This window comes from Streptomyces sp. NPDC050988 (assembly GCF_044456225.1).
Classification (GTDB): domain Bacteria; phylum Actinomycetota; class Actinomycetes; order Streptomycetales; family Streptomycetaceae; genus Streptomyces.
In genome coordinates this window covers 1-112,973 of record NZ_JBITFQ010000031.1, presented here as the reverse complement: position 1 = coordinate 112,973, position 112,973 = coordinate 1, and the positions used below count along the sequence as shown (strand labels likewise).

Here is a 112,973-nt window from a genome sequence, read left to right as displayed (position 1 = left end):
ACGGTGGTGTCAGTCGGCCAGATCCTCAGTCGGCCTGATCCTCACGAGCCGGAGCCGGAGCCGGAGCCGGAGCCGGAGCCGGAGCCGGCGCTGGAGCCGTGGTCCGCTGCTCGGCGGGTGTCGGCGCCCGCGGACCCAGCACCCGCACGGCCCACCGATAGTGCCGTACGGCCTTCACCACGCCGATCAGACCGGTCAGCCAGAGGATGAATCCGATCCCCATCACGAGCACCACGTCGCTGTAGGCGTCACGTCCGGGCCTCGCCTCCGCGGGCCCCGCGAACGACGTCCACAGCCCGAACGCGCAGATGACGAGCGAGGAGAGCAGCCAGAAGAGGCTCAGGCCGGAGGAGCGCAGGCGGGCGTCGGTGGGCGGATGGCTGTCCAACCGCAGCCAGGCGTCGAGAAGTTGGCTGATATGGCGGTCCCGCCGGACGGCGAGGACGACGGCCACGACGGAGGGCGCCAGCGAGGCCAGACCGAGGACCGCGAAGAGCGGCCCCAGGATGAACCCGGTGGGATCGCGCTGCTCCAGTTGCTGCAACGGCAGTACCAGCAGCGCCCATCCGATGATCGCCGCGACCGCCAGCAGCCACAGCAGCAGCACCCGATGGACCCCGAGACTGCGCCTGCGCAGCTCCTCCAACGCCCGCCCGCGGTCCGCCAGCAGCGCCGACCTGTCCGGCCAGCCGCTGATGTACGCGGGCGGCGGCGGAGGCGGCAGCGTGGGGCCGGGCATCGAATCCTTCGGGAGGGCGACGGCGAACCAGGCGGGACGGGACGGAAGAGAGCGAGGTGGACAGGACCGGAGCGGATCGCGACCGTGCGGTGCGGCATGTCGAACAGTGCCACGCCGCCACGCCGACGCTACCCCGCCGGAGTACCCGTGCGATGCCCATCCAAGCCGGACCGATGCCCGAACGGCTTGAACTCCCCCGCTCTCTTCACTCAATCCCCTGCCTGTGCCTGCGCCTCTGCCGGTTCGCCGGACGGCTCACGCCACGCGCGTGGCCCCCGCGAACGGCATCTCGTCGATCGGCGCCACCCGCACCGGCGCCGACGGATTCGGCGCGTGGACCATCTGCCCGTTGCCCACGTACAGCCCGACATGGCTGATGCCCGAGTAGAAGAACACCAGGTCGCCCGGGCGCAGTTCGGACCGCGACACCCGCTGGCCCGAGTTGATCTGCGCGTACGTCGTGCGGGGCAGCGAGATGCCCGCGGCGCGGTACGCGGCCTGCATCAGTCCCGAGCAGTCGAAGGCGTCGGGTCCGGTGGCGCCCCACACGTACGGGCTGCCGAGTTTCCCGTACGCGTACGAAACGGCGGTCGCGGCACGGGAGTTGGGGGCAGTGGTCGACGATCCCGGGCCGACGCCCGGATCGCGCGGGCCCGCGGCGGAACGTGAGGCACGCGCGTCGTCCGCGCCGATCCGGGCCCGGTCCGCGTCCGACAGTCGCGACAGCAGGTCCCGTGCCTCTCCCAGCTTCCCGGTGACGGTCGTCTTGTGCCGCTTCAGCTCCGCCTTCCGCTCCTTGAGCGAGGTGAGTTCCACGTGGGCGGCCCCGCGCAACTGCTCGATCTCGCGCAGCTGTCGGCGTACGCGCGACACGTTCGAGGCCTGCCTGCTGCCGGCCCGCTCGGCGAACGCGGCCCCGTCCAGATACTGGTCGGGATCGGAGGAGAGCATGAGCCCCAGCGCGGGGTCGACGCCACCGTCCCGATATTGCGCGGCGGCCAGTGAACCGAGCGCGTCCCGCTCGGAGTTGAGCCGTTCCGTCCTGCGCGCCGCCTCATCCTGCAGCGTGTCCAGGCGGCCCCGCGTCCTCGTCGACTTCTCCTTCGCGCCGTTGTACTTCTCGGTGGCGACCTCCGCCTCCTGGTACAACTTGTCGACCTTCGCCTTGACCTGAGCGGGTGTCAGCTCCGGGGCGGCAGTTCCCGTCCCCTCGAACCCGGTCGCGCTCGCCGCGCCCGCCAGCGCGATGGTGAAGGCGGTGCGGGCCGTACTGCCGCCGACTGAGCGCTGTCTCGGCTTGCGGTGCGCTGCCACGTGCGATCCACGTCCTTCCGTACGGCCGCCGAGGCGTTGGTGCTGCCGCGGCGGCGGCCCTCAGGGGCCGGTTGCACGTCCGGCGGCGGCCCGCACAGGGGGAGCGGGCCGCCGCCGGACCTTTCTCGGCGGTGGTGTCCGGATGCCGCCCCTGACCCGGGCGGTGGTGGGGAGCCGGTCACCTGGTGAAGGACGCTAAACCTGGGACCGCGGCGGGGGTAACGGCATGTACGGAACTGGTGGGACTCGGACATGAGCTGACCGGGTACGACCGCGATCCGGGCCCGGGGCCGCCGACTTGACGTGGTGCGGTGACCGATGCGCGGATTGTGTGGAAACGGGCGGCGAACCGGTGCTATGGGCTCCGCCGGGTTGGGGCGCGGGAGCTGCCCGGGGCTCGTGGGGCCGACGGGGCCCGGTGCGTGGGGCAGGCGGGGCCGGGTGTGCGGGGCGGGCGGGACCGGGTGTGCGGGCGGGGGCGGTGTGCGGTGGTACGGAGGCGTTTGGTTAGTGTCCGGGCCCATGGACGTACTCATTCATGTCTTCGTCGCCCTGCACATCATCGGCATCGCGTCCCTCCTCGGCGGCTTTCTCACGCAGCTGAAGGCCATGAGCGACGGCACGGCCCGCTTCAGCCCCGCCATGCTCCACGGCGCGCTGACCATGCTGGTCACCGGCGCGATCCTGGTCGGCCTCAACCAGGCCGACGACCAGACCGTCAACAACATCAAGATCGGCGTGAAGCTGGCCCTGCTGGTCGTGATCCTCGGCCTCGTGTACGTGAAACGGGACGAGGAAAAGGTGGAGAACAGCCTGTTCGGCCTGGTCGGCGGGCTGACCACGGTGAACATCTTCATCGCGGTGCTCTGGACCTGAGCGGACCCAGGAGCCTGAGTGGAAATGGGAGAGGGCACACGCGCGCGTGTGCCCTCTCCCATTTCCACTCAGATCTACGAAAAGCCCCTCACGCCGGGCGCACCACGCTGTGGACCGGCATGTAGTAGATCGACTCCTCGCGGACGTACGCCCCCGGCTTGGGCGCGTGGATCATCATTCCGTCGCCGATGTAGATGCCGACGTGGCTGATGTCGTCGTAGAAGAAGACCAGGTCACCGGGCTGGGCGCTGTTCACGGAGACCGTCGTGCCGACCTTGACCTGGTCCCACGTGGTCCGCGGGAGCGTGACGCCGGCGGCCTTCCAGGCTGCCTGGGTGAGGCCGGAGCAGTCGTACGAGCCGGGGCCGCTCGCGCCCCAGACGTACGGCTTGCCGATCTGGGCGCGGGCGAAGGCGAGCGCCTTGTCGGCCTTGGCGGTGTAGGCGGCGGAGCCGGACCCGGAGGTCCCTGAGGTGCTGCCGGAGCCCGTGGAGGTCCCGGTGCCCTGCGCAGCCTCCTGGCGCCGCCGCTCGGCGTCGGCCGCCTGCTGCCGGGCCAGCTCGTCCGCCCTGCGCTGGGCCTCTTCCTGCTTCTGCCGCTCGATCGCGGCGAGCCGCGCCTTCTCCTCGGTGGTCAGCTTGGAGAGGAGGTCGCGCGCGGTGGCGAGCTTCCGCTGGACGTCCGCCTTGGACGTCTTCAGCGAGTTCTGCGTCCTGGTGAGCGTCTCCAGGCTCTCGGACGCCTCCTGCCGCCTCTCCGTCGTGGCGGTCTGCTGCGTCACGTAGTCGTCGACCGACTGCTTCTGGCGGCTGGTGAGCCGGTCCATCAGCTGGGTCTGGTCGAAGTAGTCCTGCGGATTGTCCGCGAGGAGGAGGGAGGCGGTGTCGGGGGCGGCGGCCCCGGTGCGGTACTGCGCGGCGGCGAACGTACCGAGTTCCTCACGCGCGTCGTTGAGCTTTTCTGTGCGGCGCGCCACGTCGTCGAGGAGGGTGTCGACGCGCTTCTTCTGCTTGGTGGTCTTCTCCTTGGCCGCGTTGTACTTCTCGCTGGCCGTCTCCGCCTGGCGGTAGAGGTCGCCGACCTTCTTCTCGACTTCCTCAAGGCTCGGCCTGGGCTCCTCGGACGGCGACGCGTTCGCCGTCTGGGAGAGGAGGGCCACCGAGGTCAGAGCCGCGGTGGCGATGGCCGGAGTCCGTATGCCCATGGGGCTGGGGGGCCGGGACCTGCGGTGTGGCGCCACGAGGGCGTCTCCTTCCGTCGTCCGCCTACCGAGTTAGCTGTCGGGTTCGGGCGGGTGCTCCGGAAGGTTTGCCCTACGGTCCGTTTCCCCGAAGGGAGTTGGACCGATTCACCCCAAGGTCGGTGGGTCCCCGGCTCCGTAGGCCACGAGGACCTGCCGGACTCGGCGGGGGCCGCTCGGCCCGGCGTGTTCGCCGGTGCGGGTCGTGCGGCCCACATAAAATTTAGCTAACTCGTGTGGCCCCTGTGAAGTTTGATGTGCGATATGCCCGATACATTTTCGTGACCTTAGCTTTGAGGTCGACTCTCGGTAGTCAATTCAGATGGGTCTGGCCCGAGTTGTCCACTCGATGAAGCCCGGCCTGCTGGAGCGCCCCCTTGGGGGCGCCCCGATAGGGGCGCGGGGAACTGCGCGACAAGCCACAACGAACCCGCACCCGCGATACGACCCCCAGGGACTTCCCGTGAAGCCGCAGGTCGACCATCTGATCGCGGACTGCCACAAGCCCCCACCGGAGAGTGACAGCCCCCGTGGCGAGCAGCCACGGAAACCCGCACGCCCGCGGAGCGAGCCCGCCGAGTTTCCAAGGTGGCGGCACGCTGTCAGTGGGGACGCCTAGACTCGGAGAGCGATGAGCAGCCTCTTTGATGACAGCTTCCTGGCGGACCTCAAGCCCTCGCGGGCCCACGAGGAGGAGCCCCCGCCGCCGCCCGAGGGCGAGGCGTCGGAGTCGGAGCCGGTTCCGGACGATTTGTTCGGCGGCCGCTTCGACGTGCCGCCGAGCCGGGACGGCTACTACCGCGACGGCGCCCCCCGCCCGCACGTGGACCCGGCCGCGCTCCTGGACGGGCTGAACGAGAACCAGCGCGCGGCGGTGGTCCACCACGGCTCGCCGCTGCTCATCGTGGCCGGCGCCGGCTCCGGCAAGACCCGTGTGCTCACGCACCGCATCGCCCACCTCCTGGGCGATCGCAGGGTGCACCCGGGCCAGATCCTCGCGATCACGTTCACGAACAAGGCCGCGGGCGAGATGAAGGAGCGCGTCGAGCAGCTCGTCGGCCCGCGGGCCAACGCGATGTGGGTGATGACGTTCCACAGCGCGTGTGTACGGATCCTGCGGCGCGAGTCGAAGCAGCTCGGCTTCACCTCCTCCTTCTCGATCTACGACGCCGCCGACAGCAAGCGCCTCATGGCCCTGGTCTGCCGTGACCTGGACCTCGACCCCAAGCGCTTCCCGCCCAAGTCGTTCAGCGCCAAGATCTCGAACCTGAAGAACGAGCTGATCGACGAGGAGGACTTCGCCGCCCAGGCCGCCGACGGCTTCGAGAAGACCCTCGCCCAGGCCTACGCGATGTACCAGTCCCGTCTGCGCGAGGCGAACGCGCTGGACTTCGACGACCTGATCATGACGACGGTCAACCTCCTGCGCGCCTTCCCGGACGTCGCCGAGCACTACCGCCGCCGCTTCCGGCACGTCCTGGTCGACGAGTACCAGGACACGAACCACGCGCAGTACGCCCTCGTCCGCGAGCTGGTCGGCACCTCCGAGCACCCCGTGGACGTACCGCCGAGCGAGCACGACCTCCCGCCGGCCGAGCTGTGCGTGGTGGGTGACGCGGACCAGTCGATCTACGCCTTCCGCGGCGCGACCATCCGCAACATCCTCCAGTTCGAGGAGGACTACCCGAACGCGACGACGATCCTGCTGGAGCAGAACTACCGCTCCACGCAGACGATCCTCACCGCCGCCAACGCGGTCATCGAGCGCAACGAAAGCCGCCGCCCCAAGAACCTGTGGACGAACGCGGGCGCGGGCGCCCAGATCACCGGCTATGTGGCCGACACCGAACACGACGAAGCCCAGTTCGTCGCCGACGAGATCGACCGCCTCACGGACGCGGGCGACGCGAAGGCGGGCGACGTCGCGGTCTTCTACCGTACGAACGCGCAGTCCCGTGTCTTCGAAGAGGTCTTCATCCGCGTCGGCCTGCCCTACAAGGTCGTCGGCGGCGTCCGCTTCTACGAGCGCAAGGAGGTCCGGGACGTCCTCGCCTACCTGCGCGTACTCGCGAACCCCGAGGACTCCGTACCGCTCCGCCGCATTCTCAACGTCCCCAAGCGCGGCATCGGCGACCGCGCCGAGGCGATGATCGACGCGCTCTCCCAGCGCGAGAAGATCAGCTTCCCGCAGGCGCTGCGCCGCGTGGACGAGGCGTACGGCATGGCGTCCCGCTCGACGAACGCCGTCAAGAAGTTCAACACGCTGATGGAGGACCTCCGCACGATCGTCGAGTCGGGCGCAGGCCCGGCGACGGTCCTTGAGGCGGTCCTCGAACGGACCGGCTACCTCGCCGAGTTGCAGGCCTCGACCGACCCGCAGGACGAGACCCGCATCGAGAACCTCCAGGAACTGGCCGCCGTGGCCCTGGAGTTCGAGCAGGAGGCCGGCGAGGGCGAGGCACCGGGCGGCCTCTCCGCCTTCCTGGAGCGGGTCGCGCTCGTCGCCGACTCCGACCAGATCCCGGACGAGGAGGAGGACGGCTCCGGCGTGATAACGCTGATGACCCTCCACACCGCCAAGGGCCTCGAATTCCCCGTGGTGTTCCTGACCGGCATGGAGGACGGCGTCTTCCCGCACATGCGCGCGCTCGGCCAGACCAAGGAGCTGGAGGAGGAGCGCCGCCTCGCGTACGTCGGCATCACGCGTGCGAGGGAGCGGCTGTACCTCACCCGGTCGTCGATGCGCAGCGCCTGGGGTCAGCCCTCGTACAACCCGCCGTCCCGCTTCCTGGAGGAGATCCCGGAGACGCATCTGGAGTGGAAGCGCACGGGCTCCCTCGGCGCGGTGTCCTCCGCCCCGGTCTCCGGCGTGGCGGCCTCCCTGTCCTCCTCGCGTTCCCGCTCGGCGGCCTCGGGCGCGTCCGGGTTCGCCACCCGACGCGGCGCCACGGACAAGCCGGTGGTGTCACTCGCGGTCGGCGACCGCGTCACCCACGACCAGTTCGGCCTCGGCACGGTCGTCGGCGTCAAGGGCACGGGAGCGAACGCGGAGGCGACGGTCGACTTCGGCGAGGAGAAGCCGAAGCGGTTGCTGCTGCGGTACGCACCGGTGGAGAAGCTGTAGCGCTGAAGGTCTGTAGTCCCCAGGGGGTATTGGCTACTGGGGACTACTTGAGGGCGGGGCCGGTCACTTTCAGCCCGTCCGGCGTTTGAGGACGAGGCCGTTCAGGCCGATGGGGGTCTGGGGGCGGAGCCCCCAGGACTCCAGCCTCAAGAGGGGCTCGCCCTAGGAGGGGTCCAGCCCATGGCTGCGCAACCACGGCAGTGGGTCGATCGCCGAGCCGCCACCCGGCCGCACCTCGAAGTGCAGGTGCGGACCGGTCGAGTTGCCGGAGTTCCCGGAGTACGCGATCGGGTCCCCGGCCTTCACCACGGCTCCCGAGGCGACCTTGTACGTGGAGAGGTGGCAGTACCACGTCTCCGTACCGTCCTTGGCCGTCACGATGACCATGTTCCCGTACGCGCTGTTCCACTGCGTCCGGACGGTCCCGTCGGTCGCGGCCATCACCGTCGTGCCGTACGAAACGGGGAAGTCGATGCCGGTGTGGACGGACATCCAGTTGATGCCGGCCTGCCCGTAGTAGGCACTGAGCCCGTGCTGGGCGACCGGCAGCGCGAACTTCGGCCGCAGCCGCTCCTTGCGGGCAGCCTCCGCCGCCGCCTTCTGCTTGTCGGCGGCCTGCTGGGCCTTCAAGTCGATACGTTCCTGCGTACGGCTCGCACGGTCGGCGAAGTCGTCCGCGTCAGCCGAGAGGTTCTCGAGCTGGGTGTCCAGCTGGTTGTTCGCGGCCGCCGGCTTCACGGCGCTCGCGTCGGGCGCGGCGGCTGTCGTCCGCGCCTCGTCGTTGCTGCTGCTTCCACCGGTCACGGACGCGGCGGCGATTCCGGCGACGCCCATCACACACGCCGAGGGCACGGCGACCGTCAGCAGAGCGGAACGCTTCGGCGGGGTGCGGCGGCGGGAGCGGGGCGCGGAACGGCCGGCCGCACGTGACGCGGAGCGGCCGGCCGGGGCGGCGGTGGCGACGGAGGTGGATTCCTCGACGTCGTCGAAAGGCACGGGTTCGTCGTGGCTGTGGCTGTGGCCATTGGTACCGGAGTCCGCGTCGGCGTCGTCGGAGGGGGTGAACTCGCCTTCCGCGGTGACCTGTTCCTCGTACGGGACCCGCTCGAACGCGCTGGTGGCCTGCTGGTCGTACGACTCGTGCCGGTCGTAGGCCTCGTGGTGGTCGTACGACGTGTGCGGGACGGCCGATGTGTGCTGGTCGGCCGGATACGACTCGTGCTCGGCCTGCGCCTGGTGGTGGATCTGTGGCTGGACCTGGGTCTGGTTCTGCTGGTTCTGGTCGCCGCCGTCCGAGTTCCACGCCGTCGCGTCGTACGTGCCGGTCTCGAAGGTCGGCGCGGTCCACTGCTGGGTGGGGGCGACCGGATCGGCCTGGAGCCAGGCGTTCGCGTCCCACTGGCCGGTGCCTTCGGGGCCCGCGGCCTGCGTCGGGATCTCGCCGAGCTGCTGGTAGCCCGAGTTCGACCAGACACCGCTCGTGTCATAGCTGCCGGTCTCGAACGCGGCGTGGTGCTGGGCCGCGTACGGGTCGTAGTTCAGCGTCTGATGACTGCCGGTGGCCCACTGGGTGGCGTCGTACGAACCGGTGCCCGCGCCGCTGCCGTCGTTACCGCCGCCGTTGCCGGGGAGGTCGCCGAACAGGGGGTCGGTGTCGAAGGTCGTCGTCGCGTAGGCGCCCGTCGTGTCGTAGCTGCCCGTCGTCCCGTACGTGCCGGAGGAGTTGGCGTCAAAACCGGTGGCGGAGTAGCCGTCGTACATGGTGAAGTCGCCGTACTGGACGCCCTGTTCGCCATAGGACGCGTAATGCGCCGAGGCGGCCTCGGGGGCCGGAGCCGGGGGAGTTGCGGTCCCCGACGGGTGACGGTCGTTCACCAACTTCTCTTTCGCCTCGACGACAGGGGCTGGCAGAGCAGTGCGGTGACTGTACCCGGCGGTACGAGGGCGCGACAATCTTCGGCGGCTTTCCTCCTCTCAGGAAACGGGCATTCGGCCGCCTTTCGGCGGAGGGCGGGCACAGCTTTGGCCTGGCGTTCGATGAATGTTCGAAGAAACGTCGGTCCTGGGAGCCGGTTGAACGGATTCGGCGGCGCCTTCCGGTTGTGCCGGTTGGCTTTTGCGCCGCTTGCGCTCCGCCGCTTCCGGTTGGCTCACTCACCTTCTGGCTCTGGCGCTTCCGGTCACGCCCCTGCCCGTGGTGACCCTCTCGGTCACGCCACCGTCAGACCGTCGGCGCGGGCGGCGGGGACGGCGGCGGGGCGGGCCTCCGTCTCCTCGGCGTCCAGGGCCTGCCGGACGCCGACCGCGACGGCCGGGTGCACGGGGAGGGCGAGATGCCCGATCCCGCTCACGCGCACGTTCTGAACGAGCAGGTCCGGGTGCTCGATGCAGGCGGTCTCCAGCGGGTCCATCAACTGGTCGAGGTCGCTCCAGAAGCTCACGAACCGCGTCCGGCAGTGCGGCGCCGGCTGGCACAGCTCGTCCAGCACGCCGGAACCGGGGCGCATCTGGCGGACGATCGGGTGCGCGTTCATCAGCGGGACGACCCGTGTGCCCGAGTGCGGCGTGCCCAATGTGACGAGGGTCCGGACGCGGACGTCACCGCCCAGGCACTGCACGTAGTAGCGCGCTATCAGCCCGCCGAGGCTGTGCCCGACGATGTCCACCTCGTGACGGCCGGTGCGCTCGCAGATCTCCTCGATGTGCCGGCCGAGCAGCTCGGCGGCGGTCCGTATGTCGCAGGTCAGCGGGGAGTAGTTGAGCGACTCGATCTGCTGCCTGCCGTGCTGGGCCAGCGAGCGGCGCAGCATCACGAAGACGGAGCGGTTGTCGATGAAGCCGTGCAGCAGGACGACCGGGGGCCTGGTGGGGGTGGGGAGCCGGGTGGTGTCGGGGGTGTCGCCGGTGTCGGTGTCCGTACCTGCGCCTGTGCCGGTGAGGTCGGTCGGGGCCCCGGGTGGGGTCGGGGTCGGGCGGCGCTCCGGGGTGATGCCGGTGGGATAGAGGAGGAGATGGCCCGCGAGGATCGCGATCTCCAGGGCGGTCGCCTTCAGGAGGGTCAGTGAGAGTCCGGCCAGTCTGCCGGGGAGCAGGCGCTGGCAGAGCGGAAGAAGGGGCGACACTGCCCTGGTGACCTTCATGGCCGACCTCCCGTCGGCGCACGGGAGGACGACTCCGTCCCCCGTGTGCCCTCGTGAGAAGCCGATGACGAGGAAGGCGGTGCACGTGCGGCGCGTGTGACGCCGGTGGAGCGACGGGCGGGCCCGTCGTCGTGCGATCGCCGGTGCGCCGCACCACCTTGCCGCGCGGCTGACGGCGCGGTGGTGCGGCGACCTCGTAGCGGCTCCCCTTGCGCCCGGTCCGGCCGCGGTCCATCGGCCGCGGGGTGCGGCCCATGTGCCGCGTGATGCGGGACCGGTGCGCGGCGAACTTGTCCCACCGTGTGATTTCCCCCTCGGTCCACACCGCGAAACTGCCGGTGACGGGATGGTGGCGATAACGTTCGTTCACCTTCCCCGGCCGTGTCGTGCGGGGTTGCTGTGCCACCGGGGCATATCTGACGTGAGCGCGGTGGCGGCGAGTCGCCGTCGCGGCCCTCGGGTGCTATCAGTCGGTACAGGTCCGAGTGGAGCTGTGTGGATCTCCGTGGATCTCCGTGGATATCGGCGGAGCTCCGCAGGTCCCCGCGGACCGTGCAGGTCGGTAGGTCGGTAGGTCGGTGTAGTCGGTTCATGGAGGCAGTGATGGGTGTGGCAGCCGGTCCGATCCGCGTGGTGGTGGCCAAGCCGGGGCTCGACGGCCACGACCGCGGGGCGAAGGTGATCGCGCGGGCGCTGCGGGACGCGGGTATGGAGGTCATCTACACCGGTCTCCACCAGACGCCCGACCAGATCGTCGACACGGCGATCCAGGAGGATGCCGACGCGATCGGGCTGTCGATCCTGTCCGGCGCGCACAACACGTTGTTCGCCGCGGTTCTTGAGCTCCTGAAGGAGCGGGATGCGGAGGACATCAAGGTGTTCGGGGGCGGGATCATTCCGGAGGCGGACATCGTGCCGTTGAAGGAGCTGGGTGTGGCGGAGATTTTTACGCCTGGGGCGACTACTGGGTCGATTGTTGAGTGGGTTCGGGCGAACGTGCGGTAGGGCTCCGCCGGGGGCGGGGGGTGCGTGGGTGGCTTGGCTTGTGTTGTGGGTGCGGGTTGGTGGGGGCTGGTCGCGCAGTTCCCCGCGCCCCTTGAAGGTGGGTGGGGTTGAGGGTGTTGCGAGGTGCTGTGGGTCTGCTGAAGGTGGGTGGGGTGAAGGCGGTGCGAGGTGCTGTGGGTCTGTGTCTTGGTTCCGGCTACGCCCGGGCGCTTACACCTCCTCGAGTTCTCGTTGCATCGCTGCTCGTAGGCGCAGGGTTGTGACCAGGCGTTGGAATGATTCCGACCAGTAGCTGCCGGCTCCGGGGGCCGCGTTCTCCGGTTCGTCGGGGATGGCGGTGAGGGTTTCGAGGTGGGGGGCCTCCGACGGGTCCAGGCAGCGTTCGGCCAGGCCCATGACTCCGCTGAAGCTCCATGGGTAACTGCCCGCGTCGCGTGCGATGTCGAGGGCGTCGACCACGGCCCGCCCCAAGGGTTCCGACCAGGGCACCGTGCACACTCCGAGCAGCTGGAACGCCTCGGACAGGCCGTGCACGGCTATGAAGCCCGCCACCCAGTCGGCCCGCTCCGCGGCTCCCAGCGTGCCGAGCAGCTTGGCCCGCTCGGCGAGAGACACCGCGCCAGGTCCGCCCGCCTCCGGTGCGGCCGGAGTTCCCAGTAGTGCCCTGGACCAGGAAGGGTCGCGCTGGCGCACCGCGGCCCGGCACCACGCGGCATGCAGCTCGCTCTGCCAGTCGTCCGCCACGGGCAGCGCCACGATCTCCTCCGGCGTACGTCCCCCGAGCCGCCGCGACCACGTGCCGAGCGGTGCCGCCTCGACCAACTGGCCCAGCCACCAGGACCGTTCACCCCGCCCTGCCGGAGCCTTGGGAACGACTCCGTCCCGCTCCATGCCCGGATCGCACTCGTGCGGCGCCTCGACCGCTATCGTCGGCGTGCCCCGCGTGTGGTCGACGGCCACGCAGGACACCGCGCGCTCCGCCATCCGCCCGGCGAGCGCCGAACCGGGCAGCGCTGACAGCAACTCCGCCGCCGTCGCCCGCACATTGCGGCTCCGGTCGGCCAACGCCCGCTCCAGGAACGGCTCGTCCGCCGGGCACAGCCCCGTCCGCAACGAGTCGAGGAACATCAGCCGGTCCTCGGCCCGCTCCGTCGCCCACGTCGTGGCCAGCAGGTCCCGTGCGGCCGCCGCGTCCCGGGCTCGTATCCCGGAGAGGAGCGCGACCCGCTCGGCGAACAGCCCCTCCTCCCACAACTCCCGTATGCGATCGGGCTCCTCGGGCCCGGGCAGGGCCGCCCCGCCGCCCGGCGTCGAGCGCAGCGCGAACCGCCAGTCCGCGTTCAGCCGGGCCAGCCACAGCGCGCGCGGCCCCGCGAACGCCAGCACCGCCGGCCGCAGATCCGTCCGCCCCCGGGCCGCGTCGAGGAGCGCGGGCAGTGCCTCCGGGCGTGGCGCGAACCCGCGCCGGTTCGCCGTGGTGAGCCACTGCGGGAGCAGCTCCATGAGATCGGGAGCCGAGCCTCTGCGGCCGCCACTGCCGCCGCCGGACCCCTGCCGGTCGGCGAGCAGCATCGCGAGTCTGCGTGCCGCCGCGGGCGGCAACAGCGGACGGGGGTCCGGCGGCGCGGGCTCCACCCGCGCCGCCGCCCGCCCCGGCCGCATCCCGGCCCGCCGCCGCACGGTCTCCACGGCCGCCGCGTCCAGCAGTGCCGTCGGTGCGTCCCGGCCGGCCGGAATCCCCGACGGCGTACGCCGTGCGGTGCCCAGGAGCGCCGCGGTCACGAGCTCCTCCCAGCGGCTCCCTCCGGACGCGTCCGTGGACGCCGTGTCGGTGGCAGGCGTGTCGGTGGCAGCCGGGGTCCTGTTCATGAGCGTCCCTTCCATGGATCCACCAGAGCCGTGAGGTCGGTCGGGTCGGCCAGGCCCGTAGTCGGCGAGGCGGCCGGGAGCAATGTCGTTGTCAGCACAGCGGCACCGCCTCGCCGGGGCCCTCCGGCCAGGCTGTGAGGGGCGTGAAGCCGCGGTGGCCGCACTCTCCGAAGACCGTGACCGGTGTGCCGCCGGAGAGGGCGACCAGGCGCCACAGGCCGGAACCGGACCGGGCCGCCGGGGCGAGAGGGAGCGCCAGCTCGCCGTCGGCGTCGGCCAGTTGCCAGGTGTCGCCGTCCGGGGTGGGCATGACGCGGCCGAGTGTCACCGGGTGGGAGTCCAGCCACGGGTCGTCCCGGAGCGCCTCGCCGTACGTGGCCGCCGCCTGCGCCACGCTCACTCCCGGCGGACGGACCGCCGTGGGCGCCGGAGGCGTGAACTGCTCGCCGAGCGCGGCCCGCAGCTGCCCCGCGCCCGGATACGCGGACACCTCCGCGTCGAGCGCCAGCCCGACCGGCAGGGCCAGTTCGGGCGCGCGGCCGGCCGCGCCGTACGACAGGAGCAGGACCTGGCGCGCCGATTCCGCCCCGTGCAGCCAGATGCGACGGGTGGTCAGGCGGCTGTCCGACGTGTCGTACTGGGCCAGGACCAGCCAGTGGTCGCGGACCGGTGGGCCGTCCGCCGATCCGGTGAGCCCGATCCGTGAACGGACCGTCGCGGCCAGGCCGTCCGGCAGCCGCTCGCGGCGCAGCCAGCCCTGGTCGAGGAGATGGAGCAGCGCGCACTCCTCCAGCAACCGCACCGGCCAGCCTGGGCCCGACGACGGGATCGCCCCCAACTCCCGTACGCGGGCCGCCAGTCCGGACGCCTGCGCGTCGACCATCCGGGCCGCCGTCTCCTCCCACAGCCCGTACCCCGCCTGCTCCGCCGTGGCCAGGCCGCCTCGGAGCAGGTCGGCCAGCCGCTGCTCCAACTCCGCCGCCCCCGCGGTGATGTGCTCGGCCCGCCGCTCCGCCCTGCGCCGCGCGGCCTCCGGATCACCCGAGGCCGGGGAACCCGCCGCGCTCGCCGCTCGTTTGTCGTCCGCGCGCTTCCTCCTCGCCTCCGTCCACTCTTCCGCCCAGTCCGGCACTTGCCCCCGCGGCACCGTGCCGTCCTCGCCCGCCCAGAGCAGCAGCAGTCCCAGCGCGTGCTTGCACGGGAACTTGCGGCTCGGGCAACTGCACTTGTACGCGGGCCCGGTGGAGTCCGCGATGTCGATCACCGTCCGATACGGCCTGCTGCCGCTTCCCCTGCACAGTCCCCACACCGTCCCCTCGTCCGTACTGCCCGCCTCCGACCACGGCCCTGCCGCGCCGAGCTTGCTGCCCGCCTTGCGTGACGCTGCGTCAGGCGCCAGTGCCAGCACCTGATCCGCAGTCCAGCGCACCCCCTGCTGAGTCATGTCATCGAAGGTAGGTCCCACCACTGACAATCGACCCCGGCGAGCACGTTTGTGCAGGTCAGAGCGATTGTCAGTGGCGTAGTGCACGGTGGAACCAGATCCGAACCGGCCGAGCCGCAAGGGGGACCGCTCCATGTCCGTGTCCGTCGACCAGACGTCCGTCGAACCGAGCCAGCACCACTCCGCGCACACACGGGAAGCAGCGGAGGGCGAGGCGCTGCGGCCGCACGCCGAGGACGCGTTCGCCGCCGAGCTCGCGGCGCTGGCCGCGCAGGACGACCGCCCTCGTCCGGTCCGCTGGCGGATGTCGCCCTGGGCCGTCGCGACCTACCTGCTCGGTGGCACACTGCCGGACGGCACGGTGATCACGCCGAAGTACGTGGGCCCGCGCCGCATCGTCGAGGTCGCCGTCACCACGCTCGCCACCGACCGGGCCCTGCTCCTGCTCGGTGTGCCCGGCACGGCCAAGACATGGGTCTCCGAGCACCTGGCCGCGGCGGTCAGCGGCGACTCCACCCTCCTCGTGCAGGGCACGGCCGGCACACCGGAGGAGGCGATCCGCTACGGCTGGAACTACGCGCAACTGCTCGCGAACGGCCCGAGCCGGGACGCGCTGGTGCCCAGCCCTGTCATGCGGGCCATGGCGGAGGGAATGACCGCCCGGGTCGAGGAACTGACCCGCATCCCCGCCGACGTACAGGACTCGCTCATCACGATCCTGTCGGAAAAGACCCTGCCGATACCGGAGTTGGGCTCGGAGGTGCAGGCGGTCCGGGGCTTCAACCTGATCGCCACGGCCAACGACCGCGACCGCGGGGTGAACGACCTGTCGAGCGCCCTGCGCCGCCGCTTCAACACGGTCGTCCTGCCGCTGCCCGAGAGCGCCGACGCCGAGGTCGACATCGTCTCGCGCCGAGTCGACCAGATCGGCCGCTCCCTCGACCTGCCCGCGGTGCCCGACGGCGTCGACGAGATCCGCCGCGTCGTCACGGTCTTCCGCGAACTGCGCGACGGCCTCACCGCCGACGGGCGTACGAAGCTGAAGTCGCCCAGCGGCACGCTGTCGACCGCGGAGGCGATCTCCGTCGTCACGAACGGCCTCGCCCTGGCCGCCCACTTCGGGGACGGAGTCCTGCGTGCGAGCGACGTCGCCGCGGGCATCCTCGGCGCCGTCGTCCGCGACCCGGCGGCCGACCGCGTCATCTGGCAGGAGTACCTGGAAGCGGTCGTCCGTGAGCGCGACGGGTGGAAGGACTTCTACCGCGCCTGCCGGGAGGTGAGCGCGTGAGCGACCGCGACGGGGGGACCGGGCCCCTGCTGCTCGGGGTGCGCCACCACGGCCCCGGCTCGGCCCGGGCCGTACGGGCCGCGCTGGAGGCGGCGGGCCCGCGCACCGTACTCATCGAGGGGCCGCCGGAGGCCGACGCGTTGATCGCGCTGGCCGCCGACGAGGACATGCGGCCGCCCGTCGCCCTTCTCGCGCATGTCGTGGACGAGTCGGGCCGGTCGGCGTTCTGGCCGCTCGCCGAGTTCTCGCCGGAGTGGGTGGCCGTCCGCTGGGCCCTGGAGCACGGGGTGCCGGCCCGCTTCATCGACCTCCCGGCCGCGCACACGCTGGCATGGGGACGGGAGGAGACGACAGGGGAGAAGGAGCCGCCGGAGGAGGGAACGGCGGACAAGGGAGAGGGGGAGCCGGGGGGACTTCCGTCCGAGCCCGCGGAGGCCGTGCGGATCGACCCGCTCGCCGTCCTCGCCGAGACCGCCGGTTACGACGACGCCGAGCGGTGGTGGGAGGACGTGATCGAGCACCGGGGGGCGCGCGACGGGGACGCGTTCGCACCGTTCGAGGTGCTCGGCGAGGCGATGGGGGCGCTGCGGGAGGCGTTCGGGACCGGGGGACACGAGCGGGACCTCGTGCGGGAGGCGTACATGCGGCTCCAGGTGCGGGCGGCTCAGCGGGAGTTCGGGGACGACGTGGCCGTGGTGTGCGGTGCCTGGCACGTGCCCGCGCTGCGGCAGCGGACCACCGTCGCCGCCGACCGGGCGCTGCTGAAGGGGCTGCCCAAGGTCAAGGCCGACATGACCTGGGTGCCCTGGACCCACCGGCGGCTGTCGCGGGTGAGCGGCTATGGCGCGGGTATCGACTCGCCGGGCTGGTACGGGCACTTGTTCGTGGCCGCCGACCGCCCGATCGAGCGCTGGATGACGAAAGTGGCCCGGCTCCTGCGCGACGAGGACCGGCCCGTCTCGTCCGCGCACGTCATCGAGGCGGTGCGGCTCGCCGACACGCTCGCCGCGATGCGAGGCCGCCCTCTGCCGGGCCTGACCGAGACCACCGACGCCGTACGGGCCGTGATGTGCGAGGGCTCGGACGTGCCGCTCTCACTCGTGCACGACCGGCTCGTCGTCGGTGACGTCCTGGGCGAGGTGCCCGCGGCGGCTCCGGCCGTGCCGCTGCAGCGCGACCTCGACCGGCTCCAGCGGCGGCTGCGGCTCAAACCGGAGGCGCAGGAGCGGGAGTTGGAGCTCGACCTGCGCAAGGAGAACGACGCCGGGCGCAGCAGGCTGCTGCACCGGCTGCGGCTCCTCGGCATCGAGTGGGGCGAGCCGACCGCGTCGCGCGGCAGCACCGGTACGTTCCGCGAGACCTGGCGGCTCCGCTGGGAGCCGGAGCTTGCGGTGCGGGTCGCCGAGGCCGGCGTGTGGGGCACGACCGTGCTCGCCGCCGCGACCGCGAAGGCGGAGGCGGACGCCATCGGGGCCCGGTCCCTCGCCGACGTCACGGGCCTCGCCGAGCGCTGTCTCCTCGCCGAACTCCCGGACGCGCTCCCGGTGGTGATGCGGATCCTCGCCGACCGCGCCGCCCTGGACGCCGACGTCGGCCACCTCGCCCAGGCGCTCCCCGCCCTGGTCCGCTCCCTCCGCTACGGCGACGTACGCGGCACGGGTACGGAGGCCCTCGCCGAGGTCGCCGCGGGGCTCGCCGAGCGTGTCTTCGTGGGGCTGCCCCCGGCCTGCGCCGCACTCGACGCGGACGCCGCGGAGGAGATGCGCGGGCATGTGGACGCCGTGCACGGGGCGGTGGGGCTGCTGGGGGAGGGAGAGGAAGAGGAAGGGGGACACGGGGAAGACTCCGCCTCCCGTGCCGGCATACGTGGCCGTTGGCACGGTGTGCTGCGCACGCTCTCCGGGCGGGACACGGTTCCCGGGGTCGTCCGGGGGCGGGCCGTGCGGTTGCTGCTGGACGACGGGGCGTTGGGGCAGGAAGAGGCGGCGCGGCTCATGGGGCTCGTGCTGTCGCCGGGGACGGAGCCGGCGGACGCGGCGGCGTGGATCGAGGGCTTCGTCGGCGGGGGCTCCGGGGGCGGAATGCTCCTCGTGCACGACGAGCGGCTGCTCGGGCTGGTCGACGCCTGGCTGACCGGGGTGCCGGGGGACGCGTTCACGGACGTGCTGCCGCTGCTCAGGCGCACCTTCTCGGCGTACGAGCCCGGAGTGCGCCGCACCCTCGGCGAACTGGTCCGGCGCGGACCGGGAACCCGCGGCGCCGCGACGGCCACCGCCGCGGGCATACCCGGCTTCGCCCCCGACCTCGACACCGCACGCGCCGACGGGGTGCTGCCGGTGCTGCGCCTCCTGCTGGGGCCGGACGAAACCGCGGGCGCCGACGGCGCCGTCGGCAGCAGCACCGTCGGCAGCAGCGCCGACGACAACGGCGCTGACGACAGCAGCAGCAATGACAACGGCGCCGATGACAACGACCTTGTGGGGGTGGGCCGATGAGTGCGGGAGCGGTGAACACGGGGGTGACCGACCAAGCCGAGGCGCCCGAGACGGGCGGCGTTCCCGAGCAGGCCGGCGCCGGCGACGAACGGCTTCGCCGCTGGCGGCTCGTGCTCGGCGGGGAGGACGCGGACGGCACCGGGTGCTCGCTCGCCGGGCAGGACGCCGCGATGGACGGAGCGCTCGGCGCGCTGTACGGGAACGGCAAGGGGGGCAGGGCGCGGGCGGGGAGGGAGCGTTCGGCGGGGCTCGGGGCGTCCGCGCCGTCCGTCGCCCGGTGGTTGGGGGACATCCGGACGTACTTCCCGTCCTCCGTCGTCCAGGTCATGCAGCGGGACGCCATCGACCGGCTCGGCCTGTCCACCCTGCTCCTGGAGCCGGAGATGCTGGAGGCGGTGGAGGCGGACGTCCACCTGGTCGGCACGCTGCTCTCGCTCAACAAGGCCATGCCCGAGACGACCAAGGAGACGGCGCGGACGGTCGTACGCAAGGTGGTCGAGGACCTGGAGAAGCGGCTCGCGACCCGTACCAGGGCCACTCTCACCGGCGCCCTCGACCGCAGTGCCCGTATCAACCGGCCCCGCCACCACGACATCGACTGGAACCGCACGATCTCGGCCAATCTCAAGCACTACCTGCCCGAGTACCGCACGATCGTGCCCGAGCGGCTCATCGGGTACGGGCGCGCGTCGCAGTCCGTGAAGAAGGAGGTCATCCTCTGCATCGACCAGTCGGGTTCGATGGCGGCGTCGGTCGTGTACGCGTCGGTGTTCGGCGCGGTCCTCGCCTCCATGCGGTCCATCAACACCCGGCTCGTGGTCTTCGACACGGCGGTCGTCGATCTGACCGACCAGCTCGACGATCCGGTCGACGTGCTCTTCGGCACGCAGCTCGGCGGCGGCACGGACATCAACAGGGCGTTGGCTTACTGCCAGTCGCAGATCACGCGCCCCGCCGACACCGTGGTCGTCCTCATCAGCGACCTCTACGAGGGCGGCATCCGGAACGAGATGCTCAAGCGGGTCGCGGCGATGAAGGCGTCGGGCGTGCAGTTCGTGACGCTGCTCGCGCTGTCCGACGAAGGGGCTCCGGCGTACGACCGTGAGCACGCGGCGGCGCTCGCGGCGCTGGGCGCACCGGCGTTCGCCTGTACGCCCGACCTCTTCCCGGACGTGATGGCGGCGGCGATCGAGAAACGCCCGCTGCCGATACCGGACACCGGGAGCACGGGGCAGTAGAGGCGGCAGCGGAGGGAAGGAGGGGGTAGACGCGGCGGAGCCGAAAGACGACGGATAAAGCGGACATGAGTATCCATCGGTACCAGGGGACTTGCGCGACCTCGGGAGTCCCGTGCAAGGATCGGCGGGTCTTCAGAGGGCGCGCAGCCTCGTAGCCGCGCCCCGGTTCGCTCCACTCCGCCCCACCTCACCTCACGTCACCTCGCTTCACCTCGTCCCTCCGCACGGGAGGCTCTCCCGCCTTGGCCCTGTCAGCCGTACCGCCCGATGCCGCTCTGCGCATGCCGCGCACGACGGCGGGGCGGCGTGCGCTGCAAGTGGCGTTGCTGGTGGGCGGGTTGTTCGTGCTGGGGCTCCTCGGCGGGGAGCAGGCGAGTGCGGCGGACGGAGTCGCGCCGGCCTCGAAGCCCACGGATGTCGTGCGGTCGGTGACGAGTTCGGTCGAGCGGTTGGCGAAGGGTACGGCGGAGCCGTGGCAGCGGATCGGAGAGCGGCCCTCGGGTTCGAACTCACGCTCCGCGACGGTCTCGCCGGCCACCCCGCCGCCGTCCGCTCCCACCGCGGCCCCCGGCTCCGACCCCACCACTGCCTCCGGCTCCGGCTCCGAACATGGGGGACTCCCCAAAGCGATCACACCCGTGACCGACGAAGTCCAGCGAGTCGTAGGGCCGGTCGCCGAGCCGGCCGTGCGGCCGGTGACCGAGCGCGTCGTGCGGCCGGTCACCAAGCAGGCGGCACGCCCGGTCACCGAGCGCGTGATGCCGCCGGTCGCCGAGGATGTCGTACGGCCCATCGGCGATCTGGTGGATCAGATCGCTGGCGGGGTCACCGGCGGGGCCATCGGCGGGATCGTCGAGCGGCCGGCTCCGCCGCAGTGGTGGCCGTCGCTGCCTCAACTGCCCACGCTGCCGGGCCTTCCCGGGCTCCCGGAGTTGCCGGGGCTGCCGTTGCCGGCGGTTCCGGGGCAGACCCTGCCGGTCGGCACGGCGCCGCAGCAGCCCGGCGGGGTGACGGACGACCATCGGGCGGCCGAGAAGCAGTCGCGCGACGACGGCGCGGTGACGGCGTACGGGCCGGGGTTCGCCGGTGGCCCCGCGGCGGCCGGTGACGACGTACGCCGCCACGCGGACACCCGGGACACTCGGGCCGTTCAGGCACCCGTGCACCAGGTTCCCGACGGTGACCCCACGGGTGTGTTGGGGCGTCACTCCGCGGTCGACAACGGGTCGCCGCGGCACGGCGACGCGCAGGCCGTCGCGTTGAACGAGAGGGCCCGGCCGACGCTGGTGCCCGGCGCCGCCGCGGACGTCACCGCGGCCGGGACCCGGGACAGGCACCGGGACATTCCGGCGTTCCCCGGCTAGAGCCGGCCTTCCCCCCCTCGCTGAGACCTGCCGCGCGGGGGCGGAACAGGTCTGCCCGTGCCCGTCCGGACATCACTCCGATCTCTCCGGACGCGATCGGCCGGACACACCCGGACGCGGGCCGCCGCCAAGGCCGTCGGTGCTCGACCCCCCTCACCGACGCGCCGCATCGGCCCCTCCGGACGCCCGGTCCCTCTCCACACCACGTCCCGAACTCTCGGTCTTCCGAAGGACTGACGCACGCATGCACAAGAACATTCGCCGTTCCATCGTCATAGCCGCCGGCGTCACCGGCGCCTGGGCGCTCGGCTCAGCCGTCGCCAGCGCGGACGAACTGCCCGCCACGTCCGCCTCCGTACCCGACGCGTCCCTCTCCGTGGACGACGTGGTCGGCACGGTCACCGACACCGTCGACGGGGTGGTCGGTGACGTCCGCACGGACGTCTCCCCGGCCACCGGCACGACCACGGACACCCTCACGGACGTAACCGACGTCACCGACGGCACGACCGCCAAGGCGCAGGACACCGTCGCCAGGGCGAAGCCGGCCGCCGCTACGAAGACGAAGGCCGCCGACCAGGCCCGCCGGTACGTCGACACCGAGCTCCCGGCCGCCCACAAGACCCAGGCCAAGGCCGTGGCCGCGACCCCCGCGAAGACCGCCGCCGAGGCGACCGCCAGGGCCACCGACGCCCTGCCCGACGCCCTGTCCGACGCCCCCGGCCCCCACCCCCACAGCGAGGTCGACTACCTCTTCGGCCCCCTCTCGGCGTTCGCGCCGGAGCTGGAGCAGGCCCTCGCCGCCACGCAGACGAAGCTCGGGGCCACCCGGCGCACCGCAACCGCCGTCCCCTCCGGCGCCCGTGCGAAGGTGCAGCAGACCGTCGCCACCGCCGGCCGGACCGCCCCCGCCGCCCGCGCCACCACGCATGGCGTGCCCGCCCACCTCCAGAACACGGTCACCGGCCTCCCCTCCACCGTCCGCGGCATCCAGGGGACCGTCACCCGGTCCGTCACCCCGGTCGTCGACGAGACGGCCGCCACCGCGCTGCCGCCCGTCGCCGCCACCGCCGTGCACGGCGTCACCCCGATCGCCGGGCAGGCCGTCGGCGGGGTCGCCCCCGTCGCCGACCAGGCCGTGACCGGAGTCACCCTGGTCGCCACCGCTGCCGTGAACGGCGTGGTCCCGGTCGCCGGCCAGGCCGTGGGCAACACCACCGGCCTCGCCCACGAAGTGGTGGCCGACGCGGTGTCCGACGTACGCACGTACACCGACGGCGTCACCGGCGACGTGACCCCGTACGCGACGGGAGTGGTCGGGAACGTCGGCCCGTACGCGACCGGCGTCGTCGGTGATGTCGCCCCTTACGCGACGGGCGTGGTCGCGGACGTCCCCCCGTACGCCACCGCGGTGGTCACCCAGGTCACCGACGAGACCGTCGACTCCGTCCTGCCGCCCGTGGCCGCCACGGCGGTGGACGGTGTGGTGCCCGTCGCCGGGCGGGCAGTCGGTGACGCGACCGTGCTCGCCGACGGCGTAGTCGGTGTCGTCGGCGACGTGCGGCCCTTCGTGGGCGGTGTCGTCGGTGACGTCCCGCCGCTCGCGTACGGCGTGGTCGGCGAGGTCGACCCGTTCGCGCAGGGTGTCGTCGGCCGGGTCGGCCCCTTCGCCGGGGGTGCCGTCGGCGCGGTGCGGCCGGTCGTGGACACGGTCGTCGAGTACGTCCGGCCCGTTGTGGACGGTGTCGGCGGCAGCGCCACGACGCTGGCGTACGGCGTCACCGGCGACGTACGTCCCTTCGCGGACGGTGTCGTCGGCGAGATCGCCCCGTTCGCGGCCGACGTGACCGGACAGGTCGGGCCCTTCGCGCGGAACGTGACCGGAACCGTCGCGTCGGCCGCCGGCCCGCTGGCCGGAAACGCCGTCGGCGGAGTCGAGGACGTCGCCGAGTCCGTCACCCCGAGCTATCTGCCGACCGCCCGGTACACGGCCAACCCGAACCACGCGCCGACCGCCCGGTCCGGGCAGTACGGGCGGCACGGCTCCCCCTACGGCGTCTGACCGATACGGCGTCTGACCGACGCCTCCGCCGTACGACCGAGCCCGGCGGCCGGTCGTACGGCACCCACCGAACCCCGCAGGGCGACGGCCACGTACGGCCGAAATCCGTCGGTCCGTGCGACCGAAACCCTGTGGTCAGGGCCGGGCGGTCCTCATTGGGGTGGGGACCGCCCGCCCTACGCCCCTTAGGTCACTGTTGGGGGCTGTTCGAGGGGCCTCACCAGGCAAACCCCAGCCTGGTGAGGCCCTTTAAACTGGCAATCTGTGACCGTAATCACCGCCCAGGTGTGATCTGCGATTTACGACCCCACCACGAGCGGGGATAACCTGCGAGGCGGACATGCCGCGTGCCGGCCACCGTGCCCACGCCCTCCTTGTGACCGCGCAGTCACGTTGCCCTTCGCGGCACGCCCACGCAGACAACGAACCGCGAGATACCTGATAGGGACGGACGCGCGTGGACCTGTTCGAGTACCAGGCGAGGGACCTCTTCGCCAAGCACGGTGTACCGGTGCTGGCCGGTGAAGTGATCGACACGCCTGAGGCAGCCCGCGAGGCGACCGAGCGGCTTGGCGGCAAGTCCGTCGTCAAGGCCCAGGTGAAGGTCGGTGGCCGAGGCAAGGCCGGCGGCGTCAAGCTCGCCGCCGACCCCGACGAGGCGGTCGCCCGTGCGACCGACATCCTCGGCATGGACATCAAGGGCCACACGGTCCACAAGGTGATGATCGCCGAGCTGTCCCCGGAGATCGAGGCGGAGTACTACGTCTCGTACCTCCTCGACCGCACCAACCGCACCTTCCTGGCCATGGCCTCGGTGCAGGGCGGCATGGACATCGAGGAGGTCGCGGAGAAGACCCCCGAGGCCCTCGCGAAGGTCCCGGTCAACGCCGTCGAGGGCGTGAACATCGAGAAGGCCCGCGAGATCGTGGCCCAGGCGAAGTTCCCGGCCGAGGTGGCCGAGGGTGTCGCCGAGGCCATGGTGACGCTGTGGGAGACCTTCGTCGCCGAGGACGCGCTCCTCGTCGAGGTCAACCCGCTGGTGAAGACCAAGGACGGCCGCATCCTGGCGCTGGACGGCAAGGTCTCGCTCGACGAGAACGCCGACTTCCGCCAGCCGGAGCACGAGGCCCTTGAGGACAAGGACGCGGCCAACCCGCTCGAGGCCGCCGCCAAGGAGAAGAACCTCAACTACGTCAAGCTCGACGGCGAGGTCGGCATCATCGGCAACGGCGCGGGTCTCGTCATGAGCACCCTGGACGTCGTCGCGTACGCCGGTGAGAACCACGGTGGCGTGAAGCCGGCCAACTTCCTCGACATCGGCGGCGGCGCGTCCGCGGCCGTGATGGCGAACGGCCTGGAGATCATCCTCGGCGACCCGGACGTCAAGTCCGTGTTCGTCAACGTCTTCGGTGGCATCACCGCCTGTGACGAGGTCGCCAACGGCATCGTCCAGGCGCTGCAGCTGCTCGCCGACAAGGGCGAGGAAGTCACCAAGCCGCTGGTCGTCCGTCTCGACGGCAACAACGCGGAGCTGGGTCGCAAGATCCTGTCCGACGCCAACCACCCGCTGGTGCAGCGCGTGGACACCATGGACGGCGCGGCCGACAAGGCCGCCGAGCTGGCCGCGGCCAAGTAAGGGACGAGGGAAAACCACAGCCATGGCTATCTTCCTCAACAAGGACAGCAAGGTCATCGTCCAGGGCATGACCGGCTCCACGGGCATGAAGCACACCAAGCTCATGCTGGCCGACGGCACCAACATCGTCGGTGGCGTCAACCCCCGTAAGGCCGGCACGTCCGTCGACGTCGACGGCACCGAGATCCCGGTATTCGGCACGGTCGCCGAGGCGATCGAGAAGACGGGCGCGAACGTGTCCGTCCTCTTCGTGCCGCCGGCCTTCTCCAAGGCCGCCGTGGTCGAGGCGATCGACGCCGAGATCCCGCTCGCGGTCGTCATCACCGAGGGCATCGCCGTCCACGACTCCGCCGCCTTCTGGGCGTACGCGAAGTCGAAGGGCAACAAGACCCGCATCATCGGCCCGAACTGCCCCGGCCTCATCACGCCGGGCCAGTCCAACGCCGGCATCATCCCGGGCGACATCACCAAGCCGGGCCGCATCGGCCTGGTCTCGAAGTCCGGCACGCTGACGTACCAGATGATGTACGAGCTCCGTGACATCGGCTTCTCGTCGGCCGTCGGCATCGGTGGCGACCCGGTCATCGGCACGACGCACATCGACGCGCTCGCCGCGTTCGAGGCCGACCCCGACACCGACCTGATCGTCATGATCGGTGAGATCGGCGGCGACGCCGAGGAGCGGGCCGCGGACTTCATCGCGAAGAACGTGACCAAGCCGGTCGTCGGCTACGTCGCGGGCTTCACCGCGCCCGAGGGCAAGACCATGGGCCACGCCGGCGCCATCGTCTCCGGCTCCTCCGGCACGGCCGCCGCGAAGAAGGAGGCCCTGGAGGCCGCCGGAGTCAAGGTCGGCAAGACCCCGACCGAGACGGCGAAGCTGGCCCGCGCCATCCTCGCCGGCTGACCACGGCTCCTGGCAGCCGGCCCCTCGCCGGCTGATTCGCAGCCTGTACGCGGACGGGCCCGCACCCCTTCTCCAGGGGTGCGGGCCCGTCCGCGTCGCCGTCTGTCCGGCGGGTTTCGTACCCGTGCCCCTCAGCGGAGTTCAGGCCGGAGCCTCTCCGGACCGCTCTGGAACGTCGAGCGGAGCTTGGCGCGGAGTTCCTGCTCCTCCTCGGACAGCGGACCGGGGCCCGACCGCGGCGGAACCCCGCTGATCGTCGCGGCGGGCGCCTGCGGGGCCTCGTAGTGGTCGGGAGCCGTGCGGAGCGTGAACGCGGTGGACCCGATGAGCAGGACCGTGAAGGCGATCGCCGCGCGGGTCCAGCGGCGGGCGCGGCGCTCGCTTCCCGACCGCACCACGACGGGTTTCGCGGCGGTCCGCAGCGACTCCTTGCTCCCCAGCTCCGTCAGCCTGAGCCGCAGCTCCCGCGGATCCGCCAGCTCGGGCACGCGCGCGGCGACGACCTCGCGCGCGTGCAGCAGCCGGCCCACCGCCGCGGGCGTGCTCGCCTCCGTCTCGGCCGCGGTCTCCGGCAGCCCGATGCCGAGCCCGTCGTGGAGGAGCACGGTGCGCCGGTACGCCGGTGGCAGGCCGAGCAGTACGGAGAGCAGCCGGCGGTCGTCCAGGGCGGCGGGCGGTGGCTCCGGAGTCCGGTGCCGAAGACGCAGCCGGTGCCAGGGGGACGTCGCGTACTCGTACGCCGCCGCCCGCACCCAGCCCGCCGGATCCCGGTCGACCGCCACCTCCGGCCAGCGCTGCCACGCCAGTTGGAAGGCCCGCTCCACGGACTCGCGCGCCAACTCGCGCCGCCCGGTCAGCAGATAGGTCTGCCGTACGAGGGCGGGGGCCGCGTACGTGTAGAGGGCGTCGAAGGCCTGACCGGGCGTCAGGGCGGGGGCGGGGGGCGCGGGTTCGAGGTCGGCCTCCACCTCGGTCCCGTCCTGGCTCTCCGTCTGGTACTCCGCCTCGGTGTTCACCTCGGTCCTGTCCTCGGCCTCGGCCTCCGGAAGTGGCGGCGGGCAGGCAGGGGTCTGCGTCACCGGGCGCCCCTTCGTACGTAAAAGTACATAAAAAGTATCTTGAGCGACACATCCGGAGTTCGCCTGTTACGAGGAGAAAGCGCGTGTCGTTGGGAGCATGGCGGCGTGACCCAGACGACCGACCGCAGTCCGGACCGCAGCCCGTCCCTGCCGACCCCGCCGGCCAAGCCCGCCCTGCCGGCCCGATGGCGCAGGAGGTCACCGGGACTGGCCGCGAGCATGGTCGGCGGCGCGCTCGCCGCGGGGCTCGGACTGGCGGCGTTCACCGTACTCGTGACGGTTCTGTGGATCAGTTCGCCCTATCCGGACAGCGGTCCTGACGGGGCGTTGCATGTCGCCGCCGGGCTGTGGCTGCTCGCGCACGGCTGCGAACTCGTCCGCACGGACACGCTGTCCGGCGTACCCGCGCCCGTCGGCGTGACCCCGCTGCTCCTGGTCGTGCTGCCCACGTGGCTGCTGCACCGCGCGGGGCGCGACGCGGCGGACGGCGACGAGGAATCGGCACCGCCCGCCGTCCGCACGGCCTGGGGCGGTGTCGTCGCGGGCTATCTGACGGTCGGCGCGGCCGCGGCCGTGTACGCCTCGGACGGTGCGCTGAGTCCGTCCTGGGCGTCGGTCGCCGTATGGCTCCCGCTGCTCGCGGTGACCGCGGCGGGGGTGGGCGCGTGGACGGCGTACGGGCGCCCCCGGGAGCCGCTGGCGCCGCCCGTGCGCCGGGCTCTCCGCGCCCTCCCCTTCGACTCCTTCGTCTCCTTCTCCTCCGCCGTCCCCGGGTTCCGGCTCCCGGCCGCCGTGCGCGCGGCGAGCGCGGGTGCGGCGGTGCTCGTGGGGGGCGGGGCCGTGCTGGTCGGCGCCTCGCTGGTGTGGCACGGAGGCCTGGCCCGCGAGTCGTTCCTGCATCTCACGGAGAGCTGGTCGGGACGGTTCGCGGTCCTGCTGCTGGCACTCGTCCTCGTGCCGAACGCGGCGGTGTGGGGGGCGGCGTACGCCCTCGGACCCGGCTTCGTACTCGGCGCGGGGCACGCGGCCGATCCCCTGATGTCCTCACCAGGTCCGCTGCTGCCGCCCTTTCCCCTGCTGGCGGCTGTCCCGGTCGCGGGCCCCGGCACTCCGGTGAACTGGGCGGCGGGGGCCGTGCCGTTGGTGGCGGGCGTGGTGGTGGCCTGGTTCACGGTGCGGGCGGGGGTGCCGGGGCGGAAGGACGCGGGGGAGGGAGACGGAGAGAGTAAGAGGAAGAAGCTCCGGGTTCCGGTGGCGGCCGACCGTGGTGAGGCCTGGTCGCCCGGCCGGACCGCCGGCAACGCGGCCCTCGCGGCACTCCTGTGCGGACTGGCACTCGCGGTCCTCGCCACCCTGTCGGGCGGCCCCCTCGGCACGCACGCCCTCGCCGACTTCGGCCCCGTCTGGTGGCAGACGGGGCCCGCGGCGGCCGGGTGGACCGCGGTGGTGGGCGTGCCGGTCGCCCTCGTCCTGCGCGCTTTGCGGTTGCGAGAGCCGCGAGTACGGGTGCCGCGGGCGCCCCGCGTACGGGCTGTGCGGGGGAGTGGGGTTCGGGGGTGGGCTTCTTGGGTGCGGGGGCCTTGGGGGCGGAGGAAGGGAGTTCAGGAAGCGGTGGTTCCTGAACTGGCGGTTCAAGAACACGGGGTGCAAGGGAACGGGGTGCAAGGGAACGGGGTGCAGGGGAAAGAGGTTCAGGAGCATGTGGGCCCGAAGCGTTCGGCCAATGAGCCTGTGGGCGGGGCGACTCCGGTGCCTGAGCCTCTGCTCGCGAAGCGTTTGGCGGATGAGCTTCTGGTCTCGGGCTCCTCGGCCCGTGAGCTTCTGGGATCGGCGCCTTCGGGCGCGAAGCTCTCGGCCGATGAGCTTTCGGGCGGGGTGGCTCCGGCTCATGAGCGGCTGGTCCGGGAGCCGTCGGCCGAGGAGCCGCAGTCACACCTTCCGGGCTCCGAGCCGTCAGGAGGCCCGTTCCCGTCCCACGCCCCCAAGCGGTCAGGAGGGGCTCGCCCGGGCGACGAGCCGTCCGAGCAGGCCCATCAGCCGGGCTTCGGGCTCTCCGAGGGGGCTTCTCGCCCTGAGTGGTCCTCTGAGCGGGCCCCTCGGACCGAGCTCAAGTCCTCCCAGCAGACCTCTCGCCCCGCAGCCGGGCCCCCCGAGCAGACCCTGCACCCCAAGTCCATCGCCCCCGAGAGCCTCGCCCACCAGCCCCTCGAACCCGAGCCGCCCGCATCCCCGCTCCACCGCCGCCCGGCGCCCGAACTCCCCACTGAACCCCCGCCGCCCCTGCGCGCCCAGAGCACTCAGCCCACTCAGCCCACCCCGCGCACCAGCTGGTTCTCCCGTGGTCGGCGTCGGCGGCAGCCGGAAGGGCCGCCCGGCATCCCCGGCGCCCCCGTCACTCCCCGCACCCCCGCCGAGACTCGCCGCGCCACCCCGGACCCCGACTTCGAGCCGTACGACTTCCTGCCCCCTTCCGACTCCTTCGGCTCGCTCTGGCACGACGACGTCTCGCGTGAGGCCCGCTGGGCCGCTCTCAAGCAGGCGTCCGGCCCGACCGACTCCCCGGACCGGGGGGACCGAAGGGACTGACGGGGGTCAGCGGGCCGCGTCCAGCCGGGCCCGCTGATCCGCCGTCAGTTCCAGGTCCACCGCTGCCAGGTTCTCGTTCAGCTGGGCCACCGAGGAGCAGCCGACCAGGGGGATCGCCGGGACCTCGCCGTCGATCAGCCATGCCAGGACCACCTGGTTGACCGTCGCGCCGGTCTCCTCGGCGACCGAGCGGAGCGCCGCCAGCCGGGCCGGGGTGCCCGCGTGGTCGAACTCCGGGCCGAGCGGCTTGTCCTCGCGGACGTAACGGCCGGACAGGAGCGGGGTGTAGGCGACGAGCGTGAGGGACGGGTCGTCGCGCAGATAGCTGAGCAGGTCGCCGCCGGTCACGCCCTGGTCGCCGTCCGGCGAGAGCTGCCCGGGCAGGTCGGCGCGCTTGCGCAGATAGCTGTGCTGGTACTGGAGGACCTCGTAACCCGGCAGGCCGGCCGCCGCCGCGAGGCTCCGGGCCCGCTCCAGGCGCCAGGTCCAGTGGTTGCTCGCGCCGAGCAGCCCGACCGTGCCCTCGGCGACGAGTTCGGCGAAGCCCTCGACGGTCTCCCGCGGGGCAACGGTCGTGTCCTCGATGTGGGCGTACAGCAGATCCAGCTTCGGTACGCCGAGCCGCTCGCGGCTGCCCTCCACCGCCTCCCGGATCGCCTTGGCGGACAGTCCCTCCGGGTTGTCGGTGTAGCTCGTGCCAGGGGCGAGCGGCCGTGCGCCCAGCTTCGTGGCGATGACGATCTCGTCGCCGATGCCACGGCTGCGCCGCCAACGGCCGAGCAGGGCCTCGCTCTCGCCGCCCTGCGTACCGTCGACCCAGAACGCGTAGTTGTCGGACGTGTCGATGAACGTGCCGCCCGCCTCGACGAACCGGTCGAGGATCGCGAACGAGGTCGCCTCGTCCGTGACCGTCCCGAACAGCATCGCGCCGAGGCTGAGGACGCTCACCTCACGGCGGGTCCCGGGGGCCGTTCCGATCGTGCGGTAGCGCATGCGGGTGTCCTCCCCTTTCGGCCCGCCGAGCGGCGGGCGTCGAGAGGAGCATGGATTTTGAAGCGCACTCCAAGTCAACCCACGCCTGCAGCACGTACGAAGCAGGGCCTGGCCTCAGCCCTGCGTCCCCAGCAACCCCCGCAGCTCCTCCGGCAGCAACTTGTCGCAGGACTTCTTCGCCGTGTTCGTGAGCGAGTCGTTCACGCACGTGTAGTAGTCGCTGTACACGAGCTGGGCCGTGAAGGTGGCCGCGACCATGGCGAGGGCCAGGGACGCGGTGACCAGGCCGCTGATCGCCGCCGTGGTCTGGGGCCTGGCGCCCGAGGTGGGCGGCGCCGGGGTGTTCGGATCCGGCGTGCGCGGCGGCTTGGCGCGCAGGGCGCTGATCGCCCAGTACATGGCCAGCGCGCCGAGCAGCAGCGCCACGTACGGCCAGCTGAAGAGGGCGAAGAAGAACGCCCACATACCGGACAGCAGCGCGAACCGCGCGCGGCGCTGGGCGGGGTCCGTCGGGTCCCAGCGCATGCCGGTGCCTGGGCCGCCGGGCCCTTCCGGACCGTTCTGGCCGCCGCCGGAGCCGCCGTTGGATCCGCCGTTGGGACCGGGCCGGTCACCGAAGCGGCCGCCTTGCGCGGGCCCCGGTTGGCGGTCGCTCCACTGGCTGCCCCAGGGGGAGCCGTCGCCCTCGCCCCGGCCGTCCTGGCCGCCCTCGCCCTGTCCGCCCGCGGGCCGCCGCGGCTGCCAGGGCCGGTCGGGCGTGCCCTCGGGCGGCGGGGCGAAGGGGTTGTCGTCGGCAGGAGGCTGCGGCGGCTCGGGCCGCTGCCCGGAGTCGGGCGCACCGGAGCCGCCCGCGCCACCGGAGCCGCCCCGGCCACCCGAGGAGCCCTGCCCACCTGCGGAACCCTGCCCGCCCGCGGAGCCCTGCCCGCCCTCGGGCACGTCGTCGCTCTCCCGCGGCGGCGTGGGAGAAGGGCGCCGCTCGCGCAGCAGGAGCGGAGGGAGTCGGAGACTGCGGTCCGGCATCAGGTGTGCGTCTTCCCCTTGATGGTCTCTGGCGGCAACGTGTCCACAGAGCTGGTTACGTGTCCGGGGCTCGCGCCCAAGCGTTCGTACCCGTCCCTGGTCAACGTCCCGTGCGCGAAAGGCGTTCCCCTGTGCGCACCGTGTTCCCCGGGCGGATCCTCCCCAGACGCTACCTTCCGGCCACGCCCCCGTCCCGTGGGGGCCGCCCGGTGTGCCGGTATCGTTGCTGACGGTCGGCCGCTTCGTAGACTTCCCCGTATCCGGGGGCTCGATGCATTCGTACGACCGTACAAACGCCGACCGCGGACGCACTCTCACCGAGAGCCGCCTCCCAAGAACCCCACGAACCCCCAGGAACCCCGAAAACCTCCGAGAAAGGGCCCCGCCGTGGCCAAGGCCAAGCGCCTCGTCGTGCTGGTCTCCGGATCAGGTACGAATCTGCAGGCCCTCCTCGACGCGATCGCGTCGGAGGGGACGGCCGCCTACGGAGCCGAGATCGTCGCGGTCGGCGCTGACCGCGACAACATCGCGGGCCTGGAGCGCGCCGAGCGTGCCGGGCTTCCCACCTTCGTGTGCCGGGTGAAGGACCACGCCACGCGTGACGAGTGGGACAGGGCACTGGCCGAGGCCACCGGCGCGTACGAGCCGGATCTCGTCGTCTCGGCCGGGTTCATGAAGATCGTGGGCAAGGAGTTCCTGGCCCGCTACGGCGGCCGGTTCGTGAACACCCACCCCGCGCTGCTGCCGAGTTTCCCGGGGGCGCACGGCGTTCGCGACGCCCTCGCGTACGGCGCGAGGGTCACCGGGTGCACCGTCCACTTCGTCGACGACGGCGTCGACACCGGCCCGATCATCGCTCAGGGCGTGGTCGAGGTCCGGGACGAGGACGACGAGAGCGCTCTGCACGAGCGCATCAAGGAAGTCGAGCGAAGGCTGCTCGTCGATGTCGTGGGGCGGCTCGCCCGCAACGGCTATCGCATTGAGGGACGAAAGGTATTTATCCCGTGACCGCCGAAGGTACGCAGGGCACTCAGGGCACGCAGGGTTCGCAGGACACGAAGCGGGTCATCCGCCGCGCGCTCATCAGCGTCTACGACAAGACAGGTCTTGAAGACCTCGCCCGCGGCCTGCACGCGGCCGGTGTCGAGCTGGTCTCCACCGGCTCCACCGCCGGGAGGATCGCCGCCGCCGGAGTCCCGGTCACCAAGGTCGAGGAGCTCACCGGCTTCCCCGAGTGCCTGGACGGCCGGGTCAAGACGCTGCATCCGCGCGTGCACGCGGGCATCCTCGCCGACCTGCGGCTGGAGTCCCACCGGCAGCAGCTCGGCGAGCTGGGCGTGGAGCCGTTCCAGCTGGTCGTCGTGAACCTCTACCCGTTCCGCGAGACCGTCGCCTCGGGCGCCACGCCCGACGAGTGCGTCGAGCAGATCGACATCGGCGGCCCCTCGATGGTCCGCGCCGCCGCCAAGAACCACCCGTCCGTGGCCGTGGTCACCAGCCCCGAGCGGTACGCCGACGTGCTGTCCGCGGCCCGCGACGGCGGCTTCGACCTGCACGCCCGCAAGCGGCTCGCCGCCGAGGCGTTCCAGCACACGGCCGCGTACGACGTCGCCGTCGCCTCCTGGTTCGCGAGCTCGTACGCGCCCGCCGACGATTCGGCCTTCCCCGACTTCATCGGCGCGACCTTCGAGAAGAGCAGCACCCTGCGCTACGGCGAGAACCCGCACCAGGGCGCCGCGCTGTACGTGGACGGCAGCGGCGGTCTGGCCGACGCCGAGCAGTTGCACGGCAAGGAGATGTCGTACAACAACTTCACGGACACGGACGCCGCGCGCCGTGCCGCGTACGACCACGACGAGCCCTGTGTCGCGATCATCAAGCACGCCAACCCGTGCGGTATCGCGATCGGCGCGAACGTCGCCGAGGCGCACCGCAAGGCGCACGCCTGCGACCCGGTGTCGGCGTACGGCGGTGTGATCGCCGTCAACCGCCCCGTCTCGAAGGAGATGGCGGAGCAGGTCGCCGAGATCTTCACCGAGGTCATCGTCGCGCCGGAGTACGAGGACGGCGCGCTGGAGGCCCTCACCAAGAAGAAGAACATCCGCGTGCTCCGCGCCCACCAGGGCCCGGCCGCCTCCGTCGAGGTCAAGCAGATCGACGGCGGCCGGCTCCTCCAGGTCGCCGACCGCCTCCAGGCCGACGGCGACAACCCGTCCTCCTGGACCCTGGCGACCGGTGACGCCCTGTCGCCCGGCGAGCTGGAGGAACTGGCCTTCGCCTGGCGGGCCTGCCGCGCGGTGAAGTCCAACGCGATCCTCCTCGCCAAGGACGGCGCCTCCGTCGGCGTCGGCATGGGTCAGGTCAACCGCGTCGACTCCGCCAAGCTCGCCGTCGAGCGCGCGGGCGCCGAGCGGGCCCGGGGCGCCTTCGCCGCCTCGGACGCCTTCTTCCCGTTCCCCGACGGCCTGGAGATCCTCACCGACGCCGGCGTCAAGGCCGTGGTCCAGCCCGGCGGTTCGGTCCGCGACGAGCTGGTCGTCGAGGCCGCGAAGAAGGCGGGCGTGACGATGTACTTCACGGGGACGCGGCACTTCTTCCACTGAGCCGCATGCGTGCGGTGGCCCGTCGGCCGTTCACCCAGGACACCGGCGGGCCGTTGTTGTCGTGTGTTGTGTCGTGTGTTGTCGTGTCGCGGTATCACGTTGAACCGCGCAGCGCGGCCCAGGTGTTGGGGCCGACCTGGCCGTCGACTTCCAGCCCCTTGTCGCTCTGGAAGGCCTTGACCGCCGCCGCGGTGTCTTTGCCGAACTGGCCGTCCACGCCCGCGCCGCCGACGCCGTAGCCGCGTTTGTCCAACATGCACTGCACCTGCACGACGCGCTGGCCCCTGTCGCCGGACTGCGTGAGCTGGGTGCCGGAGTAGTACGTGCACTGGGAGATCCACGGGGGTGTGGCCGGTTCGGCCGTGGTCCTGGTCGGAGCGGGTTCGCTTCCGCTGCTGCCATCGCCACCTCCGGATCCGGCACCTCCGGATCCGCCGCTGCCGTCGGCCGCGGTGGTCTCCGCCCGGGTGGGCTCGGCCTGCCCGGGGCCCTGACCGCCGTCGCCCTCTCTTTCACCTCCCGCTCCGGGGGCGTCGCCCTTGGTGCCACCGTCCTTGTCGTCCTTCTCCTCGCGGGACGGGGAAGGGAACGCCGAGGCGGAGGAGTCGGGCGACGGAGAGTTCTCCCGCTTCTCGGAGGCGGTCCGTTCGGCGGTCGGCGCGGGGGAGGCCGTGCCGGTGGTGCCCGGGCGGGTGAGCAGGAAGGCGCTCACGGCGACGGCGCACACGGCCAGCACCGCGGCGATGACCAAGTACGGCTTCCTGCGGCGCGTGACGACCGTTCCTCGGGCGGGGTCCGGGGCGGTGTCGGGTGCGGGGGCGGTGTCGGGTGGAGCGCCGGGGGCCGGGTTGCCTGTCGATGACCCGCCCTCCGGTGGCCCGCCCTCCGATGGCCCGCCTGCCGACGGGCTGTCGGCCGTGGCCGGGGCGGGCGTGGACGCTCCGTACGGGCTGACCGGAGTCGCAGGCGGGGGCCCGAAGGCGGGGAGGGGGGCGGGGTCGGGGCCGGGGGACGCCGTGCGCTGTACGGGCGCGCGGAAGTGGCCCAGCTGCTCCGCGGAGGCGCACTCCAGCACTTCGTTGGCCGCACGGCGGGCGAGCAGCAGTGAGCCGAGGGGTTCCTGCCACGTCGGTTCATGCGGCTCACGCGGTTCATGCGGTTCATGCGGCTCGCCAGGCCCACGTGGTTCATGCGGCTCGCACCCCGTACGGGGATGTGCCGGGGCGGCGTCGATCAGTTGCCGGGGCGTGGGCCGCCCGGCCGGGTCCTTGGACAAGCAGGCCAGGAGCAGCGCGGCCAGCGGGGGATCTGCCTCCGCCAGCTCGTCCATGATCTCGGACCTGGGCTCCTCGAAGGCGACCCGGTGCATGACGTCCACACCGGTGCCGTCGCCGAACGGGGCGCGTGCCGTGGCCGCGTAGACGAGGGTGCTCGCGAGCGAGAACACGTCGGAGGCGGTGTCGCAGCGGCCTTCCCTGAGGTACTCGGGGGACATGAAGGCGGGGGTGCCGACCCGGCTCCCTGTGGTGGTGATCGCGCTGCTGTCGGCGGCCTGCGAGATGCCGAAGTCGATCACGTGCGCGCCCCACGTGGAAAGGATCACGTTCGACGGTTTGAGGTCCCGGTGCACGATCCCGGCGGCGGCCAGCGCGGAGAGGGCCTGCCCCAGCTCGCCGACCAGCCGCCACACGCCCGCCGGTTCGAGCCCGCCGCACTCGCGGGTTGCTTCCGCGAGGTTGAGGCCGGGCACGTACTGCGTGGCCATCCAGAGCAGCTCGTCCTGGAAGCCGGTGCCCAGTAATCGCGGCGCGTGCGGGGTCCGGACCCGGCCGTGCACGGCGGCCTCGCGCTCGAACCGTCGCCGGAAGTCGGCGTCCTCGGCGTACTCGGGCCGGATCACCTTCACCGCGGCGAGACCCGAGCCGTCGTCGGCGGGCCGTGCCAGATAGACCCGCCCCATCCCGCCCTTGCCGAGCAGCCCGAGCGACACGTAGGGCCCGATGCGAGCGGGGTCCTTCGGCCGTAGGCGACCGGCCCCCGCTTGCTCCAACGCGGCGTCGCCGGACTCCGGAGAGTACGGCGACGTGGGCCGCTGGTCGTCCGACATGGGTCCCCCGATGTGCTGTTCTTCCGCAGCCGTTCGTTCACAAATGGCTTGTACGCCACCCCAGTTGACACGAGGCTATCGCGGGTCCCGTACGCCGCGCGGCTTCTCGGGCTTCACGGCGGCTCTGTGGAGGGCGGTGCGGAAACAGCCGACCGCGGTGATCACGAACGATCACCGCGGCCGTATGCGCTGATGCGATGGGGATTGGCTTCACGTGGTGTCGACTGCGCCCGTTACGGGAGGGTCCCGCAGTGGCCGGTGGTGCTGCGCCAGCGCAGCTTGTCGCGGGTATTCGGGCCGTACACGCCGTCGGCTTCGAGGCCCAGGTTGCCCTGCACGATCTTCAGTTCCTGTTCGGTGATCGGCCCGAAGTCGCTGTCGGCCTCCACCTTGGTCCGGCCGTGGCAGTAGCGAAGAGCGCTCTGGATCGCCTTCACGTGGGTTCCGTAGGCTCCCCGCCCGGTGATGCAGTTGTCGGTGCTGCCGTACGCGGGGATGTTGGCCAGTTCGTGATCGCCTCCGTTGACGAAGCGGCCGAGCGTCTTGTTGCACCAGTAGTCCGCGGCGGAGGCCGGAGCTGTGGTACCGGCCACTCCGAGTCCGGCCAGCAGCATCACGCCGGCGGCGATTCCTGCCTTGGCGCGCGGTGGGCGGAACTTCTTCATTCGGTCTCCCGGTGGTCGGCGGTCAAGGGGTCAGAGCTCAACGCACCTGTAGGAGCCGATGAGGCTGAACTCCCACTTGAGGTTGTCGCGCGACTGAGTGCCGTACTCGCCGTCCACGCCGATGTTCTCTTTGTCCTGCGCGTATTTGAGCGCAGCCTCGGTAGCGGGGCCGAAGATTCCGTCGATGCTCAGGCTCCGGCCGTAGCAGACGTTCAGCGACCGCTGGAGCATGCCGACCGCGGTGCTGTTCGCACCTCGGTCCATGTAGCAGTTGGAGCTCCTGTTGTACGACGGGATGTAGGCGGTGTACGTCTTGCCGTTGAACGACTTTGTCTTCGACACGTAGTTGTTGCAGTAGCCGTCGTAGGCGGCGGCGGGCGAAGCGGTGGCCACACCGAGCCCCAGCCCCGACAGGAGCATGGCCCCAGCCACGAGACCTGCTTTCGGGCGCGCAATCCTGAACATCCTCATGCGATTCTTCTCCCCGTTTGTCCGGTCGGCCGACGTACTGGTGGCCCGGTCGTCTCCGTCAGACACCGATGTGGATGACGTCTCCCAGCCGGGCGCAGCCCCAGCGGGAGCCGTTCTGCTGATCCCAGTACCACTTGAGGCCCTTGCGTGATTCGGTGCCGTACTTGCCGTCCACGCCGAGGTCTTCCTTGTCCTGCGCGTATTCGAGCGCCGTCTCGGTGGCGGGGCCGAAGTCGCCGTCGACGTCCAGGCTTCGGCCGTAGCACTTGTTCAGCGATGTCTGGAGTGCCTCGACCGCCTTGCTGTTCGCACCCCGGTTCATGTAGCAGTCCATGGTGCTGTTGTAGGCAGGGATCTTCGCGTGGAAGACGAAGCTGACGGAGCCGAGTGCGCTCGACCTGGTCACCGACTTGTTGCAGTAGCCCGCGTAGGCGGCGGCCGGTGTCGCGGTGGCCAGGCTGAGTCCGACGCCGGACAGCAGGACGGCGGAAGCGGAGATTCCAGCTTTGACGCGCAGAGTGTGCAAGGTTTTCATGTCGTCCCTCGTTCGGTCGGCGCGCCGGCCCCCTGGCGGCGCCCGGACCACATTGCTGGAAGTGAGGAGCGGCGGGAACCTGAAACTTTCCAGGGTTGCCCGAACATCATGTGCATCCCGCATCATGTGCCTCCCGGAAATTCGCACCACACGGTCTTGCCACCGGGTGTCTGCTCCACGCCCCAGCGCACCGCGACCGCGTCGAGCAGGAGGAGCCCGCGGCCGGTCTCGTCGTCGGCGGTGGCCCGGCGGAGGATGAGCCAGGAGTGCGGGTCCGGGTCGGTTACCTCCAGGCGGGTACGGCCGCCCTCGTGGATGAGTCGCACCGAGACCGGGGTCTCCTCGCCGAGGTGGACGATCACGTTCGTCAATAACTCGCTTGCGCAGAGCTGCACTTCGGGGCAGGGGACGCCAAGGTGTTCGCGCACGGCGCGACGGACCTCCGGCACGGCTTTGGGGACGGCGAGCAGGTCGAGGGCGAGCGGTTTCACCGGGCGGCTGCCTTGCGGAGGGCGATGGCCAGGGCCTGGGCGGTGGCCAGATTGCAGTTGCCGAGAGCGACGAGGTGCGGGGCGGCGTAGACGGCGGCGAAGGACGTCGACTCGATGCCGAGGGAGGGCAGGGTGATGCCGTTCTCTTCCAGCGCGGTGCGGAGTTGTTCCACGCAGGCGTGTACGTCGTCGGGGGCGGCGGAGTCGGTCATGGGGGGAAACGCCTTCCTGTGCGGTGCGTGACGAACTCATCACACATTGGCGTCGGGCGGCGTACCGTAAAAGGGTTTTGGGGTCCACGGCACCGGGTGTGGAAGCAGGTGGTCAACGGTGGCTGCGCGCAAGGACATCGACGGTTCGGCGAGCGTTCCGGAGTTCTACGGCAAGGAGTTGCGGTGGAAGCGGGAGCAGGCGGGGCTCACGTTGGAGGGGGTGGTGGAGGGTTCGTTCTACGCGCCGACCTATCTGAGTGAGATCGAGCGTGGGCAGCGGCGTATGCCGGAGGACTTGGCGCATCACGCCGACCGGGTGCTGAAGACGGACGGCTTCTTCGGGCGACGGTGCGAGGACGTACGGAAGGCGAAGAGGAAGGGGCACGCGGGGTACTTCGAGCGGATCTTGGAGGCGGAGAAGCACTCGGAGACCATCGAGGAGTGGTGTCCCGCCGTTCTCCCCGGCTTGCTGCAGACGGCTGCCTACGCACGGACGCTGGTCCAGGCGGCACACCCGAGGGCGTCGGACGAAGAGGTGGCGGAGAAGGTCAACGCCCGGATGGCGCGGGCGCGCCTCTTCGAGGACGATCACAAAGTCCCCGAGTACTGGGCGATCCTGCACGAGTCGATCCTGCGCCATCCCATCCTCCCGCCCGAGGAGACGGCCGAACAGCTCGACCGCATCGCGGCGTTGGCGCGGCGTCGGCGGATCGTTCCACAGGTCCTGCCGTGGAACAGCGGGGCGTATCCGCTCATGCTCGGCGGAGCCAAGGTCATGACCTTCCCTGACGCCCCGCCCCTCGTGTACACCGAGTCCTCGTACAGCGGCGACACCATCGACGATCCGGCCCTCGTGAAGCAGTACCGCAAGTCGTACGATCTGCTCAGGGCCGCCGCACTGCCGCCTGAGGCGTCCCTCGCCATGATCGAGGACGCGGCAGAGGACTATCGAAATGGCAAGCGAGCAGATTGACTTGAGCGCCGCCGTCTGGCGCAAGAGCAGCCATAGCAACGGTGATGGCGGGGAGTGCGTCGAGGTGGCCGAGGGCTTCGTCGGCGCCGCCGGCTGGCGCAAGAGCACCTACAGCAACGGCGACGGCGGGGACTGCGTCGAGGTCCGCGACGGTCTCCCCGGTGTCGTCCCCGTCCGGGACTCCAAGAACCCGCAGGGACCCGCCCTCGTGTTCCCCGCCCGCGCCTGGGCGGAGTTCATCGGGTCCCTCCGGAGTTAGCCGGCCCCCACGTCCCGCTCGTACGGTTGCCAGGTGCGGCTCTGCCCGGCGTACGCGGCGATCCGTGTCGTGCCCGTGTCCGTCGCCGTGCAGGTGAGGAGCATCGTCGGAGAGGTCTGGGCGGCGAAGAGACCGGTGCGGCCCTGGCAGTCGGCCACCGGGGCCATGGGCTCCGCCGACTGGGGCGCGTTGAGGGTGTCAGTCCGCGGCCCCGTCCCCGCAGTGCTCGATCCACCTGTGGGACAGGGGCGCGTAGGTGCCCGCCAGGTTGCCCTGGGCGCGTTGGGCCGTGCAGCCGGTCCGGTTGCGCGAGTTCTCGCGGGTGATGTCCTCGCCGACCGGGGTGAAGTCACGGCCCCGGTAGTAGGCCACACCGGCGAGCCCCGTCGCCTCGTCGCCGTTGTTGAAGATCGACTTCACCGGGCGGCCGCGGGTCCACGCGCACGTCTCGGCGCCCGACAGCCAGTCCTTGTCGTCCCCCTTCCAACCGCACATCTCACCCGTGCCGTTCGGCTCGCTGAAGAAGCAGACGGACCCGAAGGGGCAGCGGTGGTATCCGTACGTCGGTCCGTCGTCCCGCATCGTGTACGCGACAGTCCCGGCCACCGCCAGTATCGCCGCCGCCAGGCCGGTCGCGAGGGCGGGGCGGCGCCATCTGCGGGGCCGGAGCCGGGGCAGGCGAGGTGAGCGGGCCGTCCCCGCGGCTTGTTCCACCCGGCGCAGGAGCGAGGCCGTGTCGGTGGTGCGCGCCGTGCGTTCCTCGTGCGTGGGTGCCAGGCAGTCGGCGACGATCTCCCGCCAGTCCGGGGGGAGGTCGGGGGACAGCCGTAACTCCTCGTCGCCGCGCGCGTAGCGTACGGTCGCGTCGCAGCGGGCCTCCGTCGTGCCCCCGGGCAGGGGAAAGGTGCCGGTCAGGACGAGGTGGGCCAGGACGCCGAAGGCCCAGACGTCGGCGGTGGGGCGGATCTGGGTGCCGCGTTCGCTGACCTCGGACCAGAGGAGTTCGGGCGGGGTGTAGTCGGGGGTGGAGAAGGCGGGCGCGTACGCGTGGGTGCCCTCCAGCTCGGCGGCCATGTTGAAGTCCGCGAGCCGTGCCGAACCGTCCTTCATGAGCAGCACGTTGGCGGGCTTGAGGTCGCCGTGCACCCAGCCCGCACGGTGCAGTTGGTGCAGCCCCTCGCAGACCTGGGCCAGCAGGGCGGGCCCGGAGCCGGGGGTGGGGAACCGGTCCAGCAACTCGGCCAGGGAACCCTCGGCCCGTTCCAGTACGAGGACCGTGGCGCCGTCGAGTTCGGGGTGGCCCGGGTCGTCGACCGTGAGCGCCTGGTACATCCGGATCAACCGTGGAGAACGCAGCCGATTCAGCAACTCCTGTTCCCGGTGGGCCAGTTCACGGAGATGGTGGAGCTGGCGCGGGGTTCGGGTGCCGGTCGGCAGGAACTTCAGGGCGGCATCCCGGGGTACCGGGCCGGTTCCGTCGTCGGTCAGGTCGCCCGGGGCGTTCCCGTCGCCGATGCGCCTGGCCGCGTAGACACTGCCGAACGCGCCGGAGGCGAGCGGCTCGTGGACCTCCCAGGGGCCCACCCGGTAGCCCTTCGGGACCGGAACGGTGCAGACGTCTCCGGTCACTGGGCCACCTCGCTCGGGGCCGCCGCGAGGACGACGAGATCGTCCTCCCGCACGAGGTCGAAACGGAGCGCGAGCGAGACCAGCGAGTCCTTCTTGCCGTAGCGGCGCGGGCCGGGTCCGGCCGTTTCGGGAGCCGACCGCAGACGTAGCTTGACCGCCAGGTAGTCGATGTTCCAGTACACGGAGGAGCGGTTCGCCGCGGGCCAGGTGGGCCGCAGACGCTCAACGAGCTGGTCGACGGTTGGGAGCGGAGCGTGCGGTTCGCCGCGCAGCCGGGGTTCGCACAGGGCACTCAGCACGGCGAAGTACCGCTTGGTGCGGTCGAGGGCGAAGGCCGGAGCCGTGAGGGCGCCGGAGAACCCGGAGCCGGCGGCGCCGCGGTAAGTGTGGCGCGGCGCCCAGACGTCGAAGCTGAGCAGGTCACCCGCGGCGGGCAGCACCACGCGCGAGAACTCGAACGACACGGGCGCGTCCACGCGGCGAGGCGCCACCTTGATGTGCTCGCCCGCGCCCTCCGGGTTCTCGACCACATACGTCTGGTCCCGGCTGAGGTTGCTCAGAATCCAGAAGGCGCGGTGTGCGGTGATCTCCGGCGATCCGGGAGACCCCCTCGTGTGCGATCGCGAGTCCGTTACCGGTTTCGGACCGGCCGAAGGCCAGCCGCTCGCCGGCGGAGAGTCTGATCTGGTCACCCGCTCCGGCGCCCTGCGGCGGCACCACGATGACGCTGTACATGGAGTAGTCCCCCTGCCCCTAGTCCAACAGACGTCAGAGTAGGGGGAGTTCCCGGGGGTATGTCCCGGCGGCGCGACGAGGACGCGGCCGAGGAAAGAGCAACGTGCGAGGAACATCCGGACAGTTCACTTTGCGTTTGCTTGTGGTTCACTCCGTGGTCCGGTCGGAAGCGGGCGGCCCGTCCCCGGTGGATGTGGGAGGACATGACGGCGGCCTCCGGCCCTCCCCCGAGGGAACCGGAGACCGCCGCCGGGCGAAGGACGTCAGCAGGTGCGCAGCCCCGGAATCGGCTGCCAGTTGCCGCCGCCCGAGACCTTGGTCGCCGGGAACCAGCCCCAGGCCCGGTGCGTGCTGCCGGTGTCACCCTGGGTGTAGAGCCACCAGTCGTTGCGGGCGCTGCCGACGGGCGGGTTGTTGTAGCCCGGCGTCTTCGTCTGGCAGACGAACCAGTTGTCGCCCGCGTACAGATCGCCGATCTTGTTGCGGTGCCAGATGATGTCGCCACTCTGGTAGTTGTGGCAGTAGCGGGCGGAGTACGTGCGGCCTTCGGGGTCCGTCTTCGTGCCGGCGTTGCCCCAGCAGCCGTTCGGTGCCGCCGATGCGCTCGCCGGAGCCAGCATGATCGCTCCGGAGGCCAGTACCGCCGCGGCGCCGAGTGAGGCCAGAGTGCGCTTCATGGTGTGTGTCCCTCCTGGTGTCGCCACCCCCGTAGGTGGACGACTCCACCCTCGTGCGGGAGGGCGGGGAGGGGTACCTCGGAAGTCTCAGGGTCACTTCTTCCCCGCGGGCGTGTACTCCTTGAGGTAGTGAGCGACGCGGGCGGCGTAGTCGCGGTACTTCGGGGGAACACCGGCCGCGTCGTTCACCTTCTCGTACGACGTCCGGTAGGCGGCCGCGATCAGCACGCGGTGGTCGCCGTCGAGCTTCGGATCGAGTCGTGGCGCGATCCAGCACAGGTATCTGCTCATGGCGGGGATGGACTCGGCGGGGGAGAAGGGCGGCTTCGGGATCGTCTTGGCGGTGACGCCGTCGGACCGGATCCACCAGCGCAGCACCCGCGGGGTCCAACGGGCGATGCCGTACTCGTCGTTGGCGGGGTCGGACAGACCCGGGTCGAAGTCGCTCTCCACCTTCAGCATGGCGGCGAGGAGCGCCGGGGTGACCTCCTCCTGCACACAGTCGTGCGCGGAGTCGACGATCAGCGGCCGGTGGACGGCCGGTACGCCCTTGTCGGTACGGAGTTCGCCGGCGCCGTACGACGCCTGGACCACCTTCTCGGTCGCGGAGGCGTTTCCCGCGCCCCCCTCCGAGCCGCTCCCGCCGTCGCCCGCCCAGGTGGTGATGCCGTACGCGAGCCCCGAGACGGCGACCGTGGCGGCCGCGGCCGCGAGGACCAGCGTCGAGCGGCGTCCTCCGCGCCGCGCGCGCAGCCTCGGCAGACGGGGGGACGGGCTGGTGCCGGCCGCCTCCTCCACCCGCCGCAACAGCGCCTCGGCGGAGATCCGTTCCGTGTGCGTACGGGCCAGACAGTCCCGCACGATCTCCCGCCAGCCGTCCGGCAGTTGAGGAGACAGCCGTAGTTCGTCCGTGCCGCGCGCGTACCGGACCGCCGCGTCCCGGCGGGCCGAGGGGGTGCCTCCCGGCAGCGGGAACGTGTCGGTGAGGACGAGATGGGCGAGGACGCCGAAGGCCCAGATGTCGGCCGAGGGGCGGATCTGGCGGCCGCGTTCACCGATCTCGGACCAGAGGAGTTCGGGCGGGGTGTAGTCGGGGGTGGAGAAGGCGGGGGTGTAGGCGTGGGTGCCCTCCAGCTCGGCGGCCATGTTGAAGTCGGCGAGCCGGGCCGAACCGTCCTTCATCAGCAGCACGTTGGCGGGCTTGAGGTCGCCGTGGACCCAGCCGGCGCTGTGCAGCTGCGCCAGCCCTTCACAGGTCTGCGCGAGCAGCGCGGGGCCCTGCGGCGGGTGCGGGGAGCGGTCCAGCAGGGTGGCCAGGGAACCCTCGGCCCGTTCCAGTACGAGGACGGTGGCGCCGTCGAGTTCGGGGTGGCCCGGGTCGTCGACGGTGAGGGTCTCGTACATCCGGATGAGCCGCGGGCGCGTGAGTCTTCGGTGCAACTCGACCTCGCGCTCGGCGAGTTCACGCAGATGCGTCAGCTGACGGGGCGTACCAGTGCCGGTGGGCAGGAACTTCAGCGCGGCCGACTTCGGCAGGCCCTCGCGCGGCTGGGCGCACCGGGCCTCGTAGACGCTGCCGAACGCGCCCGTGGCGATCGGGTCCCGCACCTCCCAGGACCCCACCCGGTACCCCTTGGGTACCGAGACCGCGTACGCCTCGGTCACCGCGCCGCCCGGCTCGCCGGCCTTGTCAGGACGAGCAGGTCGTCCTCCCGTACGAGATCGAAACGCAGGGCGAGGGAGACCAGGGACTCCTTCTTGCCGTTGAGGCGAGGGCCCGTGTCCGCCGTGTCGGGGCCCGGCTTGAGGCGCAGTTTCACGGCGAGGTAGTCGATGTTCCACTGGACCGAGGTGCGGGACGCGGCGGGCCAGTGGGGCCGCAGCCGCTCCACGACCTGGTCGACCGTGGGCAGCGGGGCGTGCGGTTCACCGCGCAGCCGGGGCTCGCAGAGGGCGGCGAGGACCGCGAAGTACCGCTTGGTGCGGTCGACGGAGAACGCGGGCGTGGTCGTCGCCCCGTCCAGGCCCTCCGGGGAGCGCAGATAGTCGTGGCGGGGTGCCCACACCTCGATGGACAGCAGGTCGCCCGCCGCCGGGAGCACGATCCGGGAGAACTCGAAGGGGACCGGCGCGTCCAGCCTGCCGGGTCCGACCTTGATGTGCTCACCCGCGCCCTCCGGGTTCTCCACCACGTACGTCTGGTGGGCCGAGAGGTTGCTCAGTACCCAGAACGCGCCCTGCGCGGTGATCTCCCCGGCCTTCCGGGAGACGCCTTCGTGTGCGATCGCAAGCCCGTTGCCGTTCGCGGAACGGCCGAAGGGCAGCCGCTCGCCGGGTGCGAGCCGGATCTGGGGGCTGGCGGGTTTCGCGCCGTACGTCCCGGTGCGCGTCCCGCCGTGTGCGGCGCCGTATGCGCTGCCGTACGTGCTGCCGTACGTGCTGCCGTACGTGCCGCTGTGTTCGTCCTCCGTGGTCGGCGGAGGTACCACGATGATGCTGTACAAGGCCGTTCTCCCCGTCCCGCTCCCCGTTCCCGGTCCCGCACGCGGTTACGGCATCAGGGTATGGGGACGCGGCAGGGCCGTGTCCCCCCTCAGCGGGGTGAAACACGGCCCTTGGCGTGAATGGCGTGAACGTGCCGTTCCGGAGCCGGAGCCCGGGGGCTCCGGGGTCGGTGCCGCGCGGGCTCCGAGGTCAGTACCGCGGGCGGTTGAACCATGCCGAGGCGGCGCCGTTCACCATCGAGGCGAGGATGATGCCGGCGATGGCGAGGGAGATGAGCCCGCCGAAGGTGCCGGAACCGCCCGCGCCCTGCACGGTGTTGACGAGACCGCCGAGGATCATCAGCGACGCGTACACGATCGTCGTGATGCGGATCCCGCTGCCGCCGTTCTTGAACTTGACGCCGAGGAAGATGGACAGGGCGCCAAGGCCCACCAGGATCGCGGCGGCGAGGAAGCCGAGGCCGGCGAGGGTGTCGGTGTCGTCACCGCTGCCGACGCCGTTCGACACGTCCTGGACGGCGCCGACGGCGATGCCCGCGATGATGCCGAACAGGATCTGGAGACCGGCCAGGATGAACAGCAGGACGCGCGCGGTCTTCATCAGACCGGGCATCTCGATGGCCATGTTGTTGCCGCCCGGGTAACCGGGATAGCCCGGCTGCTGCGGGTAGCCGTAACCGGGCTGCTGCGGCGGGGCGCCCTGCGGGTAGCCGTAACCGGGCTGGCCCTGCGGAGGGTAGCCGGGCTGGCCCTGGGGAGGCTGGGGCGGGTATCCGGGCTGCTGGCCCTGCGGCGGACCGTAGGGGTTGTTCGGGTCGCCAAAACTCATGGCGCTTTCCTCCGTCGTTGCGTAAGTGCGGGGACGACGCGGCACATTTCGGAGGAAAGTTCTACAGATGCGGTTCGTCCCCCCGGTACTGTCCGCGGCACTGTGCCGCTCATCGTCCTTAACGCGTCGCTTATTTGTCCAGCCGGATACCGCGTGTGTTGTGCAAGTGCAACATCGCCGATCATGGGCGCGGGCCGGACGGCGACCGGACGGAGCGTGCCGGGGAGGTCCGCCGGGAAGGCCGGAAGTGGCTGTGGAGGGCCGGATTGGAACCAGGGCCCGGTCATCCGCGAGGATGGGGACATGACCGCCCAGATTCTCGATGGCAAGGCCACCGCAGCCGCGATCAAGTCCGATCTGACCGTCCGCGTGGCGGCCCTGAGGGAGAAGGGCATCACGCCCGGCCTCGGAACCGTCCTGGTGGGCGACGACCCCGGCAGCCAGAAGTACGTCGCGGGCAAGCACCGCGACTGCGCCCAGGTCGGTATCGCCTCGATCCAGCGGGAACTGCCCGCGACCGCCACGCAGGAGGAGATCGAGGCGGTCGTCCGCGAGCTCAACGAGGACCCGGCCTGCACCGGTTACATCGTCCAGCTGCCGCTCCCCAAGGGCATCGACGAGAACCGCATCCTGGAACTGATGGACCCGGACAAGGACGCGGACGGGCTCCATCCGATGAACCTCGGCCGCCTCGTCCTGAACGAGCCGGCCCCGCTGCCCTGCACCCCCAACGGCGTCCTGACCCTCCTACGGCAGTACGGCGTGGAGATCAAGGGTGCCGAGGTCGTGGTCGTCGGCCGTGGCGTGACGATCGGCCGCCCGATGCCGTTGCTGCTCACCCGCCGCTCCGAGAACGCGACGGTGACGCAGTGCCACACCGGCACCCGCGACCTCGCCTCGCACCTGCGCCGGGCCGACATCATCGTCGCCGCCGCGGGTTCCGCGCACCTGATCCGCCCCGAGGACGTGAAGCCCGGGGCGGCCGTCCTCGATGTCGGCGTCTCGCGCAGCGCCGAGGGCAAGATCGTGGGCGACGTCCACCCCGGTGTCGCCGAGGTCGCCGCCTGGATCTCCCCGAACCCCGGCGGGGTGGGCCCGATGACCCGCGCCCAGCTCCTCGTCAACGTGGTCGAGGCGGCGGAACGCAGTGCCGGCTGACCGGGCCGCCACCGGGCGGGACAGCGAGGCGGACACATCCGCGAACACGGACACGGCCGCGAACACGGACACGGCCGCGAACACGGCCGCGAGCGCGGATACGTCCGCGAAGGCGGATACGTCGACGAGGGCGGATGCGTCGGCGCGGGCCGACGCCGCGATTCAGGTCGAGGATCCGGCGCGGGCCGAGGCCGGGGACCAGAGCGACAGCGGGCGCCGGGAGGACAGCCGGGTTCGGAGCGGCGCCGCGGGCCGGGGTGTCAAGGGCGCCCCGGCCGTCCAGGACGCCGAGTCGCACGGGACGTCCGCCGCCGGGGCATCCGTACCGGAACAGGAGCCGACAGGCGCCGAGCCGGAGGCCGGACGGGCGCCGGACGCGCGGCCGGACGGCACCGAGGCGAGTGGCGCGGAGTCGCCCGGCACCGAGCCGCACGGCACCGAGCCGCACGGCACCGGGCCGCACCCGGCGCACGGCGACGAGGGGGACTCCGGCGAGGCGGATTCCGACGGCACCCCGGCCGAGGAGGACGCCGAACCCGGTGCCGACGCGGTTCGCGAGGGCGAACCCACCGCCCGGGACGCGGTCAGCGCCCCCGGTCCCGATGGCCGGCCCCGGAGGACCACGCGCCGGTTCCCGCTGTTCACCCGGGACACCGCACGGCCCGAGGGCGGTGGCCGGGCGGCTCCGCGCGACGCGCCCGCGCCCGCGCGTCAGTGGCCGATTCTCGCGGTCACCGGCACCGTCGGACTCGGTCTCCTGCTGACCGCGCTCGACCTCTTCAAATTCGGCACTCTGCTGATCGGTGTCGCGCTGCTCGCGGGCGGAGTCATGCGCTGGATGCTGCCCGACGTGGGCATGCTGGCCGTCCGCTCGCGGTTCACCGACCTCGTCACGTACGGCGTCCTGGGTGTGACGATCGTGCTGCTCGCGATGATGGCGCAGCCCAACCCGTTGCTGGAGATCCCGTTCCTGGACGACACGCTCCACTTCACGGTCAGGACCTAACGAACCAGGCGCCAGCGTGACGAAAGCCCGTCCCTCTTCCAGAGGAGGCGGGCTTCTTCGTGGACGGGAGCGGCGCCCGTCCACTCCCCCGAGCGAGGACGGGCGCCGCTTGGACTCCAGAGTCATGGACGTGCCAACGGCTGTTCAATGCCTGTCAGTCCCCTGTGGCACGGAGGTGACGGTTCCGGTACGTCCCACCCGTCGGGGGCTGTCATCCGGCCGTCGTATGGCGTTCGTCCCGCAACGCATCCGGCGGGAACCAATCCGCCGCCGACGCCGTCACCCGGTCATAACGGGGGACCTACGAGGGAGACGGTGAGGGGGCAAGGAGAGGGATGAGCGCCTGGCAGCCACTGCCTGCGGATCTTCCGCCGGAGGTGGCGCATTTCGTGGAGCAACTGCGGCTGCTCAAGGACCGTACGGGGCTCAGCCTGGTCGCCCTGGGCGAGCGCACGGCGTACAGCAAGTCCTCCTGGCACCGCTATCTGAACGCGACGCAGCCCCCGCCCCGGCAGGCGGTAGTCGCCCTGTGCCGGGTCGCGGGGACGGACGCCGAGCGCTTCTGCGTGCGCTGGGAGCTGGCGGTGCGGGCGTGGCCGCGAACGGTGGCTCAGGTCCCGGCCACGGCTCCGGCTCCGGCTCCGGCGGGGGTGCCCGTGGCCGGGGGCGAGGGTGCGAACGGGGCGACGGACGGTGGCAAGTACCGGGGCGGGTACGAGGACGTCCCCACGGTCCCGTGGTGGGACCTGCTCGCCGAGGCGCCGGAACCGGAGCACGCCCCCGCCAGGGCCTCCTGGGCCGCCTCGCACCGTCTGCTGCTCTACGCCCTGGTGCTCGCCCTCGTCCTGCTGCTGACCGCGGTGGTCGGTGCCGTCACCCTGGCGTGATCACACGTCGGAGTGACAGTCCGAGGGCTCGGGAGAAACGGGTTCAGCCTCGCCATTTGTACGCCGCGACCTTCCACTGCGTACCGATCTTGACGTAGTACTTCCCGCTCAGCCGCTTGAACGTGACGTCCCGCTGGTAGCCGCTGTACGTAACCTGGCCACCCCGGTACGGGCCGTCGAGGAAGTCGTCTGCGTGGCCGAAAGTCTCCTTTCCGACGATGCCGTCGACGTCCTCCAGCTCCTCGCGCGCCTGCCACCACCTCGTGGCCGACTTCGTCTTCCAGCCGAAGGAGCCGTCGATGTCGTACTTCGTGAAGGGGCGGTTCACGCCATTGCCGTCCCTCCACCTGGCGCCGTCCGCGTAGAGGACGGTCTGCCACAGACGGGTCGCGTTGCTGTTCGAGTTGCGGCTGACGGAGAGCGTCCCCTCGTCGCCCCAGTCGTTGTACGCGCCGCCGGTACCGTCGATGACCTGCGGAGAGGCCGCGGAGCCGGACGTGGCCGCGGCGAGCGGACCGCTCATGCCGAGCGCGAGTCCAGCGGTCGCCGTCACGGTGACGGCGGTGAGCAGTCGACGATTCGACCTGCCCTTGGTGTGCATGTGATCCCCCTGAGGTCGCGAGTGACGCACGAGGTCGCGCATGTGTTCCTCGCGTGTCGATGTGTTGACAAGTTCGAGGATTTACGCTGATCACCGCCGACACCAGGGATAACGTGGGCAATCGGGACGCTCCGGGACGTCCCGTGCGCTGACCAGGCGATCCCGTCGGCCGGGAGGGAAGTCGGTGGGACACTGGACCGCAGACCAACGGGCGTGCAACGGTGCATGCCCACAGGCCCGAATGCTCCCGTGCGCCCCCATCCCGGGAACTGAGATCCTTACTGTGCGCATCCCTGTGGGTAGCCAGAACGAGAACTCGGCAGAGGGCTTCACGCGCGGGAAAAGCCAGCACGTACGGGGGGAAAGAGGGGGGTAGCAATGCCTCGTTGGAGGGCCTTGCCGGATGAACTCGATCCGCAGGTCAGGGAGTTCGCCAGCCAGCTGCGCCGGTTGGTCGACCGCGGCGGGCTGAGTGTCGCCGCCGTGGCCGACCGCACCGGGTACAGCAAGACGTCCTGGGAGCGGTATCTGAACGGCCGGCTGCTCGCGCCGAAGGGCGCGATCGTGGCTCTGGCCGAGGTGACCGGGACCAATCCCGTCCATCTGACGACGATGTGGGAGCTTGCCGAGAGGGCCTGGAGCCGCTCGGAGATGCGCCACGACATGACCATGGAAGCGATCCGGATCTCCCAGGCGCGTGCCGCGCTCGGAGAGTTCGGGTCGACTCCGGCCAAGGGGGGACGGAACGGGAAGCAGGCGCGCGCCGGGGGTAGCGCGACAGCGGCGCCCACGCCGGGTATCGCGGGACCTGCCGGGGTGGCACCCACGGTGCCGCCGGGGACTCCGGTGCAGGGTGAGGAGCGACGGACGCCGCGCGGCGCCGGTGCCGGGGCCGGTGGCGGCAACGGCTCGGGCGGGGCCTCGGGTTCGCGCGGTGGCGGCTGGGGAGCCGTCGCCACGCCTTCGGGGACGTCCGGAGCGTCCGGGGGGTACGGATACCCCGGGGGTCTGGGCACGTCGAGCGCCGGCGCGTCCGGCTCTGCCGGTGTGTCCGGTGCATCCGGGTCGTCGGGCCTCGGCCCGTCGGGTTCCTTCGGACCGCCCGGCATGCCCGGTGCCGCCGGTGCCGGGGGCGCGGCCGGTTCTGCCGGGGGTCCGCCCCAGGACGCGCGGCCGCGTTCCGGCGGTTCGCCCGACGGGAAGCGCGGGAAGCGCCGGCTCACGATGTTCCTCGCGGGGGTCGTGGGTGCGCTCGTGGTGATAGCCGCGGCCGTGTTCCTCACGAACGGCGGGGGCGACGACACGGCAGGGAGCGACACCACGCCGACGCCGACGCCGACCGTCAGCAAGGAGCTGCCGGCCGGTGTCGAGTGCTTCGGCGCGGACTGCGCGGGCAAGGACCCGGAGAACATGGGCTGCGGCGGCACGCTCGCGACGACGGTCGAGAAGGCCGTCGTCGGCACCGCCCAGGTCGAGGTCCGCTACAGCGAGACGTGCGGGGCCGCGTGGGCCCGCATCACCGCGGCCGGGCCCGGCGACGAGGTCCGGATCACGGCGGGCAAGGCAGCCGCCCAGACCGCCGAGGTCGACACGGACACCGACGCCTACACCCCGATGGTCGCCGTCAAGAACGCCACCGCGGCCAAGGCCTGCGCCACCCTCCAGACCTCGGGCGAGGAGGGCTGCACGAAGTAGCACACAGAAGCTCACACCGAACGAGCTTCACCCAGGTGCCCGCCTCACGAGAGGCGGGCACCTGTTCTGTTCGGGACGAAACCCTGGCCACTCAGGCCCACGGGCACCGGGCTTTTGGGGCGAGGGCGCTCCCGGGTTTTGGGCCGCGGGCACTCCCGGGTTTTCAGGGGCGGGGCACTCCCGGGTTTTCAGGGGCGGGGCACTCCCGGGTTTTCAGGGGCGGGGCACTCCCGGGTTTTCAGGGGCGCGGGGCGCTCCCGGGTTTTGGGGCGGGGCACTTTGGGTTTGTGGGGGCGAGGGCGCTCCCGGGTTTTCAGGGGCACGGGCACTCCTGGGTTTTCAGGGGCGCGGGGCGCTCCCGGGTTTTTTAGGGGCGCGGGGAACTGCGCGACCAGCCCAACTCGACCGGCACCCACCCACAGCCCCGAGCCCACCCGCTGCTTCGGGCCGCAGGCCCGGTCTTTGGGCCGCAGGCCCATGCCTTTCGGGGCCGCAGGCCCGTGCCTTCCCGGGGCGCGGGCCTCTGCCTTCCAGGGGCGCGGGGAACTGCGCGACCAGCCCAAAACAGCCCGCACACACCCACCACCCCAAGCCCACCAAGCCGCCCAGACCCCCACCCGTAAGAATTCCCCGAACAAGAGGAATGCCCGCCCCCCGCCGGGGCAGGCGAACCGTACCCCCACGGGAGTCCGGCACCGACCGGGAGGACTCACCCCCCTCCCGACCACCCGGCACCCCCACAGAAGGCGGCCGTCGGCCTTCTCTCCCGGATCGACGGCCGCCTTCCCATGCCCCCTCTCACACCCGGTCCCGCACCCGGCCCAACACCCCGCCCGCGTCCCGCGCCTCCGCGGAGCGCCCCGCGGAGACGCGGGACGGAACGCCCTGTGGGGCGGGCCACATCGGCCCCGGCCGTCCGGGATCCCGGATGCGCGATAGCCTGACCGCTGGATCTCTCTTGACGCCAAGAGATCGATCATCGACACAAGTGATCGATCATCCCGGCGGCAGGGCAGGGGATCCCGTACCCCGGGGCAGGGACGCCCCACCGTCGTCAGCTGTCATACGGAGAACGCCATGACCCGCACTCCCGTGAACGTCACCGTCACCGGCGCGGCCGGCCAGATCGGTTACGCCCTGCTCTTCCGCATCGCCTCCGGCCAGCTGCTCGGCGCGGACGTGCCGGTCAAGCTGCGTCTCCTGGAGATCACGCCGGCGCTGAAGGCCGCCGAGGGCACCGCCATGGAGCTCGACGACTGCGCCTTCCCGCTCCTTCAGGGCATCGACATCACGGACGACCCGAACGTCGCCTTCGACGGCACGAACGTCGGTCTGCTCGTCGGCGCCCGCCCCCGCACCAAGGGCATGGAGCGCGGCGACCTGCTCTCCGCCAACGGTGGCATCTTCAAGCCCCAGGGCAAGGCCATCAACGACAACGCCGCGGAGGACGTCAAGATCCTCGTCGTCGGCAACCCGGCCAACACCAACGCCCTCATCGCCCAGGCCGCCGCCCCGGACGTACCGGCCGAGCGCTTCACCGCGATGACCCGCCTGGACCACAACCGCGCGCTCACGCAGCTCGCGAAGAAGACGGGCTCGACGGTCGCGGACATCAAGCGCCTCACCATCTGGGGCAACCACTCCGCCACCCAGTACCCCGACATCTTCCAGGCCACGATCGCCGGCAAGAACGCCGCCGAGACCGTGAACGACGAGAAGTGGCTGGCCGAGGAGTTCATCCCGACCGTCGCCAAGCGCGGTGCCGCCATCATCGAGGCCCGTGGCGCGTCCTCGGCCGCCTCGGCCGCGAACGCCGCGATCGACCACGTGTACACGTGGGTCAACGGCACGGCGGACGGCGACTGGACCTCGATGGGCATCCCGTCCGACGGTTCGTACGGCGTCCCGGAGGGTCTCATCTCCTCCTTCCCCGTCACCACGAAGGACGGCTCGTACGAGATCGTCCAGGGCCTCGACATCAACGAGTTCTCCCGTGCCCGCATCGACGCGTCGGTGAAGGAGCTGGAGGAGGAGCGCGAGGCGGTCCGCGGCCTCGGCCTCATCTGAGCCGTACACCGGCCTGAAGCCGAAGCCCCAGGCCTGAAGCCGCCCCCGGGAGTTCCCGGGGGCGGCTTTTCGCGCACCGCACCTCACCGCCGCGCACCACCCGCTGCTCGCCGCTCACCATTCACCGAGCGGTCGTCCGGGACATGCTCTCCCCTGCGCAGCAGGTCCCGGACAGCGCGGGCGTACGGGCCCGGCTCCGGCTCAGGCGGTGTCGATCCAGTGGTTCGTGATGGTCGGGCCGCCGGAGCAGCGCAGGCTGGTCGGCGTGGTGACCCTCTTCCAGGCGGACCACTTGTAGTCGCCGTCGGAACACCGGATGCCGAGCCGCCAACTGCCGCCGCCCGCCATGCTGTTGCAGGCGCCCCGGGCGAAGGTCGGGCTGGTCTGCTCGCTCCAGCAGGCGCTGGGCGCGGCGCTCGCCGGTGCGCTCATGACACCTAGGGCGAGCGCGGTTCCGAGACCGGCACTCGCGAGGGCATGACGAAGACGCATGAGTAACTCCTCAGGGATTCCTCAGGGATGGGGCCCGAAGCAGTGACCTGCCGGGCAGGAAAGAGCTTGCTGGGGCAGGTTGGACGGGGACAACAGCGCCGGGCCGTCCCGGACAGTCCCGCGCTGTCCGGGCTGGTCAGCCCGCTGTCCGGGTTTCCGTGAGGGCTCGTACGGCCGGTGCGAGGGGGCCGGAAACGGCCTTGGCCGTGTGACGTGCCTCCGACAAAGATGTCTGGCATGGGCGACCACGGGCACTCAGCGCCGCAGCAGCCGTCACAGCAGACGCCTCCCGGCACGCCTCCTGGCACGCCGCTCGGCACGCCTCCCGACACGCCTGGGCCGACGCCTCAAGAGGCGCGGAACGCCGCCGAGTTCGCCGCCCGGCTTCGACGGCTCAAGGACCGGTCGGGGCTCTCCTACCGGCAGTTGGAGGAGCGGGCCGCCGAGCGGGGCGAGGTACTGCCGCGCAGCACGCTGGCCGACGTACTGCGCCATGACGCCTTGCCGCGCCCGGAGATGCTGACGGCATTCCTCAACGCCTGCGGGGTGGGACGCGAGGCGGAGGCGTGGCTGGCGGCGCGGAACCGGATCGCCGAGACGGAGCCGTCCGGGACCCGCCCGGACCAGGAGCAGGACAAGGGCCAGAACGAGAACCAGGACCAGAACCGGGACCAGAACCAGAACCAAGCCGAGGACCAGGAACACCAGCAGGCGCACGAGCAGGCACGCGAATACGAGCAAGAACGGGCCCACGCACACGTGCAGCCGCCAGGGGGCCCGGACACGTCAGCCCCCAACCCCGAGGCCGGCCCGCCACCTCGCCACCGCTCCCTGCGTAGCCTGATCCGCTCGCGCCGGCGATTGGCCGGTGCCGTGCTGACCCTGCTGGTCCTGGCGGGCGGCGGCTACCTCGCGTCGGCGGCGGGCGAGGACGCGGACGACGACGGCCGCGAGCCGGGCGGGCCGAACGCGACCAGCGCGGGCAACGCGGCGAGCGACGACGCGGCGGACAGCGACGGAGCTTCGCCCGTCCCGGGCACCTACCGCATCCGTTCCCTCACCTCCTCCCTCTGCCTGTCCGAACGGGACGGCGAAGAGACGGGCGGCGTCTACCAGTTCGACTGCGGTCGCGGCCTCCTGACGTACGCCCTGGAGGACCAGGGGGAGGGGGTCTACCGGATCCGCTCGCTCCACCCGGTCTTCGGCTACGGCTGCCTGGGCGTGACCGGCGGCAGCACCCGGGGCGGCGCGCGGATGGCGGACGACTACTGCGGCCACCGCGGCAACGCCGAACGCTTCCGTCTGAAGCCGGTCGGAACAGACGGGTCGAGCGGGTCGGACGGGCCAAGCGGCTACCGCATCATGCCCCTGCACACCGGCTCCTGCGTCTCGGTGCCCGGCGGTTCCAAGAAGAGCTGGGCCCCGGTGCTCCAACTGCCCTGCGGTCAGGACGAGTCGGGCCAGACGTTCCGCTTCGACCCGGTCCCCTCCCCGAGCGCGGTGCCCTCGATCAGCAGCAAGGACGGCTGACGGGCGATCAGCAGCAAGGACGGCTGACGGGCGGGCGGGGCGACGGGCGGAGGACCGTACGTCAGCCGGGCGGGACCAGTACCTTCTCGAACCAGTAACTGGCGTGCGCGTTCGCGTCGTACGCCGGGATCTCGACGTACCCGCTCGTGCGGTACATCGCGGCGGCCTCCTTGAGGACCTCGTGCGTGTCGAGGCGTACGACGTGATGCTCGCGCCGGGCGGCCGCACGTTCCAGTGCGGTCAACAGCCGCCGCCCGAGGCCGAGTCCGCGCGCGTCGGGGTGCACCCAGAGGTGCCGGATCTCGGCCGTGTCGGCGTCGAGCGCGCAGAGCGCACCACAGCCGACGGCACGTTCCTCCTCGTACGCGACGAGGAGGACGGCGATCTGTTCAGGCGGTACGAGATCCGCGGTGGCGTATCCCTCGGGGAACCGTTCGTCCAGCTCGGCGGCGAAACCGGCCAGGCAGGCGCGCGCGTCGGCCGACCGGGCGTCGACGGCCCTGACACCGACGCCCGCCAGCCGCAGCAGCCGCTCGGCCACCGTGACGGCCTCCGTCAGCCGCTCCCGCTGCTCCTCGCTCAGCCCGTCCAGCAGGCCCTCGGCGAGTCCGTCGGCCCGCCGGTTCTGCTCCGCCAGCTCCGCCCGCCCGGCCTCCGTGAGTTCCGCGAGGCGCAGCCTGCTGTCCGTCGGGTGCACGCTGACCCGGACGAGTCCCTGGCCCTCCAGCGCGCGCACCATCCGGCTCAAGTACCCGGCGTCCAGGCCGAGTCGGGTCCTCAGCTCCTTCAGTGACGCGCCGGTCCCGATCTCGAACAGCAGGCGCGCCTCGCCGAGCGGCCGGTCCTGCCCCAGGTAGTGATCGTCGAGCACGCCGATCCGGCGGGTGAAGTACCGGTTGAAGCGGCGCAGGGTGGTCACGTGCTCCGCGGACACTGACGCTTTCACTGGCTCCATATTTCTTTGACTTTAGTCAAGGGTCGGTCGGGTGTCCAACCTTCTGGTCGTATTTCCATTGGTTTTTCAGTGACCCCGCGCACTATCCGTCACTGGTTGTGCATGCAAACCAGGTCCCGGGGCAGGTGCACTCGGCCCGCGAGAGTGACACGCGTGTGACACAGGGGCACGGAACAGGAACGGAAGGCAACACCGAACATGTCGGGACACCAGGCGCAGCAGACGATTCACGTGGGCGGAGAGTGGCGTGCGGCCGCCTCAGGGGCCACGCGCGACATTCTCGACCCGGCGGACGCCAAGACGCTCGCCGTGGTCGCCGAAGGCGGCGTACCGGACACGGACGCCGCCGTCGAGGCCGCCCGGCGCGCCTTCGACCACGGAGAGTGGCCACACACGCCCGTCACCGAGCGGGCCGCGCTCCTGCGCCGCGTCGCCGACCTCCTCGTGCGCGACCGCGAACCGCTCGGGCTGCTGGAGAGCCGGGACGCGGGCAAGACGCTGGAGGAGGGGCGCGTCGACATCGACTGTGTCGCCGACGCCTTCCGGTACTTCGCCGATCTCGTCGTCGGAGAGGGCGGCGGGCGGGTCGTCGACGCCGGGTCGGACGACATCCACAGCGTCGTCGTGCACGAACCCGTCGGCGTCTGCGCGATGATCACGCCCTGGAACTACCCCCTGCTGCAGGCGAGTTGGAAGGTGGCCCCCGCCCTCGCCGCCGGGAACACGTTCGTCGTCAAGCCGAGCGAGATCACTCCGCTGACCACGGTCGCCCTCATCGAGCTGCTGGTCGAGGCCGGGCTGCCCGAGGGTGTCGCGAACATCGTCACCGGTCCCGGCCACAGCGTTGGCGCCCGGCTCGCCGAGCACCCGGACGTCGACCTCGTGTCCTTCACCGGCGGACTCGTCAGCGGTACGAAGGTCGCGCAGGCCGCCGCCGTCACCGTGAAGAAGGTCGCCCTCGAACTCGGCGGCAAGAACCCCAACGTCGTCTTCGCCGACGCCTGCGCCACGGAGGAGGGGTTCGACACCGCCGTCGACCAGGCCCTGAACGCCGCCTTCATCCACAGCGGGCAGGTGTGCTCCGCCGGTTCCCGGCTCATCATCGAGGAGTCCGTGCGCGAGCGGTTCGTCGCCGAACTGGCGCGGCGGGCCGAGCGGATCCGGCTCGGCCGCGGCACCGAGGACGGTGTCGAGTGCGGACCGTTGGTCTCCGCCGAACAGCGCGAGAAGACCGAGTCGTACGTCGCCTCCGCGCTCGCCGAGGGCGCGGTGCTGCGAGCCGGCGGCGCCCGCCCCGAGCCGTCCGCCGAGCGGCCCGCCACCGGCTACTTCTACGAGCCGACCGTCCTCGACCAGTGCCACCGCGACATGCGGGTCGTCCGGGAAGAGGTGTTCGGCCCGGTCCTGACCGTCGAGACCTTCCGCACGGAGGACGAGGCCGTCGCGCTCGCCAACGACACGGAGTACGGGCTCGCGGGCGGCGTCTGGACCGCCGACGCGGGGCGCGCCCGGCGCGTCGCCGGCCGGCTGCGGCACGGCACCGTCTGGATCAACGACTTCCACCCCTACCTCCCCCAGGCGGAGTGGGGCGGCTTCGGCAAGAGCGGTGTGGGACGCGAACTCGGGCCCGCGGGGCTCGCCGAGTACCGCGAGACCAAGCACGTCTACCAGAACCTCGCGCCGAAGCCCGTCCGGTGGTTCGCGGGCTGACCCCCGGCCCCGACCACCCTCGACTCCCCACCGCACAAGGCACCTTGGAGCGCCACGCCATGCCCGAACACGCCAAGCCTGAACACGTCATGCCCGCACCCGCCGCCCTGCCCGAAGACCAGAACACGTACGACTACGTCGTCATAGGCGGCGGCACCGCGGGATCCGTCATCGCCTCCCGGCTCACCGAGAACCCGGACGTCACCGTCGCCGTCATCGAGGGCGGCCCGAGCGACGTCGGCCGCGACGACGTCCTGACCCTGCGGCGCTGGATGGGCCTGCTCGGCGGGGAGCTGGACTACGACTACCCGACGACCGAGCAGCCGCGCGGCAACTCGCACATCCGGCACAGCCGCGCCCGGGTCCTCGGCGGCTGCTCCTCGCACAACACGCTCATCGCGTTCAAGCCGCTGCCGTCCGACTGGGACGAGTGGGAGGCGGCGGGTGCCAAGGGCTGGGGCGCGGTGCCGATGGATGCGTACTTCCCGCGGCTGCGCAACAACATCGTGCCGGTCGACGAGAAGGACCGGAACGCCATCGCCCGCGACTTCGTGGACGCCGCGCAGTCGGCGCTCGAAGTGCCGCGCGTGGAGGGCTTCAACAAGCAGCCGTTCACCGAGGGCGTCGGCTTCTTCGACCTCGCGTACCACCCGGAGAATAACAAGCGGTCGAGCGCTTCGGTCGCCTACCTGCATCCGTTCATGGACGAACGCCCCAACCTCCACATCCTCCTGGAGACCTGGGCGTACAGGCTGGAGCTGGACGGGACGCGCGCACGCGGCGTCCACGTACGCACCAAGGACGGCGAGGAGGTCCTCGTCCGGGCGCGGAACGAAGTGCTGCTGTGCGCCGGTGCCGTCGACTCGCCGCGGCTGCTCATGCACTCCGGCATCGGGCCGCGCCAGGACCTCGAAGCGCTCGGCATCCCCGTCGTCCACGACCTGCCGGGTGTCGGCGAGAACCTGCTCGACCACCCCGAGTCGGTCATCGTCTGGGAGACGGACGGGCCGATCCCCGAGAACTCCGCGATGGACTCCGACGCGGGCCTGTTCGTGCGGCGCGACCCCGAACACGCCGGCCCGGACCTGATGTTCCACTTCTACCAGGTCCCCTTCACGGACAACCCGGAGCGCATCGGCTACGAACGCCCCGCGCACGGCGTCTCGATGACCCCCAACATCCCCAAGCCGCGCAGTCGCGGCCGCCTGTACCTGACGAGCGCCGACCCGGCCGAGAAGCCCGCCCTCGACTTCCGCTACTTCACGGACGAGGACGACTACGACGGCCGCACCCTCGTCGACGGCATCAAGATCGCGCGCGAGATCGCCAAGTCCGAGCCGCTCGCGCACTGGCTCAAGCGCGAGGTGTGCCCCGGACCGGACATCACCGGGGACGAGGAACTCAGCGTGTACGCCCGGTCGGTCGCGCACACCGTGTACCACCCGACGGGCACCTGCCGCATGGGCGCCTCCGACGACCAACTGGCCGTCGTAGACCCCGAGTTGCGGATCCGCGGTCTCGAAGGAATCCGGATCGCCGACGCGTCGGTCTTCCCGACGATGCCCGCCGTGAACCCGATGATCGGGGTGCTCATGGTCGGCGAGAAGTGCGTGGACCTGCTGGGAGGCGGTGCGTGATGAGCAGTACGTCAACCGATGTTCAGGATGCCGCTTTCGAGCGCGCGGATGCCAAGCGCACGGATGCCGAGCGCGCGGGCACCGCCCCCGTCTTCGCCGTCGACGGGCTGTGGAAGGTCTTCGGCCCCAAGGCCGACCGAGTCCCCGCCGACCCCGAACTCGCGGCCCTCACCCCGGCCGAACTCCGGTCCCGTACCGGCTGCACGGCCGCGGTCCGGGACGTGAGCTTCGATGTGCGCAAGGGCGAGGTCTTCGTCGTCATGGGCCTGTCCGGCTCGGGCAAGTCCACCCTCGTACGCTGTCTGACCCGGCTCATCGAGCCGACGGCCGGCTCGATCGTCATCGACGGCGAGGACGTCCGCGCCATGGACAAGGCCCGGCTGCGCGAACTGCGCCGCCACCGCGCCGCCATGGTCTTCCAGCACTTCGGCCTGCTGCCGCACCGGACCGTGCTCGACAACGTCGCGTACGGGCTCGAAGTCCAGGGCGTCGGCAGGCGCGAGCGCCGCGAGAAGGCCCAGGAGGTCGTCACCAAGGTCGGCCTCGAAGGCATGGAGCACCGGCGGCCCGGCCAGCTCTCGGGCGGTCAGCAGCAGCGCGTCGGCCTGGCGCGGGCGCTCGCCGTGGACCCCGAAGTCCTGCTGTTCGACGAGCCGTTCAGCGCGCTCGACCCGCTGATCCGGCGCGACATGCAGGAGGAGGTCGTCCGGCTCCACCACGAGGAGGGCCGCACGATGGTCTTCATCACCCACGACCTGAACGAGGCCCTGCGCCTGGGCGACCGCATCGCCCTCATGCGCGACGGCCGCGTCGTCCAGCTCGGCACGCCCGAGGAGATCGTGGGCTCGCCCGCCGACGACTACGTACGCGAGTTCGTACGCGACGTGCCGCGCGAGCAGGTCATGACGGTACGGCGGGCCATGCGGGCCGCGTCCGCGCAGGAGGCGGGCGAGGGCCCGGCCCTCGCGCCCCAGGCCACCGTCTCCGAAGCCATCGAGGCGGTCGCGCGCACCGGCCAGACCGCCCGCGTGGTGGACCGGGGACGCTGCCTCGGGGTCGTCGACTCGGACGCGCTGCTGGGGGTGGTGGCGGGGACCGGCGGGCAGTTCGCCGCTGAGACCCCCGAGGCTGCTGAGGCCGTTGGGGCCGCTGATTCGGGGTCGGGCGACGGGACGGCCGAGCCCGCTCGCGAGGGGGTGGCCTGATGGCCACGATCACCGCGGCCGCTCCCCGGAGCGGTCTCCCCGGCTTCCTCAAGCACCCAGCCACCGGCAAGCTCCTGCTGCTCGCCGTCGCGGCGGCGGTCCTCGTCCCACTGGCCGACGCCCGCTGGGCGAGCGGCAGTTGGCCGCACGCTCTCACCGTCGACCTCTCCGAACCTCTCGGTAAGGCCAGCGACTGGGTCATCGACAACCGCGACAGCCACCCGCTGTTCCTCTACTTCTTCGGGTACGTCTCCAACGCGGTCGTGCTCTCCGTACGCGCCGTCTACCTCGTCCTGCTTGCCGCCGGCTGGGCGGGCGTCACGGCCGCGGCGGCCCTGGTCGCGTGGCGGGTCGCGGGGGTACGCCTGGCGCTCGGCACGGGCGTCGCGTTCCTGGCCTGCGGGCTGCTCGGCATGTGGATCCCCACCATGCAGACCCTCGCGCTCATGGTGGTCGCGGTCCTCGCGTCCGTTGTGCTCGGCGTGCTCCTCGGCCTCGCGGCCGGGCTCTCCGACCGTACGTACCGCGCGCTGCGCCCCGTACTCGACACCATGCAGGTGTTCCCGGCCTACGCGTACCTCCTGCCGGTCGTCCTCGTCTTCGGCATGGGGGTGCCGGCCGCGGTGCTGGCCACCGTCGTGTACGCGGCCCCGCCCATGGCCCGCCTCACCGCGCTCGGGCTGCGCGGCGCCGACGCCGGGGTGATGGAGGCCGTCGAGTCCCTGGGCACCACGGCCCGGCAGCGGCTCCTCACGGCCCGCGTCCCGCTCGCCCGCAAGGAACTCCTCCTCGGCCTCAACCAGACGATCATGATGGCCCTGTCCATGGCCGTCATCGCGTCCGTCATCGGCGCGGCCGGCCTCGGCGACCGCGTCTACCAGGCGCTCGCCTCGGTCGACGTGGGCGCGGCGCTCGCCGCCGGTATCCCGATCGTGCTGCTCGCGGTCGTCCTCGACCGGGTGACGGGCGCGGCGGGAACGGTGGACGAGGAGCTTGGCGGAGACACGGGGTCCCGCTGGACCGGCTGGACCGGCTGGACCTACGCGGCTGTCGTGGCGGTGGCCGTCGCGGTCGCCGGACGCCTCACCGACCGTCTCGACTGGCCCGAGGCCTGGCTCGTGAACATCGCCGAGCCCGTCAACAGGGCCGTCGACTGGATGACCGACCACCTCTACTCCGGCGTCCCCTACGTGGGCGGCACCGCCGACTGGGCGGGCCACTTCACCACCTGGGTCCTGGACCCGATGCGCGACGGCCTGCAGTGGCTGCCCTGGTGGTCGGTCCTGCTGATCGTCGCCGCTCTGGCCTGGCTGATCGGCACCTGGCGCACCGCGCTCACCGCCGTCCTCGCGATGGCCGCGATCGGTGTGCTCGGCGTGTGGGGGCCGTCCCTCGACACGCTGTCGCAGGTCCTCGCGGCCGTGGCCGTCACCCTGGTGCTGGGCTTCGCGACCGGCGTCGCGGCTGCCAGGAGCGAGCGCTGCGAACGCGTGCTGCGCCCGTTCCTGGACGTCTTCCAGACGATGCCGCAGTTCGTGTACCTGATCCCCGTCGTCGCCCTCTTCGGCGTGGGCCGCGCCCCGGCGGTCGCCGCCGCGGTCGTCTACGCCCTGCCCGCCGTCGTCCGCATCACCACGCAGGGCCTGCGCCAGGTCGACCCGGCCGCCATGGAGTCCTCGCGCTCGATGGGCGCCACGGGCTGGCAGCAACTGCGCCAGGTCCAGCTGCCGTTGGCCCGTCCCGCACTGCTGCTCGCGCTCAACCAGGGCGTCGTCCTCGTCCTCGCCGTCGTCATCATCGGCGGCCTGGTCGGCGGTGGAGCGCTCGGCTACGACGTCGTGTTCGGGCTCGCCCAGGGCGACCTGGCCACGGGTCTGGTGGCCGGCGCGGCGATCGTCTGCCTCGGCCTGATGCTCGACCGGGTGACCCAGCCGACGGACCGCCGCACGAAGAAGGGAGCCTGAGATGCGTACGCGTATGAAGGGCGCGCTGATTGTCGGCTCCTCCCTGCTGGTGCTGACGACGGCCGGCTGCGGAGCGGCCGACATGACCAAGCAGGCCTCGCCCTTCGCCAACGCGCAGGGGGCGAAGACCGTGACCCTGTCGGTGCAGTCGTGGGTCGGCGCACAGGCCAACGTGGCCGTCGCGCAGTACCTGTTGGAGCACGAACTGGGCTACCGCGTCGACACCGTCCAGGTCGACGAGGTCCCCGCGTGGGACGCGCTCAGCCAGGGCCGGGTCGACGCGATCCTGGAGGACTGGGGCCACCCCGAGCAGGAACAGCGGTACGTCAAGGACAAGAAGACGATCGTGAACGGCGGCGGCCTCGGCGTCACCGGGCACATCGGCTGGTTCGTACCGACGTACTTCGCCAAGCAGCACCCCGACGTGACCGACTGGAAGAACCTGAACAAGTACGCCGACCAGCTCCGCACACCGGAGAGCGGCGGCAAGGGGCAACTGCTCGACGGCTCACCCTCCTACGTCACGAACGACAAGGCGCTGGTGAAGAACCTGGACCTCGACCTCCAGGTGGTGTTCGCCGGTTCGGAGGCGGCCCAGATCACCCAGATGCGCCAGTTCGCCAAGGAGAAGAAGCCCTTCCTGACCTACTGGTACTCACCCCAGTGGCTCTTCAAGAAGGTCCCCATGACGGAGGTGAAGCTGCCCGCCTACAAGGAGGGCTGCGACGCCGACCCGGAGAAGGTCGCCTGCGCCTATCCGCACACCCCGCTGCAGAAGTACCTGAACACGGACTTCGCGAAGAGCGGCGGCAAGGCGGCGGCCTTCCTGAAGAAGTTCAAGTGGACGACCGAGGACCAGAACGAGGTCTCCCTGATGATCGCCGACCAGAAGCTGACGCCCGAGGAGGCGGCGCGGAAGTGGGCCGAGGGCCATGAGTCCACGTGGAAGGCGTGGCTGCGGAGCTAGCCCACCGCCGTACGGGCCGTCCAGGCGGCCCTCCCTGTACGGGTGCCGGGTGTCTCCCTGACGAGGGCACCCGGCACTCCCGTATGTCGTACCGCCGTTTGGGTGCTTGCGTGCTTGCTGTGCCGCTACTTGTACTGCCCGGGCGTGTAGTGGCCGGCCACGAGACGGCAGGTCACGCCGAAGCGGTTCCAGGCGTTGATCACCGTGATGGCGGCGATGAGCTGGGTCAGCTCGGCCTCGTCGAAGTGGCGGGCGGCGGTCTCGTACACCTCGTCCGGCACGAAGCCGTCCGTCAGGACCGTCACGGCCTCGGTGAGCGCGAGCGCGGCGAGTTCCTTCTCCGTGTAGAAGTGCCGTGACTCCTCCCACGCGCTGAGCTGGACGATCCGCTCGACGCTCTCGCCCGCCGCGAACGCGTCCTTCGTGTGCATGTCGAGGCAGAACGCGCAGTGGTTGAGCTGCGACGCGCGGATCTTCACCAGCTCCAGCAGCACCGGGTCGACGCCCTTCCGGGCGGCCGCGTCCAGCCTGACCATGGCCTTGTAGACCTCGGGGGCGAACTCCGTCCACTGGAGGCGGGGGGTGTGCTCGGGGGCGAGCGGGGTGTCGGCGGGGGTCTGGGCTGTGGCCTCGGTGGCGGTGGTGTGCGTCGTCATGATCACGAGCCTATGTCCGGAGTAGCCCAGGGGTATGGTCCATTTCCATGGTGAAATCCTGGGCCACTTTCGGAGTGGATCTGCATGTCGACGTGACGCGCACCGGCTCCGGCCTGCGCAAAGGCCTGACGGACGCGCTGCGGGCCGCGGTGCGCGGCGGACGGCTCGCGCCCGGGACCAGGCTGCCGTCGTCGCGCTCCCTCGCCGCCGATCTGGGCATCGCGCGCAACACCGTCGCCGACGCGTACGCCGACCTCGTGGCCGAGGGCTGGCTCACCGCCCGCCAGGGCTCCGGCACGCGGGTCGCCGAGCGTGCGGTGGTGGCACCGGCCTCCGCCCCGCCCCGGCCGCGCACACCCGGCGGCCCGGCGTACGACCTCGTCCCCGGCACCCCCGACCTCGCCTCGTTCCCGCGCGCCGAGTGGCTCAAGGCATCCCGCCGAGCCCTCGCGGCGGCCCCGTACGACGCTCTCGGATACGGCGACCCGCGCGGCCGCGTCGAACTGCGCGCCGCGCTCGCGGGCTACCTCGCCCGGGCCCGCGGCGTGCGCGCCGACCCCGAACGCATCCTCATCTGCTCCGGGTTCGCACACGGCCTGATGCTGCTGGGCTCGGTACTGCGACAGCGGGGCGTGGGGGCGCTGGCGATGGAGTCGTACGGACTCGACGTGCACTGGAAGCTGGTGGAGCGGGCGGGCTTGCGTTCGGTGCCCCTGCCGTTCGACGAACTGGGCACGCGGACCGAGGAGTTGACCGGGGGCAAGGGCAATGGCAAGGGCAACGGCAAGGGTGCGGCCGGTGGTGTGGGGGCTGTGTTGCTGACCCCCGCCCATCAGTTCCCCATGGGCGTGCCCCTGCATCCCGACCGACGTGCCGCCGTAGTCGACTGGGCGCGGCGCACGGGCGGGCTGATCCTGGAGGACGACTACGACGGGGAGTTCCGCTACGACCGGCAGCCCGTGGGCGCGCTCCAGGGCCTCGACCCGGACCACGTGGTGTACATGGGCACCGCCAGCAAGGCCCTGGCCCCCGGCCTGCGACTCGGCTGGCTGGTCATGCCGCCGGATCTGGCGGCCGAGGTCACGGCGGCGAAGGGCGGTGCGGACTGGTCGTGCGGCGTCCTGGACCAGCTGACCCTGGCGGAGTTCATCACATCGGGCGCGTACGACCGCCATGTGCGCGCCTCACGCCTCCGTTACCGCCGTCGCCGCGACCTCCTCGTCTCGGCCCTGGCGGCCCACGCCCCGTCGGTGACGGCCACCGGCATCGCGGCCGGCCTCCACGCGGTACTCCAACTCCCGCCCGGCACCGAGCAGTCGGTCGTCCGCGCGGCGGTCTGGCAGGGCCTGGCGGTCCACGGCCTGACCCGCTACCGCCACCCGACCGCCACGGCCCCACCCCTGGACGCACTGGTCGTGGGCTACGGCACACCCACGGACAGCGGCTGGCCGGGAGCACTGGAGGCCCTGGTCAGGGCGCTGCCTTAGCTTCGGCTGACGGGCTGACGGGCTGACGGGCTGACGGGCTGACGGGCTGACGGGCTGACGGGCTGACGGGCTGGCGGCCTGGAGAGCTGGAGGCCTGGAGAGCTGGAGGACTTGGGGTGTCGAGGGTCTGTGGCCGGCGCGTGCTGGGGTGCCTGGCGTGTGCTGGGGTGCCTGGGGCGGCCCGGTGGCTCGGCCGTCGAGGGGCTCGAACAGGCCGCCACCACACCCGTCCGGCACCCCATTCCGCCCCGCCCCGCCACGCCCTCCGAGCCCTACGGCGCAACCGACTCCGACTCGTCCACCTCCACCGGCGCCTCCCCGAAGCGCGCGAGCGCCAGCGCCCCGGCCACCGCCACGGCGAAGCCGAGCACGGCCAGCCAGGCCAACCCCTCCCGCGTACGGTCGCCCAGCCACACCACGCCCACCACCGCGGGCCCGATGGTCTCGCCGATGACCAGTCCCGCCGTGGCCGCAGTCACCGAGCCCCGCTGGAGCGCCGACGTGAGAAGCAGGAACGCCGCGCCGCCGCCCAGCAGCAGGGCGTACGTCGCCGGGTTGGTGAAGAGTGCCGAGGGGGTGAGGCCGTCGATGAGCCGGACCGCCACCTCGACCACCCCGAACCCGAACCCGGCACCCAGCCCGAGCGCGAGCGCCCGCCCCCGATCGGGCAGCCGTCCGGCCAGTGCGCCGAGGAGGAGCACTGCGACGGCGGTGCCGAGCATCGCGTACTTGAGCGCGGTCGACCCGGCCTTGTCCCCCTCCTCCCCGGACGCGAGCCCGAGCATCGCGAGCCCCGCGCACACGACCGCGACCGCGCCCCATTCGAGCCCGCTCAGCCGCACATGGAGCAGCCATGCCGCGACCACCGCCGTCACGGCGAGGCTCGCGGCGAGCGCCGCCCCCACCGCGTAGATCGGGAGCGACCGCAGAGCCGCGATCTGCAGGACGAACCCGACCCCGTCGAGCGCGAGCCCGGCGATGTACCGCCACTCGCGCAACGCGCGCCACAACAAGGCGGCGTCCACACCGGAAGCACCCGCTGACGACCCGCCGGAGGGCCCGCCGGACGAGCCATCGCGGGACCTGCCGGACGGCCCGCCGGGGGAGCCTCCCGGGGAGCCGGAGCTCTCCGGGCCCCGCGCGGCGCCTCGCGAGGCCGCCCGCGCCGCGATCGCCTGCAGCACCGTCGCCGTGCCGAAGCACACCGCCGCGCCAAGGGCACACACCATTCCAAAGAGCACAAAGCGACTCTAGGGGAGGGGGAATTCGGGAGAGCCGTTTGTACAACCCGCTCACCTGATCTTTAACCTGTCCGGGGCCGGACGAGCGAGCCGGCCATGGACGAGCCCGCCTGACGGGCCCAACGGGGGAGAGAACATGGCGGACCAGCGCAGGAAACTGCGTTCGAGCACGGTCGTACTCGGCGGAATGGGCGTCCTCGCCGCGGCCCTCACCTCGTGCGGCTCCGACCCCGACCGCCGCTGTGTCGACCGCGACAGCTACGAGTACGACGGCTACAAGATCGTCGCCGACAAGAACTGCAAGTCGGGCTCCACCTCCTCCTCGTCCGGCAAGAACCGCAAGAGCAGCGGCAGCCGAACCGGCACGGTCGACGCCGCCTGGTACTACGACGCCGACGTCAGCGCCGGCTACGCCGACTACGGCACCTTCAGCCGCAGCGAGGCCGTGGACCGGGACGGCTTCGGCTGCTCCGGCTCGGGCAGCGGCGGCGGCTGACCCCGGGGAAGTCGGGAGAACCCAGCAACTCCGAGGAACCGGACCGCCGTCATGGAACGCCGCACCACGACCCCCCGCCCCGGCTGGCAGCAGACCGTCGAGGAACAGGGCCTCATCTACCCCCTCACGCGCCACCCGGACGACTCCCTGCGCCCGTACTGGGACGAGTCCGCCTACTACGTCTTCTCCCTCCCCGAGGTCGAGGCCCTGGAGGAGGTCGTCGAGGAACTCCACATGATGTGCCTGGCCGCGGCCGAACACATCGTCACCGAGAACCGCTTCACCGACCTCGGCATCACCGACCCGCGGGTGACCGAGGCGGTCGCCGAGGCCTGGCACCGACGCTCCGAACTCCCGTCCCTGTACGGCCGTTTCGACCTCCGCCACGACGGCACCGGCCCGGCGAAGCTCCTGGAGTACAACGCCGACACCCCGACCTCACTCGTCGAGGCCGCCAGCCCCCAGTGGTTCTGGATGGAGGAACGCTTCCCCGGCGCCGACCAGTGGAACTCCCTCCACGAACGCCTCGTCGACGCCTGGAAGAAACAGTCCGCCCTCCTCCCGCCGGGCAGCCCCCTCTACTTCGCGCACTCCGCCGCCGACGAACTCGGCGAGGACCTGATGACCGTCGCCTATCTCAAGGAGACCGCGGAACAGGCCGGCCTCGACACCTCCTGGATCGCCATGGAGGAGATCGGCTGGGACCGCCTCTCCGGCCGCTTCGTCGACAAGCAACTCCGCTTCATCCGCAGCTGCTTCAAGCTCTATCCGTGGGAGTGGCTCACCACCGACCGCTTCGCCCCGCACGTCCTCGCCACCCTCGACAACGGCGGCGGCACGGGGACCACGATGTGGATCGAGCCGGCCTGGAAGATGCTGCTCAGCAACAAGGCCCTCCTCGCGATCCTCTGGGAGCTGTACCCGGACCACCCCAACCTCCTCCCCGCCTTCCTCGACGGCCCCCGCGAACTGGCCACCACCCGCGGATACGTGGCCAAGCCCCTGCTCGGCCGCGAGGGCGCCGGCGTCACGGTCCACGAACCGGGCTCCGCTCCCGTCGTCCGCGAAGAGCCCTGCTGCTACCAGGAGTTGGCACCCCTCCCTTCCTTCGACGGCAACCGCGTCGTCCTCGGAGCCTGGGTCGTCGAGAACGAGTCGGCAGGCCTCGGCATCCGCGAATCCTCCGGCCTGATCACGGACGAGTACGCCCGCTTCCTGCCGCACGTGATCCTGTGACCCACCTCCACGACACCGGGCCGGACGCCCTCGGTCCGGCGAGGCCGGAGATGCCAAAGACGCTGGTCACACACCCAATACGCCCCGCAGCTGAGCGAGCCCCCAGTCCAGGTCCTCCTTACTGATCACCAGCGGCGGCGCGATCCGGACCGTGGACCCATGGGTGTCCTTGACCAGCACACCCCGGTCCATCAGCTTCTCGGAGATCTCCCGCCCCGTGCCGTACGCCGGGTCGATGTCGATCCCCGCCCAGAGCCCGCGCCCCCGCACCTGAGTGATCCGGCCCGAACCGGCCAACTGCCCCAGCTCCCGGTGCAGATGCTCGCCCAGCTCGGTGGCCCGCCGCTGGTACTCGCCCGACCGCAGCATCGCGATCACCTCCAGCGCCACCGCACAGGCCAGCGGATTCCCGCCGAACGTCGACCCGTGCTCACCCGGCCGGAACACCCCGAGCACCTCGCGCGACGACACCACCGCCGACACCGGCACGACCCCGCCCCCGAGCGCCTTGCCCAGCACGTACATGTCCGGCACGACCCCCTCGTGCTCACACGCGAAGGTCCGCCCCGTCCGCCCGAGGCCCGACTGGATCTCGTCCGCCACGAACAGCACGTTCCGCTCCCGCGTCAGCTCCCGTACGCCCGCGAGATAGCCGGCCGGCGGCACCAGCACCCCCGCCTCGCCCTGAATGGGCTCCAGCAGCACGGCCACCGTGTTCTCCGTGACCGCAGCGCGCATCGCCGTCAGATCCCCGTACGGCACGATCTCGAAGCCCGGCGTGTACGGACCGAAGTCCGCCCGGGCCTCGGAATCCGTGGAGAAGCTGATGATCGTCGTCGTACGCCCGTGGAAGTTGTTGCCCGCCACGACGACCTTCGCCATCCCCTCAGGCACGCCCTTGACGCGGTACCCCCACTTCCGGGCGGTCTTCACGGCCGACTCGACCGCCTCCGCGCCCGTGTTCATCGGCAGCACCATCTCCATGCCGCACAACTCGGCCAGCCGCGCGCAGAACTCGGCGAACCGGTCATGATGGAATGCCCGCGACGTCAGCGTCACCCGCTCCAGCTGCGCCTTCGCCGCCTCGATCAACCGTCTGTTGCCGTGCCCGAAATTCAGCGCCGAATACCCGGCCAGCAGATCCAGATAACGGCGCCCCTCGACATCCGTCATCCAGGCCCCGTCCGCCGTCGCCACGACGACCGGAAGCGGGTGGTAGGTGGGCGCGCTGTGCGCTTCGGCCGAGGCGATCAGTTCATCGGTGGTGCTCACGGGGTCTCCGTTTCCGGCCGCACGAGGCTCGTGACCTGCTTCTTTTCCCGCCGCTGTTCCCGGGTCCCGGCCCGGCTCCCTTCCGGCCGTCCGAGTGCGTGTGGCCCCTTTCCTATCGTCGCTCGCATGGTGGACGGCGGAACATCTCTTCCGGGCGCGCCCGGTAGGCTCACCCACGGGCCGTGACTGGCGCGCTGGGATGGGACCGACCATCGGGGAGCGGCCCATGAACTGTGTGCCGTGCGCCTGGGCCGAACCGTGAACGCCGAACGCCCACGTCCGGAGGCCGTCATGCCAGAGCCCCTTTCCAACGAATCCACCGCCTTCCGCAGCGCCCTCGAAGTGATCCGCGCCGTCGAGCCCCGCGTCGCCGACGCCATCGGGCAGGAAGTCGCCGACCAGCGCGAGATGCTCAAGCTGATCGCCTCCGAGAACTACGCCTCCCCGGCCACCCTGCTGGCCATGGGCAACTGGTTCAGCGACAAGTACGCCGAAGGCACCGTCGGCCGCCGCTTCTACGCCGGCTGCCGCAACGTGGACACCGTCGAGGCCCTCGCCGCCGAGCACGCCCGCGAACTCTTCGGCGCCGAGCATGCCTACGCCCAGCCGCACTCCGGCATCGACGCCAACCTCGTCGCCTTCTGGGCCGTCCTCGCCGCCCGCGTCGAGACCCCCGCCCTTCAGAAGGCCGGCGTCCGCAACGTCAACGACCTCTCCGATGCCGACTGGGCCGAACTGCGCCAGGCCTTCGGCAACCAGCGCATGCTCGGCATGTCCCTGGACGCCGGCGGCCACCTCACCCACGGCTTCCGCCCGAACATCTCCGGCAAGATGTTCGACCAGCGCTCCTACGGCACCGACCCCGCCACCGGCCTCATCGACTACGAGGCCCTGCGCACCTCCGCCCGTGAGTTCAAGCCCCTGATCATCGTTGCCGGCTACTCCGCCTACCCCCGTCTCGTGAACTTCCGGATCATGCGGGAGATCGCCGACGAGGTCGGCGCCACGCTCATGGTCGACATGGCGCACTTCGCCGGTCTCGTCGCCGGCAAGGTCCTCACCGGCGACTTCGACCCGGTGCCGCACGCCCAGATCGTCACCACGACCACCCACAAGTCGCTGCGCGGCCCGCGCGGCGGCATGGTCCTGTGCGACTCCTCCCTCGCCGACCAGGTCGACCGCGGCTGCCCGATGGTCCTCGGCGGCCCCCTTCCGCACGTCATGGCCGCCAAGGCGGTCGCACTCGCCGAGGCCCGCCGCCCCGAGTTCCGCGACTACGCCCAGGCCGTCGTCGACAACGCCCGCGCTCTCGCCGAGGGCCTGATGCGACGCGGCGCCACGCTGGTCACCGGCGGCACCGACAACCACCTCAACCTCATCGACGTCGCCTCCTCCTACGGCCTCACCGGCCGCCAGGCCGAGTCGGCCCTGCTCGACTCGGGCATCGTCACCAACCGCAACGCCATCCCCGCCGACCCGAACGGCGCCTGGTACACCTCCGGCATCCGCATCGGCACCCCCGCGCTGACCACACGTGGCCTCGGCGCCACCGAGATGGACGAGATCGCCGGCCTCATCGACCGCGTCCTCGCCACCACGGAGCCCGGCACCACCGCCAAGGGCGCCCCTTCCAAGGCCCAGCACGTCCTGGACCCGAAGATCGCCGACGAGATCTCCCACCGGGCGACCGACCTCCTGACCGGCTTCCCCCTCTACCCGGAGATCGACCTCGGCTGAGACTTCGGCCGAGACCTCGGCCGAGGCCGCGGGCAATGGTGCGAGCGAGGGCGCGGGCACCGAGACCGAGAACTGACATCCGGTCTCGGCCGGAACCGCCCCACAAGCCGAACCAGCGGATTCGTAGGCCGACTCACAAGTCGATCAACTCCTGTCGTGACTCCCGCGGCGGCCCAGGCTCACGCCCGGCCGCCGCGCGGCGTATCAGCAGGGTGCCGCCGGAGCCGAGGGCGAGGCCCGCGGCGAGTCCGGCTGTCGCCCACCCCAGCTGCCCGCGGGATCGGCCGCACCGGCCGCCGTGCGCTCCGGACCGAATAGCTCCTTCCAACCCGCCCAACACAACTCCTCCTCCTCACAACTCCCCCTCCTCACAAGGCCCCTCCTCCGACAGGCCCCCCTCAGACACCCCACCCGGAGGTCCCTCTCAGACGCCGTTCTCAGCCCCCTTCGCAGAAGCCCCCCTCAGACATCCCTCAGCTCCTGCCGAGGCCCCGCCTCCCGCACCCGAACCCGCCGGCGGCCCAACTGCCGCACTCCCGGCAGCCGCCCGACGAACGGCCGCAGCCCCAGGGCCAGCACGGCCCCCGTCACCAGCCCAGGTATCGCCCACCACCAGTCGGTGTCGTCGCCCGCCGCCGCAGTGGCCGCAGCCGCGCCGGACTGCTCAGTGGACCCGGACCCGGACTCGGGTGCGGGCCCGGCGGCGGCGCCCTCCGCCGTCTCCCAGGGCGCCGGATAGATGGCCCCCGCGCCGGACGACGATTCACCCATTACGCCGAGCTTCTTCAACAGCGCGCGCACCGCCGCCGGTTGCTCGGCCTTGTGCCAGTGGCCGTTCATGGACTTCGGAACGTTGGCCGCCGTGTGTATCCAGACATCCTTGGTGCTCGGTGTCTCCGGATAGACACGGTCGACCCGCCAGGGCGAGACGTCATGGAGCATCCAGGTGACATTGATCTGCCGACCGCTGCCCACGCCCAGCCCCGGCGGCTCCTCGCGGGTGCCGGTGCCCGGCTGCCCGAGGAGGCGCTCCAACTCCCCGTACTCCTCCTTCGAGTTGTAGAGCGCCGTGCTCTGGCCGCTCTCCGGCGAGACCACCAGCACGCTCGTCGGACCGCCGGCCGTCGCCGTGGGCGCGCACAGCACCACCAGGCCGAGCGCCATCGCCCAGCCCGAGACCGCCGCCCAACCCCGGCTCCCCGTCACCCGTGCATGAACCCTGCGCATCCCGACACCCCCCAATCGGCCCCGGTGCGGTCCGCCCGCACCCGCGTGTCACTTCTGGTACACCGCTCGACCCGCCGGGGTTCCCACTCGACACCGACCAAAATTTCGAGAAGCCCGCGCCACGCCGCCCAGCCCCGGCCGGGCCCCGGCCGAGCCCCACCCCAAGCCCCGGCCGAGCCCCGCCCCACATCGCTCCGCCCCACATCGCCCCGCCCCGCCCTCGCCAACAGGCCCGCTAGTCCAGCGACTTCGCGATCCCCACCGCCCGCGCCTTCGACGCCACACCCTCCAGCCGGAGCGTCGTGTCGTCCCCGTGCACCCACAGCAGCGTGGGTCCAGCGGTCCGCGTGGAGTGGGTGAACTCCCCGTCCCCGTCCATCAGCCAGAGGCGCAGGAGATGAGGGTCGGGGAACCACAGCGCCGTACGCTTGACGAAGACCGCGTCCTTGCCCAGCGGCACATACTCCGGCTGCTCCCGCACGAACTTGATGAAGCCGGGACTCAGCACCGCCGGATACTGGTCCAGCCGGACCGTGCGCCCCTGCTCGCGCCAGCACAGGGTGATCAGGAACCGCCCCTTCGGCTCGCGGGTCACCGTCACGGCTTCCGGGGTCCCCAGGGCAGGGGGTGTGAGGGGTGCGAAGCCCGCTCGCCGCTCGGCCTCGGCGAGAGTGAGGGACGGGCCGCGGCAGCCGGGCACCTCGGCCCCGTGCGAAGGCGTCGCCGACGGGTCGTACCGCACCTCGACGCCACCGAAGTCGAACCACTCGACGACCGCGGCGCGCACCGGAGGCGTGAGCACGAGGACCGTCAGCAGGCCGCACAGCCCCGCGGCCAGCGCACGCCGACGCGCCCGGGCCCAGCGGCGCACCGCCCTCAGCCGCTCCGCGAGGCCCGGGGGTTCCGCCACGGGGACCGGTACATGCTCGGCGAGTATCTGCTCCAGCACCCGCTCGACCATCGACTCACCGCCCGCGGCCCCGGGCCGGTCCAGCGACCGCCCGAGCGCCCGCAACTCCTCGGGCAACCGAGAAGCACCCTGCCCGTGCCCGTTCCTCTGCCCGTCCCCCTGCCCAGGTCCAGGCCCGTGCCCGCGCCCGTCCTCATGCCGGCCCTCACCACGGCCCCGGTCACCGGACGACCCCATACCCTCCGCCTCGTACGGCTCCTCCGAATCACTCACGCTCATCACCTCCTCCCCGCGCCTTCCGACCTCTCGGGCCGCCCGGGCCCTCCGTATCTCCCGCGTCTCCCAAAGCCCCCGAACCCTCCCCCTCCCGCGGCTCGAACTCCGGAAGGAGTCTGCCGAGCTTCCGCAGGGCGCGGTTGAGCCGGGATTTCACCGTCCCCCGCGGCCAGCCCAGGGCCTGGGCGGTCTCCGACTCGTCCATCTCCAGCAGATAGCGATAGGTGACGACCAGGCGGTGGTCCTCGCCCAGTCCTTCCAGGGCGGTGAGCAGGGCCGTCCGGCGCTCGACCTCCAGGGCCGCGGCAGCCGGATCCGCCGATTCCGGTATCAGTGGCTCGGCCTCCACGAGGGCGGCCTCACGGCCGGCCAGCGTCCGCTGGCGCACCGCCGTCCGCACTGTGTTCCTCGTCTCATTGGCGACGATCGAGAGCAGCCATGGCTTGAACGCCGCGCCGTCCCGAAAGCGCCCCAAGGAGCAGTAGGCCTTGAAGAAGGCCTGCTGCACCACGTCCTCAGCGTCCGCACCCGCCCCCAGTGCCGCGGCCGCCCTGAGCGCGAGGCCCGTATGGGCACGCACCAGCTCCGCATACGCCTCCGGCTCTCCGGCGCGCACGCGTGCGATCACCGCGGCCTCATCGACGATGCGGCCCCCCTCCCGCGTCCTCACGCTCTTGTTACACCGCCCGAGGCAGATCGGTTCCCACCCGTGTCACATCTGTTTCCGACCAGTTCCGGAACGGCACCCGACACCTGAGAGAATGGTGAGCATGGCTTCAGACCGTCCTCGTGTGCTCTCTGGAATCCAGCCCACCGCAGGCTCGTTCCACCTTGGCAATTACCTCGGCGCCGTCCGTCAGTGGGTGGCCCTGCAGGAGTCCCACGACGCGTTCTACATGGTCGTCGACCTGCACGCGATCACCATTCCGCAGGACCCCGCGGACCTCCGCGCCAACACCAGGCTCGCCACGGCCCAGCTGCTGGCCGCCGGTCTCGACCCGGAGCGCTGCACGCTCTTCGTCCAGAGCCATGTTCCCGAGCACGCACAGCTCGCCTGGATCATGAACTGCCTCACCGGCTTCGGCGAGGCGTCCCGCATGACCCAGTTCAAGGACAAGTCCGCCAGGCAGGGCGCCGACCGCGCCTCGGTCGGCCTCTTCACGTACCCGATCCTGCAGGTCGCGGACATCCTGCTGTACCAGGCCAACGAGGTTCCGGTGGGTGAGGACCAGCGCCAGCACATCGAGCTGACGCGCGACCTCGCCGAGCGCTTCAACGGCCGCTTCGGGCAGACCTTCACCGTTCCGAAGCCGTACATCCTCAAGGAGACGGCGAAGATCTTCGATCTCCAGGACCCGGCGATCAAGATGAGCAAGTCGGCGTCGACTCCGAAGGGCCTCATCAACCTTCTCGACGAGCCGAAGGTCACCGCCAAGAAGGTCAAGAGCGCGGTCACCGACACGGACACGGTGATCAGGTACGACGTCGAGAACAAGCCCGGCGTCAGCAACCTGCTGACCATCTACTCCACCCTCACCGGAACCGGTATCGCGGAACTGGAGCAGAAGTACGTCGGCAAGGGCTACGGTGCGCTGAAGACTGACCTCGCCGAGGCCATGGTCGACTTCGTGACGCCGTTCCGGGAGCGTACCCAGCAGTATCTGGACGACCCGGAGACGCTCGACTCGATCCTGGCCAAGGGGGCCGAGAAGGCCCGCGCCGTCGCCGCGGAGACGCTCTCCCAGACGTACGACAGAGTGGGTTTCCTGCCGGCGAAGCACTGACCGTCGGGCCGGCAACCGGGCCGGCAACCGGGACAACAGCCAGTACGAGACCAGGACAACACCGGTACTACAACCGGAACGGGGCCGTACGGCCGTACAGTCGATAGCCGAACCGGCAGCAACCCATGCCCGAGAAGTACACCAACACGACGGAACATCAACACAACGACAGGAGACGACGTGGGGACCGTAACGATCGGTGTGTCGATCGCGGTCCCGGAGCCACACGGCAGCCTGCTCCAGGAGCGGCGCGCGGGCTTCGGCGACCCCGCGGCTTCCGGCATCCCCACGCACGTCACACTGCTGCCGCCGACCGAGGTCGACGAGTCGGCGCTGCCCGCGATCGAGGCGCATCTCGTCGAGGTCGCGGCGGCCGGCCGTCCCTTCCTGATGCGCCTGTCGGGCACGGGAACCTTCCGTCCGCTGTCGCCCGTCGTGTTCGTGCAGGTCGTCGAGGGCGCCGAGGCCTGCACCTGGCTGCAGAAGCAGGTCAGGGACGCGTCCGGGCCCGTGGCGCGCGAGCTGCAGTTCCCGTACCACCCGCATGTGACGGTGGCGCACGGCATCGACGACGAGGCGATGGACCGGGCGTTCGAGGAGCTTGCGGAGTACGCGGCCGACTGGCCGTGCACCGGCTTCGCGCTCTACGAGCAGGGGGCCGACGGTGTGTGGCGCAGGCTGCGTGACTACGTCTTCGGGGGCGCGGTCGTGCCGCCGCAGGCCACCCGCGCGGAGCGGGGCCCGCTCCCGGCCCGCTGAGCGGACAGCCTGCTGAGCGGACGGCCCGCCGAGTGGACAGCCCGCGGACCGGACAACCCACAGATCAGACGGCCCACGGGCCGGGCCGGCGGGGAATCGGACGATCAGGGAGATCATGCGCAGGATCGTGACGGGGCTCGCCGTGCTGGGCCTCACGCTGGCCGGATGCGGTACGGAGGCCGACGGCGACGACGCCAAGGCGAAACAGCCCTCGTCGTCATCACCTGCGGCCGGTGGGACGTCCGGGCCGACCTGGGCCTACGACGAGATCCTGGACGACGGGAGCGAGCTGTCGGACGTGATCGCGACGGCCGACGACGACGTCTGGGCAGCGGGCACCGTCACCGGCAAGGACAGTGAGAATCCATCGCCGGACGACGGGTTCCTGCTCCACCACGACGGCACGCGCTGGCAGCGGCAGCCGATGCCCGCCGCGCTCGGCTCCGCCGTCCACGAGGCCCGCTTCGACTCCCTGGGCGCGGACGGGTTCCTGCTGACGGCCTCCCTGCCGACCCTGGGAGGGCCACGGACGGCCCGCTGGGACGGCACACGCTGGACCGCGCTCCCGGAGCTGCCGGGCGACGGCGGCCGGCTCGTCGACATGAAGGCGTTTGCGGCCGACGACGTATGGGCCCTGAGCGGCGAGTCGCGGATCCACCACTGGGACGGTACCCGGTGGAGCACCTCGACTCTGCCCGCCACCGTCGTCTCGCTCGACGGCGTCGCGGCCGACGACCTGTGGGCCGTCGGCTACCGCGAGACGGGCGACGGCAGTGACGGCGGAGAGTTCACACAGCCCGCGGCCGTGCACTGGGACGGCTCCTCCTGGCAGCTGACGGAGACCCCCGCCTACCGTTTCCCCGAGCCGGTGCCGCCCGAGCCCGGCGCCTCGATCGACGACGTCCTCGCCCTCGCGGCCGACGACGTCCGCGCGTACGGCATGCACAGCTTCAACCACGGCGAGGTGGAGGACGAACCCCAGGAGGAGCCCGTACGGCTCCGCTGGGACGGCTCCGGCTGGGCCAAGGCGCCCGACGCCGAGGGCGACTGCGCCGGGCGCGTCCCCATGGCGGTCGACGGCACGCGTGGGCTCTTCCTGGACGGCAACCGGTACGTCGACAGCGGCGGTGCCTGTACGAAGATCAAGCGGCCTCGGTTGCCCAGCGGGGGTGGGGTGCGGGCGACTTCCCGGCAGTCGTTGTGGTTGTCGGCGGTGGAGGTTGTGCCTGGCACCGATCGGGTTCTCGGGGTGGGGCATGTCCAGGTGAACCAGAGCGGGAATCCGATGAGCAAGTCCGTGATCGTGTCGCTCAAGCGGTAGCGCTCCGCGGGGAGCGGGGTGGGGTGGGGCGGGGCGGGGGTGGGGCAATGTTCGGAGTGCGGGTCGGTGGGGGCTTGTCGCGCAGTTCCCCGCGCCCCTAGGGGGCATCGCCCCCCTAGATCGGCAGGCGGCGGAACACCGCCCTGGGTACGTGCCTCAGGGCCGACATGACCAGCCGCAGTGCCCCCGGTACCCACACCGTCTCGGAGCGTCGGCGCAGGCCTGTCTCGATGGCCGTTGCGACCGCCTCGGGGGTCGTCGCGAGGGGAGCCTCCGGCAGGCCCGTCGTCATCCTGGTGCGGACGAAGCCGGGGCGTACGACCATCACGTGGACGCCCGTGCCGTGCAGGGCGTCGCCCAGGCCCTGGGCGAAGGCGTCCAGGCCCGCCTTACTGGAGCCGTAGATGAAGTTGGCGCGGCGGGCGCGCTCGCCGGCCACCGAGGAGAGCACGACGAGGGAACCGTGTCCCTGGGCCTGGAGAGCCCGCGCGCACACCAGCCCCGACGACACCGCGCCCGTGTAGTTGGTCTGCGCGACCCGGACCGCCGAGCCGGGCTCGTTCTCGTCGCGCGACTGGTCGCCGAGGACACCGAACGCGAGCAGTACGAGATCGATGTCGCCCTCGGCGAAGACCTTGCCGAGTGTGGTCTCGTGGGCGTCGGGGGCGAGCGCGTCGAAGGCAACCGTACGGACGTCCGCGCCGAGGACGCGCAGGTCGGCGGCGGCCGTCTCCAGGGCGGGCGAGGGGCGGCCGGCGAGCCACACCGTGCGGGTACGGCGGGCGATCAGCCGCCGCGCGGTGGCCAGCGCGATCTCGGACGTGCCGCCGAGAACGAGCATGGACTGGGGGGCACCGAAGGCGTCCTTCATGAAACCGAACTCCTATAGAGAGATTCAGAGAGAGTGGGAAAACCGAACTCACCGAGTGGTTCGCCTCAGAGCCCGAGGCGGCGGGACAGGTCCGAGGTGAAGACGGAACGCGGGTCCAACTCCTCGCGCAGCGCCCGGAAATCGCCCAGCCGCGGATACATCTCCGAGAGCAGCTCGGGCCGCAGCCGGGAGTCCTTGGCGAGGTAGACACGCCCGGCGGCCGCGGTCACCTCCTCGTCCAGCTCGTCCAGGAAACCGCCGAGCCCCGGCAGGTTCGCGGGGATGTCCAGCGCGAGGGTCCAGCCGGACATCGGGAAGGACAGCCAGCCCGGATCGCCCTCCCCGAAGCGCTTCAGGACGGCGAGGAAGGAGGGGCAGCGGCGCTGTGAGATGCGGTGCACGATCCGGCGCAGGGCGTCCTCCTGGCCGTACCCGACGACGAACTGGTACTGCACGAAACCGCCGAGCCCGTAGACGCGGTTCCAGTGCGGCACGCCGTCGAGCGGGTGGAAGAAGGTGGAGATCCGCTGCAGTTCGCCGCTGCGCGCGCGGGGCGCCCTGCGATACCAGAGCTCGTTGAAGAGGCCGACCGTCGTCCGGCCGAGCAGCCCCTCGGGCAGCCAGGCGGGGGCGGCGGGCAGGCTGCCGGGACGGAACTCCAAAGGGGCTCTACGCGCGCGCGTGCCATCCGCCAGCGCCTCCAGGGGGGCGTGATCGCCCCGGGTCAGCACCGAACGCCCCATCGACGCGCCGCGGGCCAGCAGATCGATCCAGGCGACCGAGTAGCGGTAGCGGTGGTCGGTGGCCGTCAGGCGGGCCATCAAGTCGTCCAGGTCCGTGGCGCGTTCCGTGTCGACCGACATCAACGAGGTCGCCACGGGCTGCAGCCGGACGGTGGCCGTGAGGATGACACCGGTCAGGCCCATCCCGCCCGCCGTGGCGTCGAAGAGGGGCGTGCCGCGGCTCACCGTACGGATCTCGCCGTCCGCGGTCAGCAGTTCGAAGGAGAGCACATGGCGGGCGAACGAGCCGGACACATGGTGGTTCTTGCCGTGGATGTCCGCGCCGATCGCCCCGCCGACCGTCACATAGCGCGTCCCGGGTGTCACGGGCACGAACCATCCCAGGGGCAGCAGGACTTCCATGAGGCGGTGCAACGAGACGCCCGCGTCGCACAGCACAGTCCCGCCGTCGGCGTCGATCGCGTGGACGCGGTCCAGGCCCGTCATGTCGAACACGGCCCCACCCGCGTTCTGCGCCGCGTCCCCGTACGCCCGTCCCAGGCCCCGTGGGATGCCTCCACGGGCCCCGCACTCCCGGACGGCCGCCGCGGCCTCCTCGTACGAACGAGGGCGGATCAGACGGGCGGTGGTGGGGGCGGTGCGGCCCCACCCCGTGACGGAAACCGTGTCGGCAGACATGCATGCGACCGTATCGCCCGAAAGTGACCGTTAGTTCCCTAACATCCTTACTCTCCCCGAAATGGGTGATTAATGGGATGTCGCTCAATATTGCCGGAGTTCCAGCGGTGTTGACGTGAACAGTGAGTCGACATGGACCACCACGACGACCACCACGACGACCGCCCCGACCTGGACCACCGGATCCTCACGGCCCTCCACGCCCGCGGTGCCGCCCCGCGCGTCGCCGCCGCCGCGCGGGCCCTGTCCCTGGCCGGCGAACACGGCGCGCTGTGGCTCGCGGCGGGCCTCGCCGGAGCGGCCGTCGACCGGGAGCGGCGCGGCGCCTGGCTGCGCGGCACGGCCCTGACCGCGGGCGCGCACCTCGCCAGCATGGGCGTGAAACGGCTCGTACGACGCCCACGCCCAGGGCACGTCGAACCCCTGGTCCGCACCGCGGACCGGCACTCCTTCCCCAGCTCGCACGCCACCTCCGCGGCGGCCGCGGCCGTGGCCTTCGGAGCGCTCGGCGCCCACGTGGTGCCCCCGCTGGCCGCGGCGATGTGCCTCTCGCGGCTGGTCGTCGGCGTCCACTACCCCTCCGACGTGGCCGCGGGCGCGGCGCTCGGCGCGATCACGGCCCGGCTCGGGGCCCGCTGGATGACAGGAGGCCGTGACCATGGCTGAAACGGTCCTCCTGGAGAGCACCCACAAGAAGCACGAGAAACAGCCCGCCCGGGAGAAAAGCGGCCTCCTAAGAGGGCTGATCAGGACCGCCCGTCCGAAACAGTGGGTCAAAAACGTCCTCGTGGTCGCCGCCCCGGCCGCGGCCGGCGAGCTCTTCTCCCGCCACGCGCTCACCCAGATCGCGCTCGTCTTCGTGCTGTTCACGGCCTGCGCCGCCGGCGTCTACCTGGTCAACGACGCGCGGGACGCCGACGCCGACCGCGCCCATCCGGTCAAGCGGCACCGGCCGGTCGCCGCCGGACAGGTGCCCGTACCGGTCGCCTACTCCGTAGGGATCGCGCTCGCCGTCGTCGCCCCGACGGTGGCCGCTTTCCTGTGCTCCCCGCTCACCTCGGCCCTGCTGACCGCCTACCTGGGCATGCAGTTCGCGTACTGCGTCAGCCTCAAGCACGTCCTCGTGATCGACCTCGTCGTGGTGACCACCGGGTTCCTGATGCGGGCCATGATCGGGGGACTCGCGCTCGGCATTCCGCTGTCGCGCTGGTTCCTGATCACGACCGGCTTCGGCGCGCTGTTCATGGTCTCGGCGAAGCGCTACTCCGAAGCCGTGCAGATGGCCGGGAAAGCGGGCGCCACGCGCGCGTTGCTCACCGAGTACACCACCGGCTACCTGCGCTTCGTCTGGCAGCTCGCCGCCTCGGTCGCCGTCCTCGGCTACTGCCTGTGGGCCCTGGAGGAGGGCGGCGTACCCCACACCAGCGTCCTGCCCTGGCGGCAGCTGTCGATGGTCGCCTTCATCCTCGCGGTCCTGAGATACGCGGTGTTCGCCGACCGCGGCACCGCCGGCGAACCCGAGGACGTCGTCCTGCGCGACCGCGCGCTCGCCCTCATCGGCGTCGTGTGGCTCGCGATGTACGGCCTGGCGGTGGCCAACTGGTGAGCCACGCACAGCGACTGAAGGCCCCCGGCGCCCACGAGTTGCTCGGCTTCGCCGCCGTCGGGCTCCTCGCGTACGCCGCCGACCTCGCCCTCTTCGTCTGGCTGCGCGGCCCCGTCGGGCTGGACCCGCTCACCGCCAAGGCCCTGTCGTTCGTGGCGGGCTGCTCGGTCGCGTACGCGGGCAACGCGCTCGGCACCTACCGCCACACGACGACGGGCGGCCTGCGCCGGTACGCGGTCTTCTTCGCGGTGAACGTCGCCGGCGCCCTCGTCCAGCTGCTGTGCATCCTCATCAGCCACTACGGCCTCGGGTTCACCTCCCCGCGCGCGGACACGGTATCGGGTTCGGGAATCGGCATGGCGCTCGCCACTGTCCTGCGGTTTTGGGGTACCCGGACATTGGTTTTCCGAGGCGAGGGCAGAGTCGGATCATGGACTGGCTGAAAAAGCTCCCCGGCATGGGCCCGTTGGTCACACGTCTGATGGCCACGCACGCGTGGCGCTCGTACGAACGGCTGGACCGGGTGAAGTGGACGCGGCTCGCCGCCGCGATGACCTTCATCAGCTTCGTCGCGCTGTTCCCGCTGATCACCGTCGCGGCGGCGATCGCCGCCGCGACGCTCGACAAGGAGGGGCAGGAGAAGCTGCAGGAGAAGATCGCCGAGCAGGTGCCGGGCATCTCCGACCAGCTCGACATCGGCGGTCTCGTCGACAACGCCGGCACGGTCGGACTCATCGCGGGCGCGCTGCTGCTGTTCACCGGCATCGGCTGGGTCGGTTCGATGCGCGAGTGCCTGCGCGCGGTCTGGGAGCTGCCGGACGAGGAGGAGAACCCGCTTCTGCACAAGGTCAAGGACGCCGGCGTACTCGTCGGCCTCGGCGGCGCCGTGCTCGTCACCCTCGCCGCCTCCACCGTCGCGTCGAGCGCGGTGGGCTGGACCGCCCGGCTGTTCGGCATCGACGAGGACGGCTGGGGCGGGGTGCTGCTGCAGACCGCGGCGTTCGCCGTGGCGGTCCTCGCGGACTTCCTGCTGCTCCTGTACGTCCTGACGCTGCTGCCCGGGGTCCAGCCCGCGCGGCGCCGCCTCGTGGTCGCCGCACTCATCGGCGCGGCCGGGTTCGAGCTGCTGAAACTGCTGCTCAGCGGCTATATGCAGGGCGTCGCGTCGAAGAGCATGTACGGGGCGTTCGGGGTGCCCATCGCGCTGCTCCTGTGGATCAACTTCACCTCGAAGCTGCTGCTGTACTGCGCCGCCTGGACGGCGACGCAGCACGAGGAGCCGGCCGGGTCCGAGGAGTCGGCGGAGCCCGACGACCCCGCCGCGGCGGACGGACCGGCCGGGTCCGGCGGGTCCACCGGGACCGGCACGGCCGCCGACTCCGGCGGATCCACCGGCACAGGCGTCGGTAAGTCCGCAGGCATCGGTAAATCCGCCGGCATCGGCAAGTCCGCCGGTGTCAGCGGCGGCGGCGCATCAGGTCGGGCAGCGGCCAGCGGCGGTTGATCACGAAGACCCCGGCCGCGAGAAGCACGAGGACGCCGCCCGTGATCGCCAGCGCGATGCCGACACCGCTCGAACCGTCCGTCTCGGCCGAGGCCGCGACGGGCTTCGAGGAGGCCTCGCCGTCGCCCGAACCGCCCGCCTCGCCGGAGGCGTTCGCGCCCGGCTGCGCGTCCGTGTCCGCACTCTTCGGCGGCACCAGCTCGCCCACCGGGTCGACCTTGCCGGACGCCTGGAAGCCCCAGTCGAGGAGCTTCGCGGTCTCCTTGTAGACCTGGTCGTGCTCCTCCTTCTCGGGGTTCATGACCGTGACGAGCAGCACCTTGCCGTCGCGCTCGGCGACACCCGTGAAGGTCGAACCCGCGTTCGTGGTGTTGCCGTTCTTCACACCTGCGATGCCCTTGTAGGCGTCGAGACCGTAGTCACCGGTGAGCAGCCGGTTGGTGTTCTGGATCTCGAAGGACTCGCGGGTCGTCTTGCCCTTCTTGTTCTTCTTGGTCTCGCCGGGGAACTTGGCCCGGACCGTCGAGCAGTACTCCCGGAAGTCCTTCTTCTGCAGGCCGGAGCGGGCGAACAGGGTCAGGTCGTACGCCGACGACACCTGTCCCTTCTCGTCGTACCCGTCCGGGCTGACCACGGTCGTGTCGAGGGCCTGGAGCTCCTCCGCGTGCGCGTTCATGTCCTTGACGGTCTGGTCGACGCCCTTGTTCATCGCGGACAGGACGTGGACCGCGTCGTTGCCGGAGCGAAGGAAGACGCCGAGCCACAGGTCGTGGACCGTGTACGTCTCGTCCTCCTTTATGCCCACCATGCTGGAGCCCGAGCCGATGCCCGCCAGGTCGGACGGCACGACCTTGTGCTTCTCCGTCTTCGGGAACTTCGGCAGCAGGGTGTCCGCGAACAGCATCTTCAGCGTGCTCGCCGGAGGCAGCCGCCAGTGCGCGTTGTGCGAGGCGAGGACATCGCCCGACTCGGCGTCCGCGACGATCCAGGAACGGGCGCTCAGGTCCTTCGGGAGGACCGGGGCGCCGGTGCCGAGGTTCGCCTGGGTGCCGGACCGGCCGAGCTGGGCGCCGCCCACGGTCGACATGTTCGCCGGGGGCGTGGCCGACGGACTGGTCGACGACTTGCCCGACGGCGAGGTCGACGTCGACGGGGTCGCCGACGGAGTCGAGGAGGGCTTGTCGTCCGCGAGGGCAGGCGCGGTGGCGGTCGCGGTGAGCGCGAGCGAGAACGACAACAGGGTGGCGGAGGTGACCAGCAAGGAGGACTTGGCGGTCTTTTTCATGGCGGGCACGGTCGAGAACGTACAGGGCGAGGGGCGGGAAGTCGCGCGGCCCTCCTCACTGTGGCTCGTACCGCTGCGGTCGTTCCCTCTGTGGCCCTCCCCACCCCGGACGTCGGTGCCGTTCGACGGCGGCGATACTGAACCCATGAAGCTCAGCCGTCCCGTCTCCTGGTTCCTGCTCGCCTTCGGAGTGTGGAGCTGGGTCATCTGGATCACTTTCGTCAAGAACCTGTGGAAGGACGGGAGTGGGCTCGCCTTTGACGACGCGGGCGATCCGACCGGGTACTTCTGGGTGCACCTGACGCTCGCCGTTGTCTCCTTTGTCTTGGGGACGGTCGTCGGGGGCATCGGGTTGCGCGGTGTTCGAGCCTTGCGTCACACGTCATAACGGGGAGTCTCCGCGTGATCATCGTGTTCCTGGTCCTGGTCCTGGCCGTGTTCGGCGGTCTGCACTGGTACGTGTGGCGCCGGTTGGTGCGTGACACGACGGCGCGGCCGGGCGTGGCGCGGCGTGTGGGCACGGCCCTGGTCGTCGGCGGGCCGCTGCTCATGTTCGCGGCGATCGCGTCCGAGCGGGGCGGGGCACCGTTCTGGCTGCAGCAGGTGCTGGCCTGGCCCGGCTTCCTGTGGATGGCCTTCTCGCTCTACCTCCTGCTGGGGTTGCTGGTGGGGGAGGTCGTACGGCCGTTGCTCCGGCGGGTGCTGGAGCGGCGCTCGACGCCGGCGGTGGAGCCGGTGGGCGTACGAGAGAACACACCCGTACGCACGCGGGTGCCCGACCTGGAGACCGAGTCCTCCTCGGAACCCGAGACCCCCTCCGAAGCCGAGGCCGGAGCGGAAGCCGGGGCCGAGGCCGGATCCGGAGCCAAGCCCGGGCCCGGGCCCGCCGAGAAGCCGGAGCCCGCGGCCACCGGACCCTCGCGTCGCCTCTTCGTCTCGCGCGTGGTCGGTGGGGCCGCCGCGGCCGCGGCCGTGGGGACCGTCGGATACGGGACGTACGGCGTCCTGCGCGGTCCCAAGGTGAAGCGGGTGACCGTGCCGCTCGCGAAACTCCCCAGGTCGGCCCACGGATTCCGGATCGCCGTCGTCAGCGATGTGCACCTCGGGCCCGTACTCGGGCGTGGGTTCGCGCAGAAGGTCGTCGACACGATCAACTCGACGCAGCCCGACCTCATCGCGGTCGTGGGTGACCTCGTCGACGGCAGCGTGAAGGATCTCGGGCCCGCGGCCGCGCCCCTCGCCCAGTTGAAGGCACGGCACGGGTCGTTCTTCGTCACGGGCAATCACGAGTACTTCTCCGGTGTCGACGAGTGGGTCGCGCACGTACGGGAGTTGGGGCTGCGGCCGCTGGAGAACGCCCGTACGGAACTGGCCGATTTCGATCTCGCCGGGGTCAACGACGTGGCCGGTGAGGACGAGGGACAGGGGCCCGACTTCGTCAAGGCGCTCGGGGACCGGGACCGGTCGCGGGCATGTGTGTTGCTGGCACACCAGCCAGTGCAGATCCATGACTCCGTGGACCATGGCGTGGATCTACAGCTCTCGGGGCACACGCACGGCGGCCAGCTGTGGCCCGGCAACCTCATAGCGGAGCAGGCCAATCCGACCCTCGCCGGGCTGGAGCGGTACGGGGACACGCAGTTGTACGTGTCGCGGGGGGCCGGTGCCTGGGGGCCGCCCACGCGGGTGGGTGCGCCGTCCGACATCACGGTCGTGGAGCTGGCTTCCAGACAGGCTTGAGGCCCGAGGCGCACCCGTCATACCTGGGAGCAGGCTGCGAAAGCGGCCGGAAACCATCGCTTGGTCAGCTTTCTCCCAACACTCCCCATAAGCCTTCCCCCGCCCGAAACCCCTGTGGTTGAGTGCCTCGCGCCACCGGGGAGTGGCATGAGGAGCCACTGGGGGAGTGGCGGGATCGAGCCACGGGACCGTGGCTCCAGGAGGGGCGCCGATGCGATCGGTTCGCATACGGATTCTCGTGGTGGTTCTGGTGCTGGTCGCCGTGGGCATCGGCGGCTGGCAGCTGCTGCCGACGGGCGGCGGCGGGACCATCACCGTCGGTACGACGGACGCGGTGACGGCCCTCGATCCGGCGGGCGCCTACGACGCCGGGTCCTGGGACCTGTTCAGCAACGTCTTCCAGTCGCTGCTGACCTTCGAGCCGGGCGGCGCGGATCCCGTGCCCGACGCCGCCAGGAGCTGCGGATTCGTCGGGGCGGGCCTGACCACGTACCGGTGCACGCTGAAGGAGGGCATCACGTTTCCCAGCGGGCGCGGGATGACCGCCGAGGACGTGAAGTTCTCCTTCGACCGGGTCAGGTCCATCAACTCGCCCGTGGGGCCTGCCTCGTTGTTCGACACGGTGGGTTCGGTGGACGCGGAAGGGCTGACCGTCACCTTCCACCTGTCGTCACCGGACGCCACATTCCCGTTCAAGGTCGCCACCGGTGCCGGTTCGATCGTCGACCGCACCCGCTACTCCGGGCACTCGCTGCGTACCGGCAACGCGGTCGACGGCTCGGGACCGTACACACTGAAGACGTACACGAAGGATCAGCGGGCCGTGCTGACGCCGAACTCCCGCTATCGGGGGGCGGCGCGGAACAAGGGTGAATCCGCCGTCGTGCGCTACTACGCGACCCCCGAGAAACTCGACGCGGCCTGGAAGGCCAAGAAGGTCGACGTCGTCGCGCGCACACTGCCGCCCAAGGTGCTCGCAGGGCTGTCGCCGAGCGATCCCGGACATCGCGTCACGGAGGCGGCCGGCGCCGAGACCCGCAATCTGTACCTCGACGTGCGGGCCGGATCACCGCTCCACGACCGCCGGGTACGGCAGGCGCTGGCCCTGCTGGTCGACCGCGACGAGCTGGCCGCCACGACGTACCAGGGCACGGTCGATCCGCTCTACTCGCTGATCCCCGCCGGCATCACCGGGCACACGGCCTCCTTCTTCGACGCCTACCCGAAACCCGATCCCGCGCGGGCGAAGGCGCTGCTCGCCGCCGCCGGGGTGAAGACACCCTTGCGCTTCACCTACGGGTACGCGAAGGGGAAGGACGCGGCCGGGGCGGAGGCCGCCGAGCTCAAGCGGCAGCTGGAGCGGGGCGGGCTGTTCCAGGTGACGCTCAAGGGCTACGAATGGACCGACTTCCAGAAGCGGTACGCGGACGGCGAGCTGGACGCGTACGCCGTCGGGTGGGTCGCCGACTTCCCCGACCCGGACAACTTCACCGCTCCGCTGGTCGGCACCGGCGGCAGCATGAAGAACGGCTACAGCAGCAAGGACGTGGACCGGCGGATTCAGGACAGCCGGCGGTACGCGGACCGTGGTCGTACGGAGGGGGACTTCCGGGCGGTTCAGGACGACGTCGCCCGCGATGTTCCGCTCGTTCCGCTGTGGCAGCGCAAGGACTACGTACTGAGCAGCGAGGGCGTGGGCGGCGGACAGTACCTGTCGGACGGCACCGGGGTCTTCAGGCTGTGGAGCCTCGACCGGATCTGACGCGTTCGCGCGGGGTTGACGGTTGCGTCAGTGACGCGATGGGCTCACCCCACGCAGCACCTTGTGACGAAGGTGTGCGTGGGGTGAGGAGCAAACGTGTTGAGACGCAACTCCTTCCGGCTGCCCCGGCATCCGGCTTCGGTCGGGCTCGCCCGGCGCCGGGTGCGTGACCATCTGTCGAACTGGGGGCACAGCGCGGGGGAGCAGGCGTTCGAGGACGTCGTGCTGCTCGTCTCCGAGCTGGCGACGAACGCGGTGCGCCACGGGCCGCTGCTGGAGCGGGAGTTCGAGGTCGCGGTCACCGTCATCGCAGACGGCTCCTGCCTCATCGAAGTCTCCGACGAGAGCCCTGTCCAGCCCCGCCTGCGTGTGGTCGGAGAGTACGACGAGGAGTCCGGCCGAGGCCTGACCCTGGTGGAACACCTCACAACGGCCTGGGGAGTATGGAGCCGAGGAAGATACGGCAAGACGGTCTGGGCACTGGTCCCGGCGGCATAGCCCCGTCTTTTTAGGGGCGCGGGGAACTGCGCGACAAGCCCCCACCGGCCCGCACCTCGCAACACACCGCACCCCCCACGAAAATCACCCCGCACAAGCCTTCGCAGGCAACGTGACCGTCACCGCCAGCCCCTCCCCCGGCGCCGTCCGCACCACCACCTCACCCCCGTGAGCCACGACCACCCCCTGAACGATGGCCATCCCCAGCCCACTGCCCGCACCCCCACCCGCCCGGAAGAACCGGTCGAAAATCCGCGAGGCGTCATCCTCCTCAAGACCGGGCCCCTCGTCGGCGACACAAAGACGCACGACCCCGTCAACCCGCTCCAGACCGAGCGTGACCGCGACATCCGCGGGCGTGTGCGTCCGTACGTTCGCCACGAGGTTGCCCAGGATCTGGCGCAGGCCCGACTCGTCGGCGTGTATCAGCAGGGCCCCGTCGGCGCCGACGGTCACCGGCCGCTCGGGCTGCTGGGCCCGCAGATCCTCGGCCGCGTCACGCACGAGACGGCTCAGGTCGACGTTCTTGAAGCGCAGTTCGGGCTGCTGGTCGAGGCGGGCCAGGGTGAGCAGTTCGTCGACCAGGCGGGCCATGCGGTCGGCCTCACCGGTCATCCGGTCCCAGGCCCGCTTGCGCTCGCCCGGCTCGCGCAGCATGCCCTTGTCGTACAGCTGGAGGTAGCCGCGGATCGCCGACAGGGGCGTACGCAGTTCGTGGGAGGCGTCCGCGACGAAGCGGCGCAACTGTGTGGCGCTCCGCTCGCGGGTGCGGTACGCCGACTCGACCTGGTGGAGCATCGCGTTGAGGGCGAGCCGCAGCTGCTCGACCTCCTGGGTCGGGTGGTGGCTGGAGGGCACGCGCCGTGCCAGGTCCCCCTCGGCGATCGCCGACGACGTCTCGACCATGTCCTCCAGGGGCCGCAGCCGACGGCTCACGCTGAGCATGGTCAGTACGGCGAGGAGTGCCAGCAGCAGGGCGCCGAAGGTGAGGTCGAGCTTGAGGGCCTTGGCCATCCCCTTGTGCAGCGCGTCCGTCGAGGTGGCCATGAGGATGGTCGTGCCGTCCGTGAGGGAGACGGCCGTGACCCGGTACGGATTTCCGCCCACGCTCACGTCGTGCGGCTCGGCGTCACCGGTGAGGGCGCGGGGGTCGTCCACCGCGGCGGCCAGGTCGTGTTGGTTCTCCGTGGGCTTGAAGCGGCCGATCGTGGTGGCCCGCCCCTTGTCATCGACCGCCGCGAAGAGGGAGTCCGATTTCGGCGGTCCCTGTGTTTCCGGGACCTTCCCGTCCCGGACGAGTGCCAGCGCGCTCAGGGAGTCGATCTGCCGGGCGGTGATCTGCGTACTTCCCAATGAGTCCCGTGTTTTGAGGAGTTCCGAGTCGATCTGGTCCAGCAGGTAGTACCGCATGCCCATCAGGCTGACCGCCGTCGCCACGATGATGCCGAGCGCCAGCAGCGCCACGTTGGCCAGCGTCAGCTTGCCGCGCAGCGAGTGGATGCCACGGCTGTGGTGGTGGCGGAAGATCATGCGAGCCCGTATCCGACGCCCCGGCGTGTCGTGATCACCGGGGCGCCGAGGGCGTCGAGCTTGCGGCGCAGATAGCTGATGTACGTCTCCACGACGGTCGACTCGGCCGAGTGCTCGTACTGCCAGACGTGGCGCAGGAGCTGCTCCTTGGGGACGATCCGGCCGCCGTTGCGCACGAGGAAGCGCAGGAGTGCGTACTCCGTGGGGGTGAGCTCGACCGAGCGGCCCGCGCGGTGCACCGAGTACGTCGTCTCGTCCAGCTCCAGGTCTCCGTAGCACAGGGGCGGGCGCTCGGGGAGGACGTCGGCCGGGCGGGTGCGGCGCAGGACCGCGGTGATGCGGGCGATCACCTCGTCGATGTTGAACGGCTTGGTGATGTAGTCGTCACTGAAGGAGAGCGCGCCGACGATCTCGGTGGGCGCGTCCCGCGCGGTCAGGAACACCAGGGCCAGGTCGGGCTGTTTCGCGCGCAGTTCGCGGCCCAGTGCCCGGCCGTCGCCGTCCGGGAGCATCACGTCGAGGAGCGCGGCGTCCGGGCGGGTGCGCTCGGCCAGCGTCAGCGCCTGGCGCACGGTCCCCGCCGTCATCACCTCGAAGCGGTGGTAGCGCAGAGCGATGGCCAGGACGTCCGCGATGCTCGGTTCGTCCTCGACGACCAGGACGGTCGCCCCCTCGTGAACGGTCATGCCCCCAGTATCGGCGCGGGCACTGACAACGGGGCCGGGTCGTGCTTTGGAGTTCCTTGTGAGTCATGGCCTAGTCGTGTCCACGGGTGCGCGCCACCCCGATGCTGAGCCGCAGGACCTGGGGGACCGACCGACGACCGACTAAGGAGCGTTGAGACGTGACGACATTGGCACGGTGGTGCTATCGGCACCGGCTGGTGGTCCTGTTGTTGTGGGTGGGGGCGCTGTTGGGGCTGGGCTTCGCGGGATCCGCGGCGGGTACGAACTACGCGGACACCTTCACTCTTCCGAACACGGACTCCACGCGCGCGTACGACCTGATGGAGAAGGCCTTCCCGGAGAGGTCGGGCGACACCGACACGGTGGTGTGGAAGGTCGACGACGGATCCGTACGGGACGATTCCGTACGCTCCCGGATCGAGCCCGCCCTGGAGGAGATCGGGCGCATGAAGGGCGTCGGCGACGTCAGCAGCCCGTACGCCGCCCAGGGGGCCACGCAGATCAGTGAGAACGGGCGGATCGCCTACGCCCAGGTGACCTTCACCGAGCAGGCGAACGGCGTGCCCAAGGAGCTGGTGCAGGACGTCGTCGACACGTCGCAGGACGCCGAACGCGCCGGTCTCCAGGTGGAGCTGGGCGGCCAGGCGATCACCCGCATCCAGGAACCGCCCACCGGTATCGCCGAGATGGTCGGCATCATGGCCGCGGCGGTCGTCCTCTTCCTCGCCTTCGGCTCGCTCTTCGCGATGCTGCTGCCGCTCGTCGTCGCGATCGCGGCCCTCGGCACCGGCCTGATGGCGACCTCACTGCTCAGTCATGTCACCGACGTGCCCGAAGTGGCCCCGCTGCTCGGCTCGTTGATCGGGCTCGGCGTGGGCATCGACTACGCGCTGTTCATCGTGACGCGGCACCGGCGGGGCATCCTGCGCGGCATGAAGCCCGAGGAGTCCGCCGTCACGGCCCTCAACACCTCGGGCCGCGCCGTGCTGTTCGCGGGCGGCACGGTGTGCATCGCGCTCGCCGGCATGCTCGTGATGAACATGCGCTTCCTTGACGGCGTGGTCGTCGCGACCTCGCTGACCGTCGTGCTCAGCGTCCTCGCCGCGACCACCCTGCTGCCCGCGCTCCTCGGCCTGCTCGGCATGCGCGTCCTCAGCCGCAAGCAGCGGCGCAGGCTCGCCGCGACGGGACCGGAGCCGGCCGAGGCGAGCGGCCTCGCGGCACGCTGGTCCATGTACGTGCAGCGGCGGCCGCGCTCGATCGCCGCCGGGGCACTGGTCGTGATGGTGATCCTCGCGCTGCCCGTCCTGTCGATCCGGCTCGGCGCCACCGACCAGGGCAACCACAAGGACTCGACGACGACGCGCCAGGCGTACGACCTGCTCGCCGAGGGCTTCGGGCCCGGCTTCAACGGCCCGCTCCAGGTGGTCGTGGACGGGGGTGACACGGACGCGCTCGTGTCGGCGATCCGCTCGACCGAGGGCGTCGCCCAGGTCGCCGCCGCGCCGCCCTCCCAGGGCGTCACGGTGATCCAGGTCGTGCCCACCACGTCACCGCAGTCCGAGAAGACGGACCAGCTGATCGACCGGCTGCGGGACGACGTGATCCCGGAGTCCGGAACCGAGGCCCACGTGGGCGGAGTGACCGCCGTCTTCAAGGACTTCGCGGCCGTCACGGGGGACCGGCTGCCGTACTTCGTCGCGGCGATCATCACGCTCGGCTTCCTGCTGCTGATGGTGGCCTTCCGCTCCCTGGTGGTGCCGCTGACGGCGGCCCTGATGAACCTGATCGCGGCAGCCGCGTCCTTCGGAGTGCTCGTCGCGATCTTCCAGTGGGGCTGGGGCACGGAACTCCTCGGCATCGGCAAGGAGGGGCCGATCACGGCCTTCCTGCCGGTCATCATGCTGTCGCTGCTCTTCGGGCTCTCGATGGACTACCAGGTGTTCCTGGTGAGCCGCATGCACGAGGAGTGGGTGCACACCAAGGACAACGCGCGGGCGGTCCGGGTCGGCCTCGCCGAGACCAGCCGGGTCATCAACTGCGCGGCCCTGATCATGATCTGCGTCTTCTCCGCGTTCGTCCTCAGCGGTGACATGGAGGGCGCGATGGCGGGCATCGGGCTCGCGGCGGCGGTCGCGCTGGACGCGTTCATCCTGCGTACGGCGCTGGTGCCGGCCGCGATGCACCTCCTGGGGAACTCCAACTGGTGGCTCCCCGCCGGTATGGAGAAGCGGCTGCCGCACCTGGCGGTCGAGCCCCGCGAGGAGGAGGTTTCCGAGCCCCACGCGCGCGTGCCCGACGCAGACGGCGGTTCGACCGTGATCCACGGCTTCGTCCGCACCCCGGACGGCGCACCCGTCGAGGGCGCCGCGCTGACCCTGCTCTCCAAGGGCGGCCGCCAGCTCGACCGGGTGACGTCGCTGGCCGACGGCTCGTACATCGTCTCGGTGCCCTCCGCGGGCTCGTACCTGCTGGCCGTGACGGCCACCGAGCACCCCTCCCGGGCCCGGCACGTGATGGTCGGCGCCGAACCGCTGGTGTACGACGTGGAGCTGGCGGAGGACGAGGTGGACGCCGTGAACTGACCGCGCGGGGCGCTATTTCGCGGACTTCTTGGCGGGGTCGGGCAGTGCGTTCGTCATCCCCGGCAGGAAGTCCGTGAACAGCCCGTGCACCTCGCGGACCAGGGGCCGCAGCACCCGGAAACGGGCCAGTGAGACGCCGAGCGAGGTGAGGCGGGCACCTCGCTCGGCGAGGCGGTAACTGCGCTCGCGGCCCTCCGTGCGGTCGAAGACCCAGTACAGGACGAGACCCATCTGGGAGAGCCACAGCAACTCGGGGAGCACCTCCCGCAGTTCCTCGGGGATCTTCGCCTTGGAGCCCGCCAGTACCTCTCGGCAGACCCCGATGGCCTCCACGCGCGCGTGCTCCGACTCGGCGGAGAACGGGCTGAGCGGGCTGTCCGGATCGGCCGCGTTCTTGAAGAACTGCACCGCGAACTCGTGGTACGGCGTCGCCACGTCCAGCCACGCCTTGAGCACCCCGGCGATCCGCTTCTCCAGGTCCTTCTCCTGGTCCAGGACTTCGCGGACCGCCACCCGGTGCTCGGCGGCGAGCCGGTCGTAGAAGCCCTGGATCAGGTGCTCCTTGCCGGCGAAGTAGTAGTACGCGTTGCCTACGGAGACCCCTGCCTCCTTGGCGATGGCCCGCATCGTCGTCTTCTCGTAGCCCCGCTCCTGGAACAGGCGCATCGCCGTCTCCAGGATCAGGGCCCGGGTCTGCTCGCTCTTGGCGGGCGTACGGGACGGCCGGGCGGGGCCCTCCGGCTCCGCGGGGCCGTCCGGACGACTGGCACTGTCTTTCGCTGCTGGCACGGGACAGAGCCTAACGAGGCGCGCAGGTGTCGCTGTCGCAGGCGGGTGCGTTGTAGGTCCACCCCGTGGCCGGGGAGTACTGCCATCCGTCGGCCCCGTAGTACGCGCTCCCGCCCCAGGCGCCGTTCCTGCGAGCCCACTGACCCTCACGCCACTTGGCGGCGGCGAGGACCGCGCCGCGCGCGAGCCGCGCCCCTGCCGGGGTGCTGAACCGGTGGGCGGTCGGGCGGTACTCGGCGAGCGCCCACAGGGTGACGATCCAGGCCGCGGTGCCCCGGTAGACCTGGCCCGAGTCGCCGATCACGGTGATCTCGTCGAGCGTCCCCGCGTGGTCGAGCCCCGGGAAGCGCCGCATGGCGGCCTCCGAGCCGGCGGGCACCAGCTCCAGGGGCACCAACTGGCGCTGCCGTACGAGCCAGTCGCGGACATAGCCGCAGAGCGAGCACTGCGCGTCGTACAGGACGGTGAGCCCGCGGACCGGGACGCGCGCGGCGTCCCGGTCCGGGGTGGCGGCGGTGGCCATCGCGGTCACGCCCCGACCGCCGGGGCGACCCAGTCCTGCGGCGGCACGGGCGGCTGCTGCTCGCGCTCCATGATGCCCCGGCGCCGGATCTTGTTGAGGACGTAGACGTTGCCCAGGTGCATGGCGCCGAGCACCAGGAGCACCACACCGATCTTCGTCGACAGGGCCTCGAACACCCCGCGGGCGTCGGCGATCTCCTCGTCCTGGCTCAGATAGAGGGCCACGAAGCCCAGGTTCACCAGGTAGAAGCCCACCACCAGCAGGTGGTTGACGGCCTCCGCGAGCTTCTCGTTCCCGTGCAGCACATCCGCCAGAAAGATCCGCCCGTTCTGGCTGAGCGTCCGTGCCACCCAGATCGTCAGCGCCACGCTGACCAGCAGATAGATGACGTAAGCGACGACCGTGAGGTCCATGTCCCCACCCCTTCTCGACTTCTTGAACGCGTTCAAAACGCGCTGTCGAGGAAGAATGTAGACCTGTTTTTGAACGTGTTCAAGTCAGTTGCGGGGCATGCGTGTGTGACGTGCGGCTCAGGCCGCGACGGGGTGAGGGGGGAGTCTCGGGGGCCCTGGAGGGCTGCGGTGCGCTCGGTCGGTGCCGGTTCCGGTGCCGGTTCCGGTGCCGGGGCTCAGCGGGTGCGCGCCAGCTCCGGACGCTTGCCGTAGTCCGTGAAGCCGATGACGTTGCCCCAGGGGTCGGCGATCTCGACGGTCCACCCGGTGGCCACCGGGAAGGGCTCGTCCAGGGGCTGGATCCCGGCAGCGGTCAGCGCCCGTGCCGTCACCCGCGCGTCCCGAACCTCCAGCCAGACGCGGCACGCCGGCCAGGACGGCCCCCGCTGTCCGAGCTCCTCGTCCACGCGCAGCAGCACGCCCGGAGTCTCGTTCCCGACCTTCAGCAGGGCGATCCCGGCCTCGTCCAGACGGAAGGCCACCGGGAATCCGGCCCGCCCGTAGAAGCCCAGCGCCTCGTCGAGGTTCCCGACGGGCAGCAGCACGTTGTCGAAACCGAGCAGTTCGTACGACTCGTCATCTGACATACCGTCAGAATAGGTCGCCGTCCGCTCAGGGCGAGGGAACCGGCTGCGGCGTCGCGCGCGTGGCGAGCAGCCGCAGCGCCTTCTCCGTCGGAGAGCCGGGCTCCGCCGTGAACGTGACCAGGGTCTGGCCGGGATCGGAGGGCAGCGGCAGGGACTCGTAGTGCAGCCACAGTTCGCTCCCGACCGGGTGGGTGATGTGCTTCACGCAGGCGAGGAAGCCAAGGCGTGGCATGCTGACCTAGGGCCCGCTCAGCGTCGGCTGGCTCTCCTGCCGTGACCTCGCGGCTGTGGGCGTGCCAAGCCGGAGGGCTTCAAGTTCGACCCGGTCCTGCCCGGCAACGCGGGCAAGCTCGCCGCGGTCAGCCGACCTCAGGAAGGTCGCCGCCGACGCCGGTCTCCTGCTCCCGCACATGGCCCTGGCCTTCGTGCCCGCCCACCCGGGCGTCACCTCGGCCATCATCGGCCCGCGCACGATGGACCAGCTCACCGACCTGCTGGCGAGCGTCGACGTCACCCTCGACGACGCGATCCTGGACCACATTGACGAGATCGTTCCGCCCGGCACAGACCTCAACCGGGCCGACAACTACTTCGTCGAGCAGCCCGCGTTGACGGACCCGTCGCTGCGCCGCCGCCTGCTTTCCCCCGCGGTGACTGATTGTCAGTGGGTTCTTGCGAGGAACCCCGGGCGTTCACGCCCGGGAGGTATCGCATCTCGTGGCTGCGACGCGGAGAGTCGCAGCTTCGCGGTTTTCGGGCGCGGTGCGCCTGGAATGTTGTCGGCGGAGCCGGAGGAATGCACGTGATTCGAATGCACGGGCTACGGTTCGCTTGATCGAGTGGAACTCCCGTGCGAGTGGGCAGCTCGTACGACCGGCCGGTTAGGGTCGGCGTCATGAAGCTGGTGGTGCGGGTGAAGCTGCTGCCAACGCCCGTGCAGGCGGCGGCACTTGAGGCGACGCTGCATGCCTGCAACGAGGCGGCGACCTGGGCCGCCGAGGTCGCCCTCGAGAAGGACGCGCGGCGTCCGCTCACCTTGCGGAAGCACACCTACACCCAGATCCGGGAGCGGTGGGGTCTGGGGGCGCAGGCGGCCCAGCATGCGGTCAAGAAGACCTGTGACGCCTACACCACGCTGCGGGCGAACCTGCGCAACGGCCGTTACGGGCGGCCCGGCTCCACGCGTTACGCCCGGGCCTCGGGCAAGCCGGTCGTCTTCCGCCCTGAGGCGGCTCAGCCGTATGACGACCGGATGCTGTCCTGGCAGCACACCGGGAACACCGTCTCCATCTGGACCACTACCGGGCGGATGAAGGGCGTGAAGTTCACCGGGCAGGCCGACCAACTGGAAGTCCTGGCCGCACACCGCCAGGGCGAATCCGACCTGGTATGTCAGGGCGGGAAGTGGTTCCTGATCGCGACCTGCGAGATCCCCGAGGCCACCCTCAGCGCCCGGCCAGCCGGGTTTATCGGGGTGGACCTGGGCATCGAGAACATCGCCGCCACCTCCGACGGCGTGCGCCACACCGGCCGTCAGATCAACCGGAAACGCGCGAACGACCGCAGGCAGCACTCCAAGCTGCAGAAGAAAAACACCAAGTCCGCCAAGCGGCGGGCGAAAAAGCGCGCGGGCAAGGAAGCCCGCCGCAACAAGGACATCAACCACAAAATCTCCAAGAGGATCGTGGCAGAGGCTGAACGCACCGGCCGCGGGATCGCCCTGGAAGAACTCACGGGCATCCGCGAGCGGGCACGGCTGAGAAAGCCCCAACGCGTCACGCTCCACTCCTGGCCGTTCGCCCAGCTCGGCATGTTCATCGCCTACAAGGCCCGCCGGGCCGGAGTGCCGGTGGTGTACGTCGACCCGGCCTACACCAGCCAGGAATGCGCCCAGTGCCACCACACCGCACGCAACAACCGGCCCGACCAGGCCCGGTTCGCGTGCAGGTCCTGCGGCTTCGTCGAGCACGCGGACCACAACGCGTCCCACAACATCCGCCACAGAGGGTGGATGGCATGGGTCTGCGGGGCCCAGTCAACGGCCCCAGAACTCACCCTCATCGCGTGAGTACAGGACGCAGCCGAAACCATCACAGCCAGTGATGACTAGAGCAGCAAGCCCGGAACTTCAGTCCGGGTAGTTGACTGGTGCCTCGTACTGTCGACGGCATGGGAATGGTGACGTTCGTCGACGAGACGACAAGCGGGGACCGCGGTGCGGGCTGGGGGCTGGAGATCGCCGAGGAGCGGCTCGCACTGCGCGAGTTGATCCGGCGGCGGGTCTTCCAGGAGGTCGCCGAGTTCAACGCGCGTACGCCGGAGGTGTTCCAGGGGCTGGTGCAGCCCAAGGACACCGAGCGCGTGCTGAACGGGTACGCGTTGCGGACGCCCCGGCGGATAGACCCCGAGGTCCAGTCCGAGCTGGCGCTCAAGGCCTTCGCGGGGAACGGGTTCCTGGTGCTGGTGGGGGACCGGCAGTTCACCGACCTCGACGAGGAGATCGAGCTGAGGCTCGGCACCGAGGTCACGTTCCTGAAGCTCGTCGCGCTGGTGGGTGGCTGATGGCGTCGATGCGATCGCACACGCAGAAGATCCGCAACCAGATCGACGCGGGGAACATGGGCAGACTCGCAGACGAGGTGCTGAAGGCCGCTGTCGCCAACCACGGCTTCTGGGGCGACGAATGGTGCCAGCTCTTCGACACCCTGCGCGACCTGCCCGTGGAGGAGCGTCGCCGGCTCGCCCACGCGCTCATCGAGCGCTTCCGCTCGCTCGGCACGGAGTCGGAGACCCGGCAGAAGGTGCTGACACTGCTCGGCATCATCGCCCATGACCTGCCCGAGGACTTCTTCCTCCCCACCGAGCGGCTGGCGGAGCTCGAAACGCTCGGTGCCCGGCACTCGTACTGGCACGCCACACGCCTCGACCTCCTGGCGGAGGCGGAGCTCGCGACCGGCAGACGACTCGCACCCTCCGTCGTGGCCGTCTTCCGCCGTACGGCCCTGGCCGCCTACCGCTCGGAGCACCTCGTGGAGTTGGCCAAGAAGCTCACCACTCCTGTCCTCAACGTCGGCGAGGCGTGGGCCGATCACGCCATGGAGCAGCTCACCGGCTCGGACGACGACGACCGCTGGCAGGCCCTGCTCGCTCACGCCCTCACGGCCACCGCCGCCAAGCCGAGCGCCAAGTGGGACAAGCAGGCCCGGGCCCTCATCGACAGCATCGGGGCGGACCGGGTAAGGGAGACCACACTGTCGTGGCTTGCCCTCGTCGGCCGGCCGCGCACCATCCCGCTGGAACGCCAGAGCTACGAGCCGGACATCAACAACGCCTACGACCCGTACAACGCCAACGCCCTGCGCGGACTCGCCTGGCTGCTGTCCCTCCTGCCGCCGCACCCCGACACGGCCCGGGCGCTGGGCGCGCTCGTCGAGACCTCCCTCAAGAAGGTCGCCGGGATGGGCCCGCGCAACCCGAAGGTCGCCAACGCGGGCGTCATCGCGCTCTCCCGCGTCGACAGCGAGGCCGCCCTCGCCGAACTGGCCCGCCTGGCCACGCGGGTGACGTACAAGAACACGGCGAAGCTGCTCGACGTGGCGCTGGAGGCCCGTGCCACCGCGCTCGGCCTGAGTCGGGAGGAGATCGAGGAGCTCGCCGTCCCGGCGTACGGACTCACCGAGGTGGGGCGTGCCCTGCACCGACTCGGGGACGTCACCGCACTCATCGAGGTCCACGGCACCAAGTCCGTGCTCGGCTGGCGCAACGCGGCGGGCAAGGAGGTCAAGAGCGTGCCCGCCGCCGTGAAGCGGGACCACGCCGACGAGCTCAAGGAACTCAAGGCCGCCGCCAAGGACATCGACAAGATGCTCTCGGCGCAGGCGGAGCGGCTCGACCGCCAGTTCCTGGCCCGGCGCACGTGGGCGTACGACGCCTGGCGCGAGCGCTACATCGACCACCCGCTGGTTGGCACCCTCGCCCGACGTCTCCTGTGGACGGTCGACGACAGACCGGTCGGCTTCGCCGACGGCGAGCTGCGCACGCTCACCGACGACCCGGTTACCACGGGGTCGGAGGTCGGGCTCTGGCACCCGGTGGGCCGCGAACCCGCCGAGATCGTCGCCTGGCGCGACTGGCTGGAGCGGCACGAGATCACCCAGCCGTTCAAGCAGGCCCACCGCGAAGTGTACCTGCTCACCGACGCCGAGCGCGCCACGGGCACGTACTCGAACCGTTTCGCGGCGCACGTGCTGCGGCAGCACCAGTTCCACTCGCTGGCCGCGATCAGGGGTTGGCGCAACAAGCTCCGGCTGTGCGTCGACGACTCGGCTCCGCCGGCCAGCCGGGAGCTGCCCCAGTGGGGCCTGCGCGCCGAGTACTGGATCGAGGGCGACGGCGAGGAGTACGGCGAGGACACCACGGAGTCCGGCAGCTACCTGCGGCTGCGTACCGACCAGGTCCGCTTCTACCCGATCGACGCCCCGGAGAACTCGGCGCACTGCTACGGCGGCGAGTACAGCATGTGGCTGCGGGACGGGCAGGACCCGGTCGAGCCCCTGCCCCTCACCGAGATCCCACCCCTCGCCCTCTCCGAAGTCCTGCGCGACGTCGACCTGTTCGTGGGTGTCGCGAGTGTCGGCAACGACCCGACCTGGCAGGACGGCGGCCCCGGCGGCCGCTTCCAGGAGTACTGGTCGGGGTACAGCTTCGGCGAGCTGAACCAGAGCGCCGAGACCCGCCGGGCCCTCCTGGACCGCCTGATCCCCCGGCTCGCGATAGCCGACCGCTGCACCCTGGAGGGCCGCTTCCTGCACGTGAAGGGCGAGCGCCACACGTACAAGATCCACCTCGGCTCGGGCAACATCCTGATGACCCCGAACGACCAGTACCTGTGCATAGTCCCGAAGTCCGCGCCGACGTCTCCCCAGACCGGCTACTTGCCGTACGAGGGAGACCGAACCCTCGCCGTCATCCTCAGCAAGGCGATGATGCTGGCCAACGACACGGAGATCACGGACCCGACGATCCTCAGCCAGCTGTAGCCGGTACCGGGACGTCGAACGCCGCCCCCGCGATCCGCAGGACGTACGGCAGTTCCGGGGACCGGTCCGTCGGGTTGAGGGCGTACACCAGGACGCGGCGGAGGTCGCGGGTGGCGAAGGCACCGCTCGTGTAGCCGGGTACGTGCCCGCTCTTGCCCCAGACGACCGTGCCGTCGGGGAACTCGGTGCGCTGGAGCCCGCCGTTGCTGAACTGCGTGTCGCCGGACGCCGCGGCGGGCATCCGGAAGAGGTCCTTCTGCTGGGCCGGCGGGAGGAGACGGCCGCGGTACAGGGCCGTGAAGAAGCGGGCCAGGTCGGGGGCGTTGGAGATCATCCCGCCCTCCGCCCAGCCGTACGGGTTCTGGACGCTCACGTCCTTGAGCTCGCCGGAGCCGCCCGGCACAGTCACCAGTCCGCGTGTGTAGGGCGCCGGGATGGACCAGTCGTCCAGGGCAGGTACGTACGTGTCGCGCAGACGGAGGGGGGTGAGGATGCGGGTGCGGACTTCGGAGCCGTACGTACGGCCCGTCACCTGCTCGATGATCAGGCCGGCGATGAAGTAGTTGATGCCGTTGTACCGCGTGGCCCCGCCCGGTTCCGTCGGCTCTCCACAGGCCAGCGAGGCGTCCACGGCCTCGCGCGGTGACATGTCCTCCGTGGCGCAGGTCATGATCTGCAGGCCGCTGGTGTGGCTGAGCAACTGGCCCACGGTGACGGGGTAGTAGCCGGCCGGCAGAAGGCCCGGAATCAGTTCCTGCACCGTGTCGTCGAGGGCCAGCCGTCCCTCGGCGGCCAGTTGGAGCAGCACGGTCGACGTGAAGATCTTGGTGACACTGCCGATCCTGAAGTGAGCGTCGGCGACCGGCACGGACGGACCGGCCGTACCCGTCCAGCGGCCATCCGTACCGGACATCCGGATCAGCCCACCCGTCACGTTCTCATCGGGCAGCCCGGCGAGGGCCGCCCGCAGAGCCTCCTTGTCGAGCCCCCGGTCACTCTTGTCGAGCCCCTGGTCACCGCGGGCCACCCCGTGCCCGGGGCCCGCGGCCACCGCCGGCACGGTCCCGGCCACCAGCACGGCCGCCACTGCTCCGGCGCTCGCTGCCGTTCTCCAACGCCTCTTGCGCCCACGTAAGTTCGCCATGCCCACCAGCCTCGCGCCGCACATCCCTCCCTTCCATCGGGAAGTTCCCGGACCCGACCCCGACCTCACCCTGAGCCTGTCCCTGCCCGGCACGGGACCTGTCATGGAGGCTTCAGTACGCTTCAGGCTGATTGCGGGAGGGGGAGCCGGTGGGCCGCGTGCGAATTGCCTTCGGGCTGCTGGTGGTTGTCGTCGGCACGGTCTGGCTGCTGGGTGGGGGGTCGGCGGTCCGCTCCGGCGGACGGTGGGCGCTGTCGGCGTTGCCGTACGCACTCGCCGCGGTGGGGCTTCTGCTGATCCTGCGGGCGGCCGTGCCAAGAGGGCTGCTGGCCGGGCCCGTTGTGCTCCTTGCAGGGGGTGGGTTGTGGGCCGCGTACGACGCAGGCGTCTTCGACGAGTCGTCGGCCGACCGGATATGGCCGCTCGTCGTCATCGCCCTCGGAACGGCCCTCTCCTTGGGCGTACGGACCGAGTCCCGACGCCCTGAGGAGGAGCATCCACTGCGCCGGTACCGGAGCGTGCTGGTTCCGGTGGACCGACGGGTCGTCACCACGACGGTGCCGTTGCGGAACGTGACGGTGAGCTCGTACTTCGGGAATGCCGTGATCGATCTGTCCGGCGCGCGGTTCATGGGGGACGCATCGCCCGAGGACCCGGCCCGGGTGATCGAGGCGGACGTCACCGTGCTCTTCGGTCGCGTCGAACTCGTCGTAGGGCCGTACTGTGCGGTTGTGAAGGGCAACGTGGAAAGCTCACTCGCGGTGCACTTCGCGGACCGTATAGCCGTGTACCCCAATGTCGACGAGTACTTGAGCGAGGGAAGCCTCCGCCACCCCCACCGGCTCGTACTGAACGTTCTAGGTCTGGGCGGGTCCGTCGCGATCAGTTCGCTGTAGGACGTCCTGGTCGTCGGGATGGTGCACTGATTCATAGCTGTCCAGCCGGGTGAACCGGTCAAGGCCGTGTACGTTCTCAGCCGCCAGGAACTCCGATATTCGCCTGTTGAGTGCCGAGACGCCTTCCGCGTCCGACGGGATGACGTAGTGGAAGGCCTTGATGAGGTCGAACCGATGCAGGTCGAAGACCGTGCAGAGCAGCCTGCCGTGGGCAAGGGCAGCGGCGACGGCTCCTCGGTAGGCAACGGCTGCCATACAGGCCGGGATCAGAGGCAGAAACGACCATCCGTCGAGTCTGGCCAGAAGCGGAAGCATCGCGGCGGTCGCCACGGTGAGGGAGACACACAGCGACGCGGACGCCGATATGAGGTCCATCTGCTGGTTGATGGCGCCCTGCAGCCTGGGGGAGATGAACGGGTAGATCCGAGGGCCGACCGTCGGCATGTCGAGGCCGTATCGATCACCGGACAGGCGCTCGCCTCTGAGCAGGGCATTGCCCAACAAGGTCGGCAGCAACACTGCCTGGTCGTCTCCTGCCATCGGCTCGTCGGGTTCGAGCACCTTGACGGGGTAGCCCCGCCGGATCTGCCTGGCCCGCGCCACGCCACGCGATTTCCGGGCGAGGGCACGGTCTTCGGCGACCAGTTCGGCCAGCGGCCGCATACCGACAGGCGGCGGCTCGAGGGCGACGGGTTCCGTGCCCCAACGGGAGTTGCTGCCGTCGGCGTGATCGATCTCGACCTGTGCCCGGAGCCTTCGTCGTCGATGCCGCTCAACGGCCGCGTGGCGAAGAGACGTGATCGGTGAGGCCCAATATCCCTCAAGGAGTTGCACGACGGCTGCTTCGAACGGCCGCAGAAGTACGCCGCCCAGGAAGGCGAGAAGGAGAAACAGAGCGGCGCCCAGGGCATCCTTCTTGGCGAGCATCACCGCGCTGAAGTCGGCAGGCGACGCGGGGTCGTACAAATGCGCCCGTACAAGGACGGCGACGACAGCGATCACCAGGAACCCCGGCATCACGCTGATGAGACTGAAGCGAGCGCCGCCCAGGGCCTTGCTTCCGGCTGAGATCAGTCCGCCCAGCATCGAGTGGCTCTCCTCACTCGGAGGTCGTTGCGTACAGGACGAACTCGTGTGTGCAGCCGCGGTCGTGCTCAGGAGGCAGGACCATCCGAGCGGGGGCTACCTCGCATCTCGTACACGCCCAGATGTCCTGCGCATGCGGCGAGACTGTGTCGACGTCACCTCCGATGCGAACCTTCCGGCACATCATTCGTGCCCCGTGACACTTCAGCGGGGTGTTGTCCGAGCGGCGTAAACGGGTGGGTTCCTTGCAATCGAGTTTCTTGCATACATAGAGGAACGTTCCGACGGCAGGTGCTTTCGCTTCTTGCCCCTCGAAGCTCAGGTCGTGGTGGACGACCCGGGCCTGCAGGTGTCGGAAGCCGTCGGCTCTCCCTGTCCGTCGCATGGCGTCCCCCGAGTTAGTTCCACCGAGTATGCCGCCAACTCCCTTGCACGCACAGCATGTACGCGACGAAGGCCCCGCCCCCGGAACCTGAGAAAGTCCGGGAAGGCAGGGCCTTCGTCAACGTACGACCGTGGAGGTCAGAAGCGCCGAGTGATCAGCGCCCTCTTCACTTCCTGGATCGCCTTTGTGACCTCGATGCCTCGGGGGCAGGCGTCCGTGCAGTTGAACGTGGTGCGGCAGCGCCAGACGCCGTCCTTGTCGTTCAGGATTTCGAGGCGCTGCTCGCCCGCCTCGTCACGCGAGTCGAAGATGAAACGGTGCGCGTTCACGATCGCGGCCGGGCCGAAGTACTGGCCGTCGTTCCAGAAGACCGGGCAGGAGGAGGTGCAGGCCGCGCAGAGGATGCACTTCGTCGTGTCGTCGAAGCGCTCGCGGTCCTCCGCCGTCTGGAGGCGTTCCCGGGTCGGCTCGTTCGTGTCCTTCGTGATGAGGAAGGGCATGACGTCGCGGTACGCCTGGAAGAACGGCTCCATGTCCACGACCAGGTCCTTCAGGACCGTCAGGCCCTTGATGGGCTCGACCGTGATGGGCTTCTCGGGGTTGATGTCCTTGATCAGCGTCTTGCAGGCAAGACGGTTCCTGCCGTTGATCCGCATGGCGTCCGAGCCGCAGATGCCGTGCGCGCAGGAGCGGCGGAAGGTGAGGGTGCCGTCCACGTCCCACTTGATCTTGTGGAGGGCGTCGAGGACACGTTCCTTCGGGTCGATCTCCAGCTGGAAGTCTTCCCAGACCGCCTCCGCCGAGACCTCGGAGTTGAAGCGGCGGATGCGGAAGGTGGCCGTGATGTACGGGGAGTCGGCGAAACCGGGCTCGGGGGTGCCGGCCGCGTCCGCCTTGTCCAGGGTGGGGGTAGCCATCAGTACTTACGCTCCATCGGCTGGTAGCGGGTCTGGACGACCGGCTTGTAGTCGAGACGGATGGACTCGGTGCCGTCGTCGCCGACCTCGCGGTACGCCATGGTGTGGCGCATGAAGTTGACGTCGTCGCGGTTCGGGTAGTCCTCGCGGTAGTGACCGCCGCGGGACTCCTTGCGGGCGAGGGCGGAGACCGCCATGACCTCGGCCAGGTCCAGGAGGTTGCCGAGCTCGACGGCCTCCAGCAGGTCGGTGTTGAACCGCTTGCCCTTGTCCTGGATCGAGACGTTCTTGTAGCGCTCGCGCAGCTCCGCGAGCTTCTCCACGGCCGTCTTGATCGTCTGCTCGGTGCGGAACACCATGACGTTGGCGTCCATGGTCTCCTGCAGCTCGCGGCGGATGTCCGCCACGCGCTCGTTGCCCGTCGACGAACGCAGCCGCTCGATCTGCTCGACGACCAGCGAGGCCGGGTCCTCGGGCAGCTCGACGTGCGCGGCCACCTTCGAGGAGTACTCCGCCGCGGCGATGCCCGAGCGGCGCCCGAACACGTTGATGTCCAGGAGCGAGTTCGTGCCCAGGCGGTTCGCGCCGTGGACGGACACGCAGGCGACCTCGCCGGCCGCGTACAGGCCCGGGACGACCGTGGTGTTGTCCGACAGGACCTCACCCTCGACGTTCGTCGGGATGCCGCCCATCGCGTAGTGCGCGGTGGGCTGGATCGGGATCGGGTCCGTGTACGGCTCGATGCCCAGGTACGTACGGGCGAACTCCGTGATGTCGGGCAGCTTGGCGTCCAGCTGCTCCGGCGGGAGGTGGGTGAGGTCGAGGTAGACGTGGTCGGCCTCGGGACCGCAGCCGCGGCCCTCACGGATCTCCGTGTAGATGGAGCGGGACACGACGTCGCGGGACGCGAGGTCCTTCATCACCGGCGCGTACTTCTCCATGAAGCGCTCGCCGTCCTTGTTGCGGAGGATGCCGCCCTCACCGCGGGCGCCCTCCGTCAGCAGGATGCCCATGCGCCAGATGCCGGTCGGGTGGAACTGGAAGAACTCCATGTCCTCCAGCGGCAGGCCGCGACGGTAGACCGCCGCCTGTCCGTCGCCCGTCAGCGTGTGCGCGTTCGAGGTCACCTTGAAGAACTTGCCGGTGCCGCCGGACGCGTAGATCACGGCCTTCGCCTGGAAGACGTGGATCTCACCGGTCGCCAGTTCGTACGCGACGACACCGGCCGAGTGCTTGACGCCGTCGACCTCGGTGATGAGCTGGTCGAGGACGTAGAACTCGTTGAAGAACTCCACGCCCTCCTTCACGCAGTTCTGGTACAGCGTCTGGAGGATCATGTGGCCGGTGCGGTCGGCCGCGTAGCAGGACCGGCGGACCGGGGCCTCGCCGTGGTTGCGGCTGTGACCGCCGAAGCGGCGCTGGTCGATGGTGCCGTTCGGGGTGCGGTTGAACGGCAGGCCCATCTTCTCCAGGTCGAGGACCGCGTCGATGGCCTCCTTCGCCAGGATCTCGGCGGCGTCCTGGTCGACCAGGTAGTCACCGCCCTTGACCGTGTCGAAGGTGTGCCACTCCCAGTTGTCCTCCTCCACGTTGGCCAGCGCGGCGGCCATGCCGCCCTGCGCGGCGCCCGTGTGGGAGCGGGTGGGGTAGAGCTTCGTGAGCACGGCGGTACGGCTGCGCTTCGTCGCTTCGATCGCGGCGCGCATGCCGGCGCCGCCCGCGCCGACGATGACTGTGTCGTACTTGTGGATCTTCATGATTCTCGTAGCCCCGGATCTAGCGGATGTTCGGGTCGAAGGTGAAGATCACCAGCGTGCCCAGCAGGATGGTGAACACCGTGGCCGTGTAGAGCAGGCCCTTGAGCCACAGCCGGGTGTTCGCGCGCTCCGCGTAGTCGTTGATGACCGTGCGCAGGCCGTTGGCGCCGTGCAGCATCGCCAGCCACAGCATCAGCAGGTCCCACGTCTGCCAGAACGGGGACGCCCAGCGGCCCGCCACGAAGGCGAAGCCGATCTTGGAGACGCCGCCGTCGAGGACGAGCTGGATCAGCAGGTGGCCGATGACGAGGACGACGAGGACGATGCCGGACAGCCGCATGAAGAGCCATGCGGCCATCTCGAAGTTGCCACGGGTGGACTTCGGGGTCTTCTTCGTCCGCTTGCGCGGGGCCTCGATCAGGGGCGCCGGGTTGTCGACGCCGTAGAGGGAGGCGCCCTCGACGGGGCCGATGCCGGAGGCGGCGGTCTTCTCAGTGGTGGACATTGTTGGCGTCAGCTCCCGAAGACTTCACGAGCGGCGTGGCCGAGTACGGGGTACAGGGCCCCGACCATCAGTACGACCCAGATGCCGACCACGGTCCAGAGCATCTGCTTCTGGTAGCGCGGGCCCTTCGACCAGAAGTCGACGGCGATGACGCGCAGGCCGTTGAGGGCGTGGAAGAGGATCGCGGCGACGAGGCCGTACTCCAGCAGTGCCACGATCGGCGTCTTGTAGGTGGCTACGACCTTGTCGTAGTCCTCGGGGGAGACACGCACAAGAGCGGTGTCCAGCACGTGTACGAACAGGAAGAAGAAGATGAGGACGCCGGTGACTCGATGAGCCACCCATGACCACATTCCTTCCCGGCCGCGGTACAGCGTTCCAGCCGGCACGGAAGAACCCTCCGGGAGCGGGGATTGGGGCCGCGCCGGCTTCTGTGTCGGTCGGGCCCGGCCGGGTACGGTCCACCGGCCCTGGCCATCGTAGCGACGTGTTGTCGGAACGTTTACGGCGGGCCTACCGATGTGATCGAACCGGCAGTCATATGGGACACGGACGGGCTACTCCGTAGGTGGGGCGGGGCGGCTACGGGGGTGGGGGGTTTGGGTGGGTTGCCGGGTGCGGGTGTGTTGTGGCTTGTCGCGCAGTTCCTCGCGCCCCTGAAAGATTGCGCAGTTCCCCGCGCCCCCAAAGGGCTGCGCCGTTCCTCGCGCCCCAGGAAGGCTGCGGCCGTTCCTAGCGCGCGCTAAAAGATTGCGCAGTTCCCCGCGCCCCCAAGAGGGCCGCGCCCCCAAGAAGGCTGCAGCCGTTCCCGGTGCGCGCCTCAAAGACTGCGCAGTTCCCCGCGCCCCTAGGAGGCTGTGGCGTCCCCGCGCCGCTGGGAGGTGGCACCCGGGTCTCTAGGAGACCGCGCAGTTGCCCGTGGGACTGAAAGACCTGGTGAGGCGGCCCCTTGCGAGGCGGCGGAGTTCTTCTGCCGTCAGGATTCGTTCCTCGTCGGGATCGTTTGTCAATCGTGATCGGATTCCGGCCAGGACCTGGTCGAGGGACTCCTCGGGGGCCGTGTCGTCCAGGCAGATGACGAAGACGTGGCCGAAACGGCTCTCGTAGGCGGCGTGGGCGGCGCTCAGGGCGGTGTGGGCCGCGGAGTACGCGCCTTCCGGGAGGAGCGTGAGCGATTCGCAGGCCAGGGCCTCGGCGAGATCGCCGGGGGCCAGGTCGTACGCCGCCTCGTCGGCCGCCGCCAGCAGGGACTCCAGGTCGGGGTACGGGCGGTGGGCGGCGACGCGGCGGGCCCAGTGGTGGCTGCCGCAGCAGGCGAGGAGGGCGCGCTCGGCCTCGTCGGCGGGCATGCCGTTGAACCGGTCCAGGCCGCTGGGGCGGTGGCCGGTGGGATCCGGCGCCGAGCGGGTCTGCTCCGGCAGTGCCGAGGGCCCGGACGGCTTGGGCGGCTCGGGCGGGTCCGGAATGGCGACGGCCTGGCCGGGGAGGCGGGAAGGACGGTGCGCGGGCAGCGTGGGTTCCTTCTCGGTTCGGTGACGCTCGGATGTGCGCCACGCGGTGGTTCGGCAGGGGGTCAAGTGAGAGATGTGTCATCACGCTATCGAGGTGTGACACGACCTGTCCGACGGATGCCCGAATATCACCCGTAAGAGAGAGTTTAAGAACGGGCGGTGGACGGTGGTCCCGCGGGACGGGGCTTAGGTTCACAGTGAAGGTACAGGTACGGGAGTGATCGCAGGAGGGTGAGTGGTCTGTGGTGAACGGGCGTGGGCGCAGGGCTTCGCGGTCCGTGCCGGGCGGCAGGAGGACTCTGCTGGTCGGTGCGGGTGTGGCGGTCGCGGCGGGTGCCGCGCTGACCGTCGGGCTCTGGCCGAGCGGTGACTCCGGCGCGCCCTCGTCCCAGCGGCCCTCCGGAGGGAGAACCGCCCTGGCGCCGCCCCCGTCCACTTCCCCCACTCCGTCACCCAGTCGGACGTATCCGCTGTCGAAGACTCCTCGGACCATTCCGGCCGTACGGGAGCACACCCCGGCGCGCGGGCCCGGCTGGCGCCCCGCGAAGGGCGGGCGGGTCGTCGTGGGCGACGACGCGCTCGCGGACGAGGGACGGCTGCTCGCCGGGGAGCTGGGCCTGGCCTACGCGGGCTCCGGCGGGGCGCGGGCCGGCGACGTGGAGCTGGGCCTCACCGACGAGGACGCCAACGCCGAGTCGTACACGCTGGCCGTGAAGGACGGGCGGGTGCGGATCAGCGGGACGGCCGAGGCGGGCGTCTTCTACGGCACGCGCACGCTCAAGCAGGAGGTACGCCAGGGCGGCACGGCACCCGAGGGAGTCGTACGGGACTCGCCGGCCAAGCCGCAGCGAGGGTTCATGCTGGACATCGCACGCAAGCACTTCACGGCCGGGTGGATCGAGGACCGGATCCGTGAGCTGGGCGACCTGAAGTACAACCAGCTCGGGCTGCACTTCTCCGACGACCAGGGCTTCCGGATCGCCTCCGACTCGCATCCCGAGGTCGTGTCGAAGCAGCATCTGTCGAAGGCGGAGGTGCGGCGCATCCTCGCGCTCGCGGGGAGCCGGCACATCACCGTCGTGCCCGAGATCGACTCGCCCGGCCACCTGGGCGCGGTGCTCGACGCGCACCCCGACCTCCAGCTCCGCAACACGCAGGGCGTCGTCTCGCGGGGCTCGCTGGACATCTCCAAGCCCGCGTCCGCGAAGATCGTGGACGACCTGCTGAACGAGTACGCGGGCCTCTTCCCCGGGCGCTACTGGCATCTCGGCGCCGACGAGTACCGCGCGCTGACGGTGTCCAACCCGGCGGCCTCGTATCCGCAGCTGGCCGCCGCCGCGAAGGACAAGTACGGCTCGGGCGCCGGGATCGCGGACCTCGCGACCGGGTGGCTCAACGACCGGGCCGACGTGATGCGCGGGCACGAGCGGACCGTACGGGCCTGGAACGACGGGTTCTTCCCCGGGGGCGCGGTGCAGGCCGACGACGACATCCAGGTCGCGTACTGGACGGGCAAGGAGATCGGCGCGCGGCAGCCGGCCGAGTATCTGCGCGCCGGGCGCGAGCTGATCAACTACAACGACGAGTACCTGTACTACGTGCTCGGGCAGCCCAACGCCTTCGTCTACCCGACCGGGCAGCGCATCTACGAGCAGTGGACCCCGCTCGTCGTGCGCGGGACGACTCCGGTGTCACGGGAGTACGACGACCAGATCCTCGGCGGCTACTTCGCCGTCTGGTGCGACCTCTCCGCCTCGCAGACCCAGGACCAGGTCGCGGCCGGGATCCGGATGCCGCTGCGGGCGCTGACCCAGAAGCTGTGGGATCCGCGGAAGCCGGGGATGCCGTGGGCGGAGTTCAAGGAACTCGCGGGGAAGCTGGGCTGAGGATACGGATGGGCTGAGGATACGGACGAGGCGTACGTGACGGTCGTGTCGCGTGGACGTCAACGCCCAGGTGACGGTATGCAGGACGAAAAGGCCTGGCCTGGATCACGCGCCGGTGTGGCGCAGTTGCGGCGGCTTGCCCGTTTCGGTGGCGAACTGCCGTGCGTGTGTGGTGTATTCACGCTGGCCGAACCGATACACCGGGGGAGCGGGATGGGCTACTGGGGATATTTCGTCGTAGGCAGGAGCGAGCGGCCGCTCGCGGAACTGGAGGCGCTGTCGGGTGCGTCCGGCCTGACGCTGCAGCAGACGGCGGACGACGGCTGGCAGGTGTGGGAGTACCCGAACGCTCCCGACGACCCTGCCAAGGGTGACGTCGGCAACATGAACGACCTGGCCCAGGAGACGGGCGCGCCCGCGCTGTTCGGGTACGTGATGGACAGCGACTGCGTGGTCGTCGAGGCGGCCGCGCCCGAGAGCGGTGCCTGGACCACCTGTCTGAACAGGGACGCGATGGCCGGGTACCTCGGCGGCAACGAGGACGGGCTGGCCGTCGACGACTTCTTCCTCGAACCGCACGACGCCGTCGGGCGGGCGGTCGCCTGGGCCGCCGAATCGGGTCGTCCCGTGCCCGAGGAACCACTCCTCGAGGTGCTCACCTCCGACGCCGATCCGTCGGCCGAGATGCTTTTCTTCCGATTTCTGGACCGGCTCGGCGTCGTCCCCATGTAGATTTCGGCCAACTCGCAGTGTGACGTTCCGGCCACAGTGCACGCAGTAAGGGGAAGTGCGGGCTCCGTTACCAGAGGCGGCCCCACCGAGGGAGGCGTGATGAGCCTGGTGGAACTGATCGCTCAGGCCGACGAGCGTGGTCTTGCGGCGAGCGGGCTGGCGTGTCTGGACCGGTGCGTGCCGCTGTTGGGCGGGGACGACGAGATTCTGCGGCCCTTGTGGGCGAGCCTTGCCGAGAGCGAGGGGTGGGGCGGGGAGTGGGGCGAGGACTGGGCGGAGCGGGTCGAGCAGGCGCGCGCCAAGCTCGATGTGCCGGGTGTCGGGAGTGCTGGAGGGTTTGCCGAGGGGGAGGCCACCGTGCTCGCGCATCGGATGCTCGGTGCCGTTCCGGTGGACCGTGGTGCCGGGAACCTTCGTGAGTGGGCTGACGCCTGTTCTGTCGCGGCGCTTCAGATTCATCGTCTTCTTGATGCCGCGAGCGATGGGGCGTCTTCGGTGACGGCTCGGCGGGAGGGGCGTACGCAGGACATGTCGCCGCTTGTCGCGGCCGAACTGCGGCGTCAGATCGCCATCTTGGAGTTGCTGTCCGCCCATGGGCCGGCCGGGCTTCGTCAGGCGCTCGACCTGTCGACGGAGGGGCGGCGCGTGCTGCGCGCGGTCGTCTCGCGGCGGGCCCGCGGGCGAGTCTGAGGGTTTCTTCGCCCCCGCCGCCCCTACCCATTCCCGTCCTTCTGGGGCTCCGCCCCAGACCCCGTGGGGTGTGTTGTTGGGTGCGGGCCGGTGGGGGCTGGTTGCGCAGTTCCCCGCGCCCCTAAAGACCTTAGGGGCGCGGGGAACTGCGCAATCTTTTGGGGGTTCGGGGGCGGAGCCCCTGAGTTAGTGACGGGA

Annotated in this window: 96 protein-coding genes, 3 pseudogenes and 2 riboswitches; of the genes and pseudogenes, 50 read left to right on the top strand and 49 right to left on the bottom strand. The window is 70.9% G+C overall.

Annotated features, from left to right (window positions below):
- Window positions 1-25: 25 nt before the first annotated feature.
- Entirely contained in the window at window positions 26-739 is a 714-nt protein-coding gene (locus ACIBEI_RS40490; RefSeq protein ID WP_398895713.1) for a hypothetical protein, read from the bottom strand.
- A gap of 255 nt (window positions 740-994) precedes the next feature.
- A complete protein-coding gene (locus tag ACIBEI_RS40485; protein ID WP_398895711.1) occupies window positions 995-2,053 on the bottom strand; it encodes an NlpC/P60 family protein in 1,059 nt (352 codons plus the stop codon).
- Window positions 2,054-2,575: 522 nt separating this feature from the next.
- Here ACIBEI_RS40485 and ACIBEI_RS40480 point away from each other — a divergent pair.
- Window positions 2,576-2,929, top strand: a complete 354-nt coding sequence (locus ACIBEI_RS40480) for a hypothetical protein (RefSeq protein WP_190229545.1) — start codon at window positions 2,576-2,578, stop codon at window positions 2,927-2,929.
- Between the two features lie 88 nt (window positions 2,930-3,017).
- Here the strand turns inward: ACIBEI_RS40480 and ACIBEI_RS40475 are convergent, their stop codons facing one another.
- Window positions 3,018-4,169 (bottom strand): NlpC/P60 family protein, encoded by a 1,152-nt coding sequence (locus ACIBEI_RS40475; protein ID WP_398895710.1) that lies wholly within the window; start codon window positions 4,167-4,169, stop codon window positions 3,018-3,020.
- 6 nt (window positions 4,170-4,175) lie between these two features.
- Window positions 4,176-4,347, bottom strand: a riboswitch (cyclic di-AMP (ydaO/yuaA leader).
- Between the two features lie 453 nt (window positions 4,348-4,800).
- On the opposite strand from ACIBEI_RS40475, the gene pcrA reads away from it, so the two are divergent.
- Window positions 4,801-7,293 (top strand): DNA helicase PcrA, encoded by a 2,493-nt coding sequence (gene pcrA / locus ACIBEI_RS40470; RefSeq protein ID WP_398895708.1) that lies wholly within the window; start codon window positions 4,801-4,803, stop codon window positions 7,291-7,293.
- Window positions 7,294-7,455: 162 nt separating this feature from the next.
- Here the strand turns inward: pcrA and ACIBEI_RS40465 are convergent, their stop codons facing one another.
- Together ACIBEI_RS40465 and ACIBEI_RS40460 are read right to left on the bottom strand one after the other, a co-directional pair.
- Entirely contained in the window at window positions 7,456-9,168 is a 1,713-nt protein-coding gene (locus ACIBEI_RS40465) for a peptidoglycan DD-metalloendopeptidase family protein (protein ID WP_398895706.1), read from the bottom strand.
- 335 nt (window positions 9,169-9,503) lie between these two features.
- Window positions 9,504-10,433, bottom strand: coding sequence for an esterase/lipase family protein (locus ACIBEI_RS40460; protein ID WP_398895704.1), 930 nt, complete (start codon window positions 10,431-10,433; stop codon window positions 9,504-9,506).
- A gap of 603 nt (window positions 10,434-11,036) precedes the next feature.
- On the opposite strand from ACIBEI_RS40460, the gene ACIBEI_RS40455 reads away from it, so the two are divergent.
- Complete coding sequence (locus tag ACIBEI_RS40455) at window positions 11,037-11,438, top strand: cobalamin B12-binding domain-containing protein (RefSeq protein ID WP_398895703.1); 402 nt, start codon at window positions 11,037-11,039, stop codon at window positions 11,436-11,438.
- A 210-nt stretch (window positions 11,439-11,648) separates the two neighbouring features.
- Here ACIBEI_RS40455 and ACIBEI_RS40450 read toward each other — a convergent pair whose 3' ends face one another.
- Both ACIBEI_RS40450 and ACIBEI_RS40445 read right to left on the bottom strand, forming a co-directional pair.
- Window positions 11,649-13,307 (bottom strand): DUF5691 domain-containing protein, encoded by a 1,659-nt coding sequence (locus tag ACIBEI_RS40450; protein ID WP_398895702.1) that lies wholly within the window; start codon window positions 13,305-13,307, stop codon window positions 11,649-11,651.
- 91 nt (window positions 13,308-13,398) lie between these two features.
- On the bottom strand, window positions 13,399-14,751 hold the full coding sequence (locus ACIBEI_RS40445) for an SWIM zinc finger family protein (RefSeq protein ID WP_398895701.1): 1,353 nt from the start codon (window positions 14,749-14,751) through the stop codon (window positions 13,399-13,401).
- A 133-nt stretch (window positions 14,752-14,884) separates the two neighbouring features.
- On the opposite strand from ACIBEI_RS40445, the gene ACIBEI_RS40440 reads away from it, so the two are divergent.
- From ACIBEI_RS40440 to sucD, 7 genes are all read left to right on the top strand, one after another.
- Entirely contained in the window at window positions 14,885-16,039 is a 1,155-nt protein-coding gene (locus ACIBEI_RS40440; RefSeq protein ID WP_398895700.1) for an AAA family ATPase, read from the top strand.
- Complete coding sequence (locus ACIBEI_RS40435; protein WP_398895698.1) at window positions 16,036-18,534, top strand: DUF5682 family protein; 2,499 nt, start codon at window positions 16,036-16,038, stop codon at window positions 18,532-18,534. The genes ACIBEI_RS40440 and ACIBEI_RS40435 overlap by 4 nt, the downstream gene beginning before the upstream one ends.
- Window positions 18,531-19,772, top strand: coding sequence for a VWA domain-containing protein (locus ACIBEI_RS40430; RefSeq protein WP_398895697.1), 1,242 nt, complete (start codon window positions 18,531-18,533; stop codon window positions 19,770-19,772). Before ACIBEI_RS40435 ends, ACIBEI_RS40430 begins: the two co-directional genes overlap by 4 nt.
- 242 nt (window positions 19,773-20,014) lie before the next feature.
- On the top strand, window positions 20,015-21,136 hold the full coding sequence (locus ACIBEI_RS40425; protein ID WP_398895695.1) for a hypothetical protein: 1,122 nt from the start codon (window positions 20,015-20,017) through the stop codon (window positions 21,134-21,136).
- 244 nt (window positions 21,137-21,380) lie between these two features.
- Window positions 21,381-23,198, top strand: a complete 1,818-nt coding sequence (locus ACIBEI_RS40420; protein WP_398895694.1) for a hypothetical protein — start codon at window positions 21,381-21,383, stop codon at window positions 23,196-23,198.
- A 457-nt stretch (window positions 23,199-23,655) separates the two neighbouring features.
- Window positions 23,656-24,834, top strand: a complete 1,179-nt coding sequence (sucC, locus tag ACIBEI_RS40415; protein WP_143639186.1) for an ADP-forming succinate--CoA ligase subunit beta — start codon at window positions 23,656-23,658, stop codon at window positions 24,832-24,834.
- A gap of 22 nt (window positions 24,835-24,856) precedes the next feature.
- Window positions 24,857-25,741, top strand: a complete 885-nt coding sequence (gene sucD / locus ACIBEI_RS40410; protein WP_143639188.1) for a succinate--CoA ligase subunit alpha — start codon at window positions 24,857-24,859, stop codon at window positions 25,739-25,741.
- Between the two features lie 131 nt (window positions 25,742-25,872).
- On the opposite strand, the pseudogene ACIBEI_RS40405 reads toward sucD, so the two are convergent.
- Window positions 25,873-26,838, bottom strand: a pseudogene (locus ACIBEI_RS40405) (RNA polymerase subunit sigma-24); the annotation flags it as partial.
- Between the two features lie 201 nt (window positions 26,839-27,039).
- On the opposite strand from ACIBEI_RS40405, the gene ACIBEI_RS40400 reads away from it, so the two are divergent.
- Window positions 27,040-29,406: a DUF6350 family protein gene (locus tag ACIBEI_RS40400; protein ID WP_398895749.1), complete on the top strand. Its 2,367-nt coding sequence runs from the start codon at window positions 27,040-27,042 to the stop codon at window positions 29,404-29,406.
- A 6-nt stretch (window positions 29,407-29,412) separates the two neighbouring features.
- Here ACIBEI_RS40400 and ACIBEI_RS40395 read toward each other — a convergent pair whose 3' ends face one another.
- Entirely contained in the window at window positions 29,413-30,399 is a 987-nt protein-coding gene (locus ACIBEI_RS40395) for an aldo/keto reductase (protein ID WP_398895693.1), read from the bottom strand.
- Between the two features lie 114 nt (window positions 30,400-30,513).
- Complete coding sequence (locus ACIBEI_RS40390; protein WP_398895692.1) at window positions 30,514-31,422, bottom strand: hypothetical protein; 909 nt, start codon at window positions 31,420-31,422, stop codon at window positions 30,514-30,516.
- A 387-nt stretch (window positions 31,423-31,809) separates the two neighbouring features.
- Between ACIBEI_RS40390 and purN the strand changes: the two genes are divergently transcribed.
- Entirely contained in the window at window positions 31,810-32,430 is a 621-nt protein-coding gene (gene purN, locus ACIBEI_RS40385; protein WP_398895691.1) for a phosphoribosylglycinamide formyltransferase, read from the top strand.
- Window positions 32,427-34,025: a bifunctional phosphoribosylaminoimidazolecarboxamide formyltransferase/IMP cyclohydrolase gene (gene purH, locus ACIBEI_RS40380; protein WP_398895690.1), complete on the top strand. Its 1,599-nt coding sequence runs from the start codon at window positions 32,427-32,429 to the stop codon at window positions 34,023-34,025. Before purN ends, purH begins: the two co-directional genes overlap by 4 nt.
- Before the next feature lie 94 nt (window positions 34,026-34,119).
- Here the strand turns inward: purH and ACIBEI_RS40375 are convergent, their stop codons facing one another.
- From ACIBEI_RS40375 to ACIBEI_RS40350, 6 genes are all read right to left on the bottom strand, one after another.
- Window positions 34,120-36,132 carry a protein kinase gene (locus ACIBEI_RS40375; protein WP_398895689.1) on the bottom strand — a complete coding sequence of 671 codons (2,013 nt, stop codon included), beginning with the start codon at window positions 36,130-36,132 and terminating at the stop codon, window positions 34,120-34,122.
- A 233-nt stretch (window positions 36,133-36,365) separates the two neighbouring features.
- Window positions 36,366-36,797: a peptidoglycan-binding protein gene (locus tag ACIBEI_RS40370; RefSeq protein WP_398895688.1), complete on the bottom strand. Its 432-nt coding sequence runs from the start codon at window positions 36,795-36,797 to the stop codon at window positions 36,366-36,368.
- A gap of 30 nt (window positions 36,798-36,827) precedes the next feature.
- Window positions 36,828-37,229 (bottom strand): peptidoglycan-binding protein, encoded by a 402-nt coding sequence (locus tag ACIBEI_RS40365; RefSeq protein ID WP_398895686.1) that lies wholly within the window; start codon window positions 37,227-37,229, stop codon window positions 36,828-36,830.
- Between the two features lie 97 nt (window positions 37,230-37,326).
- Window positions 37,327-37,803: a peptidoglycan-binding protein gene (locus ACIBEI_RS40360; RefSeq protein ID WP_398895685.1), complete on the bottom strand. Its 477-nt coding sequence runs from the start codon at window positions 37,801-37,803 to the stop codon at window positions 37,327-37,329.
- Between the two features lie 122 nt (window positions 37,804-37,925).
- Complete coding sequence (locus ACIBEI_RS40355; RefSeq protein ID WP_398895684.1) at window positions 37,926-38,294, bottom strand: ATP-binding protein; 369 nt, start codon at window positions 38,292-38,294, stop codon at window positions 37,926-37,928.
- Complete coding sequence (locus ACIBEI_RS40350; protein WP_398895681.1) at window positions 38,291-38,506, bottom strand: hypothetical protein; 216 nt, start codon at window positions 38,504-38,506, stop codon at window positions 38,291-38,293. Before ACIBEI_RS40350 ends, ACIBEI_RS40355 begins: the two co-directional genes overlap by 4 nt.
- A 118-nt stretch (window positions 38,507-38,624) precedes the next feature.
- Between ACIBEI_RS40350 and ACIBEI_RS40345 the strand changes: the two genes are divergently transcribed.
- Both ACIBEI_RS40345 and ACIBEI_RS40340 read left to right on the top strand, forming a co-directional pair.
- Complete coding sequence (locus ACIBEI_RS40345; RefSeq protein WP_398895679.1) at window positions 38,625-39,479, top strand: helix-turn-helix domain-containing protein; 855 nt, start codon at window positions 38,625-38,627, stop codon at window positions 39,477-39,479.
- The gene (locus tag ACIBEI_RS40340) at window positions 39,460-39,738 is read left to right on the top strand and encodes a DUF397 domain-containing protein (protein ID WP_398895676.1); all 279 of its coding nucleotides are present in this window, start codon (window positions 39,460-39,462) and stop codon (window positions 39,736-39,738) included. The genes ACIBEI_RS40345 and ACIBEI_RS40340 overlap by 20 nt, the downstream gene beginning before the upstream one ends.
- Here the strand turns inward: ACIBEI_RS40340 and ACIBEI_RS40335 are convergent.
- The 7 genes and pseudogenes from ACIBEI_RS40335 to ACIBEI_RS40305 form a co-directional block, all read right to left on the bottom strand.
- Window positions 39,735-39,905, bottom strand: a complete 171-nt coding sequence (locus ACIBEI_RS40335) for a hypothetical protein (protein WP_398895675.1) — start codon at window positions 39,903-39,905, stop codon at window positions 39,735-39,737. The two genes, ACIBEI_RS40340 and ACIBEI_RS40335, sit on opposite strands and share 4 nt — an antisense overlap.
- 31 nt (window positions 39,906-39,936) lie before the next feature.
- Entirely contained in the window at window positions 39,937-41,367 is a 1,431-nt protein-coding gene (locus ACIBEI_RS40330; protein WP_398895674.1) for a protein kinase, read from the bottom strand.
- Window positions 41,364-42,102, bottom strand: a pseudogene (locus ACIBEI_RS40325) (FHA domain-containing protein). Before ACIBEI_RS40325 ends, ACIBEI_RS40330 begins: the two are co-directional and overlap by 4 nt.
- Before the next feature lie 263 nt (window positions 42,103-42,365).
- Window positions 42,366-42,779 (bottom strand): hypothetical protein, encoded by a 414-nt coding sequence (locus tag ACIBEI_RS40320; protein ID WP_398895673.1) that lies wholly within the window; start codon window positions 42,777-42,779, stop codon window positions 42,366-42,368.
- 93 nt (window positions 42,780-42,872) lie between these two features.
- On the bottom strand, window positions 42,873-44,444 hold the full coding sequence (locus tag ACIBEI_RS40315) for a serine/threonine protein kinase (RefSeq protein WP_398895672.1): 1,572 nt from the start codon (window positions 44,442-44,444) through the stop codon (window positions 42,873-42,875).
- Entirely contained in the window at window positions 44,441-45,283 is an 843-nt protein-coding gene (locus ACIBEI_RS40310) for an FHA domain-containing protein (protein ID WP_398895670.1), read from the bottom strand. Before ACIBEI_RS40310 ends, ACIBEI_RS40315 begins: the two co-directional genes overlap by 4 nt.
- Window positions 45,284-45,473: 190 nt before the next feature.
- Entirely contained in the window at window positions 45,474-46,112 is a 639-nt protein-coding gene (locus ACIBEI_RS40305; protein ID WP_398895669.1) for a hypothetical protein, read from the bottom strand.
- 303 nt (window positions 46,113-46,415) lie between these two features.
- Here ACIBEI_RS40305 and ACIBEI_RS40300 point away from each other — a divergent pair, with 303 nt between their 5' ends.
- The 3 genes and pseudogenes from ACIBEI_RS40300 (at window position 46,416) to ACIBEI_RS40290 (ending at window position 49,163) form a co-directional block, all read left to right on the top strand.
- On the top strand, window positions 46,416-47,270 hold the full coding sequence (locus ACIBEI_RS40300; protein WP_143639212.1) for a bifunctional methylenetetrahydrofolate dehydrogenase/methenyltetrahydrofolate cyclohydrolase: 855 nt from the start codon (window positions 46,416-46,418) through the stop codon (window positions 47,268-47,270).
- A gap of 508 nt (window positions 47,271-47,778) precedes the next feature.
- A pseudogene (locus ACIBEI_RS40295) lies at window positions 47,779-48,276 on the top strand (DUF3017 domain-containing protein); the annotation flags it as partial.
- Between the two features lie 335 nt (window positions 48,277-48,611).
- Window positions 48,612-49,163: a helix-turn-helix domain-containing protein gene (locus ACIBEI_RS40290; RefSeq protein ID WP_398895667.1), complete on the top strand. Its 552-nt coding sequence runs from the start codon at window positions 48,612-48,614 to the stop codon at window positions 49,161-49,163.
- A 43-nt stretch (window positions 49,164-49,206) separates the two neighbouring features.
- Here the strand turns inward: ACIBEI_RS40290 and ACIBEI_RS40285 are convergent, their stop codons facing one another.
- A complete protein-coding gene (locus ACIBEI_RS40285; RefSeq protein ID WP_398895666.1) occupies window positions 49,207-49,764 on the bottom strand; it encodes a peptidoglycan-binding protein in 558 nt (185 codons plus the stop codon).
- Between the two features lie 378 nt (window positions 49,765-50,142).
- On the opposite strand from ACIBEI_RS40285, the gene ACIBEI_RS40280 reads away from it, so the two are divergent.
- Window positions 50,143-51,459 (top strand): DUF2690 domain-containing protein, encoded by a 1,317-nt coding sequence (locus tag ACIBEI_RS40280; protein ID WP_398895665.1) that lies wholly within the window; start codon window positions 50,143-50,145, stop codon window positions 51,457-51,459.
- Between the two features lie 1,077 nt (window positions 51,460-52,536).
- Entirely contained in the window at window positions 52,537-53,526 is a 990-nt protein-coding gene (locus ACIBEI_RS40275; protein ID WP_398895664.1) for a malate dehydrogenase, read from the top strand.
- A 201-nt stretch (window positions 53,527-53,727) separates the two neighbouring features.
- Here ACIBEI_RS40275 and ACIBEI_RS40270 read toward each other — a convergent pair whose 3' ends face one another.
- Window positions 53,728-54,018: a hypothetical protein gene (locus tag ACIBEI_RS40270; protein WP_189837230.1), complete on the bottom strand. Its 291-nt coding sequence runs from the start codon at window positions 54,016-54,018 to the stop codon at window positions 53,728-53,730.
- A gap of 237 nt (window positions 54,019-54,255) precedes the next feature.
- On the opposite strand from ACIBEI_RS40270, the gene ACIBEI_RS40265 reads away from it, so the two are divergent.
- Window positions 54,256-55,548, top strand: coding sequence for a helix-turn-helix domain-containing protein (locus ACIBEI_RS40265; protein ID WP_398895663.1), 1,293 nt, complete (start codon window positions 54,256-54,258; stop codon window positions 55,546-55,548).
- A 61-nt stretch (window positions 55,549-55,609) separates the two neighbouring features.
- Here the strand turns inward: ACIBEI_RS40265 and ACIBEI_RS40260 are convergent, their stop codons facing one another.
- A complete protein-coding gene (locus tag ACIBEI_RS40260; RefSeq protein ID WP_398895661.1) occupies window positions 55,610-56,503 on the bottom strand; it encodes a GNAT family N-acetyltransferase in 894 nt (297 codons plus the stop codon).
- A 198-nt stretch (window positions 56,504-56,701) separates the two neighbouring features.
- On the opposite strand from ACIBEI_RS40260, the gene ACIBEI_RS40255 reads away from it, so the two are divergent.
- The 5 genes from ACIBEI_RS40255 (at window position 56,702) to ACIBEI_RS40235 (ending at window position 63,986) form a co-directional block, all read left to right on the top strand.
- Window positions 56,702-58,213 (top strand): aldehyde dehydrogenase family protein, encoded by a 1,512-nt coding sequence (locus ACIBEI_RS40255; RefSeq protein ID WP_398895659.1) that lies wholly within the window; start codon window positions 56,702-56,704, stop codon window positions 58,211-58,213.
- Between the two features lie 89 nt (window positions 58,214-58,302).
- Window positions 58,303-59,850 carry a GMC family oxidoreductase gene (locus ACIBEI_RS40250; RefSeq protein WP_398895747.1) on the top strand — a complete coding sequence of 516 codons (1,548 nt, stop codon included), beginning with the start codon at window positions 58,303-58,305 and terminating at the stop codon, window positions 59,848-59,850.
- Window positions 59,850-61,055, top strand: a complete 1,206-nt coding sequence (locus ACIBEI_RS40245; protein WP_398895657.1) for a glycine betaine/L-proline ABC transporter ATP-binding protein — start codon at window positions 59,850-59,852, stop codon at window positions 61,053-61,055. Before ACIBEI_RS40250 ends, ACIBEI_RS40245 begins: the two co-directional genes overlap by 1 nt.
- Entirely contained in the window at window positions 61,055-63,019 is a 1,965-nt protein-coding gene (locus ACIBEI_RS40240) for an ABC transporter permease (protein ID WP_398895656.1), read from the top strand. Before ACIBEI_RS40245 ends, ACIBEI_RS40240 begins: the two co-directional genes overlap by 1 nt.
- A 1-nt stretch (window position 63,020) precedes the next feature.
- A complete protein-coding gene (locus ACIBEI_RS40235) occupies window positions 63,021-63,986 on the top strand; it encodes an ABC transporter substrate-binding protein (protein WP_398895655.1) in 966 nt (321 codons plus the stop codon).
- 125 nt (window positions 63,987-64,111) lie between these two features.
- Here ACIBEI_RS40235 and ACIBEI_RS40230 read toward each other — a convergent pair whose 3' ends face one another.
- On the bottom strand, window positions 64,112-64,642 hold the full coding sequence (locus tag ACIBEI_RS40230) for a carboxymuconolactone decarboxylase family protein (RefSeq protein ID WP_398895654.1): 531 nt from the start codon (window positions 64,640-64,642) through the stop codon (window positions 64,112-64,114).
- Window positions 64,643-64,689: 47 nt separating this feature from the next.
- On the opposite strand from ACIBEI_RS40230, the gene ACIBEI_RS40225 reads away from it, so the two are divergent.
- Complete coding sequence (locus tag ACIBEI_RS40225) at window positions 64,690-66,129, top strand: PLP-dependent aminotransferase family protein (RefSeq protein WP_398895653.1); 1,440 nt, start codon at window positions 64,690-64,692, stop codon at window positions 66,127-66,129.
- A gap of 272 nt (window positions 66,130-66,401) precedes the next feature.
- Here ACIBEI_RS40225 and ACIBEI_RS40220 read toward each other — a convergent pair whose 3' ends face one another.
- Window positions 66,402-67,358: a hypothetical protein gene (locus ACIBEI_RS40220; RefSeq protein WP_398895652.1), complete on the bottom strand. Its 957-nt coding sequence runs from the start codon at window positions 67,356-67,358 to the stop codon at window positions 66,402-66,404.
- Between the two features lie 148 nt (window positions 67,359-67,506).
- Here ACIBEI_RS40220 and ACIBEI_RS40215 point away from each other — a divergent pair, with 148 nt between their 5' ends.
- Both ACIBEI_RS40215 and ACIBEI_RS40210 read left to right on the top strand, forming a co-directional pair.
- Window positions 67,507-67,866, top strand: coding sequence for a hypothetical protein (locus tag ACIBEI_RS40215; RefSeq protein WP_398895651.1), 360 nt, complete (start codon window positions 67,507-67,509; stop codon window positions 67,864-67,866).
- A 51-nt stretch (window positions 67,867-67,917) separates the two neighbouring features.
- Window positions 67,918-69,102: a glutathionylspermidine synthase family protein gene (locus tag ACIBEI_RS40210; protein WP_398895650.1), complete on the top strand. Its 1,185-nt coding sequence runs from the start codon at window positions 67,918-67,920 to the stop codon at window positions 69,100-69,102.
- 66 nt (window positions 69,103-69,168) lie between these two features.
- Here ACIBEI_RS40210 and rocD read toward each other — a convergent pair whose 3' ends face one another.
- Complete coding sequence (gene rocD / locus ACIBEI_RS40205; protein ID WP_398895648.1) at window positions 69,169-70,374, bottom strand: ornithine--oxo-acid transaminase; 1,206 nt, start codon at window positions 70,372-70,374, stop codon at window positions 69,169-69,171.
- 172 nt (window positions 70,375-70,546) lie between these two features.
- A riboswitch (ZMP/ZTP riboswitch) is annotated at window positions 70,547-70,633 on the top strand.
- A 32-nt stretch (window positions 70,634-70,665) separates the two neighbouring features.
- Between rocD and ACIBEI_RS40200 the strand changes: the two genes are divergently transcribed.
- Window positions 70,666-72,111 (top strand): glycine hydroxymethyltransferase, encoded by a 1,446-nt coding sequence (locus ACIBEI_RS40200; protein ID WP_398895646.1) that lies wholly within the window; start codon window positions 70,666-70,668, stop codon window positions 72,109-72,111.
- Between the two features lie 462 nt (window positions 72,112-72,573).
- On the opposite strand, the gene ACIBEI_RS40195 is transcribed toward ACIBEI_RS40200, so the two are convergent.
- From ACIBEI_RS40195 to ACIBEI_RS40185, 3 genes are all read right to left on the bottom strand, one after another.
- Entirely contained in the window at window positions 72,574-73,338 is a 765-nt protein-coding gene (locus tag ACIBEI_RS40195; RefSeq protein ID WP_398895645.1) for a hypothetical protein, read from the bottom strand.
- 235 nt (window positions 73,339-73,573) lie between these two features.
- On the bottom strand, window positions 73,574-74,365 hold the full coding sequence (locus ACIBEI_RS40190) for a hypothetical protein (RefSeq protein ID WP_398895644.1): 792 nt from the start codon (window positions 74,363-74,365) through the stop codon (window positions 73,574-73,576).
- A 148-nt stretch (window positions 74,366-74,513) separates the two neighbouring features.
- Window positions 74,514-75,194, bottom strand: a complete 681-nt coding sequence (locus tag ACIBEI_RS40185; RefSeq protein WP_398895642.1) for an RNA polymerase sigma factor — start codon at window positions 75,192-75,194, stop codon at window positions 74,514-74,516.
- Window positions 75,195-75,294: 100 nt separating this feature from the next.
- On the opposite strand from ACIBEI_RS40185, the gene trpS reads away from it, so the two are divergent.
- The 3 genes from trpS to ACIBEI_RS40170 all read left to right on the top strand — a co-directional run bounded on the left by trpS (window position 75,295) and on the right by ACIBEI_RS40170 (window position 78,388).
- Window positions 75,295-76,308 carry a tryptophan--tRNA ligase gene (gene trpS, locus ACIBEI_RS40180; protein ID WP_398895640.1) on the top strand — a complete coding sequence of 338 codons (1,014 nt, stop codon included), beginning with the start codon at window positions 75,295-75,297 and terminating at the stop codon, window positions 76,306-76,308.
- Between the two features lie 180 nt (window positions 76,309-76,488).
- On the top strand, window positions 76,489-77,067 hold the full coding sequence (locus tag ACIBEI_RS40175) for a 2'-5' RNA ligase family protein (RefSeq protein WP_398895638.1): 579 nt from the start codon (window positions 76,489-76,491) through the stop codon (window positions 77,065-77,067).
- 115 nt (window positions 77,068-77,182) lie between these two features.
- Window positions 77,183-78,388: a hypothetical protein gene (locus ACIBEI_RS40170; RefSeq protein ID WP_398895636.1), complete on the top strand. Its 1,206-nt coding sequence runs from the start codon at window positions 77,183-77,185 to the stop codon at window positions 78,386-78,388.
- A 115-nt stretch (window positions 78,389-78,503) separates the two neighbouring features.
- Here the strand turns inward: ACIBEI_RS40170 and ACIBEI_RS40165 are convergent, their stop codons facing one another.
- Together ACIBEI_RS40165 and ACIBEI_RS40160 are read right to left on the bottom strand one after the other, a co-directional pair.
- Entirely contained in the window at window positions 78,504-79,259 is a 756-nt protein-coding gene (locus ACIBEI_RS40165; RefSeq protein WP_398895634.1) for a decaprenylphospho-beta-D-erythro-pentofuranosid-2-ulose 2-reductase, read from the bottom strand.
- A gap of 65 nt (window positions 79,260-79,324) precedes the next feature.
- On the bottom strand, window positions 79,325-80,680 hold the full coding sequence (locus ACIBEI_RS40160) for an FAD-binding protein (RefSeq protein ID WP_398895632.1): 1,356 nt from the start codon (window positions 80,678-80,680) through the stop codon (window positions 79,325-79,327).
- Window positions 80,681-80,812: 132 nt separating this feature from the next.
- Here ACIBEI_RS40160 and ACIBEI_RS40155 point away from each other — a divergent pair, with 132 nt between their 5' ends.
- Genes ACIBEI_RS40155 through ACIBEI_RS40140 form a run of 4 tightly spaced genes read left to right on the top strand, consistent with a single transcriptional unit; the run spans window position 80,813 to window position 83,790 of the window.
- Window positions 80,813-81,346, top strand: coding sequence for a phosphatase PAP2 family protein (locus ACIBEI_RS40155; protein ID WP_398895630.1), 534 nt, complete (start codon window positions 80,813-80,815; stop codon window positions 81,344-81,346).
- Complete coding sequence (locus ACIBEI_RS40150) at window positions 81,339-82,286, top strand: decaprenyl-phosphate phosphoribosyltransferase (RefSeq protein WP_398895628.1); 948 nt, start codon at window positions 81,339-81,341, stop codon at window positions 82,284-82,286. The genes ACIBEI_RS40155 and ACIBEI_RS40150 overlap by 8 nt, the downstream gene beginning before the upstream one ends.
- The gene (locus tag ACIBEI_RS40145) at window positions 82,283-82,729 is read left to right on the top strand and encodes a GtrA family protein (protein WP_398895627.1); all 447 of its coding nucleotides are present in this window, start codon (window positions 82,283-82,285) and stop codon (window positions 82,727-82,729) included. The genes ACIBEI_RS40150 and ACIBEI_RS40145 overlap by 4 nt, the downstream gene beginning before the upstream one ends.
- Entirely contained in the window at window positions 82,717-83,790 is a 1,074-nt protein-coding gene (locus ACIBEI_RS40140; protein WP_398895625.1) for a YihY/virulence factor BrkB family protein, read from the top strand. The genes ACIBEI_RS40145 and ACIBEI_RS40140 overlap by 13 nt, the downstream gene beginning before the upstream one ends.
- Here ACIBEI_RS40140 and ACIBEI_RS40135 read toward each other — a convergent pair.
- Window positions 83,744-85,075, bottom strand: a complete 1,332-nt coding sequence (locus tag ACIBEI_RS40135) for a D-alanyl-D-alanine carboxypeptidase family protein (RefSeq protein ID WP_398895745.1) — start codon at window positions 85,073-85,075, stop codon at window positions 83,744-83,746. The two genes, ACIBEI_RS40140 and ACIBEI_RS40135, sit on opposite strands and share 47 nt — an antisense overlap.
- Window positions 85,076-85,220: 145 nt before the next feature.
- On the opposite strand from ACIBEI_RS40135, the gene ACIBEI_RS40130 reads away from it, so the two are divergent.
- The 4 genes from ACIBEI_RS40130 to ACIBEI_RS40115 all read left to right on the top strand — a co-directional run bounded on the left by ACIBEI_RS40130 (window position 85,221) and on the right by ACIBEI_RS40115 (window position 89,075).
- Window positions 85,221-85,463: an SCO4848 family membrane protein gene (locus ACIBEI_RS40130; protein WP_055615755.1), complete on the top strand. Its 243-nt coding sequence runs from the start codon at window positions 85,221-85,223 to the stop codon at window positions 85,461-85,463.
- Between the two features lie 14 nt (window positions 85,464-85,477).
- On the top strand, window positions 85,478-86,815 hold the full coding sequence (locus ACIBEI_RS40125) for a metallophosphoesterase (protein WP_398895624.1): 1,338 nt from the start codon (window positions 85,478-85,480) through the stop codon (window positions 86,813-86,815).
- Window positions 86,816-87,026: 211 nt separating this feature from the next.
- Complete coding sequence (locus ACIBEI_RS40120) at window positions 87,027-88,577, top strand: ABC transporter substrate-binding protein (protein ID WP_398895623.1); 1,551 nt, start codon at window positions 87,027-87,029, stop codon at window positions 88,575-88,577.
- Window positions 88,578-88,673: 96 nt separating this feature from the next.
- Window positions 88,674-89,075 carry an ATP-binding protein gene (locus ACIBEI_RS40115; RefSeq protein ID WP_360766319.1) on the top strand — a complete coding sequence of 134 codons (402 nt, stop codon included), beginning with the start codon at window positions 88,674-88,676 and terminating at the stop codon, window positions 89,073-89,075.
- Between the two features lie 84 nt (window positions 89,076-89,159).
- Here the strand turns inward: ACIBEI_RS40115 and ACIBEI_RS40110 are convergent, their stop codons facing one another.
- Together ACIBEI_RS40110 and ACIBEI_RS40105 are read right to left on the bottom strand one after the other, a co-directional pair.
- The gene (locus ACIBEI_RS40110; RefSeq protein ID WP_398895622.1) at window positions 89,160-90,605 is read right to left on the bottom strand and encodes an ATP-binding protein; all 1,446 of its coding nucleotides are present in this window, start codon (window positions 90,603-90,605) and stop codon (window positions 89,160-89,162) included.
- On the bottom strand, window positions 90,602-91,291 hold the full coding sequence (locus tag ACIBEI_RS40105; protein WP_398895620.1) for a response regulator transcription factor: 690 nt from the start codon (window positions 91,289-91,291) through the stop codon (window positions 90,602-90,604). Before ACIBEI_RS40105 ends, ACIBEI_RS40110 begins: the two co-directional genes overlap by 4 nt.
- A gap of 167 nt (window positions 91,292-91,458) precedes the next feature.
- Between ACIBEI_RS40105 and ACIBEI_RS40100 the strand changes: the two genes are divergently transcribed.
- On the top strand, window positions 91,459-93,876 hold the full coding sequence (locus ACIBEI_RS40100) for an MMPL family transporter (protein WP_398895743.1): 2,418 nt from the start codon (window positions 91,459-91,461) through the stop codon (window positions 93,874-93,876).
- A gap of 12 nt (window positions 93,877-93,888) precedes the next feature.
- Here ACIBEI_RS40100 and ACIBEI_RS40095 read toward each other — a convergent pair whose 3' ends face one another.
- The 5 genes from ACIBEI_RS40095 to ACIBEI_RS40075 all read right to left on the bottom strand — a co-directional run bounded on the left by ACIBEI_RS40095 (window position 93,889) and on the right by ACIBEI_RS40075 (window position 96,459).
- Window positions 93,889-94,665 carry a TetR family transcriptional regulator gene (locus tag ACIBEI_RS40095; protein WP_398895618.1) on the bottom strand — a complete coding sequence of 259 codons (777 nt, stop codon included), beginning with the start codon at window positions 94,663-94,665 and terminating at the stop codon, window positions 93,889-93,891.
- Between the two features lie 10 nt (window positions 94,666-94,675).
- Window positions 94,676-95,188 carry a thiol-disulfide oxidoreductase DCC family protein gene (locus ACIBEI_RS40090; protein WP_398895741.1) on the bottom strand — a complete coding sequence of 171 codons (513 nt, stop codon included), beginning with the start codon at window positions 95,186-95,188 and terminating at the stop codon, window positions 94,676-94,678.
- Window positions 95,189-95,193: 5 nt separating this feature from the next.
- Window positions 95,194-95,601, bottom strand: coding sequence for a hypothetical protein (locus tag ACIBEI_RS40085; protein WP_398895617.1), 408 nt, complete (start codon window positions 95,599-95,601; stop codon window positions 95,194-95,196).
- A gap of 215 nt (window positions 95,602-95,816) precedes the next feature.
- Entirely contained in the window at window positions 95,817-96,227 is a 411-nt protein-coding gene (locus ACIBEI_RS40080) for a VOC family protein (protein ID WP_398895616.1), read from the bottom strand.
- A gap of 25 nt (window positions 96,228-96,252) precedes the next feature.
- Window positions 96,253-96,459, bottom strand: coding sequence for a hypothetical protein (locus tag ACIBEI_RS40075; RefSeq protein ID WP_398895615.1), 207 nt, complete (start codon window positions 96,457-96,459; stop codon window positions 96,253-96,255).
- A gap of 55 nt (window positions 96,460-96,514) precedes the next feature.
- Here ACIBEI_RS40075 and ACIBEI_RS40070 point away from each other — a divergent pair, with 55 nt between their 5' ends.
- The 4 genes from ACIBEI_RS40070 to ACIBEI_RS40055 all read left to right on the top strand — a co-directional run bounded on the left by ACIBEI_RS40070 (window position 96,515) and on the right by ACIBEI_RS40055 (window position 101,266).
- A complete protein-coding gene (locus tag ACIBEI_RS40070) occupies window positions 96,515-97,033 on the top strand; it encodes an aldo/keto reductase (RefSeq protein WP_398895614.1) in 519 nt (172 codons plus the stop codon).
- A gap of 89 nt (window positions 97,034-97,122) precedes the next feature.
- Window positions 97,123-98,295 carry an RNA-guided endonuclease InsQ/TnpB family protein gene (locus ACIBEI_RS40065; protein ID WP_398895613.1) on the top strand — a complete coding sequence of 391 codons (1,173 nt, stop codon included), beginning with the start codon at window positions 97,123-97,125 and terminating at the stop codon, window positions 98,293-98,295.
- A gap of 101 nt (window positions 98,296-98,396) precedes the next feature.
- Window positions 98,397-98,789 carry a hypothetical protein gene (locus ACIBEI_RS40060; RefSeq protein WP_398895612.1) on the top strand — a complete coding sequence of 131 codons (393 nt, stop codon included), beginning with the start codon at window positions 98,397-98,399 and terminating at the stop codon, window positions 98,787-98,789.
- Window positions 98,790-98,797: 8 nt separating this feature from the next.
- Window positions 98,798-101,266 carry a DUF4132 domain-containing protein gene (locus ACIBEI_RS40055; RefSeq protein WP_398895739.1) on the top strand — a complete coding sequence of 823 codons (2,469 nt, stop codon included), beginning with the start codon at window positions 98,798-98,800 and terminating at the stop codon, window positions 101,264-101,266.
- Here ACIBEI_RS40055 and ACIBEI_RS40050 read toward each other — a convergent pair.
- On the bottom strand, window positions 101,253-102,410 hold the full coding sequence (locus ACIBEI_RS40050; protein WP_398895611.1) for a serine hydrolase domain-containing protein: 1,158 nt from the start codon (window positions 102,408-102,410) through the stop codon (window positions 101,253-101,255). The genes ACIBEI_RS40055 and ACIBEI_RS40050 overlap by 14 nt on opposite strands.
- 158 nt (window positions 102,411-102,568) lie before the next feature.
- On the opposite strand from ACIBEI_RS40050, the gene ACIBEI_RS40045 reads away from it, so the two are divergent.
- Entirely contained in the window at window positions 102,569-103,306 is a 738-nt protein-coding gene (locus tag ACIBEI_RS40045) for a hypothetical protein (RefSeq protein WP_398895609.1), read from the top strand.
- Here ACIBEI_RS40045 and ACIBEI_RS40040 read toward each other — a convergent pair.
- From ACIBEI_RS40040 to ACIBEI_RS40015, 6 genes are all read right to left on the bottom strand, one after another.
- The gene (locus tag ACIBEI_RS40040) at window positions 103,268-104,392 is read right to left on the bottom strand and encodes a hypothetical protein (RefSeq protein ID WP_398895607.1); all 1,125 of its coding nucleotides are present in this window, start codon (window positions 104,390-104,392) and stop codon (window positions 103,268-103,270) included. The two genes, ACIBEI_RS40045 and ACIBEI_RS40040, sit on opposite strands and share 39 nt — an antisense overlap.
- Before the next feature lie 522 nt (window positions 104,393-104,914).
- Complete coding sequence (locus ACIBEI_RS40035) at window positions 104,915-105,694, bottom strand: succinate dehydrogenase iron-sulfur subunit (RefSeq protein WP_398895606.1); 780 nt, start codon at window positions 105,692-105,694, stop codon at window positions 104,915-104,917.
- Window positions 105,694-107,451, bottom strand: coding sequence for a succinate dehydrogenase flavoprotein subunit (gene sdhA, locus ACIBEI_RS40030; RefSeq protein ID WP_398895604.1), 1,758 nt, complete (start codon window positions 107,449-107,451; stop codon window positions 105,694-105,696). Before sdhA ends, ACIBEI_RS40035 begins: the two co-directional genes overlap by 1 nt.
- 19 nt (window positions 107,452-107,470) lie before the next feature.
- Window positions 107,471-107,956 (bottom strand): succinate dehydrogenase hydrophobic membrane anchor subunit, encoded by a 486-nt coding sequence (locus tag ACIBEI_RS40025; RefSeq protein WP_055618602.1) that lies wholly within the window; start codon window positions 107,954-107,956, stop codon window positions 107,471-107,473.
- 8 nt (window positions 107,957-107,964) lie between these two features.
- Entirely contained in the window at window positions 107,965-108,345 is a 381-nt protein-coding gene (gene sdhC / locus ACIBEI_RS40020; protein ID WP_079053671.1) for a succinate dehydrogenase, cytochrome b556 subunit, read from the bottom strand.
- A gap of 507 nt (window positions 108,346-108,852) precedes the next feature.
- On the bottom strand, window positions 108,853-109,422 hold the full coding sequence (locus ACIBEI_RS40015; protein WP_398895737.1) for a 2-oxo-4-hydroxy-4-carboxy-5-ureidoimidazoline decarboxylase: 570 nt from the start codon (window positions 109,420-109,422) through the stop codon (window positions 108,853-108,855).
- Between the two features lie 290 nt (window positions 109,423-109,712).
- Between ACIBEI_RS40015 and ACIBEI_RS40010 the strand changes: the two genes are divergently transcribed.
- The 3 genes from ACIBEI_RS40010 (at window position 109,713) to ACIBEI_RS40000 (ending at window position 112,775) form a co-directional block, all read left to right on the top strand.
- Window positions 109,713-111,353, top strand: a complete 1,641-nt coding sequence (locus ACIBEI_RS40010) for a glycoside hydrolase family 20 protein (protein ID WP_398895735.1) — start codon at window positions 109,713-109,715, stop codon at window positions 111,351-111,353.
- 213 nt (window positions 111,354-111,566) lie between these two features.
- On the top strand, window positions 111,567-112,085 hold the full coding sequence (locus tag ACIBEI_RS40005) for a hypothetical protein (protein ID WP_398895602.1): 519 nt from the start codon (window positions 111,567-111,569) through the stop codon (window positions 112,083-112,085).
- Window positions 112,086-112,184: 99 nt separating this feature from the next.
- Window positions 112,185-112,775, top strand: coding sequence for a hypothetical protein (locus ACIBEI_RS40000; protein ID WP_398895601.1), 591 nt, complete (start codon window positions 112,185-112,187; stop codon window positions 112,773-112,775).
- Window positions 112,776-112,973 lie beyond the last annotated feature (198 nt).

What these genes read in the sequence shown, in the direction of transcription:
- ACIBEI_RS40270 (WP_189837230.1), bottom strand. Translation starts at nt 54,018, where the DNA reads ATGCGTCTTCGTCATGCCCTCGCGAGTGCCGGTCTCGGAACCGCGCTC.
- pcrA (WP_398895708.1), top strand. Translation starts at nt 4,801, where the DNA reads ATGAGCAGCCTCTTTGATGACAGCTTCCTGGCGGACCTCAAGCCCTCG.
- ACIBEI_RS40340 (WP_398895676.1), top strand. Translation starts at nt 39,460, where the DNA reads ATGGCAAGCGAGCAGATTGACTTGAGCGCCGCCGTCTGGCGCAAGAGC.
- ACIBEI_RS40210 (WP_398895650.1), top strand. Translation starts at nt 67,918, where the DNA reads ATGGAACGCCGCACCACGACCCCCCGCCCCGGCTGGCAGCAGACCGTC.
- ACIBEI_RS40320 (WP_398895673.1), bottom strand. Translation starts at nt 42,779, where the DNA reads ATGAAGCGCACTCTGGCCTCACTCGGCGCCGCGGCGGTACTGGCCTCC.
- ACIBEI_RS40290 (WP_398895667.1), top strand. Translation starts at nt 48,612, where the DNA reads ATGAGCGCCTGGCAGCCACTGCCTGCGGATCTTCCGCCGGAGGTGGCG.
- ACIBEI_RS40060 (WP_398895612.1), top strand. Translation starts at nt 98,397, where the DNA reads ATGGGAATGGTGACGTTCGTCGACGAGACGACAAGCGGGGACCGCGGT.
- ACIBEI_RS40080 (WP_398895616.1), bottom strand. Translation starts at nt 96,227, where the DNA reads ATGTCAGATGACGAGTCGTACGAACTGCTCGGTTTCGACAACGTGCTG.
- ACIBEI_RS40195 (WP_398895645.1), bottom strand. Translation starts at nt 73,338, where the DNA reads ATGCGCAGGGTTCATGCACGGGTGACGGGGAGCCGGGGTTGGGCGGCG.
- ACIBEI_RS40335 (WP_398895675.1), bottom strand. Translation starts at nt 39,905, where the DNA reads ATGGCCCCGGTGGCCGACTGCCAGGGCCGCACCGGTCTCTTCGCCGCC.
- ACIBEI_RS40255 (WP_398895659.1), top strand. Translation starts at nt 56,702, where the DNA reads ATGTCGGGACACCAGGCGCAGCAGACGATTCACGTGGGCGGAGAGTGG.
- ACIBEI_RS40265 (WP_398895663.1), top strand. Translation starts at nt 54,256, where the DNA reads ATGGGCGACCACGGGCACTCAGCGCCGCAGCAGCCGTCACAGCAGACG.
- ACIBEI_RS40160 (WP_398895632.1), bottom strand. Translation starts at nt 80,680, where the DNA reads ATGTCTGCCGACACGGTTTCCGTCACGGGGTGGGGCCGCACCGCCCCC.
- ACIBEI_RS40390 (WP_398895692.1), bottom strand. Translation starts at nt 31,422, where the DNA reads ATGCCGGACCGCAGTCTCCGACTCCCTCCGCTCCTGCTGCGCGAGCGG.
- ACIBEI_RS40110 (WP_398895622.1), bottom strand. Translation starts at nt 90,605, where the DNA reads ATGATCTTCCGCCACCACCACAGCCGTGGCATCCACTCGCTGCGCGGC.
- ACIBEI_RS40135 (WP_398895745.1), bottom strand. Translation starts at nt 85,075, where the DNA reads ATGAAAAAGACCGCCAAGTCCTCCTTGCTGGTCACCTCCGCCACCCTG.
- ACIBEI_RS40420 (WP_398895694.1), top strand. Translation starts at nt 21,381, where the DNA reads ATGCACAAGAACATTCGCCGTTCCATCGTCATAGCCGCCGGCGTCACC.
- ACIBEI_RS40155 (WP_398895630.1), top strand. Translation starts at nt 80,813, where the DNA reads ATGGACCACCACGACGACCACCACGACGACCGCCCCGACCTGGACCAC.
- ACIBEI_RS40230 (WP_398895654.1), bottom strand. Translation starts at nt 64,642, where the DNA reads ATGACGACGCACACCACCGCCACCGAGGCCACAGCCCAGACCCCCGCC.
- ACIBEI_RS40235 (WP_398895655.1), top strand. Translation starts at nt 63,021, where the DNA reads ATGCGTACGCGTATGAAGGGCGCGCTGATTGTCGGCTCCTCCCTGCTG.
- ACIBEI_RS40150 (WP_398895628.1), top strand. Translation starts at nt 81,339, where the DNA reads ATGGCTGAAACGGTCCTCCTGGAGAGCACCCACAAGAAGCACGAGAAA.
- ACIBEI_RS40360 (WP_398895685.1), bottom strand. Translation starts at nt 37,803, where the DNA reads ATGAAAACCTTGCACACTCTGCGCGTCAAAGCTGGAATCTCCGCTTCC.
- ACIBEI_RS40085 (WP_398895617.1), bottom strand. Translation starts at nt 95,601, where the DNA reads ATGGACCTCACGGTCGTCGCTTACGTCATCTATCTGCTGGTCAGCGTG.
- ACIBEI_RS40225 (WP_398895653.1), top strand. Translation starts at nt 64,690, where the DNA reads ATGGTGAAATCCTGGGCCACTTTCGGAGTGGATCTGCATGTCGACGTG.
- ACIBEI_RS40170 (WP_398895636.1), top strand. Translation starts at nt 77,183, where the DNA reads ATGCGCAGGATCGTGACGGGGCTCGCCGTGCTGGGCCTCACGCTGGCC.
- ACIBEI_RS40395 (WP_398895693.1), bottom strand. Translation starts at nt 30,399, where the DNA reads ATGCGCTACCGCACGATCGGAACGGCCCCCGGGACCCGCCGTGAGGTG.
- ACIBEI_RS40250 (WP_398895747.1), top strand. Translation starts at nt 58,303, where the DNA reads ATGCCCGCACCCGCCGCCCTGCCCGAAGACCAGAACACGTACGACTAC.
- ACIBEI_RS40240 (WP_398895656.1), top strand. Translation starts at nt 61,055, where the DNA reads ATGGCCACGATCACCGCGGCCGCTCCCCGGAGCGGTCTCCCCGGCTTC.
- ACIBEI_RS40450 (WP_398895702.1), bottom strand. Translation starts at nt 13,307, where the DNA reads ATGAACAGGACCCCGGCTGCCACCGACACGCCTGCCACCGACACGGCG.
- ACIBEI_RS40000 (WP_398895601.1), top strand. Translation starts at nt 112,185, where the DNA reads ATGAGCCTGGTGGAACTGATCGCTCAGGCCGACGAGCGTGGTCTTGCG.
- ACIBEI_RS40215 (WP_398895651.1), top strand. Translation starts at nt 67,507, where the DNA reads ATGGCGGACCAGCGCAGGAAACTGCGTTCGAGCACGGTCGTACTCGGC.
- ACIBEI_RS40275 (WP_398895664.1), top strand. Translation starts at nt 52,537, where the DNA reads ATGACCCGCACTCCCGTGAACGTCACCGTCACCGGCGCGGCCGGCCAG.
- ACIBEI_RS40075 (WP_398895615.1), bottom strand. Translation starts at nt 96,459, where the DNA reads ATGCCACGCCTTGGCTTCCTCGCCTGCGTGAAGCACATCACCCACCCG.
- ACIBEI_RS40375 (WP_398895689.1), bottom strand. Translation starts at nt 36,132, where the DNA reads ATGTCGGACGACCAGCGGCCCACGTCGCCGTACTCTCCGGAGTCCGGC.
- ACIBEI_RS40440 (WP_398895700.1), top strand. Translation starts at nt 14,885, where the DNA reads ATGTCCGTGTCCGTCGACCAGACGTCCGTCGAACCGAGCCAGCACCAC.
- sdhA (WP_398895604.1), bottom strand. Translation starts at nt 107,451, where the DNA reads ATGAAGATCCACAAGTACGACACAGTCATCGTCGGCGCGGGCGGCGCC.
- ACIBEI_RS40480 (WP_190229545.1), top strand. Translation starts at nt 2,576, where the DNA reads ATGGACGTACTCATTCATGTCTTCGTCGCCCTGCACATCATCGGCATC.
- ACIBEI_RS40220 (WP_398895652.1), bottom strand. Translation starts at nt 67,358, where the DNA reads ATGGTGTGTGCCCTTGGCGCGGCGGTGTGCTTCGGCACGGCGACGGTG.
- ACIBEI_RS40490 (WP_398895713.1), bottom strand. Translation starts at nt 739, where the DNA reads ATGCCCGGCCCCACGCTGCCGCCTCCGCCGCCGCCCGCGTACATCAGC.
- ACIBEI_RS40455 (WP_398895703.1), top strand. Translation starts at nt 11,037, where the DNA reads ATGGGTGTGGCAGCCGGTCCGATCCGCGTGGTGGTGGCCAAGCCGGGG.
- ACIBEI_RS40430 (WP_398895697.1), top strand. Translation starts at nt 18,531, where the DNA reads ATGAGTGCGGGAGCGGTGAACACGGGGGTGACCGACCAAGCCGAGGCG.
- ACIBEI_RS40130 (WP_055615755.1), top strand. Translation starts at nt 85,221, where the DNA reads ATGAAGCTCAGCCGTCCCGTCTCCTGGTTCCTGCTCGCCTTCGGAGTG.
- ACIBEI_RS40350 (WP_398895681.1), bottom strand. Translation starts at nt 38,506, where the DNA reads ATGACCGACTCCGCCGCCCCCGACGACGTACACGCCTGCGTGGAACAA.
- ACIBEI_RS40055 (WP_398895739.1), top strand. Translation starts at nt 98,798, where the DNA reads ATGCGATCGCACACGCAGAAGATCCGCAACCAGATCGACGCGGGGAAC.
- ACIBEI_RS40305 (WP_398895669.1), bottom strand. Translation starts at nt 46,112, where the DNA reads ATGAGTTTTGGCGACCCGAACAACCCCTACGGTCCGCCGCAGGGCCAG.
- ACIBEI_RS40165 (WP_398895634.1), bottom strand. Translation starts at nt 79,259, where the DNA reads ATGAAGGACGCCTTCGGTGCCCCCCAGTCCATGCTCGTTCTCGGCGGC.
- ACIBEI_RS40050 (WP_398895611.1), bottom strand. Translation starts at nt 102,410, where the DNA reads ATGGCGAACTTACGTGGGCGCAAGAGGCGTTGGAGAACGGCAGCGAGC.
- ACIBEI_RS40120 (WP_398895623.1), top strand. Translation starts at nt 87,027, where the DNA reads ATGCGATCGGTTCGCATACGGATTCTCGTGGTGGTTCTGGTGCTGGTC.
- ACIBEI_RS40140 (WP_398895625.1), top strand. Translation starts at nt 82,717, where the DNA reads ATGGACTGGCTGAAAAAGCTCCCCGGCATGGGCCCGTTGGTCACACGT.
- ACIBEI_RS40445 (WP_398895701.1), bottom strand. Translation starts at nt 14,751, where the DNA reads ATGACTCAGCAGGGGGTGCGCTGGACTGCGGATCAGGTGCTGGCACTG.
- trpS (WP_398895640.1), top strand. Translation starts at nt 75,295, where the DNA reads ATGGCTTCAGACCGTCCTCGTGTGCTCTCTGGAATCCAGCCCACCGCA.
- ACIBEI_RS40460 (WP_398895704.1), bottom strand. Translation starts at nt 10,433, where the DNA reads ATGAAGGTCACCAGGGCAGTGTCGCCCCTTCTTCCGCTCTGCCAGCGC.
- ACIBEI_RS40400 (WP_398895749.1), top strand. Translation starts at nt 27,040, where the DNA reads ATGGTCGGCGGCGCGCTCGCCGCGGGGCTCGGACTGGCGGCGTTCACC.
- ACIBEI_RS40035 (WP_398895606.1), bottom strand. Translation starts at nt 105,694, where the DNA reads ATGGCTACCCCCACCCTGGACAAGGCGGACGCGGCCGGCACCCCCGAG.
- ACIBEI_RS40065 (WP_398895613.1), top strand. Translation starts at nt 97,123, where the DNA reads ATGAAGCTGGTGGTGCGGGTGAAGCTGCTGCCAACGCCCGTGCAGGCG.
- ACIBEI_RS40005 (WP_398895602.1), top strand. Translation starts at nt 111,567, where the DNA reads ATGGGCTACTGGGGATATTTCGTCGTAGGCAGGAGCGAGCGGCCGCTC.
- ACIBEI_RS40285 (WP_398895666.1), bottom strand. Translation starts at nt 49,764, where the DNA reads ATGCACACCAAGGGCAGGTCGAATCGTCGACTGCTCACCGCCGTCACC.
- ACIBEI_RS40105 (WP_398895620.1), bottom strand. Translation starts at nt 91,291, where the DNA reads ATGACCGTTCACGAGGGGGCGACCGTCCTGGTCGTCGAGGACGAACCG.
- ACIBEI_RS40040 (WP_398895607.1), bottom strand. Translation starts at nt 104,392, where the DNA reads ATGCTGGGCGGACTGATCTCAGCCGGAAGCAAGGCCCTGGGCGGCGCT.
- ACIBEI_RS40200 (WP_398895646.1), top strand. Translation starts at nt 70,666, where the DNA reads ATGCCAGAGCCCCTTTCCAACGAATCCACCGCCTTCCGCAGCGCCCTC.
- ACIBEI_RS40025 (WP_055618602.1), bottom strand. Translation starts at nt 107,956, where the DNA reads ATGTCCACCACTGAGAAGACCGCCGCCTCCGGCATCGGCCCCGTCGAG.
- ACIBEI_RS40370 (WP_398895688.1), bottom strand. Translation starts at nt 36,797, where the DNA reads ATGAAGAAGTTCCGCCCACCGCGCGCCAAGGCAGGAATCGCCGCCGGC.
- ACIBEI_RS40300 (WP_143639212.1), top strand. Translation starts at nt 46,416, where the DNA reads ATGACCGCCCAGATTCTCGATGGCAAGGCCACCGCAGCCGCGATCAAG.
- ACIBEI_RS40280 (WP_398895665.1), top strand. Translation starts at nt 50,143, where the DNA reads ATGCCTCGTTGGAGGGCCTTGCCGGATGAACTCGATCCGCAGGTCAGG.
- ACIBEI_RS40245 (WP_398895657.1), top strand. Translation starts at nt 59,850, where the DNA reads ATGAGCAGTACGTCAACCGATGTTCAGGATGCCGCTTTCGAGCGCGCG.
- ACIBEI_RS40260 (WP_398895661.1), bottom strand. Translation starts at nt 56,503, where the DNA reads ATGGAGCCAGTGAAAGCGTCAGTGTCCGCGGAGCACGTGACCACCCTG.
- ACIBEI_RS40090 (WP_398895741.1), bottom strand. Translation starts at nt 95,188, where the DNA reads ATGGCCACCGCCGCCACCCCGGACCGGGACGCCGCGCGCGTCCCGGTC.
- sucD (WP_143639188.1), top strand. Translation starts at nt 24,857, where the DNA reads ATGGCTATCTTCCTCAACAAGGACAGCAAGGTCATCGTCCAGGGCATG.